Annotated in this window: 90 protein-coding genes and 1 riboswitch (1 of these 91 running past the window's edge); of the genes, 43 read left to right on the top strand and 47 right to left on the bottom strand. The window is 61.5% G+C overall.

What is annotated here, in order from left to right; genetic code table 11:
• Positions 1 to 42: 42 nt before the first annotated feature.
• Entirely contained in the window at positions 43 to 1,479 is a 1,437-nt protein-coding gene (locus ACJ8IN_RS06335) for a 6-phospho-beta-glucosidase (protein ID WP_101426945.1), read from the bottom strand.
• 130 nt (positions 1,480 to 1,609) lie between these two features.
• Positions 1,610 to 2,344, bottom strand: coding sequence for a MurR/RpiR family transcriptional regulator (locus ACJ8IN_RS06330; RefSeq protein WP_033648369.1), 735 nt, complete (start codon positions 2,342 to 2,344; stop codon positions 1,610 to 1,612).
• A gap of 486 nt (positions 2,345 to 2,830) precedes the next feature.
• On the opposite strand from ACJ8IN_RS06330, the gene ACJ8IN_RS06325 reads away from it, so the two are divergent.
• The 4 genes from ACJ8IN_RS06325 (at position 2,831) to ACJ8IN_RS06310 (ending at position 7,560) form a co-directional block, all read left to right on the top strand.
• Positions 2,831 to 3,304, top strand: coding sequence for a (2Fe-2S)-binding protein (locus ACJ8IN_RS06325; protein WP_033634592.1), 474 nt, complete (start codon positions 2,831 to 2,833; stop codon positions 3,302 to 3,304).
• The gene (locus ACJ8IN_RS06320) at positions 3,301 to 5,559 is read left to right on the top strand and encodes a xanthine dehydrogenase family protein molybdopterin-binding subunit (protein ID WP_308325735.1); all 2,259 of its coding nucleotides are present in this window, start codon (positions 3,301 to 3,303) and stop codon (positions 5,557 to 5,559) included. The genes ACJ8IN_RS06325 and ACJ8IN_RS06320 overlap by 4 nt, the downstream gene beginning before the upstream one ends.
• Positions 5,560 to 5,586: 27 nt before the next feature.
• Positions 5,587 to 6,885: a c-type cytochrome gene (locus ACJ8IN_RS06315; RefSeq protein ID WP_060428241.1), complete on the top strand. Its 1,299-nt coding sequence runs from the start codon at positions 5,587 to 5,589 to the stop codon at positions 6,883 to 6,885.
• 69 nt (positions 6,886 to 6,954) lie between these two features.
• Positions 6,955 to 7,560: a nitroreductase family protein gene (locus tag ACJ8IN_RS06310; RefSeq protein ID WP_033632999.1), complete on the top strand. Its 606-nt coding sequence runs from the start codon at positions 6,955 to 6,957 to the stop codon at positions 7,558 to 7,560.
• A 209-nt stretch (positions 7,561 to 7,769) separates the two neighbouring features.
• On the opposite strand, the gene ACJ8IN_RS06305 is transcribed toward ACJ8IN_RS06310, so the two are convergent.
• A complete protein-coding gene (locus ACJ8IN_RS06305) occupies positions 7,770 to 8,663 on the bottom strand; it encodes a DMT family transporter (RefSeq protein ID WP_060428243.1) in 894 nt (297 codons plus the stop codon).
• Between the two features lie 129 nt (positions 8,664 to 8,792).
• Here ACJ8IN_RS06305 and ACJ8IN_RS06300 point away from each other — a divergent pair, with 129 nt between their 5' ends.
• Positions 8,793 to 9,362 (top strand): helix-turn-helix domain-containing protein, encoded by a 570-nt coding sequence (locus tag ACJ8IN_RS06300; RefSeq protein WP_033634588.1) that lies wholly within the window; start codon positions 8,793 to 8,795, stop codon positions 9,360 to 9,362.
• A gap of 123 nt (positions 9,363 to 9,485) precedes the next feature.
• Positions 9,486 to 11,411, top strand: coding sequence for a DUF3857 domain-containing protein (locus tag ACJ8IN_RS06295; RefSeq protein ID WP_060420812.1), 1,926 nt, complete (start codon positions 9,486 to 9,488; stop codon positions 11,409 to 11,411).
• A 38-nt stretch (positions 11,412 to 11,449) separates the two neighbouring features.
• On the opposite strand, the gene ACJ8IN_RS06290 is transcribed toward ACJ8IN_RS06295, so the two are convergent.
• The 3 genes from ACJ8IN_RS06290 to ACJ8IN_RS06280 all read right to left on the bottom strand — a co-directional run bounded on the left by ACJ8IN_RS06290 (position 11,450) and on the right by ACJ8IN_RS06280 (position 14,586).
• On the bottom strand, positions 11,450 to 11,806 hold the full coding sequence (locus ACJ8IN_RS06290; RefSeq protein ID WP_039566053.1) for a DUF1937 family protein: 357 nt from the start codon (positions 11,804 to 11,806) through the stop codon (positions 11,450 to 11,452).
• Between the two features lie 94 nt (positions 11,807 to 11,900).
• Entirely contained in the window at positions 11,901 to 13,133 is a 1,233-nt protein-coding gene (gene eutH, locus ACJ8IN_RS06285) for an ethanolamine utilization protein EutH (RefSeq protein WP_039566054.1), read from the bottom strand.
• Positions 13,126 to 14,586, bottom strand: a complete 1,461-nt coding sequence (locus ACJ8IN_RS06280; RefSeq protein ID WP_060428245.1) for an FGGY-family carbohydrate kinase — start codon at positions 14,584 to 14,586, stop codon at positions 13,126 to 13,128. Before ACJ8IN_RS06280 ends, eutH begins: the two co-directional genes overlap by 8 nt.
• Positions 14,587 to 14,843: 257 nt before the next feature.
• On the opposite strand from ACJ8IN_RS06280, the gene ACJ8IN_RS06275 reads away from it, so the two are divergent.
• The 3 genes from ACJ8IN_RS06275 (at position 14,844) to ACJ8IN_RS06265 (ending at position 18,343) form a co-directional block, all read left to right on the top strand.
• Positions 14,844 to 16,247: an NAD(P)/FAD-dependent oxidoreductase gene (locus ACJ8IN_RS06275; RefSeq protein ID WP_049212201.1), complete on the top strand. Its 1,404-nt coding sequence runs from the start codon at positions 14,844 to 14,846 to the stop codon at positions 16,245 to 16,247.
• Positions 16,237 to 17,460, top strand: coding sequence for an FAD-dependent oxidoreductase (locus ACJ8IN_RS06270; protein WP_060428247.1), 1,224 nt, complete (start codon positions 16,237 to 16,239; stop codon positions 17,458 to 17,460). Before ACJ8IN_RS06275 ends, ACJ8IN_RS06270 begins: the two co-directional genes overlap by 11 nt.
• Before the next feature lie 112 nt (positions 17,461 to 17,572).
• A complete protein-coding gene (locus ACJ8IN_RS06265; RefSeq protein ID WP_039566063.1) occupies positions 17,573 to 18,343 on the top strand; it encodes a DeoR/GlpR family DNA-binding transcription regulator in 771 nt (256 codons plus the stop codon).
• Positions 18,344 to 18,406: 63 nt separating this feature from the next.
• Here ACJ8IN_RS06265 and ACJ8IN_RS06260 read toward each other — a convergent pair whose 3' ends face one another.
• The 3 genes from ACJ8IN_RS06260 to ACJ8IN_RS06250 all read right to left on the bottom strand — a co-directional run bounded on the left by ACJ8IN_RS06260 (position 18,407) and on the right by ACJ8IN_RS06250 (position 23,606).
• Entirely contained in the window at positions 18,407 to 20,701 is a 2,295-nt protein-coding gene (locus ACJ8IN_RS06260; RefSeq protein ID WP_049212198.1) for an FdhF/YdeP family oxidoreductase, read from the bottom strand.
• 206 nt (positions 20,702 to 20,907) lie between these two features.
• Entirely contained in the window at positions 20,908 to 22,581 is a 1,674-nt protein-coding gene (gene ggt, locus ACJ8IN_RS06255; RefSeq protein ID WP_308325734.1) for a gamma-glutamyltransferase, read from the bottom strand.
• Between the two features lie 161 nt (positions 22,582 to 22,742).
• Positions 22,743 to 23,606: a LysR substrate-binding domain-containing protein gene (locus tag ACJ8IN_RS06250; protein ID WP_060420799.1), complete on the bottom strand. Its 864-nt coding sequence runs from the start codon at positions 23,604 to 23,606 to the stop codon at positions 22,743 to 22,745.
• A 143-nt stretch (positions 23,607 to 23,749) separates the two neighbouring features.
• Between ACJ8IN_RS06250 and ACJ8IN_RS06245 the strand changes: the two genes are divergently transcribed.
• The 6 genes from ACJ8IN_RS06245 (at position 23,750) to ACJ8IN_RS06220 (ending at position 32,104) form a co-directional block, all read left to right on the top strand.
• Positions 23,750 to 24,880 (top strand): agmatine deiminase family protein, encoded by a 1,131-nt coding sequence (locus ACJ8IN_RS06245; RefSeq protein ID WP_308325733.1) that lies wholly within the window; start codon positions 23,750 to 23,752, stop codon positions 24,878 to 24,880.
• 85 nt (positions 24,881 to 24,965) lie between these two features.
• A complete protein-coding gene (locus tag ACJ8IN_RS06240) occupies positions 24,966 to 25,646 on the top strand; it encodes a class I SAM-dependent methyltransferase (RefSeq protein WP_033634582.1) in 681 nt (226 codons plus the stop codon).
• A gap of 215 nt (positions 25,647 to 25,861) precedes the next feature.
• Positions 25,862 to 27,004, top strand: coding sequence for an efflux RND transporter periplasmic adaptor subunit (locus ACJ8IN_RS06235; protein WP_033634581.1), 1,143 nt, complete (start codon positions 25,862 to 25,864; stop codon positions 27,002 to 27,004).
• Position 27,005: 1 nt separating this feature from the next.
• A complete protein-coding gene (locus tag ACJ8IN_RS06230) occupies positions 27,006 to 30,143 on the top strand; it encodes an efflux RND transporter permease subunit (protein WP_094860086.1) in 3,138 nt (1,045 codons plus the stop codon).
• A 1-nt stretch (position 30,144) separates the two neighbouring features.
• Positions 30,145 to 31,587: an efflux transporter outer membrane subunit gene (locus ACJ8IN_RS06225; protein ID WP_033634579.1), complete on the top strand. Its 1,443-nt coding sequence runs from the start codon at positions 30,145 to 30,147 to the stop codon at positions 31,585 to 31,587.
• Positions 31,588 to 31,744: 157 nt separating this feature from the next.
• Positions 31,745 to 32,104, top strand: coding sequence for a DUF1493 family protein (locus tag ACJ8IN_RS06220; protein WP_047567415.1), 360 nt, complete (start codon positions 31,745 to 31,747; stop codon positions 32,102 to 32,104).
• An 8-nt stretch (positions 32,105 to 32,112) separates the two neighbouring features.
• On the opposite strand, the gene ACJ8IN_RS06215 is transcribed toward ACJ8IN_RS06220, so the two are convergent.
• The 7 genes from ACJ8IN_RS06215 to ACJ8IN_RS06185 all read right to left on the bottom strand — a co-directional run bounded on the left by ACJ8IN_RS06215 (position 32,113) and on the right by ACJ8IN_RS06185 (position 42,004).
• Positions 32,113 to 32,310, bottom strand: a complete 198-nt coding sequence (locus ACJ8IN_RS06215) for a heavy-metal-associated domain-containing protein (protein WP_170943490.1) — start codon at positions 32,308 to 32,310, stop codon at positions 32,113 to 32,115.
• A gap of 74 nt (positions 32,311 to 32,384) precedes the next feature.
• Positions 32,385 to 32,855, bottom strand: a complete 471-nt coding sequence (gene cueR / locus ACJ8IN_RS06210) for a Cu(I)-responsive transcriptional regulator (RefSeq protein ID WP_308325732.1) — start codon at positions 32,853 to 32,855, stop codon at positions 32,385 to 32,387.
• Between the two features lie 12 nt (positions 32,856 to 32,867).
• Positions 32,868 to 35,423, bottom strand: coding sequence for a heavy metal translocating P-type ATPase (locus tag ACJ8IN_RS06205; protein ID WP_308325731.1), 2,556 nt, complete (start codon positions 35,421 to 35,423; stop codon positions 32,868 to 32,870).
• Positions 35,424 to 35,485: 62 nt separating this feature from the next.
• Positions 35,486 to 36,964 carry an efflux transporter outer membrane subunit gene (locus ACJ8IN_RS06200; protein ID WP_060428258.1) on the bottom strand — a complete coding sequence of 493 codons (1,479 nt, stop codon included), beginning with the start codon at positions 36,962 to 36,964 and terminating at the stop codon, positions 35,486 to 35,488.
• The gene (locus tag ACJ8IN_RS06195; RefSeq protein WP_060428260.1) at positions 36,964 to 40,122 is read right to left on the bottom strand and encodes an efflux RND transporter permease subunit; all 3,159 of its coding nucleotides are present in this window, start codon (positions 40,120 to 40,122) and stop codon (positions 36,964 to 36,966) included. The genes ACJ8IN_RS06200 and ACJ8IN_RS06195 overlap by 1 nt, the downstream gene beginning before the upstream one ends.
• Positions 40,119 to 41,279, bottom strand: a complete 1,161-nt coding sequence (locus ACJ8IN_RS06190) for an efflux RND transporter periplasmic adaptor subunit (protein ID WP_308325730.1) — start codon at positions 41,277 to 41,279, stop codon at positions 40,119 to 40,121. The genes ACJ8IN_RS06195 and ACJ8IN_RS06190 overlap by 4 nt, the downstream gene beginning before the upstream one ends.
• A 155-nt stretch (positions 41,280 to 41,434) precedes the next feature.
• A complete protein-coding gene (locus ACJ8IN_RS06185) occupies positions 41,435 to 42,004 on the bottom strand; it encodes a DJ-1/PfpI family protein (protein WP_033634573.1) in 570 nt (189 codons plus the stop codon).
• Positions 42,005 to 42,139: 135 nt separating this feature from the next.
• On the opposite strand from ACJ8IN_RS06185, the gene ACJ8IN_RS06180 reads away from it, so the two are divergent.
• Positions 42,140 to 43,678 (top strand): long-chain-fatty-acid--CoA ligase, encoded by a 1,539-nt coding sequence (locus tag ACJ8IN_RS06180; RefSeq protein WP_308325729.1) that lies wholly within the window; start codon positions 42,140 to 42,142, stop codon positions 43,676 to 43,678.
• Positions 43,679 to 43,717: 39 nt separating this feature from the next.
• Here the strand turns inward: ACJ8IN_RS06180 and ACJ8IN_RS06175 are convergent, their stop codons facing one another.
• Positions 43,718 to 44,992: a Glu/Leu/Phe/Val family dehydrogenase gene (locus ACJ8IN_RS06175; RefSeq protein ID WP_033634571.1), complete on the bottom strand. Its 1,275-nt coding sequence runs from the start codon at positions 44,990 to 44,992 to the stop codon at positions 43,718 to 43,720.
• Positions 44,993 to 45,596: 604 nt separating this feature from the next.
• Here ACJ8IN_RS06175 and ACJ8IN_RS06170 point away from each other — a divergent pair.
• Positions 45,597 to 46,217, top strand: coding sequence for a helix-turn-helix transcriptional regulator (locus tag ACJ8IN_RS06170; protein ID WP_033648347.1), 621 nt, complete (start codon positions 45,597 to 45,599; stop codon positions 46,215 to 46,217).
• A gap of 48 nt (positions 46,218 to 46,265) precedes the next feature.
• Here ACJ8IN_RS06170 and ACJ8IN_RS06165 read toward each other — a convergent pair whose 3' ends face one another.
• Complete coding sequence (locus ACJ8IN_RS06165; protein ID WP_442519488.1) at positions 46,266 to 48,455, bottom strand: TonB-dependent siderophore receptor; 2,190 nt, start codon at positions 48,453 to 48,455, stop codon at positions 46,266 to 46,268.
• Between the two features lie 200 nt (positions 48,456 to 48,655).
• Between ACJ8IN_RS06165 and fes the strand changes: the two genes are divergently transcribed.
• From fes to entS, 4 genes are read left to right on the top strand one after another with little or no spacing between them, the layout of a single operon-like run.
• Positions 48,656 to 49,963 carry an enterochelin esterase gene (fes, locus tag ACJ8IN_RS06160; RefSeq protein WP_225369026.1) on the top strand — a complete coding sequence of 436 codons (1,308 nt, stop codon included), beginning with the start codon at positions 48,656 to 48,658 and terminating at the stop codon, positions 49,961 to 49,963.
• A 30-nt stretch (positions 49,964 to 49,993) separates the two neighbouring features.
• Positions 49,994 to 50,218 carry an MbtH family protein gene (locus ACJ8IN_RS06155; RefSeq protein ID WP_033648496.1) on the top strand — a complete coding sequence of 75 codons (225 nt, stop codon included), beginning with the start codon at positions 49,994 to 49,996 and terminating at the stop codon, positions 50,216 to 50,218.
• 51 nt (positions 50,219 to 50,269) lie between these two features.
• Positions 50,270 to 58,576, top strand: coding sequence for an amino acid adenylation domain-containing protein (locus ACJ8IN_RS06150; RefSeq protein WP_442519487.1), 8,307 nt, complete (start codon positions 50,270 to 50,272; stop codon positions 58,574 to 58,576).
• A 60-nt stretch (positions 58,577 to 58,636) separates the two neighbouring features.
• Positions 58,637 to 59,920, top strand: coding sequence for an enterobactin transporter EntS (gene entS / locus ACJ8IN_RS06145; protein WP_049212173.1), 1,284 nt, complete (start codon positions 58,637 to 58,639; stop codon positions 59,918 to 59,920).
• Positions 59,921 to 59,924: 4 nt separating this feature from the next.
• Here the strand turns inward: entS and ACJ8IN_RS06140 are convergent, their stop codons facing one another.
• Complete coding sequence (locus tag ACJ8IN_RS06140) at positions 59,925 to 60,284, bottom strand: winged helix-turn-helix transcriptional regulator (protein ID WP_049196948.1); 360 nt, start codon at positions 60,282 to 60,284, stop codon at positions 59,925 to 59,927.
• A 104-nt stretch (positions 60,285 to 60,388) separates the two neighbouring features.
• Between ACJ8IN_RS06140 and ACJ8IN_RS06135 the strand changes: the two genes are divergently transcribed.
• Positions 60,389 to 60,943, top strand: a complete 555-nt coding sequence (locus ACJ8IN_RS06135) for an NAD(P)H-dependent oxidoreductase (protein WP_033634565.1) — start codon at positions 60,389 to 60,391, stop codon at positions 60,941 to 60,943.
• 37 nt (positions 60,944 to 60,980) lie between these two features.
• Here the strand turns inward: ACJ8IN_RS06135 and ACJ8IN_RS06130 are convergent, their stop codons facing one another.
• Positions 60,981 to 61,757, bottom strand: coding sequence for an NAD(P)H-dependent oxidoreductase (locus tag ACJ8IN_RS06130; protein WP_308325728.1), 777 nt, complete (start codon positions 61,755 to 61,757; stop codon positions 60,981 to 60,983).
• A gap of 84 nt (positions 61,758 to 61,841) precedes the next feature.
• Here ACJ8IN_RS06130 and ACJ8IN_RS06125 point away from each other — a divergent pair, with 84 nt between their 5' ends.
• Positions 61,842 to 62,735, top strand: a complete 894-nt coding sequence (locus ACJ8IN_RS06125) for a LysR family transcriptional regulator (protein ID WP_047567439.1) — start codon at positions 61,842 to 61,844, stop codon at positions 62,733 to 62,735.
• A gap of 13 nt (positions 62,736 to 62,748) precedes the next feature.
• Here the strand turns inward: ACJ8IN_RS06125 and ACJ8IN_RS06120 are convergent, their stop codons facing one another.
• The 4 genes from ACJ8IN_RS06120 to ACJ8IN_RS06105 all read right to left on the bottom strand — a co-directional run bounded on the left by ACJ8IN_RS06120 (position 62,749) and on the right by ACJ8IN_RS06105 (position 66,316).
• Positions 62,749 to 63,228, bottom strand: coding sequence for a GNAT family N-acetyltransferase (locus ACJ8IN_RS06120; RefSeq protein WP_047567441.1), 480 nt, complete (start codon positions 63,226 to 63,228; stop codon positions 62,749 to 62,751).
• A 110-nt stretch (positions 63,229 to 63,338) separates the two neighbouring features.
• Positions 63,339 to 63,500: a hypothetical protein gene (locus ACJ8IN_RS06115; protein WP_162838235.1), complete on the bottom strand. Its 162-nt coding sequence runs from the start codon at positions 63,498 to 63,500 to the stop codon at positions 63,339 to 63,341.
• A gap of 141 nt (positions 63,501 to 63,641) precedes the next feature.
• Entirely contained in the window at positions 63,642 to 65,705 is a 2,064-nt protein-coding gene (locus ACJ8IN_RS06110; protein WP_308325727.1) for a TonB-dependent copper receptor, read from the bottom strand.
• A gap of 224 nt (positions 65,706 to 65,929) precedes the next feature.
• Positions 65,930 to 66,316, bottom strand: a complete 387-nt coding sequence (locus ACJ8IN_RS06105; protein ID WP_230122172.1) for a DUF2946 domain-containing protein — start codon at positions 66,314 to 66,316, stop codon at positions 65,930 to 65,932.
• A gap of 340 nt (positions 66,317 to 66,656) precedes the next feature.
• Between ACJ8IN_RS06105 and ACJ8IN_RS06100 the strand changes: the two genes are divergently transcribed.
• Positions 66,657 to 66,887 (top strand): hypothetical protein, encoded by a 231-nt coding sequence (locus tag ACJ8IN_RS06100; RefSeq protein ID WP_033653148.1) that lies wholly within the window; start codon positions 66,657 to 66,659, stop codon positions 66,885 to 66,887.
• Positions 66,888 to 66,932: 45 nt separating this feature from the next.
• Here the strand turns inward: ACJ8IN_RS06100 and ACJ8IN_RS06095 are convergent, their stop codons facing one another.
• Together ACJ8IN_RS06095 and ACJ8IN_RS06090 are read right to left on the bottom strand one after the other, a co-directional pair.
• Positions 66,933 to 68,234 carry a PQQ-dependent sugar dehydrogenase gene (locus ACJ8IN_RS06095; RefSeq protein WP_060421084.1) on the bottom strand — a complete coding sequence of 434 codons (1,302 nt, stop codon included), beginning with the start codon at positions 68,232 to 68,234 and terminating at the stop codon, positions 66,933 to 66,935.
• Positions 68,235 to 68,247: 13 nt separating this feature from the next.
• Positions 68,248 to 68,673, bottom strand: a complete 426-nt coding sequence (locus ACJ8IN_RS06090) for a DUF2231 domain-containing protein (protein ID WP_033648337.1) — start codon at positions 68,671 to 68,673, stop codon at positions 68,248 to 68,250.
• A 168-nt stretch (positions 68,674 to 68,841) separates the two neighbouring features.
• Between ACJ8IN_RS06090 and ACJ8IN_RS06085 the strand changes: the two genes are divergently transcribed.
• Positions 68,842 to 69,300 carry a YbaK/EbsC family protein gene (locus ACJ8IN_RS06085; RefSeq protein ID WP_033653150.1) on the top strand — a complete coding sequence of 153 codons (459 nt, stop codon included), beginning with the start codon at positions 68,842 to 68,844 and terminating at the stop codon, positions 69,298 to 69,300.
• Positions 69,301 to 69,389: 89 nt separating this feature from the next.
• Here ACJ8IN_RS06085 and ACJ8IN_RS06080 read toward each other — a convergent pair whose 3' ends face one another.
• The 4 genes from ACJ8IN_RS06080 to ACJ8IN_RS06065 all read right to left on the bottom strand — a co-directional run bounded on the left by ACJ8IN_RS06080 (position 69,390) and on the right by ACJ8IN_RS06065 (position 72,175).
• Entirely contained in the window at positions 69,390 to 69,761 is a 372-nt protein-coding gene (locus ACJ8IN_RS06080; protein WP_442519486.1) for a VOC family protein, read from the bottom strand.
• Positions 69,762 to 70,115: 354 nt separating this feature from the next.
• A complete protein-coding gene (locus tag ACJ8IN_RS06075; protein WP_308325726.1) occupies positions 70,116 to 70,439 on the bottom strand; it encodes a hypothetical protein in 324 nt (107 codons plus the stop codon).
• Positions 70,440 to 70,634: 195 nt separating this feature from the next.
• The gene (locus ACJ8IN_RS06070; protein ID WP_047567454.1) at positions 70,635 to 71,015 is read right to left on the bottom strand and encodes a nuclear transport factor 2 family protein; all 381 of its coding nucleotides are present in this window, start codon (positions 71,013 to 71,015) and stop codon (positions 70,635 to 70,637) included.
• A 149-nt stretch (positions 71,016 to 71,164) separates the two neighbouring features.
• Positions 71,165 to 72,175: a LacI family DNA-binding transcriptional regulator gene (locus tag ACJ8IN_RS06065; protein ID WP_164039162.1), complete on the bottom strand. Its 1,011-nt coding sequence runs from the start codon at positions 72,173 to 72,175 to the stop codon at positions 71,165 to 71,167.
• Positions 72,176 to 72,492: 317 nt separating this feature from the next.
• Here ACJ8IN_RS06065 and ACJ8IN_RS06060 point away from each other — a divergent pair, with 317 nt between their 5' ends.
• The 3 genes from ACJ8IN_RS06060 (at position 72,493) to ACJ8IN_RS06050 (ending at position 75,611) form a co-directional block, all read left to right on the top strand.
• The gene (locus ACJ8IN_RS06060; protein ID WP_197785311.1) at positions 72,493 to 73,416 is read left to right on the top strand and encodes a substrate-binding domain-containing protein; all 924 of its coding nucleotides are present in this window, start codon (positions 72,493 to 72,495) and stop codon (positions 73,414 to 73,416) included.
• Between the two features lie 67 nt (positions 73,417 to 73,483).
• Entirely contained in the window at positions 73,484 to 74,659 is a 1,176-nt protein-coding gene (locus ACJ8IN_RS06055; RefSeq protein WP_060439935.1) for a Gfo/Idh/MocA family protein, read from the top strand.
• 10 nt (positions 74,660 to 74,669) lie between these two features.
• Positions 74,670 to 75,611 (top strand): sugar phosphate isomerase/epimerase family protein, encoded by a 942-nt coding sequence (locus ACJ8IN_RS06050; protein WP_308325725.1) that lies wholly within the window; start codon positions 74,670 to 74,672, stop codon positions 75,609 to 75,611.
• Positions 75,612 to 75,702: 91 nt separating this feature from the next.
• Here ACJ8IN_RS06050 and cobA read toward each other — a convergent pair whose 3' ends face one another.
• From cobA to ACJ8IN_RS06015, 7 genes are all read right to left on the bottom strand, one after another.
• Positions 75,703 to 76,632 (bottom strand): uroporphyrinogen-III C-methyltransferase, encoded by a 930-nt coding sequence (gene cobA, locus ACJ8IN_RS06045; RefSeq protein ID WP_373275762.1) that lies wholly within the window; start codon positions 76,630 to 76,632, stop codon positions 75,703 to 75,705.
• A gap of 11 nt (positions 76,633 to 76,643) precedes the next feature.
• Entirely contained in the window at positions 76,644 to 79,310 is a 2,667-nt protein-coding gene (locus ACJ8IN_RS06040) for a nitrate reductase (protein WP_308325723.1), read from the bottom strand.
• Positions 79,307 to 83,506: a nitrite reductase large subunit NirB gene (gene nirB, locus ACJ8IN_RS06035; RefSeq protein WP_308325722.1), complete on the bottom strand. Its 4,200-nt coding sequence runs from the start codon at positions 83,504 to 83,506 to the stop codon at positions 79,307 to 79,309. The genes ACJ8IN_RS06040 and nirB overlap by 4 nt, the downstream gene beginning before the upstream one ends.
• Positions 83,507 to 83,527: 21 nt before the next feature.
• Positions 83,528 to 84,325, bottom strand: coding sequence for an ABC transporter ATP-binding protein (locus ACJ8IN_RS06030; protein ID WP_060437860.1), 798 nt, complete (start codon positions 84,323 to 84,325; stop codon positions 83,528 to 83,530).
• Positions 84,326 to 84,334: 9 nt separating this feature from the next.
• Complete coding sequence (gene ntrB / locus ACJ8IN_RS06025; RefSeq protein ID WP_161764381.1) at positions 84,335 to 85,255, bottom strand: nitrate ABC transporter permease; 921 nt, start codon at positions 85,253 to 85,255, stop codon at positions 84,335 to 84,337.
• 12 nt (positions 85,256 to 85,267) lie between these two features.
• On the bottom strand, positions 85,268 to 86,530 hold the full coding sequence (locus tag ACJ8IN_RS06020) for a CmpA/NrtA family ABC transporter substrate-binding protein (RefSeq protein WP_060420744.1): 1,263 nt from the start codon (positions 86,528 to 86,530) through the stop codon (positions 85,268 to 85,270).
• A 267-nt stretch (positions 86,531 to 86,797) separates the two neighbouring features.
• A complete protein-coding gene (locus ACJ8IN_RS06015; protein WP_308325721.1) occupies positions 86,798 to 88,027 on the bottom strand; it encodes a nitrate- and nitrite sensing domain-containing protein in 1,230 nt (409 codons plus the stop codon).
• Positions 88,028 to 88,097: 70 nt separating this feature from the next.
• Here ACJ8IN_RS06015 and ACJ8IN_RS06010 point away from each other — a divergent pair, with 70 nt between their 5' ends.
• Positions 88,098 to 88,280 (top strand): hypothetical protein, encoded by a 183-nt coding sequence (locus tag ACJ8IN_RS06010; RefSeq protein WP_060420738.1) that lies wholly within the window; start codon positions 88,098 to 88,100, stop codon positions 88,278 to 88,280.
• Positions 88,281 to 88,371: 91 nt separating this feature from the next.
• On the opposite strand, the gene ACJ8IN_RS06005 is transcribed toward ACJ8IN_RS06010, so the two are convergent.
• From ACJ8IN_RS06005 to ACJ8IN_RS05980, 6 genes are all read right to left on the bottom strand, one after another.
• Positions 88,372 to 89,907 (bottom strand): phospholipase D family protein, encoded by a 1,536-nt coding sequence (locus tag ACJ8IN_RS06005; protein WP_308325720.1) that lies wholly within the window; start codon positions 89,905 to 89,907, stop codon positions 88,372 to 88,374.
• A gap of 86 nt (positions 89,908 to 89,993) precedes the next feature.
• Positions 89,994 to 90,785, bottom strand: coding sequence for an AraC family transcriptional regulator (locus ACJ8IN_RS06000; RefSeq protein ID WP_060420732.1), 792 nt, complete (start codon positions 90,783 to 90,785; stop codon positions 89,994 to 89,996).
• Positions 90,786 to 91,136: 351 nt separating this feature from the next.
• Positions 91,137 to 91,454, bottom strand: coding sequence for a cupin domain-containing protein (locus ACJ8IN_RS05995; RefSeq protein ID WP_015377878.1), 318 nt, complete (start codon positions 91,452 to 91,454; stop codon positions 91,137 to 91,139).
• A gap of 342 nt (positions 91,455 to 91,796) precedes the next feature.
• Positions 91,797 to 92,204 (bottom strand): DUF2000 domain-containing protein, encoded by a 408-nt coding sequence (locus ACJ8IN_RS05990; RefSeq protein ID WP_033653160.1) that lies wholly within the window; start codon positions 92,202 to 92,204, stop codon positions 91,797 to 91,799.
• A gap of 52 nt (positions 92,205 to 92,256) precedes the next feature.
• Positions 92,257 to 93,105, bottom strand: a complete 849-nt coding sequence (locus ACJ8IN_RS05985; RefSeq protein WP_161764380.1) for an AraC family transcriptional regulator — start codon at positions 93,103 to 93,105, stop codon at positions 92,257 to 92,259.
• 71 nt (positions 93,106 to 93,176) lie between these two features.
• Positions 93,177 to 95,057: a diguanylate cyclase domain-containing protein gene (locus tag ACJ8IN_RS05980; protein ID WP_033634542.1), complete on the bottom strand. Its 1,881-nt coding sequence runs from the start codon at positions 95,055 to 95,057 to the stop codon at positions 93,177 to 93,179.
• A 180-nt stretch (positions 95,058 to 95,237) separates the two neighbouring features.
• Positions 95,238 to 95,313: riboswitch (Fluoride riboswitch) on the top strand.
• 40 nt (positions 95,314 to 95,353) lie between these two features.
• Between ACJ8IN_RS05980 and ACJ8IN_RS05975 the strand changes: the two genes are divergently transcribed.
• From ACJ8IN_RS05975 to eno, 3 genes are read left to right on the top strand one after another with little or no spacing between them, the layout of a single operon-like run.
• The gene (locus ACJ8IN_RS05975; RefSeq protein WP_308325719.1) at positions 95,354 to 96,319 is read left to right on the top strand and encodes a DHHA2 domain-containing protein; all 966 of its coding nucleotides are present in this window, start codon (positions 95,354 to 95,356) and stop codon (positions 96,317 to 96,319) included.
• 3 nt (positions 96,320 to 96,322) lie between these two features.
• A complete protein-coding gene (locus tag ACJ8IN_RS05970; RefSeq protein ID WP_060420721.1) occupies positions 96,323 to 96,751 on the top strand; it encodes a hypothetical protein in 429 nt (142 codons plus the stop codon).
• Between the two features lie 16 nt (positions 96,752 to 96,767).
• Positions 96,768 to 98,051: a phosphopyruvate hydratase gene (gene eno, locus ACJ8IN_RS05965; RefSeq protein ID WP_308325718.1), complete on the top strand. Its 1,284-nt coding sequence runs from the start codon at positions 96,768 to 96,770 to the stop codon at positions 98,049 to 98,051.
• On the opposite strand, the gene ACJ8IN_RS05960 is transcribed toward eno, so the two are convergent.
• Positions 98,038 to 98,460 carry a MerR family transcriptional regulator gene (locus ACJ8IN_RS05960; RefSeq protein ID WP_060420715.1) on the bottom strand — a complete coding sequence of 141 codons (423 nt, stop codon included), beginning with the start codon at positions 98,458 to 98,460 and terminating at the stop codon, positions 98,038 to 98,040. The two genes, eno and ACJ8IN_RS05960, sit on opposite strands and share 14 nt — an antisense overlap.
• A gap of 71 nt (positions 98,461 to 98,531) precedes the next feature.
• Between ACJ8IN_RS05960 and ACJ8IN_RS05955 the strand changes: the two genes are divergently transcribed.
• The 11 genes from ACJ8IN_RS05955 (at position 98,532) to pqqF (ending at position 111,034) form a co-directional block, all read left to right on the top strand.
• Complete coding sequence (locus ACJ8IN_RS05955; protein WP_060420712.1) at positions 98,532 to 99,752, top strand: NADH:flavin oxidoreductase/NADH oxidase family protein; 1,221 nt, start codon at positions 98,532 to 98,534, stop codon at positions 99,750 to 99,752.
• Between the two features lie 506 nt (positions 99,753 to 100,258).
• The gene (locus ACJ8IN_RS05950; protein ID WP_072010260.1) at positions 100,259 to 101,641 is read left to right on the top strand and encodes a diaminobutyrate--2-oxoglutarate transaminase; all 1,383 of its coding nucleotides are present in this window, start codon (positions 100,259 to 100,261) and stop codon (positions 101,639 to 101,641) included.
• Positions 101,642 to 101,659: 18 nt separating this feature from the next.
• On the top strand, positions 101,660 to 103,129 hold the full coding sequence (locus ACJ8IN_RS05945; protein WP_033638493.1) for a pyridoxal phosphate-dependent decarboxylase family protein: 1,470 nt from the start codon (positions 101,660 to 101,662) through the stop codon (positions 103,127 to 103,129).
• 141 nt (positions 103,130 to 103,270) lie between these two features.
• Complete coding sequence (locus ACJ8IN_RS05940) at positions 103,271 to 104,194, top strand: LysR family transcriptional regulator (protein WP_308325717.1); 924 nt, start codon at positions 103,271 to 103,273, stop codon at positions 104,192 to 104,194.
• Between the two features lie 136 nt (positions 104,195 to 104,330).
• Entirely contained in the window at positions 104,331 to 105,380 is a 1,050-nt protein-coding gene (locus ACJ8IN_RS05935; protein ID WP_308325716.1) for a dipeptidase, read from the top strand.
• A gap of 117 nt (positions 105,381 to 105,497) precedes the next feature.
• Positions 105,498 to 105,575 carry a pyrroloquinoline quinone precursor peptide PqqA gene (gene pqqA, locus ACJ8IN_RS05930; RefSeq protein ID WP_004937827.1) on the top strand — a complete coding sequence of 26 codons (78 nt, stop codon included), beginning with the start codon at positions 105,498 to 105,500 and terminating at the stop codon, positions 105,573 to 105,575.
• 57 nt (positions 105,576 to 105,632) lie between these two features.
• A complete protein-coding gene (gene pqqB / locus ACJ8IN_RS05925; protein ID WP_308325715.1) occupies positions 105,633 to 106,544 on the top strand; it encodes a pyrroloquinoline quinone biosynthesis protein PqqB in 912 nt (303 codons plus the stop codon).
• A 9-nt stretch (positions 106,545 to 106,553) separates the two neighbouring features.
• The gene (gene pqqC / locus ACJ8IN_RS05920; protein WP_060420703.1) at positions 106,554 to 107,309 is read left to right on the top strand and encodes a pyrroloquinoline-quinone synthase PqqC; all 756 of its coding nucleotides are present in this window, start codon (positions 106,554 to 106,556) and stop codon (positions 107,307 to 107,309) included.
• A complete protein-coding gene (gene pqqD, locus ACJ8IN_RS05915) occupies positions 107,309 to 107,587 on the top strand; it encodes a pyrroloquinoline quinone biosynthesis peptide chaperone PqqD (RefSeq protein WP_039566152.1) in 279 nt (92 codons plus the stop codon). Before pqqC ends, pqqD begins: the two co-directional genes overlap by 1 nt.
• A complete protein-coding gene (gene pqqE / locus ACJ8IN_RS05910) occupies positions 107,580 to 108,716 on the top strand; it encodes a pyrroloquinoline quinone biosynthesis protein PqqE (protein ID WP_197846356.1) in 1,137 nt (378 codons plus the stop codon). Before pqqD ends, pqqE begins: the two co-directional genes overlap by 8 nt.
• Positions 108,717 to 108,718: 2 nt before the next feature.
• Entirely contained in the window at positions 108,719 to 111,034 is a 2,316-nt protein-coding gene (gene pqqF, locus ACJ8IN_RS05905) for a pyrroloquinoline quinone biosynthesis protein PqqF (RefSeq protein WP_308325714.1), read from the top strand.
• A gap of 404 nt (positions 111,035 to 111,438) precedes the next feature.
• Here the strand turns inward: pqqF and ACJ8IN_RS05900 are convergent, their stop codons facing one another.
• From ACJ8IN_RS05900 to ACJ8IN_RS05890, 3 genes are all read right to left on the bottom strand, one after another.
• Positions 111,439 to 112,824 (bottom strand): purine-cytosine permease family protein, encoded by a 1,386-nt coding sequence (locus ACJ8IN_RS05900; RefSeq protein ID WP_060428309.1) that lies wholly within the window; start codon positions 112,822 to 112,824, stop codon positions 111,439 to 111,441.
• Positions 112,825 to 112,986: 162 nt separating this feature from the next.
• Positions 112,987 to 114,453, bottom strand: coding sequence for an aldehyde dehydrogenase (locus ACJ8IN_RS05895; RefSeq protein WP_308325713.1), 1,467 nt, complete (start codon positions 114,451 to 114,453; stop codon positions 112,987 to 112,989).
• An 11-nt stretch (positions 114,454 to 114,464) separates the two neighbouring features.
• On the bottom strand, positions 114,465 to 115,343 hold the 3' portion of the coding sequence (locus tag ACJ8IN_RS05890; protein ID WP_049199552.1) for an LLM class flavin-dependent oxidoreductase. The gene runs 159 nt beyond the window's last position; only the last 879 of its 1,038 coding nucleotides appear in the window; the start codon falls outside the window, past its right edge; its stop codon occupies positions 114,465 to 114,467.

Below are 115,343 nucleotides of genomic sequence, written 5' to 3'. Positions count from 1 at the left end.
GCGGCGTGCGACGAGCAGGGCCCCCTGATTGCCTGCGTGCGGTTACAGCTGTTCGCCGTTGCTGGCGATCACCCGGCGGTACCAGTCGAAGCTCTTCTTGCGCGAGCGCTCGAGCGTGCCGGTGCCGTCGTCGTGTTTGTCGACGTAGATGAAGCCGTAGCGTTTGCTGTACTCGCCGGTGGTGAACGACACGCAGTCGATGCAGCCCCACGGCGTGTAGCCGATCAGGTCTACGCCGTCTTCAATCACCGCTTTTTTCATCTCTTCGATATGGGCACGCAGATAGTCGATGCGGTAGTCATCGTTGATCTGGCCGTCCGCTTCCACCTTGTCGAAGGCGCCGAAGCCGTTCTCCACGATAAACAGCGGCTTCTGATAGCGCTCATACAGCACGTTCAGCGAATAGCGCAGCCCGACCGGATCGATCTGCCAGCCCCAGTCGGAGGCCTTGACGTGCGGGTTCGGCACGTTGCCCGGGAAGCCGAACATGCCGTCGCTGCCGTCCACCGCGTTAGCCTGCAGGGCGTTGCTCATGTAATAGCTGAAGCCGATGTAGTCGGTGCAGCCTTCGCGCAGGATCTGCGCGTCCTGCGGCTGCATCTCTATCTTCAGCCCTTTGCGTTCCCAATCGCGCAGCAGATAGCTTGGGTAGTAACCGCGCATCTGCACGTCGGTATACAGATAGCGTTGGTGCATCGCCTCGACGGCGTACATCACGTCGTCCGGCTTGCAGGAGTACGGGTAGAACGGCACGCAGGCCAGCATGCAGCCGATCTTGAATTCCGGGTTGATCTGATGGCCGAGTTTGACCACCTGCGCGCTGGCGACGAACTGGTGGTGCAGCACCTGATACAGCGCCTGTTCTGGGTTGTCTTCCCGGGTGTAGTCCACGCCGGAGCAGCAGTAGCCGAACAGCGGATAGCGGTAGTTGCTCTGGTTATTGATCTCGTTGAAGGTCATCCAGTACTTCACTTTTTCGCGGTAGCGGCGCATCACCACCTCGCTGAAGCGCACGAAGAACTCCACCACCCGGCGATTTTTCCAGCCGCCGTAGGCCTTCACCAGATGGTAAGGCATTTCGAAGTGCGACAGGGTGATCACCGGCTGGATGCCGTATTTCAGCAGTTCGTCGAACAGGTCGTCGTAAAACTGCAGGCCAGCTTCGTTCGGCGCCGCTTCGTCGCCGTTCGGGAAGATGCGCGTCCAGGCGATCGAGGTGCGGAAGCATTTGAAGCCCATCTCGGCGAACAGCGCCACGTCCTGCTTATAGCGGCCGTAGAAATCCACCGCTTCGTGGTTGGGGTAGCGATAGCCGTCGAGCACGCCGTCGGTCATCACGCGATCCACGCCGTGCGAGCCGCCGGACAGCACGTCGGCGATGCTGGGCCCTTTGCCGCCCCGATCCCAACCGCCTTCAACCTGGTGCGCGGCGACCGCGCCTCCCCACAGAAAATCCTTCGGCAACTGTTTCATCGTCAATGTCTCATCGGTTTATTTAATGAAGGGTAATAACGCTGCATTGAGAATAGAGTAGCAAGAGCGAAAGAAATGTCACGATATAACAAATCACCGTGGGAAGTGATTTGTCACAATAAAAAAACAGCCTGTTTTATTTTGCCGAATTAATATGCCCGAGCCGTTTACCGATGGTTTCAATAATGTAAAGTACGGGGATCTGCGTGGTGATATTGTGATGCCCGCCGATCAAATGCTGCGGAACGTGGTAGGAGAGGTTGAAGTCCGCCAGCCGCGCCAGCGAAGAGGTTTCGTTGTTGGTAATGCTGATGATCTTGCAGTGGTGCAGGCTGAACTGGCTGGCCAGCCGCAGGATCTCTTCGGTTTCGCCGGTAACCGACAGCACGATCGCCACCGCGTTTTTATACATGTCGCTGTTGACCGGATAATAAGGATCGTCGATGTGGGTACTGAATTTCCCGACGTTGGAAAAAAAACGCGCGCCATATTTCCCCAATGCGCCTGAGGTGCTGATGCCGACGAAAATAATTCGCTCGGCGGCGGCGATATGCTGCACCGCCTGATCGATCAGCTGATTAAACTCATCGTTGCTGACGCTTTTAAAAAAGCTGAGGATTTCGCCGATGCCGGAATCGACCGGCGGCGCATCGCTCTGTTCGAGATACAGCTTGAAACGGATGCGAAATTCCGAATAGCCGTCACAGCCCATTTTCTTGCAAAACCGCAGCACGGTAGTGGTGGACACGCCGGCGGCCTCGGCCAGCTCGCGAATGGTCATGTACATCACTTGATTCTTGTGTTTGCTGACGTAGTTATAAACCATCAGCTCCAGGGCGTTGAGCTCGGCGATTGCTTTATGGGTAAACATGAGTCGGTCCGGCGGCTGAAAACGGGAAGCTTATCTGCGGCTTAACATAGCAAAATTCACCGCCGCTGGCACTGCCGGGCAAAAAGAAAAGCCGCACCAGTCAGGCGCGGCCCAGGGTTCACGACGAACAAATAAAGCAAAACGTTCCGGAAGACATGCCATGAAAACGCGTTTCATCACACCGGGTTAGCATAAGTCAGCGGATCCCGGCGGCAAAATGCCGGTTTCTGCTTTCTAAAGTGAAAGATCGGCAAAGTTATGGCGCCGAGGCCGCGTTGACGAACGCCAATAATCGCGGCGCGCAATCATAAAACCGGGCTTATCTATAGGAAATTTATAGAAAATACCCACTTTTCGTTAAAGCCATGACGGCTACATTCCCTTAACATTATCAAGTCTTTTGATGATAATTATTAGCACGCTGCGAAATTATTCATCGCAGTGATGTTACGGATTAAATCCGTTTGCTTAAGGGATAGTTTCACCATGGAAATCAATGTTAACGGCCGGGTGGTTCCACTCGGCGATATCTCGCCCGAGACCCCGCTGCTGTATGTTTTACGCAACGATCTGCAATTGAACGGCCCCAAATACGGCTGCGGCCTGGGGGAGTGCGGCGCCTGCACGGTGCTGATCGACGGCGTCGCCGCACGCTCCTGCTCAATGCCGCTGTCCGCCGTAGGAAACAAATCCGTCACCACGCTGGAAGGCCTGGGCACCGCGGAAGCGCCGCATCCGGTACAGCAAGGGTTTATCGATGAGCAGGCGGCGCAGTGCGGTTACTGCGCCAACGGCATGATCATGACGCTGGTCGCGCTGTTCGAACGCGAGCCGCAGGCCGACGAACAAACCATCAAGAAAGAATTGGCTTACAACCTGTGCCGCTGCGGCACGCATATCGAGATCTTGCACGCCGCTGAGCGCGCCCGCGATCTGCTGGCCGCGCGGAGGCAAGCATGAGCCGCCTCGAACTGACCCGCCGCCAGCTGCTGCAGGCCGGCGGTGTGGTGATGGTCAGCAGCCTGCTGCCTGCGCCATTGAGCGCCTTCGCCGCCGAGTCGGTGACATCGCCCGTCGATCTGCCGCTGGATCGGGTAGACAGCTTTATCAGCCTCAGCGCCGACGGCCGGGTGACGGCGTTCAACGGCCACGTCGATCTGGGCACCGGCATTCGCACCGCGCTGGCGCAGATCGTCGCCGATGAAATTTGCGTGCCGTTTGATCACGTCACGATGATCCTTGGCGATACGCAACGCACGCCGGATCAGGGGCCGACCATCGCCAGCGCCACCCTTCAGGTGACCTCAGTGCCGCTGCGGCAGGCGGCGGCGCAGGTGCGGCACCTGCTGACGGCGCTGGCGGCCAAAGCCTTCGAACTGCCGGCCGAACAGCTGACGGCGGCGGCGGGGCAGGTATTTGTGACCAGGAACCCAGGGCGATCGCTGAGCTATGCGCAGCTGGCGAGTGGGCAAAATCTGCACGTGATGCTGGATAAAAACGTGCAGCTGAACAGCGAACGGCAGAACCACTACGTGGGCCGCGCCGTGCCCCGGGTCGATATTCCGGCCAAGGTCAGCGGTGGGCTGACCTACGTCCACGACCTGCGCTTGCCCGGCATGCTGCATGGCCGCGTGGTGCGCCCGCCATACGTAGGCGCCGACAGCAGCGCACCGTTGGGCGGTGGCCTGCTGTCGGTGGATGAAAGCTCGATCGCGCACCTGCCGGGCATCGTGAAACTGGTGGTGATCAACGATTTCATCGGCATCGTGGCCGAGCGCGAGGAGCAGGCGATCGCCGCCATGCGCCAACTGAAAACCGAATGGAAACCCTGGGCCGGGTTGCCGGATCTGTCGCCGGAAGCGCTGCCCGCCGCGCTGGAGGCCAATCCGAAAACCGACCGCGTGCTGCGCGACGACGCGGGCACGGACGCCGCGCTGGCATTGCTGCATACCGAAGTGCAGGCCGACTATGTCTGGCCTTACCATCAGCACGCCTCGATTGGCCCTTCCTGCGCGGTGGCGGAAGTCAAAGACGGGCGGGCGCAGGTGTGGTCCGGCACGCAAAACCCGCACGATCTGCGCAAAGACATCGCCAGGCTGCTCGAGCTGCCGCCTGGGCAGGTGCACATCACCCGCATGGAGGCCTCTGGCTGCTATGGCCGCAACTGCGCCGACGACGTCTCGGCGGACGCGGCGCTGCTGGCGCGGGCCACCGGCCGGCCGGTGCGCGTGCAGCTGATGCGCGAACAGGAATCCGGTTGGGAGCCGAAGGGCACCGGCCAGCTGATTCGGGTGCGCGGTGGCCTCGACGCGCAAAACCGGGTGGCGGCCTACGAATTGAAAACCAGCTATCCCTCCAACAATGCCGTGACCTTGCCGCTGGTGTTGACCGGCAAAGTAGCCAACCGGGCCGATGTGCAGCAGATGGGCGATCGCACCGCCATTCCGCAATACGAGTATCCGCACATGCGGGTGATCTGCCAGGACGCCGCGCCGATCGTGCGGGCTTCGTGGATGCGCGGCGTTTCTGCGCTGCCCAACGTGTTCGCCCATGAGTCCTGGATCGACGAGTTGGCCTGGCGCGCCGGCGAGGATCCGATCGCGTTTCGTTTGCGCTATCTGAACGATCCGCGCGCGGTGGCCTTGATTGAAGCCCTGAAACGGCAGGCGAACTGGCAAGACGGCCCGGCGCACCGCTCGCGCGCCGCCGGCGCCGAAGTGGTGAGCGGCCGCGGCTTCGCCTATGCGCGCTATTTTCACAGCAAATTCCCCGGCTTCGGCGCCGCCTGGGCGGCCTGGGTGTGCGATCTCAGCGTCAACCGCCGCTCCGGGCAGATCACGCTCGATAAAATCTTCGTGGCGCATGACTGCGGCCGCATGATCAATCCGGCCGGGGTGCGTCATCAGGTGCACGGCAACGTCATCCAGTCCGCCAGCCGGGTGCTGAAAGAGTTTGTGACCTTCAACGAGACGGGGGTGACGTCATTAGACTGGGGCGGCTATCCGATCCTGCGCTTCGACGAACTGCCGCAGATCGATATCCAGCTGATCGATCGCCCGGAGGAAGCGCCGATGGGCGCCGGAGAATCCGCCTCGGTGCCGAGCGCGGCGGCGATCGGCAACGCGCTGTTTGACGCGCTCGGCGTGCGCCTGCGCGAGGTGCCGTTTACGCCGGCGCGGGTGCTTGCCGCGCTGCGCGCCCAGGCCGGCCATTAATCCCCGTCACGAACAAGGACAGCCATAATGAGTAAGATGAAAAAAATCGTCGGGTGGGGTGGCTTCACGGCGATCGCCGTGGTGGTGGCCGGCGTTGTCGCCAGCTGGCAACCGGAAATCGCGCCGCTCTCCGCCGACGCGACGCACAGTTTCAGCGAGGCGCAGATCGCGCGCGGCAAAACGCTGGCCGATCTTGGCGATTGCGCGGTGTGCCACACCCGTTCGGGCGGCGAGCGCAACGCCGGCGGGCTGGCGATGGCGATCCCCTTCGGCACCATTTACACCACCAACATCACGCCGGACGTGGAAACCGGCATCGGCAGCTGGAGCTACGCGGCGTTTGAACGCGCCATGCGCCACGGCGTCGATCGCCAGGGCCGCTACCTTTATCCGGCGTTTCCCTATACCGCCTTTACCCGCACGAGTGACGACGATCTGCAGGCGCTGTACGCCTACCTGATGTCGCAACCGCCGGTCAACTATCGGCCGCCGGCCACCGATCTGCACTTTCCGTTCAATATCCGCCAGGGCATCTTCGCCTGGAACCTGCTGTTCCTGACGCCGGGCGCGATGCAGGAAAACCCGGCCCAAAGCGCCGCCTGGAACCGCGGCGCTTATCTGGCCGAAGGGCTGGGGCACTGCAGCGCCTGCCACTCGCCGCGCAACGTGCTGTTCGGCGAGAAAACCGGTAGCGACCACCTGGCCGGCGGCGTGGCGGAAGGCTGGACGGCGCCGGCGTTGACCGGCCGCTCGCCCGCGCCGCTCGATTGGACGCAGCAGGATCTGGTCGATTTCATGCGTACCGGCTACTCGGCCAACCACGGCGTGGCCGCCGGCCCAATGGCGCCGGTGATCGAAGAAGGGTTGTCCCGCTTGCCGCAGGCGGATCTGCAGGCGATCGCCGTCTATCTGCGCAGCTATCATCCTGAAACGGCGGCGGGCGCGACGGCGGCCACGTTGAACGCTAAGGCGGAGCGGCAGGTCGAGCCCCTGAGCTCGCAAGGCGCGCGGCTGTTTTCCGGCGCCTGCATGGCTTGTCATGCGCAGGAAAAGGGCGCGCAGATGGCGGGGGTGCGGCCTTCTCTGGCGCTGAACACCAACCTGTTCGCCGAGGCGCCGGACAACGCCATTCGCGTGGTGTTGGATGGCATACAGCGGCCGGCGAACGCCGAACTGGGCTATATGCCGGGCTTCCGCCATAACCTGGATGACGCGCAGATCGCCATCCTGCTCAACTATCTGCGGCAGCACTACGCCGGTCAGGCGCCGTGGCTCGATCTGACCGCGCAGGTCAGCCGTTTGCGCGCCGAAACCGCGCAGAAATAGCCGTCGGGGGCTGGACAGCCGCGTCGCGTTGGCGACAATAGGATCTTTCACATGGACAGGGGCAGTAAAATGAATACGTTAGACGCAATCCGCCAGCGCCGCGCCACCAAACAGTTTGATGCGCAGCATGTGATGACGCTCGAAGAGAAAAAAGCGTTGCTGACTATCGCGCTGCAGGGCGCGCCCAGCGCTTTTAACCTGCAGCACTGGCGCCCGCTGCTGATCGAAGATCGCGCCCAGCGCGAGAAAATTCGCGAAGCGGCGTGGGGGCAGGCACAGGTCACCGACGCGTCGATGCTGGTCGTGCTGTGCGGCGATCTGTCGAGCTGGGAGTCACAGGTAAAAAACGTCTGGGCCGAGGCGGCGGAGCCGGTACAGCAGTTCATGATCCCGGCCGTCGATCAGTATTATCGCGGTAAGCCGCAGGTGCAGCGCGACGAAGTGATGCGCAGCAGCGGCATCTTCGCCCAGACGCTGATGCTGGCGGCCAAGGCGCAGGGCTACGACTCTTGCCCGATGGACGGGTTTGATTTCGACGCCGTGGGCGAGATCATCAACAAACCGGCGCACTATCAGATCGCGCTGATGGTCGCCATCGGCAAGGCGGCGGGGCAGCCTTATCCGCGCATCGGCAAACTGCCGTTCGACGAGGTGGTGAAAACCGATCGTTTCTGAGCTGAACGGTGAATGACAAAAGGGAAGGCTTGCGCCTTCCCTTATTTTTTTGCGACGCACAGTTCGTTCCAGTAGCTGAAACGGATGCGCCGTTGCAGGCGATGATGCCACATGGCCAACTCCTTCAACCCTACACGGTGTAAATAAATAACACCGCGCCGGGCGCAAGACGAATGCCTTATTGTGCATAGCTTGCCCGCCGGACGGGATTAACCGGTTTTATCAGCCCGCCGGGCGACCGGCGAGAGCCGCCAGCCGAAGTTCATGCCCGCCGCGGCGCCCAGGATCGCCAGCGTGCCCAGCAGCTGTAACAGACTGAGGCGGTGGCCGAACGCCGCCCAGTCCACCACGATCGCCACCGCCGGGTAGATGAACGACAGGGCGCCGACCAGAGAGGTGGGGATCTTCTGAATGGCGCCGTACAGCAGCGTGGACATCAAGCCGGTATGCACCAGGCCGAGGGTCGCCAGCAGCAGCCAGTCGATCGGGGCCGCAGGCGGCGTGGCCAGGCCGGCGAACGGCGCCATCACCAGCGCGCCGACGGTCAGCTGAATCAACACGATCAGCTGCGGCGGCAGCGCGGCCAGCTGTTTGACGATCGCCGCCGCAATGGCGTACATCAGGGCCGCGCCCAGCGCCAGCGCCACGCCGAGCAGATAGTCATCGCCGCCGCCGTTTTGCCGGCCGGTGACGATCAACACCATTCCCGCGAACGCCAGCAGAAGCCAGCCCAGCCGATTAGCCGTCAGCTTTTCGCCGAACAGCAGCGCCCCCAGCGCCACCAACATGAACGGCTGAACGTGGTAGGTAACGGTGGCGACCGCGATCGAGGCATGAGCATAGGCGGCAAACAGCAGCGTCCAGTTGAGCACCAGGGCGATTCCCCCCAGAATGGCGAAGCTCAGCTGGCGCCGGTTGATCGCGCCTGATTTCAGCTGACCGAGTGCGGCGCAGGTCGCCAGCATGGCCAGCGCGCCGAACGCGCAGCGCCAAAACACCATCGTTGCGGGCGGCTGCCCTAAAACGAGCACCGGCCACCCCACGGTGCCGGAGATGGTCATGGCGAGGATCATTTGCACTGCGCCGCGCGTTTTCGTTTTCATGTGGTTTCCCTCGTTGCCTGCCCGCACTTGCGGCAAAGCGGTGCAATCATTAAAATGAACAATCGAACATTATGATGAACATGAATACGAGTGTTCGTCAAGTCGAACAAATGGATGGTATAGCGAACAATGAGCGATAGCCTAATGCAGAACATCACGCCGATCGGCCTCTTGTCGGCGGCGATCCGCCGCGAGCGGGAGCGAGTGAACCTGTCCGTCACCGAACTGGCGAAGCGCGCGGGCATCGCCAAGTCCACGCTGTCGCAGCTGGAAGCCGGCAGCGGCAATCCCAGCCTGGAAACGCTATGGGCGCTGGCGATGGCGCTGGATGTGCCGGTCAGCCGGCTGATTTCACAGCCGAGCAGGCAGGTGCAGGTGATCCGCGCCCATGAGGGTACGCCGGCGCTGTCGGAGCAGGGCAACTACGCCGCCACGCTGCTGGCCACCTGCCCGCCGGGGGCGCAGCGCGACATTTACCGGCTGCGGGTGCAGCCCGGAGAAGCCAAGCTTTCCCGGCCGCATCCTCCCGGCACCGTCGAGCATGTGATTATCAGCAGCGGGCGCGCGCGCCTGGGGCCGGCAGACCAGCCGCAGGAGCTGAGCGCCGGCGATTACATCAGCTATTCCGCCGATCGCGAGCATGTTTTCGAAGCGCTGGAGCCGGAGACCACCGCCGTGATGCTGATCGAACAGGGCTAACCTGGGCGTTGACGGTTCGTTTATTGAAAATGATTCTCAATTATATTAGTGTGCCCGCCTGTTTTGACGTCGGGACGGGCGCGTAGCCCGGCGTCGCTGTTTATTGCCCTTCAAGGACCGAAGATGAAAATCGCTATTCCTTCCCTGCTGTTATTCGCCGGTTTGACGGCGACGCACCCGGCCACCGTGTTGGCCGTCGCACCGCCCGCCGCGGCGGATCAGGGCCAGAACGACACGGCCAACAACGATTTCAGCTTCGTACGCTATCGCGCGGATTACCGCGTCAACGCCAACGCCACCAACGTGAAGACGGAAAGCTACGAAGTACTGCTGAAGACCAAGGCGGCGGTCGAGAAATTCAGCCAGATCCGCCTGAGCTACAGCGAAAAAATGGAAACGCTGGAGGTGGTCGCCGCCTATACGCTGACCGCCGACGGCCAGCGCCACGACGTGGCGCCCGATCGCATCTATACCCAGGAAAGCTACTCCAGCGCCACGGCGCCGCTGTATGCCGACCGCAAAGTGCGCGTCATCGTGTTCTCCAACCTGGCGCCGGGATCGCGCGTGGTGTATGAGCTGCGCCGCACGCAAAACACGCCGTATTTCCCCGACTATTTCGGCCTGTGGGAGACGTTCAGCGTTTTCGATCAGTTCGACGATGCCGAAGTGACCCTGCAGGCGCCCGCCAAGCTGCCGATGCATATTTTCACGCGCGGCGTGGCGGGCGGAGACCAGCCGCAGATCCGCGACGGGCAGGCGCACTGGCGCTGGCATTATTCACGCAGCGCGCCGATGAAATCGCAAAACTGGGCGGCGGACAGCTGGACCTTCAGCCCGACCATCATGGCCAGCACCTACCGCGAGTGGCCGCAGTTGGCCAAGGCCTACCAGCTGAAGGCCGGCGCGGCGGCGAAGGTGACGCCGGGCATCCAGGCGTTGGCGGACAACATCACCGCCGGCATCAGCGATCGGCGCGAGCAGGCGGAGGCCCTCTATCGCTGGGTGGCGCAAAACATTCGTTACGTGGCGGTGTATCTGGGCAACGGCGGGCTGGAGCCGAATTCGGCGCAGAGCATTCTCGACAACCACTACGGCGACTGCAAGGATCACGTGGTGATCCTGGAGGCGCTGCTTGCCGCCAAGGGCATTGCAAGCTCGCCGGTGCTGATCGGCATGGACGAAGGCCCGATACTGCCTAAGGTGCCGCTGCTCAGCCGCTTTAACCACGCCATCACCTACGTGCCGGAATTCAAACTGTACCTGGATTCCACCAATCCGTGGGCGCGCTTCGGGCAACTGCCGGAAGGCGATCTGGGGGCGCCGGTGCTGCTGACGCGCGACGCCAAACTGGCGCGCACGCCGGGCAGCGACGAGCAGCCGGTCAAGAGCGCGCTGAGCGTCGATTTCGTGTTCGACAAAGCGGGCAATCTGCACGGGCAAACCGAGCGTCGGCTGAGCGAAGTGGAAGAGATTGATCTGCGGGGCTACTTCTCGCAGATCAACCGGCAGAACCGGGCGCAGGCCGAAGCGTCTATCATGTCCGCCTCCGGCATCGACGGCAGCGGCGAGGTGGCGATGAACAGCGATCCGCTGGATCTCAAAAAACAGTTCGGTTACCGCTTCCGCTTCAAGGCGGACGACTACGTCGATTTCGGCGTGGTGGGCGGCATGACGCTGCCGAATCCGCCCGGCGGCAAATCGTTCCGCTCGCTGTATACCACCACGGCGGCGCCTGGCAACGAAACGCCGTTCTACTGCAGCGCGCAGCGCTACGACGAAACCTACCGTCTGCAGCTGCCGGCCAACGTACCGATCATCGCCATTCCGCAAGACAGGCAGTTCCGCAATGCGGCGGGCGACTATCGCGTGGCGTGGCGGCGCGACGGGCAGCAGGTGATCGTCAATCATCAGCTGCAGGTGAACGCCATCCGCGGAAAGGAAGCGCTGTGCCAGGCGCAGGATTACCCGGCGTTCCGCGAGCTGTTCCAGCAGGTGCGGCGCGGTTTCCGCGGCCAGGTGGTGTACGGCGAATTGGCCACCGGCAAGTAAGCCGATGCCCCGCCGCGCTAAGCGGCGGGGCGCACGCCTCAGTTGAACTCGCCCGCGACCTCGGACCACAGGCTGACGCGGCAGCCGCGTGCGGCGAAATAGTCCATCTCGCGCTTGATGCCGCCGCTCTCTTGCCAACCCGGCAAATCGAGCACAATCAACTCATCCATCGCCGCCATGAACAGGGCGTCGATCGGCGCCCACAGCCTGCCGATGGCGGTTTTGTCGAGCTCTTGCAAACACAGGTTGATCGGATGCGACATGCTGACCTGACTAAAAACGGCGCTGCCGGCGCGCACGATAGCGGCGGCGACCTCGTTGCAGGCGATAAAGCGTTGCTGCACGACGTTGGCGTCGGCGTGGCTGTAGGGGCAGGCCAAAAATATCTTTCTCATTACCGTTTACTCTCTCAATAACTAGAACGTGGAAAACGGGCGCAGCTTCCCGTGAGGCGGCGCCCCGTTTATTTTTTATGGCTCAGGGATAAATTCAGCGAGCGGCGGCGGCGATGGCCGTTGCTTGCCTTTGCGTCTGTTCTTTTTCCAGCAATTCGGCTTCCGGCACCGAGATCTTGATGGCGATCAGCACGGCAATCATGCCGCCGAGGAATTTACCCATCATGATCGGCAGTACCAGCGAAGGTTGGAAGTTGGCGGTAAACGCCAGGTGATCGCCCAACGTGGCCTGCGCGCAGATGCCGAAGGCGACGCACAGCACCTTATCGCGCGCCCGCATGCCTTTGAACAGGTGATAAACCGCGATGATATTGGCCAACACCATAATAAAGCCCAGCGCGCCGGTATCTGATAAGCCGAGTTTTTTGCCGATGAAATGCATCGGCTTGCGGCAATAGCGCTGGAACAAATAACAAATGGGGAATGTGCCCGCCAACATAATGCCGATGTAACCGGCAATCTCGATGGCGCGGAATAATTCGTCTTTGTCGGCGAATAACGGATCGAATACCCAGCCGCCGAAGACTTTTTTAAACACGCCGGTGAAATGCTCGATGATGCACAGCGCCAGCACCAGTTTGATAAAGGCGTCCGCCGCCTTGCCGAAGATCAGGAACCCCTTCACCATGGCCGCCGGCCGCAGCTTCAGGCCCAGCGCCAGCAGGAAACACAGGACGAACAGCGGCGACAGCAGCCGCAGCGCCTGCAGGAAGTCCAGCTGCAGGTAGTGCGCGGCGGGCGAGGTGGTGGAAATGATCTCCCTGACCGGCAGGTTATTGAAGGTGATGGTCACCAGGGCGATCAGCACGGCGAACGGAATGCTGATCAGGCCCGCCATCGCGCCCAGCGCCAGATATTTATGGTCGTCGCGGTTCAGCATGATAAGCCCGACCGGGATCAGGTACACGATGCTGGCGCCGGAGGTGTATCCCACCAGCATGGCGACGATCCACATGTCGCGGTTGGCGGCGATGGCGTCGGCCAGCTGATAGCCGCCCATGTCCACGGCGATCACCGCCAGTGCCGCGATTGAGGCGTCGGAGCCCAGCGCCGAGAAGAAGGGGCCGATGCTGTGCATGATCAGGTAAGAGATGATCGGGATCGCCGCCATGATACCCGCCTGGGCGAGAAACACCGGGCCGATGGCGTGAATGCCGTTGACGAACTCGCGCCCCAGTTCACCTTCCGGTTTGACGATCGACGCCAGCGCGCCGATCAGGGTGCCGGCCATGATGATATAGATGATGAAATTACCGAACTCAGCCATGGTGCTCCTCCTGCGATGAACGTAAGCCGCGCGAGCGGGCGATGATTTCCTGATAGCGGGCGAACCAGACCGCCATATCGACCTCGGCGGGCTCCGTCACTTCATAGCGGTTGAGCACCTTGAGCGGCTGTTCCACACCCAGCCCTTTACGCGCCAACTGCGCCACGCCCTGAGCGGTGATCTCTTTGTTGGCGGGCGTGACGATGCGCTTTTGGATCAGGTTGGCGAGGAACTGCGTGAAATAGCGGTTGGCGGACAGGCCGCCGTCCACCGAAATGCTGTCGCCGATCGGTTTCAACTTATCCATGGCGTTGATCACCTCGGCGGAACGCATGGCGATGCCTTCGAGGATCGACTGCAGCAGATCCTTGCGTTCGGTTTCCAGCGACAGGCCGGCCCACACCCCGGCGGCGGAGCGGTCCCAATACGGGCAGGCCAGCCCGGAAAGCGCGGGCACAAAGGCCAGCCCGCGCGCGATGGCCGGCTGGGCCGGAAAATCGCCGAATTCATCGAAGTCGTTGAACAGGCCGATCTTTCTCGCCCAGTTAATGGCGGAGGCCGCGTTATAAACGCCGCCGTCCAGGCCATACACCGGCTCGCTGCCGGGCAGCTTCCAGCACAGCGTGGGCAACAGGCCGGACTCGCCGGCGTCGATCGGGCGCGGCCCGGTGATCGCCTGTAAAAAGGCGCCGGTACCGAAGGTGATCTTCATCTGCCCCGGTTGATGGCAGCCGTGGCCGTATGTGCCGGCAAACTGGTCGACGATGCAGGCCGTCAGCGGCACCGGCTTGCCGTTGAGCGCGACGTCGCCGAAGTGGCCGATGTTGTCTCTGACCTCGGGCAGGCTGTCGATCGGCACGCCGAACAAACGGCACAGCTCCTCGTCCCACTGCAGGGTATGGATGTTGAACAACGAGGTGCGCGAGGCCGAGTTATAGTCGGTGAGATGCCGGCCGCACAGGTGGAACAGGAAGAAGGCGTCCATGGTGCCGAGCCGCAGGCGGCCGCGTTGCGCCAGCTGCCTGGCACCCGGGGCGTTGTTCATCAGCCAGCCCATCTTGCTGGCGGAGAAGTAGGTATCGAGCGGCAGGCCGGTTTTCGCCATCACCAGCGGTTCGACGCCTTCGCGTTTCAGGCGCTGGATCTCCGGCTCGGTGCGCTGATCTTGCCAAACGATGGCGTTGTACAGCGGCAGGCCGCTGTCGGCGTCCCAGGCCAGCAGGCTTTCGCCCTGATGCCCCAAACCGATGGCGTCCACCATGTCGCACTGGCTGAGACAGCGGCGGATATTCGCCAAAATCTCCAGGGCGTCATGTTCCACCCAACCCGGATTGGGGGTGATTTGCTTGTGCGGCATGCTGGCCGGCGAATGGTGCCTGCCGTCTTCGCCGAACACCACGACCCGGGTGCCGGTGGTTCCCTGATCAATCGCGGCATAACGTTGATTCATCATTGCTTCGCTCTCTTATAGGTTTTGTTTTTTATTGCGCCTGGTGTTGGTTGTGTGACTGTTTTAATAATCTATCTTCAATTTCACACATTAAAGCAACATAAATCACAAGATAAAATAACCCCGCGTGATCGACCTCATACTTTTTGCTTATCACCCCGTTCTGCAGCTTTTTTTTGGGAGTTGTGTTGTTTTTGTCATTCCAAATGCGGTTATTGTGTGGTTTTATTGTGGTTATCACATCAAAACGGGACATCAGCATGATGGAAGAACAAACGGGTTGGGACATTGTCGTGATTGGCGGCGGTGTGGTCGGGTGTGCGGTATTCCGCAAATTCTGCCTGATGGGCGCCCGTACGCTGCTGTTGGAAAAGGGGGGCGATATCCTGTCCGGCGCCAGCAAAGCCAACAGCGCGCTGCTGCATACCGGCTTCGATGCGCCCAGCGGCAGCCTGGAGCTGCGCTGCATGCAGGCCGGCTACCGGGAATTTATCGCCATCCGCGAACGCATGAATCTGCCGCTGCTGCCCACCGGCGCGCTGGTCGTGGCCTGGGACGAGCAGCAGTTGGCGGCGCTGCCCGCGATCGTGCAGCAGGCGCATGACAACGGCGTGCCGGACGTGGCGCAGATCGACGCCGCCGAGCTGTATCGCCGTGAGCCGCAGCTGGCGCCCGGCGCATTGGCGGCGGTAGAGGTGCCGGGCGAGAGCGTGATCGATCCCTGGAGCACGCCGCTGGCTTACCTGACGCAGGGCGTCAAACACGGCGGCGACTATCGCTTCAATACCGAGGTGACCGGCGCCGAACGCTTGCCGACCGGCTGGCGGCTAACCAGCAACCGGGGCGAGTTTCACGGCAAAATCGTCATCAACTGCGCCGGCAATCAGGGCGACCGGGTAGAAAGTTTCTGCCATCAGCCCGAGTTTGAAATCCGCCCGCGCAAAGGGCAGTTCCTGGTGTTCGACAAGGCCGCCGCCGGGCAGGTCAACGCCATCATCTTGCCGGTACCGACGGCGATCACCAAAGGGGTGCTGCTGTCGAAAACCATCTTCGGCAATCTGTTGCTGGGGCCGACCGCCGAAGAACAGCAGGATCGCGAGACGGCGACGGTGGACGAAACCAAAATGCGCGAGCTGATCGAACAGGGGACGCGGCTGCTGCCCACGCTGGCAAATTACAGCGTGACCGCCAGCTATGCCGGATTGCGCCCGGCGACAGAGCAGAAACACTATCGCATTCAGCCCTATCCCGAGCGGCAGTGGATCTGCGTGGCGGGCATTCGTTCCACCGGCCTGACGGCGGCGCTCGGCATCGCGCAATATGTGGAGCAGCTTTACCGCGACCATTTTACGCCGTGCTTCACGCCGACGGCGCCGCAGACCGTGCATTGGCCGCAGATGCCGATGCTTGCCGACTACGCGCTGCGCGATTACGCGCGCCCGGACAACGGCGGCATCGTTTGCCATTGCGAGCTGGTGACCCAGCGGGAAATCGAGGCGGCGTTCGATTCCGCCGTGCCGCCGGAGTGCATCGGCGGGCTGCGGCGGCGCACGCGTGTGATGATGGGGCGCTGCAACGGTTTTTATTGCAGCAGCCGGGTGGCGGAAATGGTGGGCGATCGTTTTGGCCAGACGCTGGCCGTAGGGAGCATTGATGAAAACTGAGTATCAGGTGGCGATTGTCGGCGCCGGGCCGGCCGGGATCGCCGCGGCGACCGCGCTGCGGCAGGCGGGGATCGAGGATGTGGTGATCCTAGAGCGGGAGCAACAAGCGGGCGGCGTGCCAAGACACTGCCGGCACCCCACCTTCGGGCTGCAAACGTTTTACCGGCCGATGCTCGGCTCCACCTATGTCGATAAGATACTGGCGCGCGCCGGGCAGGTGGAGATCCGCACCGGCGTGACGGTGCTCGCCATCAGGCCGGACGGCGAGCTGACCATCACGGATCGCCACGGCGTCAGCACCTTGAAAGCGCAGCGGGTGATCCTGGCGACCGGCGTGCGCGAGACGCCGCGCCATCCGCGCCTGGTGAGCGGCCTGCGGCCGCAGGGCGTGCTGACCGCCGGCGCGCTGCAGCAGTTCGTGTATCTGCGCGGGCTGCAGCCGGGCAAGGCACCGGTGGTGGTCGGCACCGAGCTGGTCAGTTTCTCCGCGCTGTGGACGCTGCGCAACGCCGGCGTGCGCGCCGTCGCCATGATTGAAAGCGGCGGCAGACCCGTCGCCTGGCGTCTGAGCGCACTCTATGCGCGCCTGATGGGGGTGCCGATTCATTATTATTCGCGGGTGACCGATATTGCCGGCTGCGATCGGGTCGAATCCATCGAGGTGGAGAACCGCCGCGGGGAGAAACGGCGCATCGCCTGCGACAGCCTGATCTTCACAGGCCGCTTCACCGGGGAGTATACGCTGATCCGCCAGAGCCACCTGGCGCAGCGGCCGGACAGCGGCTGCCCGCTGACCGATCAGTTCGGCCGCTGTTCCGACGCCGCCTATTTCGCCGTCGGCAACATGCTGCATCCGGCGGACATGGGCGACCAGTGTTATCAGGAAGGGCTGCGCGTTGGCGAAGCCGTTGCCCGTTCGCTGCAGCGCACGCTGCCGCCGGCGCGGCAAATGCTTCCGGTGCGGCACGACGAGCGGATCCGTCTGACCGCGCCTGCCAACGTGGCGCTGATCGGCAAACCCAGCACGGTCACGATCAATATGCGGGTGGAGCGGGCGGTGTCCGGTTCGGTGGTGGTGCGGCTGGGCGAGGAAGTGCTGTATCGCAAAACGCATCGCTGCCTGCCGGAACGGCGGATCCTGCTGCGCAATATCGCTTTGCCGGCCGACGGCGAACGTGACGCGCTGCACATCAGCATCGAATCCGCCGGGTGAACGACGGCAACGGCTTGCGTCTAACGCCCTGAAACCCGTAGTATTCGGTCAGTTGACGCCGCGAGTCCGGCGGAGGCAGTCACTCTTACTTAAGGCAGCGAGTGTAATGTGAATGGATATCTCTAATTCCGTGGATAGGCGCAATGAAATACTGGCGCTGATCCAGGCCAACGGCCGGGTTTACGTGAATGAGCTGGCGGATAAATTCCAGGTTTCGCAGGAAACCATTCGGCGCGATCTGAACAAGCTGGAAGATTATCGCCTGATCAAGAAGATCCACGGCGGCGCGGTCAGCAGCCAGTTCAAATTCGAGCATGAATTCAATGAACGGGCCAAAATCGCCGAGGCCGAGAAGCGCGCCATCGCGGAGAAAGCGGTGACGCTGATCCAGCCGGGCGATACGGTGTTCGTGGATTTCGGCTCCACCACGCTGGAGTTCGCCCGGCAGCTGGCGACCGTCGATCAGCTGACGGTCATCACCAATTCGCCGCTGATCGCCAACGTCTGTCTGGAAAATGACTCCATCGACGTGGTGCTGATCGGCGGGCAGTTCATCGGCTCCAAAATGGAGTGCCTGGGGGCGATCGCGTTGAATAACATTGAGGCGTTTTTCGCCGATTACGCCATCATCGGCGCCGGCGCGGTCAATGTGCAGACCGGGGTGATGGATCAAAACGTCAATGAGGCGGCCATCGCGCGAAAAATGATTGCGCAGAGCCGCAAATGCATCGTGCTGGCGGATGAAAACAAGCTGCGCGGGCATGCGATGACCCTGGTGGCCAAATGGCCCGAGATCGATTATCTGGTGACCTCCGACAGCGGCAACGCGCTGGAGGGGCTGGTTTTCCCGGCCAACGTCAATGTGTTGGTCGCACAGGTATAAAGGGTTATGAGCAGCCTTTCTCCGGGCCGAGCAACCCGGAGAAGGCCTTCAAACCGCTTTCCTCTAGGCGATCTTGACCTCACGCACCTCTTTGGATCTCAGCGTCACGCGAACTGGCACCGATTTGTACGAAGGCGTGCCGCTCTCCTCATCGATGTAATGCAACGGCACCAGCACGTTGGCCTCCGGATAGTAGGCGCCGACCGAGCCGGCCGAGATGTTGTAGGCGATCACCGTGATGCCCTCCAGGCGCTGAGTACAGCCGGGCAGCGCCGTTTCCAGGTCGACCACGTCGCCATGCTCCAGCCCCAAACGTTGCAGATCGCTGTCATTCATGAACAAAACGTCGCGCCGGCCGAAAACCCCGCGGTAGCGATCATCCAGGGCATAGATGGTGGTGTTGTACTGATCGTGGCTGCGCAGCGTAATCAGCCGCAGCGTGTCTTTCTCTGCGATGGCCGCGTCTTCATGCAGCCCGCTGAACACGGAAAACATCGCTTTGCCCGTCGCCGTCGGCCACTGGCGTTCGGTCGGCGGCAACGGCATGCGGAAACCGCCGGGTTGACGAATGCGCGCGTTGTAATCGTCGAAGCCCGGAATGGTTTTTTCGATCAGATCGCGGATCACATCGTAATCTTCGATCAGCTCATCCCAGGGCACCTTGCTGGCGGGCATCACCGCTTTGGCCATGCCGGCGACGATGGCGGGTTCCGAACGCAGCAGTTCCGACGCCGGTTTGAGTTTGCCGGACGAGGCATGCACCATCGACATCGAATCCTCCACCGTCACCGATTGCCGCCCGCCGGCCTGCATGTCCAGCTCAGTGCGCCCCAGGCAGGGCAGAATGAGGGTTTGTTTCGCCACCAACAGATGGCTGCGGTTGAGTTTGGTGCCGATATGCACGCTTAATTCCAGCGCTTTCATCGCCGGGAAGCTCTGCTCGGGGTCCGGCAGCGCCACGGCGAAGTTACCGCCCAGGCAGATCAACGCTTTCGAGGCGCCGTCGATCATCGCCTGCATGCACTTCACGGCATCATGCCCGTGGGCTTTGGGCGGCGTGAAGCCAAACACCGCTTCCAGCTTCGCCAAAAAATCGGCCGAGGGCTTTTCGGTGATGCCGACGGTGCGGTTGCCCTGCACGTTGGAGTGGCCGCGCAGCGGGCAGATGCCGGCGCCCGGTTTGCCGATATTGCCGCGCAGCAGCAGCAGATCGGCGATCAGGCGCACGTTGGCGGTGCCTTTATTGTGCTGCGTAATGCCCATGCCGTAAGTCACGATGGTGGCGTTGGATTTTGCGTAGGCGGCGGCGACCTGTTCCAGATCCTGACGCGTCAGGCCGCTCTCCGCCTCGATGGCCTCCCAACGGGTGGCCGCCAGATCGGCGGCGAAAGCTGCAAACCCTTCCGTGTGCTCGGCAATGAAGGCGTGATCCACGGCATTGCCTTGTGTTTCATCCAGCTGCAGCAGCGCTTTGGCAATGCCTTTCAGCGCCGCGGCGTCGCCGCCGGCTTTGACCTGATAGTAGGTTGAAGCGATAGGGGTCGAACTGTAGGTCGCCATTTCAATGACGTTTTGCGGATCGGTGAAACGCTCGAGCGCCCGTTCGCGCAGCGGGTTGAACACGATGATCGGCACCTTTTTGCGCGCCAGCTCATGCAGCGTGCCCATCATGCGCGGGTGATTGGTGCCCGGATTGTGCCCGATGGAGATAATCAGCTCCGCGCTGTCAAAGTCGTCCAGCGAGACGGTGCCTTTGCCGATGCCAATGGACTGCGGCAGGCCAACGCTGGTCGGCTCATGACACATATTGGAACAATCGGGGAAGTTATTGCTGCCGAATTCCCGCGCAAACAGCTGGAACAGGTAGGCCGCCTCATTGGACGCCCGGCCGGAGGTATAAAACTCCACCTGCTCCGGCGGCAGCGTCTGCAACACGGCGGCGATGCGTTGAAACGCCTCGTCCCAGGCCAGCGGGCGCAGGGTGTCCGTTCCGGCGTCATAGATCAGGGGCGTGGTCAGGCGGCCATAATCCTCCAGCTCATAATCGGTTTTCTGCAGCAGCGACGTCACGGTGTTTTGCGCCAGGAATTCGGGCGTCACGCGTTTGCTGGTCGCTTCCCAGGTCACGGCTTTGGCGCCGTTTTCGCAAAACTGGAAGGTGGAGCGATGTTCTTTATCCGGCCATGCGCATCCCGGGCAATCAAACCCGTCGGGTTGATTGGTGCGCATCAGCGTCACCGGCGCTTCCAAGGTATCCATCTGCGTGCGCACGGCGATGGCCGTCGCTTTCAGCGCGCCCCAACCGCCGGCGGGCCCATCGTAAGGATGAATTCCAGGTACTGCTCGTCTTTTCGCCATGGTTGCTTGCCTCCGACATCGCTTACGATAATTACAGGTGATTGATTTATCATGAATATTATCTTTATCGTCCAAAAAGGAACCCAGGCGCCGTCGCCGTTAAACGCGAGCCTGTCGATTCAGTATAGATGAGTGAAAAAGGGGGCAGCGGCAGTCTGAGCGGGGAGAGCGGCGGCCCGTCTAACCGGAGGCGGGCCGCCGGGGCGTTACTTGTCCACCACCAGGCCGACGCCGCGGCCACGCGGATCGGACGCGGTTTCCGGCGTGCGGCCATCGATGCGGATGGCCTGAATATCCCCCATGTTCCAGCCTTGGTCTTCGAGGGTGTAGCCCATGGCTTTCAGCTCGTCCGCCGGTTTGCCGGTCAGCGGGGCAAAGCTGTCATAGTAGAGGGTGTCCTTCGGCAACAGCTGATGGTGCACGCGCTGGGCGGCCACCGCCTGCGCCAGCGGCAGGTGATAATCGTAGAGGTTGTTGATCACCTGGAAGATCGAGGTGAAGATGCGCGATCCGCCCGGTGTGCCGATCACCAGGCTGACCTCGCCGTCGCGGGTGATGATGGTCGGGCTCATCGAGGAGAGCATGCGTTTGCCCGGCTCGATGGCGTTGGCGTCGCTGCCCACCACGCCGAAGGCATTGGCGACGCCGGGTTTGGCGCTGAAGTCGTCCATCTCGTCGTTGAGCAGGAAGCCGGCGCCTTTGACCACCACGCCGCTGCCGAAGTCCCAGTTGAGCGTATAGGTGTTGCTGACCGCGTTGCCGGCGGCATCGACGATCGAGAAGTGGGTGGTTTGGTGGGTTTCCAGCCCCGGCCGCACCTGTTCGGTCGGCGAGATCGCCGTCGGGTTGATCTCGGCGGCGCGTTTCTTCAGGTAGTCGGGGGCGATCAGCTGCGCTTCCGGCACGTGAGTGAAATCCGGGTCGCCGAGGTAGTCGGCGCGATCGGCGAACACGCGTTTTTCGATTTCCGCCAGCAGGTGGATATAGCGCGCCGAGTTCAGCGGCACCCCCTTGAAATCGGCGGCGCGATCCTCTTTTATCCCCAGCAGCTGCGCCAGCGCAATGCCGCCGGAGCTGGGCAGCGGGGCGGTATATACGGTGTTGCCGCGCCAGCTGATGCGCATCGGTTCACGCCATTTCACCCGATAGTCGGCCAAATCCGCCGCGCCGATCAGCCCATTGTCGCGCTGCATTTGCGCCACCAGCAGGCGCGCGGTTTCGCCGTGATAAAAATCGTCGGCGCCCGACTTGGCGATGCGCTCGAGCGTGGCCGCCAGCTCCGGCTGTTTGAACACCGCGCCGGGCTTCATGGCGCCGAAATAGTCGCCGAAGTTGGTTTTCCCGGCGAACAGCTTGTTGGCGTCTTCACGGTACTGATACTGCTGATCCGCCATGGTGAAACCTTGCCGGGCGTAGCCGATCGCCGGCGTCAGCAGTTCGGCCCACGGCAGCTTGCCGAAGCGTTTATGCGCTTCCCACAACCCCAGCACGGTGCCCGGCACGCCGGCGGCGCGGCTGCCCACCAGGCTAAGATTTTCGATCACTTCGCCTTTCTCGTTCAGATACATAGTTTTGCTGGCGGCCTTGGGCGCCACTTCGCGGTAGTCGAGGAAATAGGGTTTGCCGTCGACGTACAGCGTCATAAAGCCGCCGCCGCCGATATTGCCGGCTTCAGGGTAGGTGACCGCCAGGGTAAAGGCGGTGGCGACCGCTGCGTCGACCGCGTTGCCGCCGGCCTGCAGAATGTGCGCGGCGACGTTAGCGCCATACCGATCCGGGGCGGCGACCGCACCGGCGGTGAGATCGGCGGCAAAGGCGGCGGGAAGGGGGCAGGCCAGGGCCACGCTCAGAGCTATCGTTTTCAATAAACCGGCAGACATAGACGATCCTTTTAGCGATGTTCAGTTATCAGGTGAATTCAACTAATTATTTTGAAACAGCAGGTTAGCGTGTTTTCTTCGGGCTGTTGCGACGCTTTATTGAAGGTAGCAGCGGTCAGGCGGGGCCGCCTGACCAGAGTGGCGAATCGTGACGTGGCGCGTTATGCGCCGGCGGGCAGCGCCGACTGCAGCCATTGGCAGAAGTGGCGGGCGAGCGGGTTGTGTTCGCTGTCGCGGTGCAGCAGCCACGCCCAGTTGGCGCCGCGCACGCGTTGCTCGGTTAACGGTTGCAGCAGCCCGGCGTCGCGCGCGTGCTGCGCCAGCAGTTGGCTGACCAAGGCGATGCCGAGGCCGTTGCAGGCGGCGTCCAGCAGCAGACCGGGATCGGAGAAGTTCAGCCCGCTGTCGCGCTGGCCGACGTGCGCGCCGCCCGCCACCGTCCAGTGGCTCCAGTCCATCTCCCGTTCGCCGTGCAGGGTCACGCGCTGCTCCGCCGCCAACGCCAGCAGGCTGGGGTGGCAGGCGGGATAAAGCCGGTCGCTGCAGAGCAGGTTAAAGGTGCAGTCCGCCTGCGCGCTGAGATCGTCGCGGATCGCCAGATCGATACTGTCCGTCGCCATATTCGGCGGTTCAAAGCTGGTGAACAGCCACAGGTCGACCTGCGGATGCTGCCGATTGAAGTCGCCCAGCCGCGGCGTCAGCCAGTGGCGGGCGAAAGCCGGGGTGGTGTTGACGATCAGCTGGTTGGGTTTGCGGTACTGATCCAAACGGCGAATGCCGACCGCCAGCTGTTGCAGCATCACCTGCGCGGTGCTGAACAGATCGTGGCCGGCGTCGGTCAGCGCCACGCTGCGGCCGGTGCGGAAGAACAGCGGCTGCTCCAGAAACGCTTCGAGGCTGCGGATCTGCTGGCTGATGGCCGACTGGGTAAGGTGCAGCTCTTCGGCAGCCTGATGAAAACTGCCCAGGCGCGCCGCCGCTTCGAAACCGCGCAGCGCGCTCAAAGGGGGCCAGTGTTTTAACATTATCGATAAGCCTGTCTAATCAGATGTCCGCTAAATATATCGTTTGTCGCGGTGCCAGGGGAAGACTAGCATAAGATTCAACCGCATAAACGTGAATTATTTGTTTAACTTTTTGAATTATAAATAATTAAAAGAGGTCTTCAATGTCAACTCGTCGCGTGTTTATTAAACAGCTTTCCGCCGTTGCCGGGGTCGGTTTGACGGCCTCGTTAGGCATTCCATTACGCAGTCACGCAGAAGCTGCGCTTAATCCGGCCTGGCGGATGCCCGACGAAGGGGAACCGCAGCAGCGGGCGTTTCTCGCCTTCGGCGCGCAGCGGGCCATCTGGGGCGAATTCACGGCGGATGTGCAGGCGGCGCAGGGGCGTATCGCCCGCGCCATCGCCGAGTTTCAGCCGGTGACGATATTTTGCCGCGGCAATGAACGGCAATTGGCCGAGGCCACCTGCGGCAGTCACAACGTCAGCTATGTCGTCACCGAGCTGGATGACATCTGGGTGCGCGACTTCGGCGCCAATTTCGTCGTCAACGGCGCCGGCGAACTCGGGGCGGTGGATTTCAACTTCAACGGCTGGGGCAATAAACAGCGGCATGCCAGGGATGCGCGCCTGGCGGCGTTTGCCGCCAACCGCTACGGTGCCGCTCAACTGCGCCGCAGCGCACTGGTGGGTGAAGGCGGCGGTATCGAAGTGGACGGGCAAGGCACCGGCATCATGACCGAAAGCAGCTGGGTGAATGCGAACCGTAATCCGGGCTGGAGCCGGGACCGGGTGGAGCAGGAGCTGAAAGCGATGCTCGGCCTGCGCAAAATTATCTGGCTGCCGGGCATTAAAGGCCGGGACATCACCGACGCCCACGTCGATTTTTACGCCCGCTTCGTGCGGCCGGGCGTGGTAGTGGCCAACCTGGACACCGATCCGGCCTCTTATGACCATGCGGTTACCCAGCAACATCTGGCGATCCTCAAGGCGGCGACCGACGCCGACGGCCGCCGGCTGCAGGTGCATACGCTTTCGCCGCCGCTGGCGCCGCGCGACAGCCGATTCAGCCGTAACAACCCGGATTTTGCGGCGGGCTACATCAACTATTTCGTCATCAACGGCGCGGTGATCGCCCCGGAGTTTGGCGATCCGCAGGCGGACCGGGCGGCGCTTGCGCTGCTGACGGCGCTCTATCCGCAGCGCAAAGTGATGCAGCTGGAGATCGACGCCATCGCGGCCGGCGGCGGCGGCATTCACTGCGTGACCAGCCAACTGCCAAGGCACGGCCGGTAATACCGCGCAATGTTCAAAAAATGCGCACCGGGTTGTTTGTCACGATCGGCTGTGGTTGGCTTAGCGCTGACACAAGGAGAAAATCATGACCGATTCACCCTCGACCATTCCCACCTGGTATCGCGATCCGCGCGCGGAAGAGGCTATGGCCGATGGCCATGCGCCCATCTGGCGCCATCTTATCGGCCTGGTGCCGGAAAACGAACTGTCCGGCGTGAAGGTGCTGGATTTCGGCTGCAATCAGGGCGGTTTTCTGCGCCTGCTGTACCAGCTCCGCCCATTTCAGCAGGGGCTTGGCGTTGATATCGCTCGCCGGTCCGTCGATGAAGCCAACCGGCTGAAAGGGCATCTGCCGGTGGTTTATCAAACCGATACGCGGCTGAACGGCTGGGACGACCATTTTGATATCGCCTTCAGTCATGAAGTCATCTATCTGATCGACGATATTGCCCAGCATGCTGCCGATATACTGCGGGTGCTGAAGCCGGGCGGCGTTTACTATGCGGTGACCGGTTGCCACACCGGCAACCCGCTGTGGCCGCAGTGGCGTGAACGGGTGGCTGCAGATACCCATACCGTGGTGCAGGATCGGTCGCTGGCCGACTATGCGCGCATTTTCTCCGCCGCGGGGTTCCAGGTCTCTGCCCGCAGGCTGGGCTTTTCCGGCTTCGTGCCCTATGAGCCGGACGGGTGGATGCCGGATATCGCGGCGGCAATCGACTACTATTGGCACACCAAAACGGTGTTCAGGCTGGTTAAACCCTAAAAATCCTACGTGGCGCAGCCCCCGGCTGAAGTGGAACGCTTTATTGCATTGGCTAAAAACCGCTGCGCCAGTTTGCTGAAACCACGCTGAAGGGATATTGCTCCACCGTTTCCCACTTCGACAAGATTTTACCGAATCCTTACGCAACCCTTTCAGAAGCGAATGTCGGCATTCGATATATTGAGAATAGTCATTCTCAATGGGATCGTATTGCAATGCAGAGGAAAACGCTTTTGGTGCTCGGGCTGTCGCTGTTGTTGGCCGCCTGCGATGGGCAAAACGCCGGTGCGCCAGCCGGCGCGGGCGCAGAACAGGAGGTCGGCGTGGTCACGCTGCGCGGCCAGTCAGTGACCCTGAGCAGCGAGTTGACCGGCCGGGTCAACGCCACCATGACATCCGACGTGCGGCCGCAGGTCGACGGCATCATCAAGCAGCGGCTGTTTACCGAAGGGGCCGAGGTCAAGGCCGGGCAGGTATTGTATCAAATTGACCCTGCCAGCTATCAGGCCAGCTACGATCAGGCCGCGGCCCAGCTGAAAAACGCCCAGGCCACGGTGCAATCTACCCGGCTCAAATCGCAGCGCTATGCGGCGCTGGTGAAAGAGAACGGCGTTTCTCAGCAGGATGCGGACGATGCCAAAGCCGCCTATCTGGCGGCCGTGGCGTCGGTGGCCCAATATCAGGCGGCGCTGGAGACGGCGCGCATCAACCTCGCTTATACCCAGGTGCGGGCGCCGATCGCCGGGCGTATCGGCATCTCGTCGGTGACGCCGGGCGCGCTGGTCACCGCCAGCCAAAGCGATGCGCTGGCCACCATCCGCGCGCTCGACCCGATCTATGTTGATCTGACCCAGTCCAGCGCCCAGCTGCTTAAACTGCGGCGCCAGCAGGCGGCGTTACAGCGCGGCGCGGTCACGCCGGTCGCCATCAAGCTGGAGGACGGCACGCCTTATGCTCACGCCGGCAAGCTCGAGCTGACCGAGGTGGCGGTGGACGAAGCCACCGGTTCGGTCACGCTGCGCGCGGTGTTCCCCAACCCCGAACATGAATTGTTGCCCGGTATGTATGTCCACGCCACGGTGGCTAACGGCGTCGATCCCAAAGCCATTCTGGCGCCGCAGCAGGGCATAACCCGCAATGCCAAAGGGGAAGCCACCGCGTTGGTGGTGGACGAACAGAACAAAGTGGCGCAGCGCACCGTCAGCGCCGAACGGGTGGTGGGCAGCAATTGGCTGATCGGCAGCGGGCTGAACGAAGGCGATCGCCTGATCGTCGAAGGCACCAGCAAGGTGACGATCGGCGCCGCGGTGAAGCCGGTTGAGGTTTCGGTCGACAAAACCCAACGCGGGGAGCAGTGATATGGCGCAGTTCTTTATCCGGCGGCCGGTATTCGCCTGGGTGATCGCCATCATCATCATGCTGTGCGGCCTGATGTCGATCAATTCGTTGCCCGTTTCGCAGTATCCGGACGTCTCGCCGCCGCAGATCTCCATCTCCGCCACCTACCCGGGCGCGGACGCGGAAACGCTGGAAAACAGCGTCACGCAGGTGATTGAGCAGCAGCTCACCGGCCTGGACGGCCTGCTGTATTTCTCTTCGACCAGCAGCTCCAGCGGCTCGGTCAGCATCAACGTCACCTTTGATCAGGGTACCGATCCGGATATCGCTCAGGTGCAGGTGCAAAACAAGGTGCAGCAGGCGGAAAGCCGTTTGCCGAGCGCGGTTACCGCGCAGGGCGTGACGGTCAAGAAATCCCAGAGCAGCTTCTTGCTGATCGTCGGGCTGTATGACGAAAGCGACAAGGCGACGATGGCCGATATCTCCGACTATCTGGTCAGCAACCTGCAGGATCCGCTGTCGCGCATCGAGGGTGTAGGGGACGTGCAGGTGTTCGGCTCGGAATACGCGATGCGCATCTGGCTGGATCCGACCAAGCTGGCGAGCTATGCGCTGATGCCTTCCGACGTGCAGACGGCGATCGAAGCGCAAAACACCCAGGTGTCCGCCGGCAAGATCGGCGATCTGCCGGCCGCCGCCGATCAGCAGCTGACCGCCACGGTAAAGGCGCAGTCGCGGCTGCAAACGCCGGAACAGTTTCGCAATATCATCCTGAAAAGCGACAGCAGCGGCGCGCTGGTGCGGCTGGGCGACGTGGCGCGGATTGAGCTGGGCAACGAGGATTACTCCGCCAGCGCGCGCCTCAACGGCCACCCGGCGGCGGGGATCGCGGTCAAGCTGGCGGCGGGCGCCAACGCCCTCAACACCGCCAAGCTGGTGAAGGCCAAGGTGGCGGAATACCAAAGCGCGATGCCGCAGGGCTACAAGGTGGCCTACCCGAAAGACAGCACCGACTTTATCAACATCTCGATCGAGGAGGTGGTGAAAACGCTGTTCGAAGCGGTGGCGTTAGTGGTGGTGGTGATGTTCGTGTTCCTGCAAAACCTGCGCACCACGCTGATCCCGACCATCACCGTGCCGGTGGTGTTGTTGGGCACCTTCGGCGTGCTGGCGGCGTTCGGCTATTCGATCAATACCCTGACGCTGTTCGGCATGGTGTTGGCGATAGGGCTGTTGGTGGACGACGCCATCGTGGTGGTGGAAAACGTCGAGCGCGTGATGCGGGAGGATAAGCTGCCGCCGCGCGAGGCGACGGAGAAATCGATGCGTGAAATCACCGGCGCATTGGTCGGCATCGCGCTGGTGCTGTCGGCGGTGTTTCTGCCGATGGCGTTCTTCGGCGGCTCCACCGGGGTGATCTACCGCCAGTTCTCGATCACCGTCGTCTCCTCGATGGTGCTGTCGGTGGTGCTGGCGTTGACGCTGGCGCCGGCATTGTGCGCCACGCTGCTGAAACCGGCGCACGACGCGCAGACCGACAAGGGCTGGCTGGGCAAATTCAACCGCGGCTATGACCGGCTGCAGGAGAAGTACGCCGACAAGGTCGGCGGAGTGATCCACCGGCCGACGCGCTATCTGCTGCTGTACGGCCTGCTGTTGATCGCCGCCGCCGTGATGTACCTGCGTTTGCCGACCGGCTTTCTGCCCAACGAGGATCAGGGCACGGTGATGGTGCAGTACACCTTGCCGGCCGGCGCCACCAACGCGCGCACCTCGGCGGTGAGCGAAGCGGTGACCGCCTATTTCCTCGACCAGGAAAAGGCCAACGTCAGCACCATTTTTACCATTAACGGTTTCGGCTTCAGCGGCAGCGGGCAAAACGCCGGCATGGCGTTCGTCAGCCTCAAAGACTGGAGCCAGCGCAGCGGCAGCGCGAACACCGCCGATGCCATCGCCAAACGCGCCATGGCGCACTTCGCTACGCTGCGCGACGCCCAGGTCTTCTCCATGAGCCCACCGGCGATCGACGGTTTCGGCCAGTCCGACGGCTTCACCTTCGAGCTGCAGGCCAAAGGGGCGACCACCCGCGCCGAGCTGCAGGCGATGCGCGACCAGATCGTTGCCGCTGCCAGCAACAACCCGGCGCTGCTGGCGGTGCGCGCCAATACCTTGCCGGATACCCCGCAGCTGCAGGTGGAGATCGACAACGGCAAACTGCAGGCGCTCGGCCTGAGCGCCGCCGACGTCAACAGCACCCTCAGCAGCGCGTTCGGCAGCACCTACATCAACGACTTTATCGATCGCAACCGGGTGAAAAAAGTCTATATGCAGGGCGACGTGCAGTACCGCGCCAAGCCGGAAGATCTCGACCGCTGGTTTGTGCGCGGCACCAACGCGTCCGGCGCCAGCAGCATGACGCCGTTCTCCGCCTTCGCGTCTTCGCACTGGATCTACGGGCCGGAAAACCTGTCGCGCTATAACGGGCTGTCGTCGTTCGAGATCACCGGGCAGGGCGCCACCGGCGTCAGCTCCGGTACGGCGATGAGCGAGATGGAGAAGCTGGCGGCAACATTCTCCGCCGGCAGCAGCTATTCCTGGAGCGGGCTGTCCTATCAGGAGCGGCTGACCAGCGGCCAGGCGTCGTCGCTGTACGCCATTTCGCTGATCGTGGTGTTCCTGTGCCTGGCGGCGCTGTATGAGAGCTGGTCGATTCCGTTCGCGGTGATGTTGGTGGTGCCGATGGGCGTGGTGGGATCGCTGCTGGCGATCACCCTGCGCGGGCTGGAAAACGACATCTACTTCCAGGTGGCGCTGCTCACCATCATCGGCCTGTCGGCGAAGAACGCCATTTTGATCGTCGAGTTCGCCGAGGAGATGCACCAGCGGGGTGAAACGCTGATTGGCGCGGCGGTCCACGCGGCGCGCATGCGCCTGCGACCGATCCTGATGACCTCGCTGGCGTTCACCGCCGGGGTGCTGCCGCTGGCGGTATCCAGCGGCGCCGGCGCCAACAGCCGCATCGCCATCGGCACCGGCATCATCGGCGGCACCATCACCGCCACCGCCTTGGCGATCTTTTTCGTCCCGCTGTTTTATGTGTTGGTGCGCCGCATGTTTACCCGTCGGCCCGCCAACCCGCCGTCACAGGCAGGAGAATAACGTGTTGCAACGAGTCATGATGTTAACTTTACCGCTGCTGCTGACCGGCTGTCTGTCGCTGGATCCGCACTACCAGCGCCCGGCGGCGCCGGTGCCCGCCAACCTGCCGCAGGGCGAGGCCGGCGGCAACCGGGCGCTGAGCTACCCGGACGTCGCCTGGCGCGACTATGTCCAGGACGCCAGGCTGCGCCAGGTGGTGGCGCTGGGGCTGAACGGCAGCCGCGATCTGCGCGAGGCGATCGCCAATATCGCGTCGGCGCGCGCCCTGTACGGCGAGCAGCGTTCGGCGCTGTTCCCGACGATCAACGCCACCGCCGACGGCAGCCGTGGGCGGGCACTGACCGGCAGCGGCAACGCCACCGCGCTGAGCCAAAGCTACGAAGCCGCGGCCGGCGTCAGCGCATTCGAGTTGGATCTGTTTGGCAAAAACGCCAGCCTGTCGCGCGCGGCGTTCGAAACCTATCTGGCGAACTCGGAGGCGGCGAAAAGCACCCGCCTGACGCTGATCGCCGATATCGTCACCGACTGGGTGGCGGTGGCGGCCGAGCGCAGCAATCTGGCGGTGGCGCAGCAGACGATGGCGAGCGCCAAACGGTCGCTGGACGTCACGCGCAACAATCAACAGCATGGGATTGCGTCGCTGGTTGACGTGGCGTCGGCGGAAACCGTCTATCAGCAGGCGCGATCGGATGCCGCCAGCTACGCTACCAGCGCCGCGCAGGCGAAAAACGCGCTGGATTTGGCGGTGGGGCAAAGCGTGCCGGAAAGCCTGCTGCCGAGCGGCATCGAGGCGCTCGGCGGGATCATGCGCGATCTGCCGGCCGGCGTCTCTTCGCAAGTGTTGCTGAAGCGGCCGGACGTACTGCAGGCCGAGCATAACCTGAAATCCGCCAACGCCAATATCGGCTCGGCGCGGGCGGCGTTCTTCCCGTCGATCAGCCTGACCGCCAGCGGCGGGGTGGGCAGCGGTGAACTCTCCTCGTTGTTCAGTCACGGAGCCGGCGTCTGGTCGTTCGCACCGAGCATCAGCCTGCCGATCTTCAGCGGCGGCTATAACACGGCTCAGTTGAACTACACCCAGGCGCAGAAAGACCTGTATGTCGCCACCTATGAGAAAGCGGTGCAGACGGCATTTCAGGAAACCGCCGACGCGCTGGCGCGCAAGGCCACGCTGCAGGAGCAGCTGGCGGCGCAGACCGGCTATGTGGCGGCGGCGCAGCAATATTATCGCCTGGCCGAGCTGCGTTACCGCCAGGGCGTTGACAGCTACCTGACGCTGCTGGACGCGCAGCGCACGCTGTACACGGCGCAGCAGGCGCTGATCGCCGCGCAGCAGACCGCGTATGACAATCAGGCCACCCTGTATAAAGTGTTGGGCGGCGGCGTTGCCGCCGAGCGGCAGGGGGACGGCGTCATCGCCGACAAGACGACGCTCAGCCGCTAACCGTCAACCGCGCGCGCCGGGAGTGTGGCTGTGCGCGGTTTTTTTATGGAAAGTGTAAAGAAACGGAAAACCCGGCCGGCGGCCAGAACTCGCCGGGGCAGGCAGAGTCAGACAGAGAACCGCATTCCTCTTTTATTCATACCGGCTCGAGGTCGTCATGGCAGAAGACATTCAGCAACAGGTCATCGCGCTTATCGCCGCCTTCAACGCATCAGGGCGGCTGAAGAAGGGCGTGGTCATCACCCCGGAAACCGAGATCAACACCGCGCTCAACCTGTCGTTCAGCGATTCCAATACGCTGATGCGCCGCTACTTCGATACCTTCGGCGTCGACAGCGGCAACTATAACCACGAGCTGTATTTCCAGCCGCCGACTAACACCGGCCGCTGGTTTTCCCCCTCCGCCTGCAAAGAGCATCCCCGGCCACTGTGCGTGTCGATGCTGGTGCGTTCCGCGCGCGCCAAACGCTGGTTGTACGATATCCACTTTCTTATCGAACAGCTGCGCCAGGCCTGATGCGCCGCTTAATCCGGCTCGGACGGAGGAAAACCGGCTTCGTCCAGCGCGGCGCCGAAGGCATCGCTTTGCAACGCACTGTCGATGAACACTTCCCGCCTGGCCGGATCGGTTTGAATGCGCGCCTGCGGGTCAACGTTCAGCAACGCCCGGGTGACGGAACTGGCGCAGCCGCCGCAGGTCATGGCTGGAATATGAAAACGAATCATTTTTACTCTCCTCGTCGATTACGGTGTTTGATAACGGTAAAGCTTGCCAGCGTGACAGGGTCAAACTCTTTTTATGACGATTCACTCGGTCGTCGTGGTTTCGGCTCGCGCATCACCCCGAAATGCGGCGTTTGGCGCGGCACGATGAGCGCCACCGGTTGCGCTAAACCCGCCAGAATAGGGCAGTCGGGGCGCGTATTGCCGTGGCAATGGCCGGCAAGGCGTTCCAGCGTTTGCGCCATCGTCTGCAGTTGCGCAATCTTGGCTTTCAGCACGGCGATATGGGATAGCGCTACGGCTTTAACATCGGCGCTGGCGCGTTCGCGGTCGTGCCACAGCATCAGCAACGCAGATATTTGCTCAACGGAAAAACCCAGGTCGCGTGAGCGCCGGATAAAACGCAGGCCATGCACGTCCGACATGCCGTAGTGGCGGTATCCCGCATCGGAGCGAGCCGCTCTCGGGATCAGGCCTATTTGCTCGTAATAGCGAATCATCTTCGCCGAAACGCCGGATAACCGGGCTGCTTGTCCGATGTTCATCCTGTCCTCCTGTTACGATGATGCCGATATTCCGCCGGGTGGCGCGGTTGCCGCCGCCGCTTCAGCGCGGCTCTCGACGGCCATCGGCGCCTGGAAACGTTTGAGCCGCAGCGCATTGCCAAGGACGAAAACGCTGGAAAGCGCCATCGCGGCCGCGGCGAAAATAGGCGAAAGCAGCGTGCCGTTCAGGGGATAAAGCGCGCCGGCTGCCACTGGGATCAGGACGGCGTTATAGGCGAAGGCCCAAAACAGGTTCTGCTTGATGTTGCGGATCGTCGCCTGGCTGAGCGCAATGGCGTTGGCTACGCCACGCAGGTCGCCCGACATCAGCACCACATCGGCCGCTTCTATCGCCACATCGGTGCCCGTACCGATAGCGAGCCCAACGTCCGCCTCCGCCAGTGCCGGCGCATCGTTGATGCCGTCGCCGACGAAGGCGACTTTCGCGCCGCTGTTGCGGAAGGATTTCAACGCCGCCACCTTGCCTTCGGGAAGCACTTCGGCCGCGACTTCGTCAATCCCCAACTGCCGGGCGATCGCCGCCGCCGTCGCGGCATTGTCGCCGGTGATCATCGCAACCTTGAGCCCAAGCGCATGCAGCGCAGCGATAGCTTCCGGCGTTGTTTCCTTAATCGGATCGGCAACGGCGATCGCCGCAGCCAAACGGCCATCAATGGCGGCATAAAGCGGGCTTTTCCCCTGGGCGCCGAGGCGCTCGGCGACGGGCTGAAAACGTGCCACATCAAGCCCGAGCCTGGTCATGAAGCGATCTGCGCCAACGGAGATCCGGCGTTGGCCGATGCGCGCCGTTACGCCGAAACCGGGTGTGGCGTCGAAACTGTCGACAGCGGCGAGCGTAAGATTCTGCTCTCTTGCCGCCGCGACGATAGCTTCGGCGATGGGGTGTTCGGACCGTGTCTCGACCGCAGCGATCAAGGCCAGTACTTCGTGGTATTCGAAACCGTCAGCGGGCACCAGATCGGTCAACTCGGGGCGGCCTTTGGTCAGCGTGCCGGTTTTGTCGAGGGCGATAACGCCCACATCGCGCAGGGCCTGCAACGCTTCGCCCTTGCGAAACAGCACGCCCAGCTCGGCGGCGCGCCCGGTGCCGACCATGATAGAGGTTGGCGTCGCCAGGCCCATGGCGCAAGGGCAGGCAATAATCAACACGGCGACCGCATTCACCAGCGCGAAGGTCAGTGCGGGCGACGGCCCGAAGAACAGCCAAACCAGAAAGGTCAGTACCGCCGCCGCCATGACGGCCGGAACAAACCACATCGTCACCTTATCGACCAACGCCTGAATCGGCAGTTTGGAACCCTGCGCTTCCTCCACCAATCGAATGATTTGCGCCAGGACGGTATTCGCGCCGACTTTTGTCGCCCGGAAACTGAACGCGCCGGTTTTGTTGATGGTTCCGCCGACCACATCGGCCCCCACGGTTTTCTCGACCGGCACCGGTTCACCGGTGATCATGCTTTCATCGACATAAGACGCGCCTTCCAGAACTTCGCCATCCACCGCGATTTTCTCCCCCGGCCGGACGAAGACCACATCACCGGCAACCACCTGTTCGAGAGGGATTTCAACCGTTTCGCCATGCCGTTCAACGCGTGCGACCTTGGGTTGAAGGCCGACGAGCCGTTTGATGGCCTGTGAGGTGCGCCCCTTGGCGCGCGCCTCCAGCACGCGTCCGAGCAGGATCAGCGTGACGATCACGGCGGCGGCTTCGAAATAGACGTTGGCGGTGCCCTGCGGCAACACCCCGGGGGCGAAAGTGGCGACCAGCGAATAACCGTAGGCCGCCGCCGTGCCGACCGCAACCAGCGAGTTCATGTCGGGGGCGCCGCGCAGCAGCGCAGGAACGCCTTTGCGGAAGAAGCGCAGGCCGGGGCCAAATAAGACCAAGGTGGTGAGGACAAACTGGATATACCAGCTTGTCTGCACGCCCAACCCCTCCATGACCCACTCATGTATGGCGGGAATGAGGTGCGACCCCATTTCCAACAGGAATACCGGCAGGGTGAACAGGGCGGCGCCGAACAGGGCGCGCCGCAACGCGCGTGACTCATTTTCGCGCCGTTCGGCGGCCTGGTCGTCCGCGCTGGGGCTATCCGCCGTCAGGCGGCGAGGCGTATAACCGGCGCGGGTGACGGCAGCGGCGAGGTCTTCCAGGGATACGGTGCCGGCCAGATAGCGCACCCGCGCGCGTTCGGTCGCCAGATTGACATTGGCTTCGGTAACGCCGGCGACCTGGCTCAACGCTTTCTCCACCCGCCCGACACAGGAGGCGCAGGTCATATTTTCGATCGCCAGCTCAGTGGTTTCTTCTCGCACGGTATAGCCGGCGCCTTCGATGGCGCGGGCCGCCGCCTGCGGATTCGCCTGGCCGGTAAACGTGATGTCGGCGCGTTCGGTGGCGAGATTGACCGTTGCCGCCTGCACGCCGGGAACCGCTGTCAAGGCCCGCTCGACGCGACCGACGCAGGAGGCGCAGGTCATGCCTTCAACCGGCAGACTCAGACGCACGGACGAAGGCTGGGGGAAGTTGGCATTGGATGAATTCATGTTATGTGCCCTTAAAGGAGTGGCTGGTATCAGCAAGGCTAGAGCTTCCCATCGGGGGAAGGTCAAGGTTCATCGCCGATTTTTGCCGTCATGAACGAACCGGTCGCGCCGCGGCAATCGTTTTTTGCCGCCGCGCACGTCTCCCAGCCGCCGCCGAGCGCTTTGTAGATGCCCACCACGGCAAGCCGCTGACGCGTGCCGGCCTGCGTCAATGCGCGCCGGCTGGCGAAGTCGGCCCGTTCTGCCTCGAGCACCTCCAGATAAATGCCTTCGCCCGCGGCAAAACGCGTCTGGGCGAGCCGGGCCGCTTCGCGATTCGCCGCCGCCTCAAGTAACCGCAGATCCAACGTGCTGACCGCCTCAGCATAGGTTTTGAAAGCATCGTCCGTTTCGCGCAGCGCGCTCAGCAACGTCCGCTCGTAAATCAACAGCGCCTGTTGTGTTCGCGCCTCGCTGGCGGCGATCCGGGCGCGTACGCGCCCGATATCGAGAAATGCCCAGCGAATCACTGGGCTGATCACACCGGAGAACGCACCGGCGCCAGTCAGCGCATCGAGGTTGCCGGCGACCAGCCCGATCGAACCTCGCGCTTCGATACGCGGGTAGAGCGCCGCCGTTTCCACGCCAATCATGGCGGTGGCTGCCGCAAGTTCCCGTTCAGCCGCCACAATGTCGGCGCGCCGGGCGAGCAGGGCGCCGGGCGTGCCCACGGCGATCGTCCGCAGCACTGGCGGCTGGCTTCCCCATTCGGCGGAAGGGGGGCGGAATGTCTGGGGCATTTCGCCAAGCAGCGTCGCCAATGCGTTGACGGCGGCGGCTCGGCGGCGTTCCAGCTCTGGCGTCGCCGCTTCGACGTTGCGCAATAGCGCCTCGGCGCGCAATCGGTCGAATTCGCTGGCGACACCGGCGCTCATTTGTTTTTTTACCAGCACCAAACTTTCACGCTGGCTGTGGCTAATTTCGGCGACCATCTTAAGTTCGGCGTCTAAACCTCGGAGTTCTAGCCAGGTGGCGGCCACTTCCGCAGCGACGCCCGCCTGAACGCCACGCAGCAACGCTACGCGGCTTCCCGCCAGCGCCTGAGCGGCCTCAATCGAGCGCCGAACGTGTCCAAAGAGATCGATTTCCCATGTCGAATCAATCGCACCGCGATAGGTTTGCGTATGGCGTGGCTGGGCGGCCAGCTTCTCCGCTTCACCCAGTCGCCGCGTCTCATAACTCAGCGCGGCACCGGCGCGCGGCAGGAAATCCTGCCGTTGTTCACGCAACAGGGCTCTGGCTTCGTCTACTCGGGCGACGGCGATGCCGACATCATGGTTCGCCGCCAACGCGCGCTGAACCAAATCCGTGAGAGCAGGATCGTCAAAGAGGCGCCACCAGGCGAGTTCGACATTTCCGGCACTCAGCCCCGCCGGTGGTTGGCCGAAGCCGGCAGGGTGACGGGCGACGGGCGGCGAGTAATCGGGGCCCACCGCCGCACATCCGGTTAGCAAGGCGAGCGCGCTCAGCGGCAATAACAAGGTTCTACGAAGATTTTTCATCAGACTCGCTCCTTACGGCTGGCTTTGGCTTTGGCACGATATTGCTCGAATCGGGTCGCCAGGCCGCGAATCACGACATAAAAGACCGGCGTCAGGAACAGGCCGAACAAGGTCACGCCCAGCATGCCGGCGAAGACCGCCACCCCCATGGCATGGCGCATTTCCGCCCCCGCACCGCTGGCGAAGATCAATGGAATGACGCCGGCGATAAACGCGATTGAAGTCATCACTATCGGTCTTAATCGCAGCCGGCAGGCCTTAATCACCGCCTCGAGCGCGTTGGCGCCTTCATCCTCCAGGCTGCGGGCGAACTCGACGATCAGAATGGCGTTTTTGGCGGCCAGGCCGACCAGCACAATGAGGCCTATTTGCACGAAAACGTTGTTGTCGCCGCCCAGCAGCCAGACGCCAATCATGGCGCTCAACAGACACATCGGCACGATCAGCAGCACGGCCAAAGGCAGTAGCCAGCTGTTGTATTGCGTGGCCAGAATGAGATAGGCGAGCAGCACGCACAGCGGAAAAATGAACAGCGCCGCGTCGCCCGCGAGCTTTTGCTGATAGGTGAGATCGGTCCATTCGACGGTCATGCCTTCCGGCAGCGTCTCTTTCGCCAGGCGCTCCATCAATGCAGCCGCCTGACCGGAACTGACGCCCATCGCCGCACCGCCCGAGATATCAGCCGATGGATAGCCGTTGTAACGAATGATGCGATCCGGGCCGGAGCCGGGCGTAACGGTGACAAAGGAAGACAGCGGCAGCATGTCGCCGGCTGCGTTGCGCACCTGCAGCCGGCCGATAGCTTCGGCCTGCATGCGATGGACGGCATCGGCCTGAGCGGTGACTTTGTAGGTGCGGCCGAATCGGTTGAAATCGTTGATGTAAAGCGAGCCGAGGTAGATTTGCAGCGACTCGAACACATCCGCCAGGCTGACACCCTGACTTTGCGCCTGAGTGCGGTCGATAACCACATCGAGTTGCGGCGCGTTGATATCCAGACTGGTCATCAGACCGGCGACCTGGCCCGATTCGGTGGCTTTCATCATCAGGATCCGCGTGTGCTCAACCAGGGACTCGAGCCCCGCACCGCTGCGATCCTCCACCTGCATCTTGAATCCGCCGGTAGCGCCGAGACCGGGAACGGGCGGTGGCGGAAATACGCCGAGGAAACCATCGGGAATGTCGGCGAATTTCGCCTGCAGCCGACCGGCTATGGCGGAGGCGGCCAGATCGGGCGTGGCGCGATCTTTAAACGGATCGAGCATGACGAACATCACGGCGGCGTTCGGCACATTGACGAAGCCGTTAATCGACAGCCCCGGAAAGGCCACGACGCTTTCTACCCCGGGTTCCGCCAGCGCGATCTTCGACATCTGTTTAACGACCGCATCGGTGCGATCCAGCGAGGCCGAATTGGGCAGTTGGGCGATGCCCACCAGATAGTACTTATCCTGCATGGGCACGAAGCCCGGCGGAACGGCCTGGAAGCTGAAAAACGTCAGAACGAGCAGCCCGCCGTAAATAGCCAGCGCCATCCCGCGGACGCGCACCGTTTTACGCACGGCATTGGCATACGCGTCCGGCGCGCGTTGGAAAGGCCGGACAGCGGCTTGCAAGACGCGCCCAATGCGGCCGGGAGCGCGAGGTTTCGCCGGATGAGGCCGCAGCAACATGCCCGCCAGCGCCGGGCTGAGCGTAAGCGAATTGAGCGCCGACAGCAGGGTTGAAATGGCGATGGTCAGCGCGAACTGCCGGTAAAACTCGCCCTGTAAACCGCTCAGGAACGCTGTTGGAACGAAAACCGCGGCCAGCACCGAGGTGATGGCGACGATCGGCCCGGTGACTTCATCCATGGCGAGTCGCGCGGCTTGCTGCGGCGTTTTGCCGTTTTCGATGTGTCGTTCGACGTTTTCCACCACCACGATCGCGTCATCGACGACGATGCCGATAGACAATACCAAACCGAACAGGGACAGCGTATTGAGAGAGAAGCCCATCAAGTACATGATGGCGAACGTGCCGACCAGCGAAACCGGCACCGCGAGCAGCGGAATCAGCGAGGCTCGCCAGCTGCGCAGGAACACCACTACCACGATCACCACCAGCAGGATCGCTTCCAGCAGGGTCGTCACAACCGACTCGAGCGATGCCCGCACGAAAACCGTGGGATCGTAGGCGATCCGTGAACTGAGTCCGGCAGGAAAGTTGCCCTCCAGGCGCTTGACGGTCGCTCTGACCGCCTGAGCGACGTCCAGCGCGTTGGCGCCCGGGCTCTGAATGATTTGCAGCGCGACGGCCGGCTCGCCGTCGAGCAGGCTGCGCAGCGCATACGCATCGGCGCCCATTTCTATACGGGCGACGTCGCGCAGGCGGGTCACCCGGCCGTCGCTGCCGGTGCGGATGATGATATCGCCAAACTGTTTCTCATCGGCCAGACGGCCGAGGGTATTGACCGTAACCTGAAATGCGGCATTGGAATCGGGCGCCTGACCGACGGAACCGGCCGCCACCTGAACGTTTTGCTCGCGCACCGCAGCGATCACATCGCCGGCGGTTAGCCCGCGCGCGGCGATCAGATCCGGATCCAGCCAGAGCCGCATGCTGTATTCGCCGGCTCCCCAGACCTGGACATCGCTGACGCCCGGAATGCGGGACAGTTCATCACGAACCTGCAGATAAGCGTAATTTGAGATATAAAGCGGATCGTAGCGTTGGTCAGGCGACAGGAGATGCACCACCATCAGGATGTCCGGTGAGGTTTTCTGCGTCACTACGCCCTGGTGCTGTACCTCTGCAGGCAAGCGGGGTAACGCGCGCGCTACCCGATTTTGCACCTGGATCTGCGCCATGTCGGCATTTGTTCCCTGGGCAAAGGTGACGGTCAACGTCATTCGGCCGTCGGTCGCCGCCTGTGAAGACATGTAAAGCATGCCTTCGACGCCGGTGATGGCTTGCTCAAGCGGTGCGGCCACCGTTTCCGCGATTACTTTCGGGTTGGCGCCGGGATAAGACGCCGTCACTTGTACGGTAGGCGGCGTAACCGCAGGGTATTCGCTGAGCGGCAACTGGAATAACGCCACGGTGCCGGCGATCAGCGTCAAGATGGAGAGCACGATGGCGAAGATCGGGCGTTTAATGAAGAAACGAGGGAAAGTCATGTCGCGTCTCCCGCAGCTTTCAATTGCTCGATAGGCGCGCCGTCAATCTCGGCGGGCTGCGGCGTGATTGACATGCCGGGGCGCACCAGCCCTTTCACGACGATGCGTTCTCCCGGCCGCAGGCCGTGCTCTATCACGCGCAGTCCTTCAACGACCGGGCCAAGTTCAACGGGGCGGTATTCGGTTTTGTCATTCTCATCGACGACCAGGACATAGCGCCGGTTTTGATCGGTGCCAATCGATTGGTCGGCGATCAGGATCTTGGCCTGCGGCGCGCCGGTTTCCAGCTTGACTCTGGCGAACAACCCAGGTGACAGTCGCCCATCCGGGTTATCGATCACCGCGCGCAGGCGCACCGTTCCCGTCGTGCGGTCGGCGGTATTGGACTGGAAATCGACGCGCCCGCGCCGGGAATAGGTTTTGTCTGCAAGTAACGCCACCGATACCCGAATGTCAGGTGGCGCCGTTTTATTGCGCCACGCGGTCAACGATTGCAAATAGGTGCGTTCATCCACATCAAAATAGACGTGGAGTGGATCGACCGAGACCAGCGTGGTGAGCGGCGTGACGCCGCCGGTGACATAGTTGCCTTCGGTGACGAGCGTCTGGCCTACGCGTCCGGCAATCGGCGCGGTGACGCGGGTGAACTCCAGATCCAACTTTGCCGCCTCCCGCGCCGCTTTCGCTGCGTTGACCTGCGCATTGCTCGCTTTCATCATGGCGGTAGCCGAATCAAACCGATCGCGGGCGATAACGTTTTTATTGAACAACGTTTTAGCGCGCACATAGTCGGCCTGGGCTAGCGTAGAGGCGGCTTCCGCTTCTTGCAAACGCGCCGTCGCCTCGTTCAGCGCGGCTTGAAATGGCCGCGGATCGATGAGAAAGAGCGGGTGGCCTTTTTCTATCAGGCGACCTTCCGGCACATTTACCGCCAGCACATAACCGGCGACCCGAGGCCGCAACTCAACGTGCTTGACCGCGGCCAGCGAACCGGTGAATTCGGCAAAGGGCGTTATCGGGCGGACTAAAACATCAGCCACAGGAACACGGGGAGGCGGCGCAGGTGTCGCCGAAGACGGGTTTTCTTTGCAGCCGGCAACGGCGAAAGCGCCGTTTATCGCCGCTGCGATCAGGATTATGGTTTTGGCTTTCATCATTTGACCTTTCCTACCGAAGTCGACAGTGGAATTCACTGCGTGGAAGCAGTTCATCCCGCGTTATCCGACTTCCAACGTTGGGAAGGTCAAGCGATTTTTGGTTTATTGCAAAGGGGATGCCGCGTCGTCGCTATCTGGTGCGATCCCCTGAACGGCTATTTCTGCAGCACCTCGACGAACTTCGCCAGCCACTGCGGATGCGCCGGCCAGGCCGGGGCGGTGACCAGATTGCCGTCGACGTGCGCCTGATCGATGCCGATCTCCGCATAATGGCCGCCGCCCAGCCGCACTTCCGGCGCGCAGGCCGGGTAGGCGCTGCAGGTGCGGCCTTGCAACACCCCGGCCGCCGCCAGCAGCTGCGGGCCGTGGCAAACGGCGGCGATCGGTTTTTTCGCCGCGTCAAACGCCTGCACCAGCGCGATCACGTCGGGATTCAGGCGCAGGTATTCCGGCGCCCGGCCGCCGGGGATCAAGAGCGCATCGTAGTGCTCTTCTTTGGCGGTGGCGAAGTCGGCGTTCAGGGTGAAACGGTGGCCGGGTTTCTCGCTGTAGGTTTGCGCGCCGTCAAAATCGTGGATCGCGGTCATGATGTAGTCGCCGACGGCTTTGCCGGGGCACACGGCGTCCACCCAATGGCCGATCATCTGCAACGCCTGAAACGGCACCATGGTTTCGTAATCTTCGGCATAGTCACCGACCAGCATCAGGATCTTTTTCTTGCTCATGATCACAACTCCTGCGGGATGGGGATTGCCTAAGGTATAGCCCAGCGGCCCTGGGAATGCGAACCGCAAAGCGCCTATCTATACTCGTGATACTGCGGCGCTTTTCTCGCCGCTCAACCCCAGGGAGGATCCCCGATGCTGAATCTGGCTACCTTGCTTGAAGAGAGTGCGTGCACCTGGCCGGAACGGCCGGCGGTGATACAGGACGATGTACCGCTCAGCTATCGGGCGCTGAACGACATGGCCAACCGGGTGGCGAATTTGTTGGCTGCGCGCGGCGTGCGGCGCGGTGAACGGGTGGCGCTGGCCTGCCCGAACCGGCCGGAGTTTCCGGCTGTCTATTACGGCATTCTCAAAAGCGGCGCGGTGGTGGTGCCGCTCAATATTCTGCTTAAAAGCGCAGAGTTCGACTATTACTTGGCGGATTCGGCGGCGGTGGCGCTGTTTTGTTTCGAGGGCAGCAGCGGCCTGCCGCTGGGGGAGGAAGCGCTGCAGGCGGCGGCAAAGGCGGAGCAGTGCCGTGAGGTGTTTATCATCGGCGATCGGTTGCCGCTCGAGGGGGAGCGTTTCAGCGCGGCAATAGCCGAACAGGCTACCGAATTCGCTTCGGCCGCGACGCTCGAAAGCGACACCGCGGTGGTGCTGTATACCAGCGGCACCACCGGCCGCGCCAAAGGGGCGGAGTTGACTCACGCCAATCTGGTGCTCAACGCCTTGGGATCGGTGCGGCTGTTCGACGGTTCGGAGACGGCCCCCGATCGTCACCTGGTGACCTTGCCGCTGTTTCATACTTTTGGTTCGACGGTGCAGATGAACGCCGGGTTCGCTTCCGCCGCCACTCTGGTGCTGGTCGAACGCTTCGACGCCGCGCAGGCCATCGCGCTGATGCAGCGGCACGGCATTACCTTTTTCGCCGGGGTGCCGACCATGTATTGGGCGCTGTTGAATGCGCTGGATGAACACACGGATATCGAAAGCTTGCGCAGCACGCTGCGTATGGCGGTGTCCGGCGGCGCCAGCCTGCCGGTGCAGATCCTGGAGGATTTTTCGCGCCGCTTCGGCGTCAACATTCTCGAAGGATACGGGCTGTCTGAGACCAGCCCGGTCGCCACCTTTAACCATCCTCACCGCGTGACCAAGCCCGGCTCCATCGGCCAGCCGATCTGGGGTGTGGAGGTGCGCCTGCTCGACGCCACCGGGCAGCCGGTCGACGCTGTCGATCAGGTGGGGGAGATCGCGGTGCGCGGCTACAACATCATGAAAGGCTATCTGAATCGCCCCGAGGCGACGGCGGAGGTGCTGGAAAACGGCTGGTTCCGCACCGGCGATCTGGCGCGCCGCGACGCCGACGGCTTCTATTTCATCGTCGATCGGGCCAAGGACATGATCATTCGCGGCGGGTTCAACGTCTACCCGCGCGAGATTGAAGAGGCGCTGATTCGCCACCCGGCGGTGTCGTTGGTGGCGGTGATCGGCGTCGAACATCCGTCGCTGGGCGAAGAGATCAAAGCGGTGGTGGTGTTGAAAGAGACGGAGGAGCCGATCGAGGAAGAAACGCTGATCGCCTGGAGCCGGGAACGGCTGGCGGCGTACAAGTATCCGCGCATCGTCGAGTTCGTCGAGCGTTTGCCGATGACCAGTACCGGTAAGGTGTTGAAGCGCTGTTTGCGCTGAGGAAAATCCGGCCTGCCGGGGCAGGCCGGGATACGGGCATCAACCTGGGTAGATGCCGCGCTCTTTACGTGCGGTCAGGATGCGCTCACAGGCCACGATGTAAGCGGCGGTGCGCAGGCTGCACTCTTTCTCTGCGGCCTTGTTCCAGACGTGGACCATGGCGTCGGTCATGATCTTGTCCATACGCTCGTTGATCTCGGACTCGCTCCAGAAGTAGCTCGCCATGTCCTGCACCCACTCGAAGTAACTGACCGTTACGCCGCCGGCGTTACAGATAACGTCCGGAACCACGGTGATGTTACGGGAACGCAGAATGTCGTCCGCCTCTGGGAAGGTCGGGCCGTTAGCGCCTTCCAGCACCAGTTTGGCGCTGAGGATTTCGGCGCGCTGGCGGGTGATTTGGCCTTCCAGCGCCGCAGGGATCAGGATGTCCATGTCGACCGACCAGAACGCTTCGCTTTCGATCTCGCTGGCGCCAGGGAAGCCGGCGATCTGCTTGTGCTTGGCCTGGTATTCGGTCAGCGCGGCCAGGTCGATGCCGTCGGCGTTAAACAGGGTGGCGGAGTGGTCCTGGATGGTGACGACGCGCGCGCCGACGCCAACGAACAGGCGAGCCGCTTCGCTGCCCACGTTACCGAAGCCTTGCACCGCCACTTTGGCGCCTTCGATCTGCACGCCCAGACGCTTGGCCACTTCGCTGCCGGTGACGAACACGCCGCGGCCGGTCGCTTTCTCACGGCCCAGGGAGCCGCCGAGGTGGATTGGCTTGCCGGTGACCACGCCGGTGATGGTGGTGCCGTGGTTCATGGAGTAGGTGTCCATCATCCAGGCCATCACTTTGGCGTTGGTGCCGACGTCCGGCGCAGGGATGTCTTTCTGTGGCCCGATGATGAAGCCGATTTCGCTGGTATAGCGGCGGGTCAGTCGCTCCAGTTCGCCTTCAGACAGTTTGAACGGGTCGACGCGGATGCCGCCCTTGGCGCCGCCGTACGGCAGGTTGACCGCGGCACACTTGATGGTCATCCAGGCGGACAGGGCCATCACTTCGTTCAGATCGACGTCAGGGTGGAAGCGGATACCGCCTTTGCCCGGCCCACGCGACAGGTTGTGCTGTACGCGGAAACCTTCGAAGTGACGGATGGTGCCATCGTCCATCTGCAGCGGGATATCGACAATCAAAGCGCGCTTAGGGTGACGCAGCGTATCAACCCAGCGTGACAGCTCGCCGAGGTAAGGGGCGACGCGATCGATTTGTTGCAGATATGTAGCCCAAGCGGTGGTGCTGCTGTCTGAAGCGTAGGATAGCTTTTCCATAACCAACCTTTATATATTAGAGGTATTTATTTCGTTTAACCGTGGATTAGCAAGCGCATAACACTTTGCGACGCTAAATTTACCACTAATTATGCCGGTTGTTAGCCCCCCGCTCATCGGGCCAGCGGGCGGTTTTTCGCCGCCTGCAGGGCGATAAATGAATAGTTAATTACTTTTTGTCGGCAGTGAGCGAGCACATGCATAATTTATGCATGTAAAGCGCATAAAAACCCTTTTTATCTATTTTTCAGAAGCTTGAATGTGATCAAAAAGTTTCATTTTATTTAACAGCCATGTTGACAATGGCGTTTCCCCTCGGCAGCGTTAAAATCCTGTTAAAACGCCGTCTGCCGCCGTGTTTTACCTGGCAAAGAGGAGCATGATTCGAGGCTGTTTTAATGTGTTGCGGCAGAAGAGTGGGCTGAAAAGCTTATTCACCAGAAACGGACGGGTGACCGATCCCCGGCAAGGACAATAAAGGCGCTTGCGGCGCAGCCGTCGGTGAAGGAGACGCCAACGCCATCCACTCGGCAAGCGGCGGCAACTGCGGTATGCTAAGCGGCTGAACCGCAAACCAAACCGGGCTATACGGAGACCCCCCAGCGTGCCGAACTCTTCTTCTCAACTCGAACTTTTGCGCTCGGTCGCCGACGGCATCGCGGCGCTGTTTTTTCCGAATGCGGAAGTGGTGATCCACGATCTAGCCACCAACAAGATTGCCTATCTGGCCAACAACCTGTCGAAGCGCAAACCGGGCGATGACGCCGGGCTGGAGGACTTCGAGCTCGATGGCGGCGCCGGCGTGACCGGCCCCTATGAGAAGCTGAACTGGGACGGCAAAAAGATGCGTTCCGTGAGCATCGCCGCGCGCGACGAGCAGGGCAAGCCCAGCTATCTGCTGTGCATCAACCTGAGCACCGCGATGTTCGAGGACGCCCGCAACGCGCTGGACATGTTCCTGTCGGTCACGCGGCTGCAGCCACAGCCCCAACAGCTGTTCAAAGACGACTGGCAGGAGAAGATCAACACCTTCCTGCACGACTGGCTGCGGCGCGAAAACGCCGCGCTCGGCGCGCTGAGCCGCGAACAGAAACGGCGGCTGGTCAGCGATCTCTATCATCAGGGGGCGTTCAAGGCCAAAAGCGCCGCGGACTACATCGCCAACGTGCTGTCGATGGGGCGCGCCACGGTGTACAAGCACTTGCGAGAATTGAAGCAGGAGTAAAGGCGGCGGGAAAGGTGGAAAATGGGCGGCGCTGGCCGCCCATTTTGGTTACCAGCGGTAGTTGACTGAAGCGATGATGCTGCGGCCGCTGCCATAGAAACAGGCGTACTCGCCGCTGCAGGATGAAACGTATTTCTTGTCCGTCAGGTTCTGCACGTTGAGCTGGAGAGCCGCACCGCGCAGCGCCGACGAGGCCTGGCCAAGGTCATATTTCACCATGGCGTCGTACAGCGTGTAGTGCGGCACATCGTACTGGCCGATGGCGTCGGCCGGCGCATCGCCGATGTAACGCACGCCGCTGCCGACGGTCAGGCCGTTCAGCGCGCCGCTCAGGAAGCTGTAGCTGCCCCAGGCGGAAGCCGCGTGACGCGGGATGCCCGCCGGGCTGTGGCCGATTTCGTCCGCCGAGTTGGAGTCTTTGGTCACCACGTCGGTGTAGGTATAGGCGGCGGTCAGCTTGATCTCCGGCGTCGGCTGGGCATGTACTTCCGCCTCAATCCCTTTGGATTTCACCTCGCCGATCTGCTCGTAGGCGGAGGTGAGACGGTTGTAAGACGCCACATTACGCTGGGTAATGTCGAACCAGGAGAGGGTCAGCAGGGTGTTGCCGCCCGGGATCTGGTACTTCACGCCCACCTCGGTTTGTTTGCCGGTGGTCGGCTTGAGCGGATCGGCGCCCGGCGCGCTCGGATACAGGTTAGGATCGAACGAAGTGCTGTAGCTGACATACGGCGAAATGCCGTTGTCGAAGGCGTAAAGCAGGCCCGCACGGCCGGTGAACTGGGCGTCGTTGTAGGTCTGCTCCTTACCGCCGCTGGTGCGATCGCGGGTGTTGACCTGCGACCAGTCCTGACGGCCGGACAGCAGCAGGTTCCAGTTATTCCACTCCAGCTGGTCCTGCAGATACACCCCGACCTGATTCAGCGTCTTCAAGTCGCTGGAAGCCAGCGCCAGCGTGCTGCCATCGATGCTGGGGCGAACCGGGTTTGCCCAGTCGATCGGGTAGTCGTTGCCGCGATCGCGATACATCTTCGAATCGATATGGCTGTAGCGGTAATCCAACCCGCCCAGCACCGTGTGCTTCACCTCGCCGGTGTCGAACAGCCCCTTCAGCTGGTTATCCACGCCAAACTCGTTGGTCATCTGCGTTTCATGCTGCGCCATGCGGGTGACGGTGTGGTCGTTGACCTTCGAGTTTATGTTATAAACCAGATATTTATAGTCTTCATCACGGTGGGTGAAGCGCAGGTTCTGGGTAAACGACAGCGCATCGCTGAAGTTATGCTCGAGGCTGTAGCCGATCGACGCCTGCTCGCGCCGCGACTTGTTGAAGCTGGGTTCGCTGACGTTGAAGTCGTAGGGCACATAGCCCGCGCTGGTCGAGAACAGCGTGCCGGCGCGCGGCAGGAAGTTGCGCGACCCGGCTTTCGGATCGTTCTGGTAGCTGGTCAGCAGCGTAAAGCTGGTGTCTTCGTTCGGCAGCCAGGTGAAGGCCGGCGCGATGGCCACCCGTTGCTGCTTGCTGTCTTTGACAAACTCATGCTCGGTTCTGGCGATACCGTTCAGGCGATAGAACAGGGTGTTGTCGTCGTTGAGCTTGCCGCCGAAATCGAACGCCGTTTCCGCCAGATGGCGGTTGCCGGTGCTGAATTTGACTTCGTGAATGCTCTGGGCGGTAGGGCGCTTGCTGGTCATCACCACCACGCCGCCGGGGCTGACCTGGCCGTACAGCACGCCGGCCGGGCCGTGCACCATCTCCACGCGCTCCAGCAGCCAGGGATCGATCTGCCCGGCGCCGCCGTTTTGGCTCGAGAGGCCAAAGTGCAGGCCGTCGAGCAGCTTGGGCGCATAGCGGAAGCCGCGGCTGATCACTTCGTCATTGCGGTTGGAGTTACCGCGGTAGGTGGTGATCACTCCGCTGGTGTAGTTCAGCGCGTCGGCGACCGACGCCGGTTCCTGGTCGTTCATTTGCTCGCGCGTGACCACTGAGATGGACTGCGGCGTTTTGCGCAGAGCGGCGGCGGTCTTGGTGCCGGCGGCGCTCTCTTTGGCGACGATCCCTTTGACCGGCGCGGTCACGCTGTTTTGCGCGTCGGCGGTCACCAAAATCGTCTCATCCGCCGCGGCGGACGCGTGTGGCGCGAAGGGCAGTAAGGCCAGCGCCGAGCCCAGCAACAACCGCTTGGCGGCCGTCGCCTCCGCATTAGAATTGTTTATCCCTTTGTTTTTAATCTTCATTCTCTCTCCTGCATACCTGCGTTGTGTGTCATGCAACCCTGATAAACCCCGAAATATCGGCGAGCGGTCTTTACCCGTCGATGCGGAAACGCCGTGTGCGCACGACGGTAAAAATCCGACAAATAGTATTGAAAACGATAATGAGTATCAATACGATTGTCAGGTTTTGTAAAAATCACTCATGTTATGTAAGGGGCGCTATGGAGTTTTTGCCGGAAAAGAGGCCAGACAACAGTCATGAGGGATTGGCGGCGCAGTGGCTGCGTGAAGAGGCGGCGGGGCAGCCCGAGTGGTGGCAGAAGGTGGCCTCTCACGGCACGCCCATCGTCGAGCCGCACGATGACCGCCACGTCAAAATGACCTGGCTATGGCGCGATCCTGCCGGCGATGAACGGCGCTCGCCGATTCGCCGCGTTTATGCCGATATCAACGGCATAACCGATCACCACAGCACGTCCCCCAGCAGCCTGACCAGGCTGCCCGGCACCGACGTTTGGTACGGCGCGGCCGTTATCGATCGCCGCTGGCGCGGCAGCTACAGCCTGATCCCCGTCACAGACCGGGATCTTCCTCCCGTCTTCAGCGACGACGAAACGCTGCGCGATCGCCAGCAGCGCGCCTGGTGGATTTCGCTGTTTCCACTGGCGATCGCCGATCCGTTGAATCGCCTCTCGCTGGGGCCGTCTCATCGCCCGCGCCCGGTTTCCCTGGCCCAGGGGCCGGATGCCGACGACCAAAGCGCCTGGCAGGCCGCCGATCGGCCGCTGGACGAGGCGCGGCTACAGCGTTTTCAGTGGCACAGCGAACGGCTCGGCACGCAGCGGCGCGTCTGGCTGTATGCCAGCGGCGACGCGGCGGTGAAAGCGAATCGCCCGCTGGTGTTATTGCTCGACGGCCAAAACTGGATCGAAAGGCACGCGCTGCTGCCGGTGATCGAGAACGAAACCGCAACAGGGCGGCTGCCGCCCGCATGCTGGCTGCTGATCGATGCGATCGACGGCGAACACCGGGAAAACGAGCTGCCCTGCAACGCCGCCTTCTGGCAGGCAATCATCGATGAGCTGTTGCCGCAGGCGCAGAAGCGCGAAGCGTTCAGCGAGGAAGGGGCGCGCACCGTCGTCGCCGGCCAGAGCTACGGCGGGCTGGCGGCGTTATATGCCGGCCTGCATTGGCCGGCGCGCTTCGGCCACGTGCTGAGCCAGTCCGGCTCCTTCTGGTGGCCTACGGTGCAATTCGTTACCCAGTTCGAAAAACGCCACGAACTGGAGGAAGGCTGGCTGATACGCCAGGTTCGGCAACGCGACGCGGCGGCGCCAGCGCTCAACGTGATCCAACAGGCCGGCGATCGGGAGGCGGATATCGAATTCGTCAATCGCCAGATGCACGAGGCGCTGACGGCGGCGGGGCACCGCGCCGACTACCGCGTGTTTTCCGGCGGACATGACGCGCTCTGCTGGCGCGGCGGCCTGGTGGACGGCGTACGCCAGCTGCTTTCCGGGATGGAATAACCCACACATTTTGACAGACAGGTAATGAAAATGACTCAGGAACAACAAAACCCGTTCGATGACGAAAGCCTCCGTTTCTCCGTTTTGGTCAACGCGCAGCAGCAGTATTCGCTGTGGCCGCAGTTTGCCGACGCGCCGCAGGGGTGGCGCGTGCTGATGGGGCCGGCGTCGCGCGGCGAATGCATCGACTACATCGAAACGCACTGGCAGGACATGCGGCCGGCGGCCTTGAAAGCGGCGGATGCGGCGCGTTAAGCGCCAGACAGCCACATCGATACATTCCGTTTGAGGAAAAGGACAGACACCATGTCAGAAACGCTTTCTTTGCCGGATACTCAGGTCGAGTATCGGGATTATCCGCTGGTTGCGGCGCAACCGGGGATCTGGATCGCCGACCAAATCGCGCTGCGGCGCAACGGCTTCGCGGTGGCGCACTACACCGAACTGCACGGCGCTATCGACCGCTCGGCGCTGGAGCGCGCGATCCGTCAGGGGCTGGCCGAAGCGGATACGGTTCAGGCGCAGTTCTTTGAGGCGCAGGACGGCCAGCCGGTGCAGCGTTTGCCGCTGAACGCCGATCCTGCGCGCGTGCAGGCGCCGGAGTGGTTCGATTTCAGCGCGCGGCCGGACGCCGAACAGGCGGCGCTGGCGCTGATGAACGACGATCTGGCGCAGGATCTGCCGGCGGACGGCGAGCGGCCGCTCTATCGCCATGCGGTGATCCGCGTCAGCGTCGATCGCTGGTTCTGGTATCAGCGCTTTCATCATTTGACCCTGGACGGCTTCAGCTTCGAAGCCATCACCCGTCGGATCGCCGATATTTATCGCGCGCTGCGCCACGGGCTGGCGCCGGCGGCCTCGCCGTTTACCCCGTTCGGCAAGGTGGTGGAAGAGTTTCAGCAATGGCAAACCTCGCCCGCACGTGAGCGGGCGGCCGAATTCTGGCGCCAGCATCTGCGCGATTTGCCGTCGCCGCTGTCATTATCGACGGAGAGTCGGGAGGTTGAGGCGGGCGCCCGGCCGCTCAAACAGGCGCTGGTGCTGCCTGAATCGCTGTTTGACGAAGCGCTGCGCGATGGCGCGCTGCAGTCGCTGCAGCCGGCAGATATCGTCACGGCGGCGCTGGCGCTGTACCTGGCGCGCATGAGCGGCGAAACCCGCTTCTCAATCGGTTTTCCTTTCATGCGCCGGATGGGATCGCAGGCGCTGGCGGCGGTCGGCCCGGTGGTCAACGTGCTGCCGCTGCTGCTGAACGTGACGCCGGAGATGTCGCTGGCGGATGTCTGCCTGGCCACCGTGGCGCAGATCAAGCAGGCGCGCCGCCATCAACGCTATGAGGCGGAGCAGATCAAGCGCGATCTCGGCCTGGTCGGCGGCCATCAGGAACTGTACGGGCCGGTGGTCAACGTCAAGGTCTACCACAGCGCCTTGTCGTTCGACGGTCAGGCGGCCACCACCCATACGCTGGCGATGGGGCCGGTCGACGACCTGGAGTTCGAGATCGGTTTTCGAAGCGGCGTATTGACGCTGTCTTTGGTCGCCAACCCGGCCAAATACTCACCGCGCACCTTGCAGCACCACGCGGAGCGCATCGGCCATTGGCTGCAGCAGTTGGCGCGGCAGCCGCACCAGCCGAACGGTCAACTGGCGTTGATCGGCGAGGGGGAACTCAGACAACTCGCGGCCTGGGGGCGCGGCGCTGAGCTGACGCCGCCGGCGGGCATGGTTTCGATCATGGATGCGTTCCAGCGCCAGGTTGAGCGTCAGCCCGAGGCGTTGGCGGTGTCCTGCGGCGACGTGCGCCTCAGCTACCGGCAGCTCTCCGAACGGGTGATGCAGCTGGGGCGAGTGCTGATCGAAAGCGGCATCGGCGCCGAAGACGTGGTCGCCATCGGCATTCCACGCTCGGTGGACACGCTGGTCGCGCTGTTCGGCGTGCTGGCCAGCGGCGCGGCCTATATGCCGCTCGATCTGGACTATCCGCGTGAGCGCCTGGCGCTGATGTGCGACGACGCGCGGCCGGTGATGTTGCTGACCCACAGTGACACGCGGGCCAACATGCCGGATCTGCCGCAGGTATTGTGCCTGGACGACGCCCCGTGCCTGGCGCGCTGCGCGGCCGCCGCGGCCACGCCGATAACGGACGACGAACGGCGTGTGCCGCTGAACGAGGCGCATCTCGCCTACATGATTTACACCTCCGGTTCGACCGGCAAACCCAAGGGCGTGATGTCCACGCACCGCGGGCTGCTGAACCTGTTCCTGTCGCACCAGGCTTCTCTGTTCGGCCCGGCGATCGAAAAATTCGAGGCCCGCCACACGCGCCGCTTGCGCGCCGGCCATACCGCCTCGTTCTCTTTCGATTCCTCCTGGGAACCGCTGTTCTGCATGATGATGGGCAGCGAACTGGTTATCTTCGATGAGGAGCTGCGCCGCGACCCCTGGGCGCTGTTGGAACAGACCCAGCAGACGCCGATCGATCTGCTGGACATCACGCCGTCGTTCTTCTCGCAACTGGTGGACTGCGGTCTGCTGAAAGGGCAGTTCCCGCTGCCGTCGTTCGTGATGATCGGCGGCGAGGCGGCGACGCCGACGCTGTGGAACCTGATGCAGCAGCATCCGGAGGTGGAGATCCACAACTATTACGGCCCGTCCGAATACACCGTCGATACCCTCGGCGCGCCGGTCACGGCCGCAGACCAACCGGTGATCGGCCGTCCCCTCGCCAATACCTCAGTCTGGCTGCTCGACAGCCGCCTGCAGCCGGTGCCGATCGGCGCGGCGGGCGAGCTGTACATTTCCGGCAAGGGCATCGCGCGCGGTTACCTGCGGCGCCCGGATCTGACGGCGGCGCGCTTTGTCGCCAACCCGTTCGCCGAAGGCGAGGTGATGTACCGCAGCGGCGACCTGATGCGCTGGAGCGCGGAGGGCCAGCTGGTATTCATTGGCCGGACCGATCACCAAATCAAGGTGCGCGGCTTCCGCGTCGAGCTGGGTGAGGTGGAAAGCGCCTTGGCCGCCTTGCCGGACGTGGGGCGGGCGGTGGTGATCGCCGAACCGATCGGCGCCACCTATCGCCTGATTGGCTACTGCTCGGTGCAGGATGACGCGCGTCGCGCCTCGCCGGCGCTGCAAAGCGAGCTGCTGGGGCAGTTGGCGCAGCGTCTGCCGGATTATATGGTGCCGGCGATCCTGGTGGTAATGCCGGAGCTGCCGCTGAACGTCAACGGCAAGATTGACCGCCAGGCGCTGCCCAAACCGCAGGAAACGCTGGCGCAAAGCATTCGCGAACCGGCCACCGAGCAGGAGAGGCTGATTTGCCGCGCGATGGCCCAACTGTTGGGAATGGAGCGCGTCGGCGCAGACGACGATTTCTTCGCGCTCGGCGGCGACAGCATCTCGGCGATGGGGCTGGGCACCGCCCTGCGGCGCAAAGGCTATCTGCTGCGGCCGCGCGAGATCTTCGCGCTGCACACCCCCGCGCGCATGGCGCAGGCGATGCAGCCGCTGGCCGTTGGCTCTCAGACCGCACGCAGCGTGCGACAAGGCCCGATCGACGGGCTGCCGATCCTGCACTGGTTCGCCGAGACGGGCGATATGCATCGCCGCTTCGCGCACGGCGTTTTCCTGCGCGTGCCCGCCGAGCTGCAACCGGAACAGCTGCGTTATGCGTTGGCACAGCTGCGCGCGGCGCACCCGGCGCTGAGCGCCAGGATCCGCGACGGCCAGTTGGTGGTCGAGGAAGCCGCTACCGCTGAGTTCATGCAGGTTCAGGCCGTATCCGGCGAACTGGAGCTAGCGGCGGAACAGGCGTTTGATGCCGCACTCGAGCAGCTCGATCCGGCGGCCGGCGCCATGATGCAGGCGATCCTGTTGCAGCGTGACGGGCAGAGCCTGGGGCTAGTGCTGGCGATCCACCACCTGGTGGTGGACGGCGTTTCCTGGCGCATTCTGCTCGACGAGCTGCGGCAAGTGGCCGACAGCGCCATGCAGGGGCAGCCGATCACGCTGCCGCCGGAGGAAACCTCGCTCTATGAATGGTCCGCGCGTTTAAGGGCCGACGTCGAACGCCGCGAAGCCGAGCTGCCGTTCTGGCGGCAGATGCTGGCGGACGGCGTGCCGCGTTTGGGGCGGCGCGCGCTGGAACCGCAGACCGATCGCATCGCCTCGGTGAGCGAACGGCGCACGCTGCTCGACAGCCGGCTGACCGCCGCGCTGCTCGGCACATTGCCGCAGGGGTATCGCGCCCAGGTTGAAGAGATCATGCTGTGCGCGCTGGCTCAGGCCTGCCGCCGCCGTTTCCAGGCCGCTTCGCTGCGTTTCTCTCTGGAGTCGCACGGCCGCGCCGAACTGGACGACGGCCTCGATCTGGCCCGCACCGTCGGCTGGCTGACGGCGGAGTACCCGCTGCGCATCGAACTGCATGACGCCGAGCATAATGAGGCGGTGCGCGCGGTGAAACGGGCGACGCGCGCGGTGGCCGATCGCGGCGTCGGCTATGGCCAGCTGCGTTATCTGCATCCGCAGCGTGACGATCTGGCGGCGCTGGCGCAGCGCAACGCCCCGGAGATTTTATTCAACTACCTTGGGCGTTTCAGCCAGGATGAGGCGCACTGGACGCCGCAGCGCAGCCAGACCCGCTTCCGCGACGCCTTCGCCGTGGCGCAGGATGCGCAGCAGGCGCTGTCTTACGGGCTGGAAGTGAATATCTTTGTCGAGGAGCGGCGCGACGGCGCCTGCCTGGCGATTAACTGGAGCTGGCTGGAGGGAATTTTCAGCGAGAGCGACATTGCGCAGCTGCACAGCGGCATCGAGCACGCCGTGCGTTCACTGTGCGAGTTTGCCGAACGGCATCCCGAACGCGCGGCGGCGACGTTGGTGGCGGCCGAAATCGCCCAGCCGGGCGTCGATGATGAAGCGGTGCGCGCCTGGGAGCGGGAGTGCGGGCCGTTAGCCGCGGCGCTGCCGCTGTTGCCGCTGCAACACGGCCTGCTGTTCCATGCGCAGACAGCGCAGCAGGGCGGCAGCTACAACTCGCTGACGCGCCTGAGCCTCTGCGGCGAACTGGACGCGCATCAACTTCAGCAGGCGCTGAATGCGGTGATCCGCCGCCATCCGCAGCTGGCCGCCCGATTCAACCGCGAGGGCGAGCCGCTGCAGCTGATCCCGCAGGAAAGCCATTGGCCGCTGGACAGCCACGCGCTGCCGCCGCTGGCCGAAGAACAGGAGGTGCAGGCACTGCACCGGCTGGAGCAGCAGGAACTGCAGCGCGATCTGTTCAACCAGCCGGGCGCGATGCTGCATGCATTGTTGGTCAAACACGGGGATAGCGAACGCTACACGCTGTTCCTTAACGCGCATCACCTGATCGTCGACGGCTGGTCGACGCCGGTGGTGCTCAACGATCTGATTCTGGCCCTGCGTGAAGGCGAGCAGGCGTTGCCGCCGCTGCGTTCGAACTATGCCGATATCGTGCGCCGCCTGACCGCGCGGGATGCCGAAGCTTCGCGCCGCCTCTGGCGCCAGACGCTGCAGGACGTGCGGCCGACGTTGCTGTTCGGTGAGGCGCAGGACGATCGCGTACACGAGCTGGAGATGACGCTGCCGCCGGCCGAGGAAAGGCGCTTGCTGACCCTGTGTCGCGAACGCGGGTTGACGCTCAATACCGTGATGCAGGGCATTTGGGCATTGCAGTTGGCCAGCTGTTGCGGCCAGCAGGACGTGGTGTTCGGCTCGCCGGTTTCCGGCCGCTTTGGCCAGATAGAAGGGGTCGAGGAACACGTTGGCCTGTTCAGCAACACGCTGCCGGTGCGGGTGCGTCTGCAGCACGATCGTTCGCTGACGGAACAGCTGACTGAGCTGCAGCACCGGCAAATTGAACTGCTGGAGCACGACGATTTGGGGTTGGGGGAAATTCAGCACCTGGCCGGGGCGGGCACGCTGTTCGATACGCTGTTGGTGGTGGAGAACTACCCGGACAACGACGCTCTGCTGGGCGGCGCAGGGTCGCTGCGCTGCGACGCCATCCGCAACAAAGGCTATACCCACTATCCGCTGACGCTGCTGGTGCTGCCGGGCGAGCGTCTGCGCCTGCTGATGGAGTACCGCGCCTCGGTGCCGCAGCCTGAGCGCTTCGCCGCGCGGCTGATGGCGCTGTTGCAGCAGTGGATCGCCCAGCCGGATTTGCCGCTGCCGCGCTGGCAGTTGCAAACGCCGCAGGAGCAGGCGCTGATCGCGGCGGTCAACCGCACCGGGCAGGCGGTGGCGGACACCACCTTGCATCAGGCGATCGCCGATCAAGCGCGGCGCACGCCGGATCGCATCGCGCTGCAGGATGCCGGGCACAGCCTCAGCTACCGTGACATGCAGCGCCAGGCCGCGCTGCTGGCCGAGCGGCTGACGGCGGCCGGCATTCAGCCGGGGGATATCGTCGCGGTGGCGTTGCCGCGTTCCGTGCGCCTCAGCCTGGCGCTGACGGCGATTGTGCAGACCGGCGCCGCCTGGCTGCCGCTGGACACCGGCTACCCGGACGAGCGGCTGGCCTACATGGTGGAGGACGCCAAGCCGCGGCTGATTATCACCGAGAGCGCGTTGGATGCCCGCTTTGCCGCGCTGGCGCCGACGCTGCTGTTCGATGCGCTGGACGACAGCGGGCGCGAACCGGCAGCGCGCCTGCCGGCGGGGAACGGCGATTATCCCGCCTACGTGCTGTATACCTCCGGCTCTACCGGGCGGCCGAAAGGCGTGGTGGTGAACCACCGGGCGATCGTCAACCGCCTGTTCTGGATGCAGCACGAGTATGCGCTCGATGCGCAGGACGTGGTATTGCAGAAAACGCCGTGCAGCTTCGACGTTTCCGTCTGGGAATTCTTCTGGCCGCTGATGGTCGGCGCGCGCCTGGTGATGGCGCCGCCGGAGGCGCACCGCGATCCGCAGGCGCTGACGACGTTGATCGACGACTATGGCGTGACCACGCTGCATTTCGTTCCGTCCATGTTGGCTATCTGGGTGGAGGCGCTGAACGAGCGGGCGCCACAGCGCGCCGCCGCCAGCCTGAAACGCGTGTTCTGCAGCGGTGAGGCGCTGTCGTGTGAACTGGCTTCCCGCTATCAGGCGTTGGTTACCGCGCCGCTGCACAACCTGTATGGCCCGACGGAGGCGGCGGTCGATGTCACCTACCAACCGGCGTCCGGCGCGGCATTGGCGGCGGTGAGCGGCGCCGGCGTGCCGATCGGCAAACCGGTCTGGAACACCCAGTTGAGCATTCTCGACGCGATGTTGCGGCCGGTGCCCGTCGGCTGCGCCGGCGATCTTTACCTGCGCGGCATTCAGCTGGCCGATGGCTATCTGCATCGGCCGGGGCTGACGGCGCAGCGGTTTGTCGCCGATCCCGCCGGCAACGGCGCGCGCATGTATCGCACCGGCGATATCGCCCGCTGGCTGGAAGACGGCAGCGTCGAGTATTTGGGGCGCAGCGACGATCAGCTGAAGATCCGCGGCCAGCGCATCGAGCTGGGGGAAATCGAGCAGGCGCTGCTGGCGCAGCCGGGGGTAGCGCAAGCGGCGGTGCACGCCATCGAACTGGGCGAGGGCGCGACGGGGCTTGGCGGCGCCGATATGCGCCAACTGGTCGCCTGGCTGATCGCCCAACCGGGCGTGACGCTGGATACCGGCGTGCTGCATCAGGCGCTGGAGCAGCGTTTGCCGGCGCACATGATGCCGGTCAGCTATGTCATGACCGACAGCTTCCCGCTCAGCGCCAGCGGCAAGCTGGATCGCAAGGCGTTGCCGCGGCCGCAGCTGAGCCACCAAAGTGGCCGCATGCCGCAGAGCGACAGCGAACGCCTGCTGGCGGCGCTGTTCGGGGAACTGTTGGGGCGCGAGACGGTGTATGCCGACGACGACTTCTTCGCGCTGGGCGGCCATTCGCTGCTGGCGATGCGTCTGGCGGCGGAGCTGCGTCGCCGCGTGCCTCGGCCATTGAGCGTCGGGCAGATCATGTTCGCCCGCAGCCTGGAGAAGATGGCGCACCTGCTCGATGACGCGCAGGCGGCCAACTCGGCCGAGAGCCGCGGCGTCGGCGAATGCCTGCAGCCGCAGGGGCCTTACTACCTGCTGGGCTATTCGCTCGGCGGCACGCTGGCGCACTCGATGGCCGCGCGCCTGCAGCAGCAGGGCGAAGAGGTGGCGTTCCTCGGCATGCTGGATACCTATCCGCCGGAAGGCCAGGATTGGACCGGCCCCAGCGAGGAGGACGCGCAGAAAGAGGTGGCGCAGGAGCAGGCCGAGTTTATGGCGGAAGATCATGGCGATCCGGCGCTGATGGCGGAGAAGGCGGCAATGTTCGATAGCATCGTCGCCAACTACCGCGACGCGGTGCGCATTCTGTCCCAGGCGCGCAGCCGGCGTTTCCACGGCACGGCGACGCTGTTTGTGGCCGACCAGACGCTGCCGCCGGAGATGGATATCGACGCCGTGTGGGCGCCGTATCTGGATGGGCTGATCTGCCATCACCAGCGCTGCGAACACGCGGACATTCTGTCGCCGACTTCGCTGGAGACGCTCGGGCCGCTGTTGCATTCGTTGCTGACGCGGCAATACGGGTTGGTATAACGCAACCGGGCCGGGGGGCGTGCGTCCCGGCCCGTACTAAAACATGATATGCAGGACACTATGGCCAGACCTTCTTTTTTTCTTGATTTCAGTTTGCTGAGAAGCAATGCGCATTTCCGCGCGATTTTCTGCGCCCGCATGCTGTCGGTGTTTTCCCTCGGCATGTTGGCGGTGGGGGTGCCGATTCAGATCCAGGCGATGACTGGCTCCACGTTGCAGGTGGGCGTGGCGGTGGCGCTGGACGGGGTGGGCATGTTTATCGGCCTGATGCTGGGCGGCGTGCTCGCCGATCGCTACGATCGCCGTAAGCTGATCCTGTTTGCGCGCGGCACCTGCGGGCTGGGCTTTGTCGCCCTGAGTCTGAACGCCTTCGCCCCGGCGCCTTCGCTGTGGGCGCTCTACCTGCTGGCGGCCTGGGACGGCTTCTTCGGGGCGCTGGGCATGACGGCGCTGATGGCGGTGATCCCGCTGCTGGTCGGGCGCGAAAACCTGGCGGCGGCGGGGGCCTTGAGCATGGTAACGGTGCGCATCGGCGCGATCCTGGCGCCGGCGCTGGGCGGGATCATCATCGTGTTCGGCGGCGTGGGGCTGGCGTTCGCCGTGGCCGCCGCCGGGACGCTGGGCACCCTTGTCCCACTGGTGCGCCTGCCGACGCTGTTGCCGCAGCAGCAGGAGCCGGAACACCCGCTGCGCGCGCTCGCCAGCGGCTTCCAGTTTGTCTGGCGCAATAAGGTGGTGGGGTCGGTGGTGCTGCTGGGAATGCTGATGAGCATCGTCGGCGCCGTCCGGGTGCTGTTCCCGGCGCTGGCGCAGGACGCTTACCACGTCGGCGCGTCCTCAATTGGCCTGATGTATTCCGCGGTGCCGCTCGGTGCGATGCTGGGCGCGCTGACCAGCGGCTGGGTGGGGCGTTTCTCTCGGCCCGGCGTGCTGATCCTGGTCGCCGCCATCGTCGCGTTTACCGCTATCGCTTCGCTGGGGCTGTTCAGCCACCTGGCGCCGGCGCTGCTGGCGCTGGTGTGCTACGGCTACGCCAACGCCATCGCTTCACTCCTGCAGTTCATGCTGATCCAGAGCAATACGCCGGATCATCTGCTGGGGCGGGTGAACAGCCTCGGCACCGCGCAGGACGTAACCGGCGATTCGATCGGCGCGCTGGGGCTCGGCGTACTGGGCAGGATCTTTACCCCGTTGATGAGCGTGCTGTCGTTTGGCGCATTCGCCGCTGTGCTCGGCGTGCTGGTGGCCTTCAGCGTGCGCACGCTGCGCCAGTGCCGGCCGGCGGACGCGTTGGTCGAGCACGATGAGCCCGCGCCGGCAACCTCCGCGGCAGCGGACAACTAACCCCTCACGGCACCGGCTGTTCCGGCCGGTGCTGCTCCCCCCAGTTGCACATCATGTCGATCACCGGGATCAGCGAACGCCCGCGTTCGGACAGGCTGTACTCCACCTTGGGCGGGATCTGCGGATACTCCTTTCTCACCACCAACCGATCTCTTTCCAGCTCTTTCAGCGTCGAACTCAGCGTTTTGTAGGAAATGGTGCCGATGCAGCGCTGCAGCTCGTTGAACCGCAATACCGGCTTATACAACGCCAGCCAGTAGAGAATAATCATTTTATATTTGCCGTTAATCACCGACAGCGTATAGCCATAGCCGGTGTCTTCAAGGCTGATGCCCGTTGGGCTGCAGTGGGATTCGGCGGTCATTGAGTGCTTTCTCCAGGGTAAGTATGTGTCGTGAGTGTGCGTATTTTACATTGTTCCAGCATAACCTATGATGCGCCGGTAGACACTTGACTGGAGAAATCGATATGAAAACCCTGGTGGTGGTGACCCATCCCGATATGGCGAACTCGGTGGTCAATAAACGCTGGCTGGAGGAGCTGCGGCGCTATCCGGAGCGGTATACCGTGCACGAACTGCATCAGGCCTACCCGGACTGGCAGATCGACGTCGCCCAAGAGCAGCGGCTGATCGAAGCCCATGACAACATCGTGCTTCAGTTCCCGATTTTCTGGTTCAGCAGCCCGCCGCTGCTGAAAAAATGGCTGGACGACGTGCTCACCTACGGCTGGGCCTACGGTTCGCGCAGCGGCTACAAGATGCAAAACAAGAAGCTGGCGTTGGCGGTCACGGCGGGGGTGCGCGCAGAGGATTATGCGCGCGACGGGCGCTATCGTTATTCGCTGGAGGAAATCTTCCGGCCGTTTGAAGTCACCGCCGGTTACGTCCGGGCCGACTATGCCTCGTTCTTCGCCTTTTACGGCAGGGAGGCCGCTTCGGACGGCACGGTGGAGCCGCTGCAATCTCACGAATTGGATCGCAGCGCACAGGGCTACCAGGCATTTCTCGCCGCCCTGAATTAACGGCACGCCCCGGATGCGCCAGGGCGTGCGCATCCGGCTACTCGATGTGAACGCCGAAACCGTCTTGCCCTGGCGCGAGATGCGCTTTCAAAGTCAGCTGCGGGATCAGATAGTCACCGGCGTTCTGCCGCCGGAAGCGGATTGGCTCGGCGTTCCACAGATTATCCAGCCGCTGCCCGAGCTGCTCGCACAGGGCGGCAAAGCGTGCCTCATCGGTTTTGCCGGCACGGTAGGTGACGAACGGCGGCAGCACCTCGAAGCCTGGGTAGTGCAGCATGCCGTGCTGGATCGGGAACAGGATATCGTCGATCGGCCCGTTGATGCCGCGCGGGGCGTAATGGGACTCCCAGCCGCCGGCGGTGACGATCAGCATCGCCCGTTTGCCCGCTAGCGTCCCCTCGCCGTAACGGTCGCCCCAATGGGTATCGGAATGCTTACCCACGCCGTAGGCAAAACCGTAAGCATAGACACGCTCCACCCAGCCTTTTAGGATCGCCGGCATCGAGAACCACCACAGAGGAAACTGCAGCAGCACCGCGTCCGCCCAACGCAATTTTTGCTGTTCCCGTTCGATATCAGCGCTCTGCATGCCGTTGGCGAACGCGCGCTGCGAATCCAGCGAAGGATCGAAACGAGCAGTTGCCGGGCCTTCCAGACTGTCGTCAGCGTCGAGCGCCGCTTTCCACTTCATGGCGTACAGGTCGGACACTTGTACCTGATGGCCGGCCTGCGTCAGGCGTTCAACGGCGAAATTTTTCAGTGAACCGGTCAGCGACAGCGGCTCCGGGTGGGCGTAAACAATCAGCACATTCATAACAGCTCTCCTTGGTGTGAGAGCTGCAGGTTAGGGTGTTAGTCGGTATATTAGAAATGAATTACCGTTATCCCAGGTATAACTATGAATAATTTAAGGCGACTGGATCTCAACCTGCTGGTGACGCTCGACGCGCTGCTGGCGGAGCACAACGTCACACGCGCGGCACAGCGGCTCAATTTCTCCCAGCCGGCGGTCAGCGTGCATCTCGCCAAACTGCGGGCGATCTTTGACGATCCGCTGCTGTTGCCCGGCCCGCGCGGCATGCGCCCGACCGCCAGAGCGGAACAGCTGCGGGAACCGTTACGTCAGGCATTAGCGGCGCTCGAGTTGGCAGTAACGCCGGCGACGCCGTTCGATCCCGCCGTGGCGACCGATACCTGGCGCGTGGCCGCCTTTGACTACGGTGAATCCACCATCGTGCTGCCGGCGCTGAACGGTTTGCGCACGGCGGCGCCCGGCACCCGGCTGGCGGTGCTGGAGATCGCCCCGGCGCGCCTCGCCAAACGGATGGAGCAAGGGGAGGTCGACCTGGCGTTTCATACCCGAGAAGGGGCGCCATCCGGCCTGCGGCAGCGCACGCTGTTTAGCGAACGCTATGTGCTGGTGGGCAGAATCGGCCATCCCAAACTGCATGCCAGGCTGACGCCGGTGCAATTTTGCCAATTGGAGCAGGTGATGGTCTCGCCGGACGGCGGCGGGTTCTATGGCATGACCGACCGGGCGTTGGCAGACGTGGGGCTGACGCGGCGCGTGGTGCTTTCCGTGCCGCATTTTCTGTTCGTTCTCTCGGTGCTGACGCAGTCCGATTTGGTGGCGATGCTACCGGAGCGGCTGGTGCGCAACCAGCCTTTATTGCAACGGCTTGAGCCGCCGCTGGCGGTGCCGGGCTTTGAAATGACCATGCTGTGGCACGAACGATCGCACCGCGATCCCGCTCACCGGTGGCTGCGCGAACATATCGTGCGTTCAGTGTGAGTGGATTAACGGGTTAAAGGGAGAAGCGTTTTTTGATTCTGTCGATCGGCGTGCCATCGCTGAGCGGCACCTGCGGCAAACGATCGTAATCGCGAAAGCCCATTTTGTGATAGTAGGCGAGGCCACCGACGTTATCCGCCCGAATGGTGGCGTTGATGTGCTTGAAACCGTGAGACTTCGCCGCCGCTAATGTGGCAGGGAACAACGCACTGCCGACGCCACGCACCTTCGGCGACAGGCGGGAAAAGGTGGCAATATCTGCAGTATCGGGCGGCAGGGCATCATCTGCGCTCAGCGCCTGGAAGCCCACCAACAGCCCATCGACCTCCGCGACATGGCAGCTCAGCGCATTGCTGCCGCTGATGAACCATTCGCTGAATTCGGCGGGGGTGAGGGGCGTTTCTATCGCCGTCGTGCCGCCGGCGCCGATCACGTCATTCAATAACTGCGTCAGGGCTTCAGCGTCTTGCGGGGTTACCGTTCTGATTTTCATTGCGTTGCTATCTCCTATGATGAATCGGCTGGAACCATCGAAAGAAGATAGACGCAGGCGCCCGATAATGAAATATCGGAACGTGCCGGACAAAAAGACAGTGAGGGGAATTACATGAACAGGAAGCGGTCGGCCAGCGGAACCCCACGTTCGAGACGCGGTGGCAGCGCGTCGTCGCGATCGTCAGGCTGAGCAGCCTGCGGTGCGGCGTCTTCGGCTTTTTCAATCATCAGCTCGCCGAGCAGGGCCAGAAAACGAGTGAGCTTTTGCATATTCCCTCCGGATCCTTGATTACATTGAGAGTGATACTAATCGCCGCTCAACCGAATGGGAAAAACTTAAAACTCATATCCTAAGAACCGGATCGCATATCGCCTGACCGGGCGACGGTTGCCCATCGCCCGGTGTACGGTTTAGAAGGTGACGTTAACCTTGGCCCACAGGGTGCGGCCCGGTTCATTCACCGCGCTGTTGGCCGAATACCCGAAGGCGCTGTTGCCCGCCAGGTTAAGGTGCTCGCTGTAGGTCTTGTTCAGGATGTTATCCAGACCGGCGCTCAGCTTGACGTTTTTATTCACCTTGTAGGCGGCGTTGGCGGAAAGCACGCCGAAGCCGGCGCTTTCGGCAAAGTCTTTGCCCACCACGTTGCCTTCGTTGATCGCCACGCGGTGTTGGCTGCTGACCAGACGCCACAGGCCGGTGCCGCTCCAGTCGCCGTACTCATAGGTGAGCCCCAGGCGCGCCTCCAGCGGCGGGATCTGCGGCAGCGGGCGGCCGTCGCTGGTGTTTTTGCCCCAGGAGTAGGCCAGGCTGGCGTCGGTTTTCCAGTGCTCGCTCAGCTGATAACCCATGCCCATTTCGCCGCCCATGATGTTGGCGTTGACGTTATCGGCCTGGCTGAGGCGCGCGTTGTGCGGATCGTATTTGAACAGGATGAAATCATCGACGCGGCCTACATAAGCGGAGACCCAGCCGTTGAAGCGTTTGCCGTTGTACTGCGCGCCGATGTCGAGCTGCGTGGTTTTCTCGCTCTTGACGCTGGAGAACGGATCCTTGCTGCCGTTCGGGCCAAGCTTCGGTGAGAACAGCTCCCAGTAATCCGGGAAGCGCTCGGTATAACCGACGCCGGCATACAGCATCAGCGGCAGGTCGGCCAGCGTATGCTCCAGGCGCATAAAGCCGCTCGGCAGGGTGTCCGAACGTTCCCCAGCGCTGGCGCTGCGGAAATTCTCCACCAGGGTGCGGTCGAGGCGCGCGCCGCCGATCAGTTTATCCTGTTCGCTGGTGGACCAGGTCAGTTCACTGAAGGCGCCGTAGCTGTTGAACTGGGCGTCTTTTTCCCAGCTGCCGCGGTTCATACTGCGGTGGGTGTTGGTTTGGGTGTCCAGGCCGCTTTCAAGCTTCACGTTCTGCCACTGCCAGGTGCCCATCACGCGGCCGCCGACGGTGCGGCGATCGAGCTGCATCGTCATGCCGGAGGACATCATGTGCCCGCCGTGGCCCATGCTCATGCCGCCATGCCCCCCGTGCCCAGCCATGCCGCCGCTGCCCGGCGAGCGCAGGGTGACATTGTCCATCACGTGGTTGGCGTAGTTGTAGTAGACCTGCGCTTCCAGCTTATCCAGCACGTCGCCGATGTTGGATTTCTCCACCCGCATGCCCAGGCTTTCGCGTTTGAACTGCGAACCGTCCATGCTGCGGCCGGCATAGCGCGCTTCGCCGTTGCCGCGGCCCATAGTTACTTCCAGCAGCGTGTCGTTGTCCGGCGTCCAGCCGAGCGCCAGATCGCCGTTCCACTTGTCCCAACGCGATGGCACGCGCGTATTCGTGCCGTCCTGATAGTCGTTGGAACGGGATTTGTTGGCCATCACCCGCAGGTAGCCTTGTTCGGCGCCGAGGCTGGCGTCGATGTTCTCGTCCCAGCGGCCGTTGGAGCCGGTCAGCACGCTGGCGTTGCCCTTGATGCCCGGCTTGTCGAAGCGCGGGCGTTCACGCTCGAAACGCACCGTGCCCGCCGACGATCCCGGCCCCCACAGCACCGTCTGCGGCCCCTTGGTAATGGTCAACAGATCGAAACTTTCCGGCGAGATGTAAGAGGTCGGCGCATCCATCCGCGCTGGGCAGGCGCCCAGCATTTCCGAACCGTCGGTGAGGATCTTCAACCGAGAGCCGAACATGCCACGGAACACCGGGTCGCCGTTGGTGCCGCCGTTGCGGATCTGCGAGAAGCCGGGGATGGTTTTCAGGTAGTCCGAACCGTCGCTGGCCGGCACCGGCTGGCGTGGGGTTTTCGGCGAGGTGACGATGGTCAGCGGGGAGTAGAGCGGCGCGGTGACGGTGATCACGTCGCCATCATTAACCTGTGCGCCGGCAGGGTGTTGATGCGCCTGCGCCGCGTGGCCGGCCAGCAGAAACAGCGGCATGGCGGTGGTAATGGCGCGGGTGACGGCGTTCTTTTTATAAGTCGATTTAAACATCATCTTTCCTTAAGCTAACTTTTTCCGTGCTTGGCCGAGGGATTATTCAGGCGTGGGACGGCCTGGCGAAAATCACCATCGGAAAATACGGGGGTTAATTCCATCAACCTGGAAATAACCGGATTAATAATGTCGTCTCGATGATTAACCGTTGGGCGAATTAATTCCGCCGGGTTGAAACGATCAACGGCAATACAGAGAACGGCAATGGGCTTATTGTTAAATCAGAGGAAAGAGATGGGGGGCGCGCGCGGCTGTAATTCGGTATGAACAACGTGGGCAAACAGAGGGACGAGATAGTGGATCGGCGGCGGGCGCGAAGCCAGCGACTGGGACCAGAACAGCGGGCCGTGGCTCACGTCCAGCAGCGGCGCGTGCAGCAACAGCACGCAGTAGCCGCAGGCGCTGTCGTCCATCATCATCGCCATGTTGTGGTGGCCGCCGCCGTGCTGCATCAGCGGCTGTGAGGCTTTCTCAGGCTCAGGCGGCGGCGAGTGCATCCCGTGATGCATCGGCATATCCATGCCGCAATCCGCCATGACGGTCGCTCCAGCACTTCCGGCGCGCACATGCTCCAGGGATCGCGAGACCACCGGCGCAATGAACAACATCAGAATGGCAAACACCCCTAACCAGGCGGCGGCCCGATTTCGCGATGTAGAGCGCTGAATTAACGACACAATCAACCTAAAAAAAGGGTTAACACAGGGTAGGGAATTGTACTGGTTTATGTCGAAATGTTAAAACCTTTTATTTCTGGCCAAGGATCTGTTGATGAAAATGAGATCAAAATAGTGATTCAAATTTAAGCGAAATTATATGCAAAGCGGCTAAGGGATACGCAGCCAGTTATAAATTCCAAAGATATGTCGAAAATGGAACCCGCAAAAATATACTCAATAACAAGGGCGTGCTAGGATTTTATTTTTCGCTTGATAAGGGGAAGCAACGATGGATTTGACCACTCAGGACGCACTGGACTGGCTTAATGACGGTATTGAAACGCTCAAAACCGGTGAGATCAACCGTTACAGTGCAGAGGGCTACGCGCGGGGGTATGAGCTCGGTTTTCTGTACGGAACCTTGCGCACCTTACTGGCCACGCAAAAAATTACCCGTGAAGAGTACGATAAGTTACACAGTACACTGAGCCATACCCGCCACGCTTGCATGCGAGAATGACAAGCTGGCTTTCACGCGGCGTTGCCTGCCGACAACGCCTTGAGCTTATTTCGATTTAACGCGCCAAACGGTGTTGCCGACGTCATCAGCAATCAGCAGGGCGCCGGTCTTGTCGACCGCCAATCCTACCGGTGCGCCATAGAGTTCCTTCTCGTCGTCGGAGACAAAGCCGGTGACCACCGCTTTGAGTTTGCCGACCGGCTTGCCTTGCTCAAACGCCACGTAGCTGACCCGATAACCGTTCAGCGGCGAGCGATCCCAGCTGCCGTGTTCGCTCACGAAGGCGCCGCCGCGATACTCGGCCGGCAGAGCGTTCGCCGTGTAGAACAGCAGCCCCAGCGGCGCGACGTGGGAGCTGAGGGCGTAGTCCGGCTTGATGGCTTTCGCCACCAGATCCGGCCGCGCCGGCTGCACCCGCCGATCGACGTGCTGACCGAAATAGCTGTAAGGCCAGCCGTAGAAGCCGCCGTCCTGCACCGAGGTCAGGTAGTCCGGCACCAGATCGGCGCCGATCTCGTCACGCTCGTTGACGATGGCCCATAGCTTGCCGCTGTGCGGTTCCCACTGCAGCCCGGTCGGATTGCGCAGGCCGCTGGCGAAGATGCGGCTGGCGCCGGAGGCGGTGTCCACTTCCAGCACGGCGGCGCGGCGGTACTCTACGGCCAGGCCGTTTTCGGTGATGTTGCTGTTTGAACCGACGCCGACATACAGCTTTTTACCGTCCGGGCTGGCCAGCAGGGCCTTGGTCCAATGATGGTTGATGGTGTCCGGCAGATCGGCCAGCTCTTTACCCGCATCGCTGATGCGCGTTTCGCCCGGCTGATAGGCGTACTGCATGATGTTGCCGGTGTTGGCCACATACAGGGTGTTGCCAATCAGCTGGACGCCGAACGGCGAATCGAGCCCTTCGAGGAAGACATGCTTTTCCCAGCTGCCATCGGCGGTTGGGCGCAGCAGGGTAATCCGGTTGCCCCCTTTGCCGCCTTTACCGGACTGGCCCTTCACCAAACCGGCGATCAGTTGCTTGGGCGTGCTCACCGCTTCGGTGCCCGGCCCGTTGGCTTCCACCACCAAAACATCGCCGTTGGGCAGGGTAAGCAGCTGGCGCGGGTGCAGCAAACCGTCCGCCACCTTATCGATTTTCAAGCCTTCAGCCACTTTCGGCATCTGATTTTGCTGCCAGCCGACGCCCTTTGGCACCTGCATCGGCGGCATCAGGAAGTCTTGCGCCGCCGGCAACGTCGGATCCGGCCCCATTTGTTGTTCCGGTGAAATGACGGCGCTGTTATCGCAGCCGGCCAGCGCCAACACGGCCGAAAGCGCAATCGCGATCGATGATAGCTTCATGAAAACCTCCTTATTATTTTGCGCGGGCGCCCACGGCCAGCAGAATGTTGGCGAGGCTCAGCAGCGCGACCACGATCGCAGACAGCACCAGACCTTGCGGCACCACGGCATACGCATCCCGGCTATGCACGAAAGCGTTGATGATGGCGAGAACGATGGCCAGCAAGTTCAGCCAGAAATGGAGCTTGACCGATGGCCCCTGCAGCCGGCCGCTGCCGAACCACACCTGCACCAGGTTAATCAGACGGGGAATAATGGCAAAAATCAGGCCGATGGCGATCAGCCAGCTGGCACCGTTGACCCATTGAATATTCGCCGTGCAGGCATAGATAATGTCGAAAATCAGCGCAGCGGTGAAAAATCCGTAGGGTATCGGATTGAGCCATTCATAGACGGCCACCGCGACCGCTGAAGGCCTTGCTGTCGTTTGCGTGGTCATGCAGGTATCTCCATGAAAAATGATAGGTAAAAAAGGGCGTTGGCCCCTTAAAGCTTTGTTCAGATTCACCGATTTGAACAATTTTGATTCTCATTTTTAGCATGCGATGTTAAAACCGAAACCCTCACTGCGGCATTATCAATGGCTTACAACATCGGGAGGATGGGCATGAGTATAGAGCGCGTTCAGCGATTTCTGGCCGAGCACGCGCCGGAAACGGCGGTGACGGTGCTGGCAAAGAATACCGCTACGGTGGCGCTGGCGGCGGAAGCCTTTGGCGTGGAGAGCGGGCAGATCGCCAAGACGCTGTCGTTTCGCGTGAACGACGGCGTAGTGCTGTTGGTGATGGCGGGAACCGCCAGAATCGATAACAAGAAGTACAAACAATTCTTCGGCGTAAAGGCGCGCATGCTGCCGGCGGAGGAGGTGGAGGCGCTGACCGGCTATCCACCGGGCGGCGTTTGCCCCTTTGCCGCACCGGCAGCGGTAAGAATTTACTGCGATCGCAGCCTGTGCCGCTACGGTGAAGTGCTTCCGGCAGGCGGCAGCGATAACTCAGGCGTGAGAATTGCGCCACAACGCCTGGCCAGCATCACCGGAGCAGAGTGGATTGACGTGACGGGGTAACGTTAAGTGACCACGTCACAATTGCGTTATGTTAAATAGAGTACAGCGACTCGTGATTAACATGCTGTTTTAGCTGGAAAATTACTAGCTCATCGGTTATGGCACACCGCTTCGATATTGTGGCCATCCGGGCCGATCACAAATGCCGCATAGTAGTGGGCATGGTAATTGGGCCGCAAACCGGGTGCGCCATTGTCTTTGCCGCCGGCATTTAGCGCGGCGTGGTAGAACGCATCGACCTGTTCACGGCTGCTTGCGGCAAATGCCAGGTGCAGATGCGCCGGTTTTTCATCGGTTTGAAACAGGCACAATGACACGTTACCCCGATCGTGACAAAGTTCGACGCCATAGCCGGGCTCGCCTTCGGCAACGATCTTTACGCCCAGCGGCGCGAGTGCATTGAGGAAAAACGCTTTACTAAGGGCAAAGTCGCTGACGCCAAATTTCACATGGTCAAACATGGGGAGGCTCCTGGAATGTGTCCCCATTCAGTATAGCCAACGCCGTGGTGGGCGCCGAAAACGATGAAAACGGACGCCAATGCGCATTTAGCGTACAAATAGTGCCCGTTGAAATGACGCGTTTTGGAGAAATCTGCAGTATCGTAGCAGCCACGTTTTGCCAGATTTTACGTAGCGCGATCAAAAAAGCAGGGGATTTTTACTCCTTATCGGCGGAGATGCGCCATTGAAATCATGTCCGGTCATCATTATTGGAGCGGAAAATGACAGAGCGCATCATCACGGTCGAGCCTTATGATCCGCGTTATAAAGATGCAGCGCTGAGATATTGGCTGGCGTATTAACGGCAATTCATCATATCGGCAGTACAGCAGTGCCAAACCAACGATTGATATCTTGCTGAAGATTGAAAGGCTGGCGGCGTTGGATGGTGTGAATGACAAGATGCATGACATGAGACCTACGCCGCGTGGTGAGAACGGCATTACCGGCAGGCGTTGCTGCAGCAAGTGAACAGGCGATCAGACAGTTGTTATCTGCGCAAGCATCATGGTGTTGCTGAGCAACACAAACACCAGACAGCAGAAGACCGCCGGGCTTATGGCCGGTTGAAAAACGAATTAGTTCAGCGGCATGAGCAGCCGGCGCTGGCATGATTGGCCGCAGGAGAAAGCCCATAAATCAGGCCTGGACGGCAGAATCCACATATCATCACCTTGGTGCGCATAATGTATATTATGTTAAATTAGATTACTGGATACGCACCGGGGCCATCCCTGAGCATCTTCTCTCCTCACCTTCAGCTTTATCCCTCTGACATCTGTCTTCTGCCTGGCTTGTTGTCATTCCATTAGATCGGCTTTTAAATCTGGCTCAATCATCAGTCGGCGTGCCTTGATGAAACCGCATCTGCCAACCCACCTTGGTTGTCAGAAGCCAAATCGACGAACGCTCTGTGCAACGCACGGCGTGGCCCTGCGTGTCACGCTGAAAACTTTTATACGTCAGTAATACGGCGCTATCACTGATTTGCGCCAGCTTAAAAGCTTCGGCGAAAATCTGCGGATAATCCGTTTCCATCTCCAGCGCCGCAACGGTCTGGCGTTTGTCATAACGTAGGCCTGAGCGGCCAATCTCTTCAAAGTCTTCATGCAGCAATGCCGCGACACGCTTCGGATCGCAGCGCGTTGTTGGCTGGTGCAGTTCAACCTCAAGCGCCTGGATGTGGCTAAGCCACTCTGCAAAATGGATCAAAATGCCCTCCTTTTTGATCGCGCTACGTGAAATCTGGCAAACTTCGGTAGTCTATCTACATCAGAATGACACTCGTGAAACCTGACTATTCCCAGGATTCCTTCTCTCATCAAGCCTCAATAGTGACATCGTCACATAAAAAGGAAGCCTTACGCCTGTTTCCCAGCCAAATGCGACCGCCGAACCCGCAATTCCCCGTGCCGCCAGGCGCCGTCTGCCGTGGCGCGGTGGTCGATCAGGCGATTCAAGGCCTCTTCGACCAGCCGGTCGATGCGTTGGCTGTAGCTGGTCAGCGCCCAGTTGGCTGAGCCGGCCTCGTCGATATCGTCGAAACCTACCACGGCCATTGCAGACGACGGCGCCGTTTGCCTGAGCGCTTCGAGAGCCCCCAGCGCCAACACGTCGTTCTCGCAGAACAGCGCCTCAACCCGCTCGCTTTCCGGCGTTGCCTGCAGGTATTCGCTCATCAGCTGGAAACCGCGTTGGCGATCGTAATGGCCGGCGGTGAGCACCCGATCCAACTGAAAGCCGGCGGCCATCAATTTGTCGCGGTAGCCTTCCATGCGCAGCAAATGGCTGCTTTGCGTGTCCGGCCCCTTCATGTAACCAAAGCGCCGATGCCCTTGCTCTATCAGCAGCGCGGCGATCTCTTCGCCGGCGCGGTAGCCGTCGATATTGACCACATCAATGTGTTCGCTTTCCGTATTGCGGCATACCTGCACCAGCGGTATCTGATGCAGATCTTGCGCGATCGCCGCCCACTCCTTGGTTAACACCGTCGCCAGGAACAAAATGCCATCGACCTGCAGCTGATCGGCCATCGCCATCACTGCCCGGTAGTTTTCCCCGGCGGTGATGTTCAACAGCAGCGCCATGTAACCGCGGGTTTGCAGCTGTTTGGTGACCATATCGAGCATCATCATTGAATGCGGGTTCTTCATCTCGTCGATGGCCACGCCAATGATGTGCGTGCGTTTTTGCGACAGGCTGCGCGCCAGCAGATTTGGCCGATAGCCCAGCTCGGCCGCCGCCGCCAGCACGCTTTCACGCGCGCTGTCCGAGATCGAGGCGCCGGGCGTAAAGGCGCGCGATACCGTCCATTTAGAGACGCCGGCCTTTTCGGCGACGTCGCTGGCGGTGGCTTTGTGGTGTTTCATCATGGTTGCGTCGATCCCTGCTTCGGTGAAGTCAAACTATACCCTGCCCGCTCAGATCCCCTAAGCGCCCGCCGGCATTTCTGCTGCAATTATGTCCCGTTTTTGCACCCGATTGCAAATCGTTATGCAACCGAGTGCAAAACGTAAACAGTTTGTGATCGCCAGCGCTGTTTTCACCTTTCCCCTGTTGACCAAATTTTATTCATGGCCGACATTCACGGTGGCATTCAGAGACTCATCGCCGTTTTGTCTCCTGCTTTGCACCCGGTTGCAATGACGCTGTTTTTACACAACACCTCTCTTCTCAACAGGATACCGTAATGAAAAAAACCAGACTGCTGTTGATGTTAGCCTGCTCGCTGTTTGTCGTGACCGCCCAGGCCAAGACCTATCAGGTCGGCGTGGCGCTGGCCAACTTCGATCTCAACTTCGTCTCCATCCTGCGCAGCCAAATGGCACGAGAACTGGCTGCGCAGCAGCTGCAAGGCCAGTTCGTCGATGCCAAGGGCGATGTCGCCCTGCAGGTGCAGCAGGTGGACGATCTGATTAATCAGGGCGTGGACGCCATTATCCTCAACCCGGTCGATACGCAAGGCGTCCAGCCGATGATAACGGCTGCCCAACGCGCCGCGATCCCCCTCATCTTCGTCAACCGCAAACCCGAAGTGCCGCTTAGCGGCGCGACGGCCTACGTCGGCTCCGATTCGGCGCTCAGCGGCCGCCTGCAGATGGAGGCCCTGGCGAAAAAAATGAATTACCGCGGCAACGTGGCGATCCTGATGGGTGCCCTCTCCAACGAAGAAACCCGCGAACGCACCCGTGCGGTAGAAGCGGTAATCGCCACACACAAAGACATGAAAGTGGTAGAGAAACAGACCGCCAAATGGCAGCGCAATGAAGCGGTCGACGTGGTTTCCGGCTGGTTGCTGAACGGCACGTCGATCGATGCGATCGCCGCCAACAACGATGAGATGGCCATCGGCGCGATCATGGCGCTGAAGCAGGCCAAAAAGAATGGCGTGCTGGTCGCCGGTATCGACGGCACGCCAGACGGCCTGCAATTTATCAAAAGCGGCGACCTGGCGGTGACCATTTTCCAGGATGCCAAAGCCCAGGCGATCGGCGCGGTGCAGGTGACCCGAGCGATGTTGGATCACACTAAAACCGAGCCTTACAACTGGGTGCCTTATGCCACCGTGACGCGAGAAAACTACCCGCAATTTGCACAGATGAACCAGAAATAAACTGTTGCCACTCTCTTTTTCAACCCATTTTGCACCCGAGTGCAAAACCACAGTATCAGGAGTCAGCATGTTAAATGGTGAAAGAAGCATCCCTCGCCCGCTGCGTTGGGCGATGATCGGCGGCGGCCGCCTCAGCCAGGTGGGCTACAAGCACCGTTCCGGCGCACTGCGCGACAACACCGCTTATCGGCTGGTTGCCGGCGCTTTTGATATCGACGCAGCGCGCGGACGTGAGTTTGGCGTCAACCTCGGCGTGCCCGCCGAACGCTGCTATGACAACTATCAACAGCTGCTGGATCAAGAAGCCGACCGCGAAGATGGCGTTGAGGTGGTGACCATCGCCACCCCCAACGGCACCCATTATGCAATCACGCGCGCCGCGCTGAATGCTGGCCTGCATGTCATCTGCGAAAAGCCGCTGTTCTTCACCACGGCGGAGGCGAGAGAAATCAAGGCGCTGGCGGCGGAGAAAGGCCTGATCGTCGGCGTAACTTACGGCTTCTCCGGCCATCCGCTGCTGATGCAGATGCGCGCCATGATTGCGAACGGCGACATCGGCGAAATACGCATGGTCGAATTGCAATACACCCACGGTTTCAATGCCAACGAAAGCGCGGACACGTTCGAGGCGCAAAAGTGGCGCGTCGATCCGAAAATCGCTGGCCCCTCTTTTGTGCTGGGCGACATCTCCACCCATACCTTCTACATCTCGCAGCTGGTGATGCCCGATATGAAGATTGCCTCTCTGCTGTGCGATCGCCAGAGCTTTATTCCTTCTCGCGCCCCGCTGGAAGACAACGCCATGGTGCTGATGCACTACGAAAACGGCGCCGTCGGCCGCATGTGGGCCTCCGCCGTCAATGCAGGCGCAATGGACAGCCAAAGCATCCGCGTGGTGGGTTCGCTCGCCAGTCTGCAGTGGAGCGACGCTGCCCCCGGCGAATTGCGCCATGAGATCCAGGGGCGGCCCAACCAGATCCTGCACCACGGCATGCCCTATCTGGACGACAGCGCCCTGGCCGAAGAGCGGCTCGGTGCGCTGCATACCGAAGGGCTGGCCGAATCCTGGGCCAATATCTACCTCAAGTTCGCCATCGCCATCAGCGCCAGCCAGCGCGGCGATCGGCAGACGCTGGCCACGCTGATCTATCCGGATATCGACGCCGGATTGGAAGGCGTGCGCTGGATTGAAAACTGCGTTCGTTCCGCCGACAACGGCGCCACCTGGGTTAATTACCAATAAGGAAAGCACCATGAAACTTTCATTCTGTACCGACAGCCTGGGTCATTTACCCTTCGAGCAGATGCTGGATCGGCTGCTGGAGCTGGGGGTGCGCGGCGTGGAAATGACCACCGGCGGCTGGTCTCCGGCGCCCCATCTGGATACCGACGATCTGCTGGCTAACCCCGCCAAACGCCGGCAGCTGCAGCAGGCGCTGGCCAGCCGCGGCATGGAGATCGCCGCGCTCAACGTCTCCGGCAATCCGCTCGATCCCGGCGAACTGGGGCAACGCCATCAGCGCCAAACCGACAATACGCTGGAGCTGGCCGGGCTGCTGGGGGTGAAAAAGATCGTTATGATGAGCGGCCTGCCCCCGGCCAGCCCGCATGACGCCATTCCCAACTGGATCACCTATACCGTCAGCTGGCCGCCGACGGTGAAAAACTGTCTGGACTATCAATGGAATGAAGTGGCAATCCCCTATTGGCAGGCGCTGGTCGCTCGGGCCAAAGCGTGCGGCGTCGAGCGCTTTGCGCTGGAAAACTTCAGCGCCATGCTGGTGTGGAACCCGGAAACGCTGTTCCGGCTGCGCGAGGCCGTTGGCCCGATGGTGGGCCTGAACCTCGATCCCAGCCACCTGATCTGGATGGGTGCGGATCCCATCGCGGTGGCCCGCGCCCTCGGCCCCGCCATTCACCATGTGCACGGCAAAGACGTGCGCCTTGAGCGCGGCGTCGTTGAGGTTAACGGACTGCTGGAGACAAAACCGATCGACGACGTGGCCCGCCGCGCCTGGAACTATGTCGCCGTCGGCTGCGGCCGGGATCTGCAGTGGTGGAAGGCGTTCTTCTCGGTGGTGCGCATGATGGGCTACAACGACTGGGTGTCGCTGGAAATGGAAGACCTGACCATGTCGGTCGATGCCGGCATCGTTTCTTCCGTTCAGGCGCTGCAGCAATCGATTAGCCAATAACACCCTGCGCGGCGGCCATGGCCGCTGCGCCTCTTTCTCACAACAAACACGGGGATTAACCATCCCCGTGTCCTTGGTTCGATTAGATGTTTTAGCTATTGTGACCGTCTCTTGCATGCCAGATATGGTCATAGGATGATTCCAGAATAACGCTTATGCTGTCCATTTTCGCCGGCCACTTCAGACTGGCTGGCAAAGCCGGTTCAGAACGGCCCATCTGCGGAAAAATCTTCTCAGGCAGTTCGGCAATCGGCCGGTACATTCCCACCACCTCACCAATAATTACCAGGGCTGGTGATTCGACCTGCTCCTCTGCAACGATCTTTCCTAATGCATCCAGAGTGCCCACCAGCACGCGCTGCTGTGGCTGAGTGCCGCGTTCAATCACCGCCACGGGCGTTGAGCCGGGTAAGCCATGGGCAATCAAGCGCTGGCTGATAACAGGGCTGTTGGCAATCCCCATATAGAAGACCAGCGTCTGGCGCGCGGCGGCCAGTACGGACCAGTCAACGTACGGTTCCCCTTCCGGGCCATGTCCGGTGACAAACCTGACGGACTGTGCCAGGTTTCGGTGCGTCAGCGGGATCCCGCTGGCTGCGGCACAGCCCATTGCCGCCGTGATACCGGGCACAACATTGCACACTATCCCCTTCTGCTGGCAGCAGGCCATTTCTTCCCCACCCCGGCCAAAGATGAACGGGTCGCCGCCCTTCAGGCGCACTACACGGTGCCCCGCCAGCGCCAGATCAACCAGCAACATATTGATTTCATGCTGTTCAAGGCGATGATTGCGCGGGGATTTGCCGACATCGATCCGCAGTGCAGTGTCCGGCGTCAGCGCCAGCACCGCATCGGACACCAGCCGGTCAAAGACCACGACATCGGCCTGCCGGATAACGCGCAGCGCTTTCAGGGTCAGCAGTTCAGTATCACCCGGCCCTGCGCCCACCAGCCAGACGTCACCCCGGCGCACCGGGCTGCGTTGGTCTGCCAGGGCCATAATCTGCGCTATCGGCAACATGTTGCTAGTTTTCATGGGCGTTCTTCCATCGTCAGGGCGGCCAGCTGGCCGGCAATAAACGTTTTCAGCTCCGGCACGCAAGAGCCGCAGTTAGTGCCACATTTCAGCTTTGAGCCGAGCTGTTGCACGCTGTGACATCCCTGCCGCACGGCGTCGACAATCTGCGCTTCGCCAACAGAAAAACAGCTGCAAATCATTTTGCCGGTGGCGATCTTATGGCTGCCGGCCTGGCCCGCCAGTAACGCCAGCCGCTGCGGTGCCGTGTCCGGCGGGGTGATAAAGGCAGACAGTATCGCTTGCCTGTCCGGCAGCAGTGGGCTTCGGCGCGCGTAAAATGCCAGCTGCAGTTCGCCCTGCGCCCACACCAGCAGGTTGAAGCCCTCATCCCCCATCCGGGCGCTCTGGCAGGTTTTCCCCTCCAGCGGATAATGTTCATTCAGCCACGCCATCCACTCCTCCTGGAGCGAAGAATCCGCTAACGTAAAATGCGTGACGCCCGGTTGGGTGATGCGGCTCCAGTAGGCGGTGGCAGGCGCGGCGATCCCCTCTCCCCGAATAAACAGCTCTGCATACCAAGCCGCTTTCCATTTCGTCAGATTGACCGGCATATGCTTACTTTCCGGTTGCCCGGAAAGAGGATCGGTAACGGGAGCTATCAGCGCATCGACCCGGGCCTGCCGGCTAAAATGGCTGTTCCAATGGATCGGCACGAAAATACTGCCGCGAGGCTGAAGATGATCGGGTTGCGCGCGTAACAGCAGCCAGCCATGGGATGAGGTTACACGCAGCAACTCACCCGCCTGAATGCCCGGCGCATCATCCGGATGAAACTGACAGTACGGCTCGCTGATATGCTGCATCAGGCGAGCAGACTTGCCGGTTCGCGTCATGGTGTGCCACTGGTCGCGCACCCTTCCGGTGTTCATGATCAGCGGATAAGCCGCAGTGGGCTGGCTGGCGGGCAGCGCCGGGGTGACGGCGATCAACCGCGCTTTACCGTCAGGGTGAAAAAAGGTTTTATCTGTAAATAGTCGCGGCGTACCCTGCGGCCGTGCGGCATTAACCGGCCACTGGATCGGCTGCAAAGTATCCCATTCTTGATTGGACAACTGCGCCAGCCCGCTGATGTCAAACGCCCGAGTGCCTGCATTTTCAAAGCCGGACAAGGCCGCATGTTCGCGGAAAATATCTGCCGGATGCTGCCAGGCAAAGGCCTCCGCAAACCCCAGCCGCTGCGCAACCTGGCTGAGGATCCACCAGTCAGGTTTGGCCTCCCCAGGTGCAGCCAGAAACGCGCGTTGCCGGGAGATACAGCGTTCCGAATTGGTCACCGTGCCATTTTTCTCCCCCCAGCCCAGGGCGGGCAGCAGGATATGCGCGGCGCGGGTGGTGTCTGTGTCACGCAGAATGTCGGACACAATAACCAGAGGACAACGCGCCAGACCGGCCCGCACGCGATCGGCATCCGGAAGTGACACCAGCGGATTGGTGCCCATGATCCAGACGGCTTTTATCTCTCCCTTCTCGATAGCGCGGAAGAGATCGATGGCATTGAGTCCAGGGCTCTGCGCGACGTTATCGCTGTGCCAGAAACGCCCGACCCGTGTAATCTCTTCGGCGGTAAATCCCATATGGCAGGCCAGCTGGTTTGCCAGCCCGCCGACTTCACGTCCGCCCATCGCATTCGGCTGGCCCGTTATCGAAAATGGCCCGCTGCCAGCGTGTCCAATCTGGCCGGTTGCCAGATGCAGGTTAATTATCGCGTTGCATTTGTCGACGCCCGAACTGGACTGGTTGATCCCCATCGAATATAGCGTGACCAGCCGCTGACTCCGGGCTATCCGTTGATAAAACGCCTGTAATTGCGAGGAGGCGATCCCGCAATAGTCCGCCGTCTTCTCCAGGCTCCACGCTTTTGCTGTCTGTAAGGTTTCTTCTGCCCCGTTCGTGTGGTGCTGCAGAAAAGCGGTATCCAGTTTTCCGCGCGCTGCCATCTCGTTCAGTGCGCCGCAGAACAGCGCCGCATCGCTGCTCGGACGCAGTGCCAGATGCAGATCGGCAATATCACAGGTGGCGGTCTTACGCGGATCAACGACGATAATCTGCATCTCCGGCCTCTCCGCTTTGGCTTTCGCCAGCCGCTGATACACCACCGGATGCGCCCAGGCGGTGTTCGAACCTACCAGAATAACGCAGTCTGCCTGCTCCAGATCATCATAATTGCAGGGGACGGCATCGGCGCCGAACGCCCGCTTGTAACCCACCACGGCGGAGGCCATGCACAACCTGGAGTTGGTATCCATGTTGCCCGCCCCGATAAACCCTTTCATCAGCTTGTTGGCGACGTAGTAATCCTCCGTTAGCAGCTGGCCCGAGCCATAAAACGCGACCGACTGCGGTCCATGCTCGTCAATCGTCGCCTGTAGCCCTTGTGCGACAGCGTCTAACGCCTGCGGCCAGCTCACGGGTTGATGATGGATTTCAGGCTGGAGCAGACGCCCCTGTAAGCCCAGCGTTTCACCCAGCGCGCTGCCCTTCACGCACAGCCTTCCGCGATTCGCCGGATGTGCCGGGTCGCCGCTGGCGGCGAAGCCATCAGCCTGTGGCTGCATACTGACGCCGCAGCCCACGCCGCAATAGGCGCAGGTGGTTTTCACGACCGGAGACGCTGTTTTCATAGGTTGACCGTTTCAATGATTTTGGCGGACGCAACGCCCTGCGTTCGTGCCTGAACCCAGACGCGGCCATCTTCCACTTTCACCGCCCAGCTTCGCAGCGCATGCGGCGAATTGTCCAGGCTGCGGCCGTCCCGTAAGCTGAAGCGCTGTTTATAGAGCGGGGAAATCACCACCGGTTCGCCTTTGACATCCCCCACGAGCCCGCGCGCCAGCACATTGGCGTCGCTGTCTGGTTCATGATTGCTCAGCGCAAAAACCTGCTGTGGATGACCGGGCAGATAGAACAGCGCAATCTGCTGGCTCGCCAGGCGCGCCGCCATTCCCGCATTCGCCGGGATGGCGCTCAGGCTGCACACTTCCACCCAGCCCGGTGCTGGCTCCTGCGTATTTTCTGCGGCAGGCACGGTGAGCATGCTGCGCTCCTCATGCGTTGCAGGCCGCAGTTGTTGACGTTCGCTCACCATCACGACCCCTTCGTCAGGGATCTCGCTGTTTACAAACGGTCTGAACAGCGCCAGGCGATCCGGCGAGGCCAGAGTGGTCTGCCATTCACACTGGTACGTCGCCACCACCGCAGACATTTCACGATCCAGTTCATCCGCAATTTGCAGGCTGTCGTCCAGAATCACCTGGCGCAGGTAGTCGATGCCCCCTTCGAGGTTATCCATCCAGGTGCTGGTGCGCTGCAGCCGGTCAGCGGTGCGGATGTAGAACATCAGTAAGCGGTCAACGGTACGAATGAGCTGTTCTGTGCTCATGTCCTGCGCCAGCAAATCAGCATGGCGGGGCTTCATTCCCCCGTTGCCGCAGACATACAGGTTCCAGCCCTTATCCGTGGCAATTACCCCCACATCTTTACTTTGGGCTTCGGCACACTCGCGGGTACAACCCGAGACGGCCATTTTGATTTTGTGAGGCGAACGCAGCCCTTTGTAGCGGTGCTCTAATTGCAGCGCGAGCGAGGTGGAGTCCTGTACGCCGTAGCGACACCAGCTCGACCCGACGCAGGATTTCACCGTACGCAGAGATTTGCCGTAGGCATGACCGGTTTCAAAACCGGCATCAACCAGCTGCTGCCAGATCTCCGGCAGTTGCTCCAGACGCGCGCCGAACAGGTCGATTCGCTGCCCTCCGGTAATTTTGGTATAGAGCTTGTAACGCCTGGCGACTTCGCCGATGGCGATAAGCCCTTCGGGGGTTATCTCTCCCGCCGGAACGCGCGGCACGACGGAATAGGTCCCGTCCTTCTGGATATTGGCGAAATAACGATCGTTGGTGTCCTGCAGTGGCAAATGCTGCGGTTTCAACAGGTAGTCGTTCCAGCATGATGCCAGTATCGATCCGACCAGCGGCTTGCAGATTTCACACCCGCTGCCGTGGCCGTGCTTTTCAATCAGTTCCCCGAACGTGCGGATATTGCCTACCCGAACCAGGTGATAAATCTCCTGGCGCGAATACGCGAAATGCTCACAGATGTCTTTTTTCACCTCGACGCCCATGTCGGACAGCGCATATTCCATCACCTGCTTGGTGAGTGCGGCGCAGCCCCCACAGCCCGTCGCCGCTTTGGTGCAGGCTTTTATCGCCGCCATATCGTGGCAGCCGTTCTTCACGGCGTTACGGACATCGCCTTTACTGACGTTGTGGCAGGAACAAATTTGCGCACTATCGGGCAGGGCTGCGATGCCCAGCACAGGTTTGTCTGCGCCCGACCCGGCAGGCAAAATGAGGGATTCAGGTTTGGCTGGCAGCGGCATATCGTTGAGCATCATTTGCAGCAACGTGCTGTATTCCGCGCTGTCGCCCACCAGCACCGCCCCCAGCAGCCGTTTGCGATCCTGCGATACCACGATTTTCTTATACACTTCCGCCGGACCGTCTACCCAGCTGTAGTTCTGGCTACCTGGGGTACGCCCATGCGCGTCACCAATCGATGCCACCTCAACACCAAGAAGCTTAAGTTTGGTGCTCATGTCCGCGCCCTTAAAGACGGCGTCGCCGCCCGTCAGGGTATCCGCCAGCGCGCGGGCCATCTGATAACCCGGCGCCACCAGGCCGAAGACCTGCCCGTTCCACAGCGCACATTCGCCGATCGCATAAATAGCCGGGTCGGACGTCTGGCAGCGATCGTCAATCACAATGCCGCCGCGCGGCCCCACTTCAAGCCCGCACGCTCTCGCAAGCTGATCGCGTGGGCGGATCCCTGCGGAAAATAGCACCAGATCGGTTTCCAGATAGCTGCCATCGGCAAACACCATCCGGTAGTGGCTCTCCTCGCCAGCAGTAATGGCCTGGGTTTCTTTCCCGGTATGCACTTTCACGTCCAGCGCTTCAATTTTACGGCGCAGCATCGCGGCACCGCCGTCGTCGAGCTGAACCCCCATCAGCCGCGGGGCAAACTCCACCACGTGCGTATCCAGCCCGAGCTGTTTCAGCGCGTTGGCCGCCTCCAGCCCCAGTAATCCCCCGCCGACAACCACACCCGTTTTGCCGTTTGCCGCGCAGGCCTGAATGGCCGCAAGATCGTCAAGCGTGCGGTAAACCAGGCAGCCCGGCGCATCATTGCCAGGGATCGGCGGCACAAACGGATAGGATCCTGTTGCCAGCACCAGTAAATCGTAAGCCGTCTGCCGCCCCTGGTGATCGACCACAAAACGGTGTTTTGTATCAACGAGCCCGATGCTGTGCCCCAGACGCAGTTCAATCCCGGTCGATTCGAAAAATCCCTTTTCAACCATTGAGAGGGATTCCGCCGTGCGGCCAGAGAAGTATTCGGACAAATGCACACGGTCGTAGGCGGGCGAGGCCTCTTCGGCAAACACAATCACCTGGTATTGCAGATGCAGCTCACGCGCAACCAACTGCTCTAAAAAATGATGGCCCACCATGCCGTGTCCGGCCATAACCAATACGGGTTTCGACATTGAATGACTCCTCGCCACCCCGACGGGTAGCGGTTCTGATTTAACAGGCTGTAAGCCAGAGGCATCCGGCTCATTACCGGGACTGAAGACGCTGAAGGGCAACGGTTGACCAGCGGGTGTGCCGATCCGCTGGAGGTATTGCGGGCCATCGCTGATATCGCCCCACAACAACACCCCTTTCAGTTGGTTGTCGCAGAGCACCAGCCGGCGATAATGCCCGTCAAACGGGTCAAAGGTGGTATGGGTCTGAGCGCCATCGCGGCTGTGTAATTCACCGGCGCAGAACAAATTCAGGCCTGTGACCTTGAGACGCAGCGGGACATTCTGCACCTCGAATGAAGTGGCTTTATCGCCCCCCGCCAGCCGCGAGGCCAGCGTTTCAGCCTGCTGCCAGCACGGGGCCACCAGGCCAAAAGTGAGTTCGCCCCACTGGCAACATTCTCCAATTGCCGAGATGTGCGGGTCAGCGGTTTGCAGCTGCGGGTTCACCAGAATACCGCGATCGCACGGCAAGCCGGACCGTTGTGCCAGCGCGATGTCCGGCCGCACGCCCACAGAGAGCACGACCCGCTCCGCCGCTATTCCGCGCCCATCATTAAGATTCACCCTGCTGACGCTGCCAGCGGCATCAGCGCTGAATGACACCGTTTCAGCCTGCAAAATGACGTTGATGCCGCGTAATGAGAGCCCCTCGTGCAACAGTTTTCCGGCGTGTTCATCCAGCTGCTGATCCATCAGATGTGTGCCGCGATGTAGCAGGCTCACCCGCATTCCACGCCGCGCCAGGGCCGCCGCCGCCTCCACGCCCAGCACACCGCCGCCGATCACCGCAACCGGTTGGCCTGCGTAGGTTCCCTGCAGAATATTTTCGACATCCTGCTGAGTGCGGAACCCGTGGATACCCGGCAATTCGACCCCAGGCAGGGGGGGCAGAAATGGCCGTGAGCCAGTGGCCAGAACCAAATGATCGTATGAATAGATCTGCCCGGCGGCCGTGACGGTGCAAGCGTGACGGTCGATTGCCGTCGCCGCCGTGCCTGCGATCAATGTGATGTTGTGATGCTCATACCACTGCGCGTCATGCGTGACTATCTGGCCAAAATCTTTCTCACCGGAAAGCACCGGCGTCAGCTGGATGCGGTTGTACGCACTGTGATTTTCATCGCCGATGATCATGATACGGTAACGATCTGGTGCGAGCTCACAGAGATATTCCACCAGTCGCACGCCTGCCATACCATTGCCGATAACGATTAGAGTCGGTTTAGCCATTGCACAACTCCCCTCATGGAATCAGGCCACTGCCCGGTGTTTTGCATAGAGAAAATGCAGCACCTGCTGGCGATACTGGTGAAACAGAGGATCGTTCGACAAAGCCAGTCGACTGCGGGGGCGTGACAGCTCAACCTGTAACACTTCACCGACTTTCGCCGCCGGACCATTAGTCATCATCATCACGCGGTCAGACAGCAGCACCGCTTCATCAACGTCGTGGGTGATCAGCAAAATGGTGGTTTTCAGACGCGCCTGAATGTCCATAACGGCGTCCTGAAGATGCGCCCGCGTCAGCGCATCCAGCGCCCCGAAAGGTTCATCCATCAGCAAAACTTTCGGTTTCATCGCCAAGGCACGGGCGATACCGACACGCTGCTTCATGCCGCCTGAAATGGCGCCCGGGCGCTTATCGGCCGCATGCTCCATGTGCACCAGTTCGAGATTGTGCAAAATCCAGTCGTGCATTTCGCTTTTGTTCATCTGGTCTTTAAAGACCTGCCGCACCGCCAGTTCGACATTCTCAAAAGCGGTTAACCATGGCAGCAGCGAATGGTTCTGGAAGACGACCCCGCGCTCTGGCCCCGGCCCGGAAATCTCTTTGTTGTCGCACAGCAGCACGCCTTCCGTCGGGCGACTCAGCCCGGCAATCAAATTCAGCAGCGTCGATTTTCCGCAGCCTGAGTGGCCAATCAGGCTGACCGTTTCGCCTTCTGCGATATCAAAGCTGACGTTATCGAGCGCCAGAAAGGTGGTTTTCGCTGAAGGAAAACGTTGAGTGACGCTCTGGACGCTGATAATCGATTTTTCTTTTTTCATCGCGAGCTCCTAGTGATTGTCGTAACTTAAGCGACGGGCAACGGCCATCAGCCCCTGCTCCAGTAACATCCCCACGGCACCAATCAGCAGAATGGCGACGATAATGTTTTCCACGTTGAGGTTGTTCCATTCGTTCCAGATCCAAAAACCGATGCCCACGCCGCCGGTCAGCATTTCAGCCGCAACAATCACCAGCCAGGCGATACCGATGGACAACCGCACCCCGGTCAGAATGTACGGCAGCACGGCAGGAAACAGGATCTTGCGCATTACGGTGAATTCGCTGAGTTTCAGCACCCGCGCAACGTTGAGATAGTCCTGCGGAATGCGCATCACCCCTTCTGCGGTATTGAGGATCATCGGCCAGATAGAACAGATGAAAATGGTCCAGGACGAGGCGGGCTCCGCGCGCTGGAACAACAGCAATCCAATCGGCAACCACGCCAGCGGGCTGACCGGGCGCAGCAGCGAGATAATGGCGTTGAACATGCTGGCGATGAAGCTGAAGCGGCCAATCAGGAACCCGGCCGGGATGCCGACCAGCGCGGCAAGCCCGAAACCAATCGCAACTCGCTGTAGCGAGGCCAGGACATTCCAGCCAATGCCCATGTCGTTTGGCCCGTTGATATAGAACGGATCGGCAAAAATCACCTTCGCCGCCTCCCAGGTCTGAGCGGGCGTCGGGAAGCCTTTACTGCTACTGGCGGCGATTTGCCACAGGAGCAGCAGCACGGTGGCCCCGAGAATGGCGGGGATCATTTTCTGCATGAAGCGGCGAACGCTCGCGCGAAGCCGGACAATAAAGGTATCCGTTCTGGCTACCGGAGCGGCTCTCTCGATCGTGATCACTTCTGCGCTGACGGGCGATTCAACGCTGACCGCGGCAGGCTCCGTCAACGTGACGACATTGGTTTTCAAATTTACGGACATCTGTGGCCTCACTTAGCGTTTCATTGCAAAACTGTTGGCGTAGTCAGCAGGGTTGCTGCCGTCCCAGACTTTGCCGTCAATCAACGTGCTGCTTCGCATGTCGCTGGATGGCAAATTGATCCCGCCAACCGCGGCGGCAGCTTGTTTGTAGACGTCAATACGGTTAATTTTTTGGGCGATACCGAGGTAGTCAGGATCGCTGTCCAGCAATCCCCAGCGCTTCTGCTGAGTCAGGAACCACATGCCATCGGAGAGATACGGATAATTGACCGCGCCATCGTTGAAGAAGCGCATGCGGTGGGCATCTTTCCACGTTTTCCCCAGCCCATTTTCGTAGTCGCCGAGCATCCGCCCCTGAATCGTCTTGAGTGGCGTGTTGATGTACGCCCGCACCGCAACGACCTGAGCGGTTTCACTACGATTGGCATCAGAGGTGTCTATCCAGCGGGAGGCATCCAGCACCGCGGCGGTCAGCGCGCGAGCCGCATTCGGGTTTTCAGTCACCCAGGCAGAGGTTGTGCCGAGCACTTTTTCCGGATGATCCGGCCAGATTTCCTGTGAGGTGACAGCAGTGAAACCAATGCCGTCCTGAATCGCGCGCTGGTTCCAGGGTTCCCCCACGCAAAAACCGCTCATATTGCCGATTTTCATGTTCATGACCATTTGCGGCGGAGGCACCACGACATTGCGCACGTCGTTAAAGGGATGGATACCGGCGTTTGCCAGCCAGTAGTAAAGCCACATCGCGTGCGTGCCGGTCGGGAACGTCTGCGCAAAGGTATAGGTCCCCTTCGCACTGGCCTGGACCACTTTTTGTAGCGATGCAGCATCCGTCACGCCCGCCTGCTTTAACTGCTCAGAGAGCGTAATGGCCTGCCCGTTCTGGTTGAGAGACATCAGCATCGCCATCTCATGCTGCGGGCCGGACACGCCAAGCTGCAGGCCATAGAGCATCCCATACAGAACATGCGCCGCATCCAACTCGCCAGACACCAGTTTGTCGCGTACTGACGCCCAGCTCGACTCCTTGCTCGGGATGATTTTAATGCCGTACTTCTCATCAAATTTCTTTACCGCCGCCATCACCACTGAGGAGCAGTCGGTCAGGGGAATGAACCCGACGCGAATCTCTTTCTTCTCTGGCGTGTCGGAACCGGCAGCCCAGACCCGGTTCATGAATCCTGACATCAACATGCTGCCGCCGAGCACCGCACTCCCCGCAAGAAAGCAGCGGCGGGAGAGTTGTCCCGGAGTCTTTTTGTCGTCTTGTGTCATCAGGGCTTCCCGTTAGGTTGAAAAATGAAAAAAAAAGCGTCCAGTTAGCGCTCAGTTTCCTGAACGCTAACGGACGCCTTTATCCGTAATGCTGACTAAACCGCCATTGGTTTAGTGCTGTTGCTATTAAAAAGAATGCAGCTTGTGTGCCAACCTGCGGTATCAAAAAAAAATCAGAGGGTTAGCCTTATTCTGTCGCTTTGACGCCCTTTCTGGTGCACCGGAACTGCACATCCTGCACAGCGTAATTGCACACAGAAGGTGCAGTTATTGGCCCGGTTTGTGCCCGTTTTTGCCTAACAGCGCAGACACGGCAAGCATCGCGTCAGCAATTTCCGAAAGTTTCTTATTCTGATTCATTGCCATCTCAAGCAGTGCCTTATGCGCCTGGGGTTCCGTTAAGCCCTGATGCTGCATCAGCAGGCCCTTTGCCTGCTCAACCAGCTTACGCTCGGTCAGCGTGACGCGAAGTTGAGAAAGTTCTGCATCGAGCGCCTGCAGCTGGCGGGACTGCTGTTCAACAAGCTCAAGAACCGAACGACTAAGCTGCGGCGAGAGTAGAGCGGAGTAATGGCTTTCAGACTGTGGGATTTGGTCAATATTCTGCTGCTGAAGCGCAAGGGCGGCCTGTGCTTCACGGATACGCTGGCGGCAGGAGGCCATCAGAGCAGCTTGCAGCTCATCCTCCACCACTTTCATTCCATCGATTCGCGCCGTCGCAACGTCAAACCAGCGTAATGCGGTATCCGTCGTCTCACCGCCAGGCCTGACGCGCGTGCAGGCAATTCGCCTGAAACGTTCAAATTCACTGCTGTCCTGGTTCATCTGCTGCCGCCACATTGCCAGACAGCGGGGAGCCGCGAATTCCATGAAGGTCTGAAAGCAGCGCTCCTGGCTCTCGATTAAACCTGTGAATTGCTGTTGCGCGATGACATCAAAATGCCCTGCCGCAAAACCGGCGGCGGCCGTGGCCCGCTCCTGTGCGGCCAGCTCTTTTCCCTGCATAAAACTGAACATCGCCAGCAATGCCCGTGAAATTGACGGATCGCCGGAGATATCCGCCGTTTCGAAGACCAGTGACAAATGCGAGCGAATCACCTCGTTGTAGGCATTCATGGCATCAGGCTGACTGATAGACAGTCCAAGAACCTGCTGACGCAGTTGCGGTAACGTACTGAGGCTATGCAACACCGAGGCAATGCGGCTGAGTAATCGCGGTGCATTCGCCAGGTTGGGGCCGGTAAGATCCTGAGACGCAAGCCACTGACTGACGGCCTCCTCTGCCTTCCGGACCTCCAGTGCCCGCTCACTCAGTTGCTTTCCCCAGGTGTTCCCATGAGAACATAAGAAGATGTTCGAGGTGCCTCGTTCCCGTTGCAGTGTGTGGATCATCAGGCTGACCGCACCAACCAGTTCACCCAGCTGCAACAGCTGTTGCAAACCCGCGATTTCGCTTTTTTTCGACGCCTGTACAAAGCTCAGAGCAGAAAGGACCATGGAGTAACCTGCTGATAAGAGGAGACGCCTGGATAAAGCAAGAAACGTGCCTGAGACAGGGGCGCCATCATTGCAGCAGCGTTTTAACACTGGCATTAACTACGACGGCGTACCGGCGATGAAAAACGGCGTGCCTCGGCAATATATCGGCGAGGCGCTTTTCTGCTGGGTGGATGGCGACGATGTGGCGCAGGCGTTGACGAGGTTTTCGATAATTTTCCGCAGATTGCGGGGAGAGAGCCGATGCGGCTAAGGGCGTTTATCCGCAAGCACCGCGACAGGCTGGCCTACTAAAACTCGCCGGCCAAAACCGGCGAATCGTCCGTTTCCCTCCCGCCGCGCCGTTACAGCATCCACTCGATCGGCAGCCAGCCGGCCACGATGAGAACGATGCGTTTTACCCAGCCGGCGCCGGGCTCTTGCTGATGGATCTCGGTGTGGCCGTCTTCGAAGGCTTCGTTCCAGACCATTTTGCCCGCGGGCGTCAGCGCCGGGCGATAGGCGGCGTACTCGAGCGGGCCATCAAACAGTTGGCGGGTGTCGGCCGCCAGCGTCGGGCTGTCGATCAAGAAGCCCATTTCGCAGTTCAGGTGCGCCGATCGCGGATCGAAATTGAACGAGCCGATAAACACCCGTTTATCGTCGATGGCGAAGGTTTTCGCGTGCAGCGCCGCGCCGGACAGCCCCAGCGGTTTGAGTTCCTGCCGCCCCGTCGGCTGGCCGGCGCGCAGCTTCAGCTCAAACAGCTCGACGCCCGCCTGCAGCAGTTCACGCCGGTATTTGGCGTAGCCGGCATGCACCACCAGCACGTCGGTGGTGTTCATCGCGTTGGTCAGCACGCGAATGGATTTTCCCTGTTTGGCGAGCGATTCAAAAAAGCTCGCCCCTTCCCGGCCCGGCACGAAATAGGCGGAGACCAGATCCAGTTGCCGGCCGACGCCGCCGATAATCTTGCTCAGCTGCGTCACCATCAAACGATCGCGCGAAGCCTTGCCCAGCCCTTTCGCCGGATCGTCGGCCACCAGCTCTACCTGGGTGAATTCCGGCTGGACGACGCCATCGCGAAAGCGCACCGCGCTGGTTTCCAGCTGCACCGCCAGTTTGCGGGTCCGTTCGCTGCTTTCGGTCGCGGTGGCCTGCGCCAGGAAGGCGGAAAGGTCGCCTTTGCCCCGGATAATCTGCTCAACGCCAAACACCGACGCGCTGTTCCAGTAGCGATCGAAGACCTCGGCGGTCTCCGCCACCACGTTGCCGACGCTCAGCACGTCGAGATCGAGGAAATAGTTTTCGTCGCCGACCTGGAAATACTCGTCGCCGATATTGCGGCCGCCGATGATCGCCACGGCGCCGTCGACGATATAAGACTTGTTATGCATGCGCCGGTTCATGCGCATAAAGTCAAAGGCGTAGCCGGCCAGCTTCGGCGTGCGCACGGTTGACGGGTTAAACAGGCGGATCTCGACGTTTTCCTGGGCGTTCAGCGCCGCCAGGGTCTCGTCCATGGCGACGCCGTTATCGTCCAGCAGCAGCCGCACGCGCACGCCGCGCTGAGCCGCGTCATACAGGGTTTTCAGCAGGATCTGCCCGGAGGTGTCGTTATGCCAGATGTAGTACTGGGCGTCGATCGACCTTTCCGCCATCCGCGCCAGCGCCAGGCGGCTGGCGAACGCATCGTGCCCGCTGGCCAGCGGCACCACGCCGCTCAGGCCCGGATGCGCCACCATCAGTTCGGCGGCGCGCGCCGGCAGCTGGGCGGCAGGATCCGCCGGCAATGCCGCCTGCGGCAGACGCTGGGAGATATTCGGCAAACGAAAGATGACTCTGGCCGCAATAATGGCGATCGTCACGGCGAGAATCAGATACACGACAATTTTTATCACGGGAAGCGGCCTCGGAGGTTGACTGCTTTGCTTTATACGTCATTAGGTTGCTTCAATCTATAGGAGAAGAGCGCTATGCCATAAGGCTATAGCGTAAAGCGCGAAGGCGAAACACCAAACAGTTTTTTGAACGCCACCGAATAGGCGCTGTGGCTCTCGTAACCGCTTTCGAAGGCGGCGTGGATGATCGAGTTGCCGGCCAACAGCAGCGGAATGGACGACAGCAGCCGCAGGCGCTGTTTCCACTGGCCGAAGGTGATGCCGGTTTGTTGGCTGAAATGGCGTTGAAAGGTCTTTGCGCTGATCGACAGTGAATCGGCCCAGGCTTCAATGCCGCGATCGTCGGCCGGCGTGATGACCAACTGCCGGCAAATCTCGGCCATTCTCGCCTCTGCCGGCCAAGGCAGGTGCAGCGCCAGCTGCGGCTGCAGGCTCAACTCCTCAAGGAACAACGCTCTGAGCAGCGCATTGCGTTGGGTCTCCGCCCCTTCGGGCGCCAGCGTCGCCAGCTGAGCGATCAGTTCTCGCAACAGCGGTGAGACCTGCAAGACGCCGTCGCGCAGCGGCAAACGCGCGGCGGTGATTTCATCGACCAAAATCCCGTAAACGCAGATGTTGCTCTGCATGACGATCTGATGCTCTACCCCCGGCCGCAACCAAACTGCGGTGGTGGGCGGCACGATCCAGCGCCCACTGCTCGCCTCGACCGCCATAACGCCCTGCTGCGAATAGAGCAAGTGGCAGCGCCTATGCGAGTGGTAAGGAATGACGAAGCCCGCCGGATAGTGTTTCACCAGCCCCGTCACCTCGAACGAGGAGTTTTCGTGGCTGCTGAGGTCGATGCGTTTCGTTTCGGCATTGTCGACTTCGAATCCCATGGCCGTTTGTCCCTTTTGATAACGCGAATGTCTTTTATTTGATAGAGGAGCCGCATGATCCTCCATATAGTGACGCTGTCGCAAGCCACACCAGGGGCCTTATGCGAAGAAACTCACTATTTACACCAAAATTTCATCGTTCTGCGTAAAACGCAGGCGTTGCGTATGCGCTGCGCAATGGCGGCTCGTTGCGGGGGCGACGCGGCCGAAAGTGATGGATAGGGAAAGCGCGGTGGCATAATCAGGAGGTATACGCATCAATCAGCAGGCAGCTCAGCCCGGGGGGGCGGCTTAATGCTGAAGGGATAGGGAGAGCGCCTAGGCTCTCCTCCATCCAGAGTTGTTATTTCATCAACGGGCCAACTCGGCGCCGTCCAGCTCGGAAATCGCCAGACAAATCACTTCCGTGATGGCCTGTACCGTATAGGCGGTATTGGCAGGAATGATTAACATCTCATGGGGTTGCAACGTCTGATCGTCAACCTTCAGTTCACCGCTCAGCACCATCAGTTTCACCCAGCCTGGATGAAAACGCGCCGGTTGTCGGCTGCCCGCATCCAGCTTCAGCAACGCCGTATGGCCAGGCGTTTCCCGTTTCAAAATATGAAAGTGTACCCCATCGTAAGGCATGTTTTCGTAATGCAGTGACGCCAGTGTTCTCTTATGCATGGTAAGTGTCCTCGTGACCTGTGAGTAGCTGCTCCGCCTTCGGTCGCCGTAAAAACGATTGGCGGCTGTCCCTACCGAAAGCACAGGCTCGCAGCCTCTTGGCGAACGGATTAACTGTCGTACTTGCAGCGGCCCGACCGACCGCCGTTTCATGCCTAACCTGCCTCAGGCATGCTACTAAATATATAAGAGCCTCGCCGACGGCGCAAAAAACCGCGGTTCTTATCATTTAATGATGCCCGAACCTCATTTCAAGTGTTACCGCCAAAGCCCCCATGCCGCCATTCAGACGGCATGGGACTGGCCCCCTGCTTTCGCCGCCGGGCGGCGCACTTTCCAGCCCTAGCCGTGGAGCGCCAGGCCTTTTATCGCCTTATCCACCGCTTTCTTCGGCCCGCGCAGCGCCAGGCCGACCAAATCCAGATTGTCCGCGTCTTCAGCGCGAAAAACCTGGCGGTTGGCTTCATCGTGCCCGGTCGCGAACATGGCGTGCACATAGGGGATCAGCGTTAATTCCCGCTCCAATCCTTTGCGATGCACATTTTGCAGGCCCGGCAGATCCGCGGCGAAAATCAGCATCGGCTGCCCGGAAATGGCGCCGTAGCGTCTGCCCTGCGCATCCACGTAACGCTCGCCGATGATTTCCGGGGCCGCGGCGGCGATGCCCGTCGCCAGAAAGGCCACCACGTTCAGCCGCTGCCAGGTTGGCAGATCGTCACGCACGATAAACGCTATCTTGGTATCAAACATATTTCGCTCTACTCCGTTGTGCTGTTAAACGCGCATCATCGGAGATGGCAAGTCAACGGTATAGAACGTTTGTGCACTGGCGTTGATAGGCCGCCGGCGATAATCGGTAGGCGCGCTGGAACCAGCGGCCCAAATGGCTCTGATCGGCAAAACCCACCTGCATGGCGACCTGCGCCGGTTCTTCCCCCTGCGCCAACAGCAAGCGTGCAGCCCGCAGCCTCAACCGAACCAAATAAGCGTGCGGCGACTGGCCGAAAGCCCGGGTGAACTGGCGAGTCAGGCGGAAACGATCCAGGCCGCACTGAAGAGCAAGTTCATCCAGGCTGGGATTATCCGCCATATGTGCATGCAAGTAGTCCCGCAAGCGATTCATCTCAATTAAAGCGTCATCGCTTTGGGAAGTTGGCCGAACGCGAATATGCCGTGCCAAAAGCGTCAGCAGTTGCTCCAGGCTTTGATCGCGCGCCAGCCGGCCTTCCCCCTGATGCAACGCAAAAAACGCCTGGTGGATCGCGGTCGCCAGCATCGGATCGTCGGTCAACGTGCTGTGGAAGGCGCCTTCCAGCACCGAAGCGTCCCCCAATCCGCGGCGGCTCATCGCGTCGGAGACCCAGCGCTGCGGCAGATAAAGCATCGCATAGGTAAACCCCTCGGCCTGCGGCGCATGGCCATCGTGCACCGCGCCCGGCTCGATCAGCATGGCGCGCCCCGGCCGGCTGGTATGCAGCGAGCGGTGGCAATGGAAACGCTGCAAGCCCTGCTGCGTGACGCCCACCAGCATTTCATCATGATCGTGAGGATCGTAGGCATGACCCTGAAAGTGAGCGTTGACGCTCTCAATACCGGTTTCGTCATCGCGTCGCAATTCGAGCCAGTCTTTATGTTGATGATTTGACGCCATGCAATCAGTCCGGAGTTCTGCTCACAGGAAAAGAAAAAACAGCTTACCCTGACACCGCCGCGGTTGCACGCTCACAGCTCGCAGATGGCGTAAGTGCCCTTTCCGGCCGATTTCGCCTGATACATCGCGCCGTCGGCGCGGGTCAGCAGCATCTCCTCCGTCACATCGCCGCGTGGGGAAATGGCCGCGCCGATGCTGGCGGAAAGCCGTACCTTCTGCGGCCCGATCTGCGTAATTGTGGCCAGTTGCGCCAACACGTTTTCGCAAAACTCGCTGACCTCGCGCCGCGGATCCGTCAACGGCCACAGGATCACCGTGAACTCGTCACCGGCCAGACGCGAGACGCTGTGGCGCTCGCCGGCGCAGGCGCTGAGCAACGTGGCGAAAGTTTTCAGGATCGCGTCGCCGAAGTCATGGCCATAGCTGTCGTTAAGGGTTTTGAAGCCGTCGAGATCGATAAACAGCAGCGCCATCTGCCGCTGATGGCAACAGGCCTGCAGCGTGCCCGACAACCGGCGCAGAAACGCACGGCGGTTGGTCAATCCGGTCAGCATGTCGTGGGTCGCGTCATATTCCAGCCGCTGCTGCAGCCGCTTCAGTTCGGTGATGTCCATGGCGAGAATGTAAAAGCCCTGCGCTTCGCACGGCACCAGCGTGGTGTGGATCATCAGCAGCCCCTGCCGGGTCTGCAGCTCATTCTCAAAACTCACCATTTCGCCCGCGAGGGCCCGTTCGATCATCGGTTTTGCTATCCGATAGACGCTTTCCCCCATGAAATCGCGCACCGTCATCCCCCTGAGGCTGGACTCCTCCAGACCGAACCAGGTTTTGTAGGCGCTGTTGGCGAACAGGTAGCGTTCATTGCCGTCGATCTGGCTGATTAAGGCCGGCATGTTGTCGGTAATGGCGCGCAGACGCTCCTTCTCCGCACTGAGCTGATATTCGGCGAGCACGCGGGTTTCAATCTCTTCGTTGAGTTTTTTGACCACCACGTTCAGCTCCCGCGTGCGGGTTTCGACGCGTTCCTCCAGCTCATGCTGCAACGCGAACAGATCGGCCTCGGCCGCCTTGCGCTCGCTGATATCGACGATAACCGAGATGAAATGGTCCGGTTTGCCGTTCGGCAAGCGATTGAGCGCCACCGTCAGCTGCACCCAAACGATCGAGCCGTCGGCGCGGAAATAGCGTTTTTCCATCGAGTAGGTGCTGATTTCATTTTTCAACAGCTGCTGCAGCTTTTCCAGGTCGGTATTGAGATCGAGCGGATAGGTAATGTCCTGGAAGGTGCGATCCATCAGCTCGCGCTCGGAATAGTGCAACATTTCGCAGATGCGCGGGTTCACCCGCAGCCAATACCCCTGCAGCGAAACCAGCGCCATCCCTACCGCCGCCTGGGCGAAGGTCTGTTCGAACAGGGCCTCCGTGCGCTGCAGGTCGGACTTCAGGTTTTCGGTATAGACGTGGCGCTCAATACTCTGCAGATACTCCTCCACCACGGCGGCGAAATCATGCAGATCGGCCAGTTGTTCCGGGGAAAACGGCTGCGGGTGGCTGTCGATAATGCACAGGGTGCCGAGCGGCAGCCCGTCGAGCGACAGCAGCGGCTGCCCGACGTAGAAACCGATCCTCGGCCCGCCGATCACCAGCGGATTATCGAAAAAGCGCGGGTCGTTGGCGGTATCGGGCACCACCAGCGCTTCGCGTTGCAAGATCGCATGGCCGCAAAACGAGATATTGCGCGGCGTTTCCCGGGCATCCAGACCGTAGCGCGATAAAAACCATTGGCGATCCCGGTCGATCAGCGACACCAGCGCAATGGTCACGCCGAAGTATTTCGCCGCCAGCCGCGTGATGCGATCCAGTTTTTCCACCGAGTTTGAATCCAGCACGTTCAGCGAATTCAATACCGACAGGCGTTCGGCTTCGTTTTCGGGGAAGCAGGGTTCGAGCATGTTGTCTCCCATTGTGTCACCCACGGATCCGGCGCAGCCAGCCGGCGTGAGTCCGTTCGCCCTATCCGTCGGTCAGCGACAAATATCCTTGTCCATCATAGACTCACTCAGTATCAATCCGATTGCGCATTCTCGCCAGCTTTGCCGGACGTTGCGTTTACCCCCGCGCTGCGCTACAGTCGTTCACAAGGTGATGGTGTTCCACCTTTCCCAACCGCCGCGTTCACTCGAACCGGATGATGACGCCTGATATACAACTTCGCTTTATTTTTTAGGCAGGTATGTCAGGAGTCGCTATGAATGAAATCTCACGTCTTACCCCTTTTCCGTTCCAGCCCGATGCCGTCGCGCGGGAAATGCCCCTGTACGTTTTCGGCCATAAAAATCCCGACAGCGACAGCATCTGCAGCGCGCTGGTGGTCGCGGACTGGCTCAATCACCTAGGCAAACCGGCCGTGGCTTTCCGCCTAGGCGACCTCACGCCGGAAACCCGCTACATACTGGCTGCCGCCGGCGTACAAGCACCTGCGCTGCTGACAGACGATCTCCGTGACCGCAAAGTCTGGCTGGTCGACTTTACCGATATCGAACAAGGCCCGGCCTCATTGCCCGACAGCGACGTGGTCGGCGTTATCGACCATCACCGGCTGGGCACGTTAGTCACCCGCAACCCGCCCGATGTCTGGGTGCGCGCCGTCGGCTGTTGCGCCACCGTGATCCTGCAGATCCTGACGGCAGAAAGGCCGATGCCACTTAGCGCCGCGCAGGCCACTCTGCTGCTGGGCGCCATCCTGAGCGACACCGTCGCGCTCAGTGCGCCGACCACCACGGAACAGGATCGGCTGGCGGTCACCCGGTTGCGCGCAATCTCTCACGTCGACTATGACGCTTTCATCGCCGGGCTGCTGGCCGCCAAAACCGATCTCTCCGGGCAATCCGCCCCGCAGTTGCTGCAGCGCGACGCCAAGAATTACCGCATCCATACCGTTTCGCTGCTGCTGTCGCAGATAGAAGTGCGGGCCATGAGCGACATCGATCCGCTGTTGCCCGCGCTGCAACAGGCGCTCGAGCAGGCGAAGCAGGAAACCGGGCTGGAGATGACTGCGCTATTGGTCACCGATATCACCCGCCGCCGCTCCACCCTGTATTTCTCATCGAACCGAGTGCTCGGCATTCGTCAGGTATCGCTGCCCGATATGACGAGCCGGAAAAAAGAGGTTTTACCGTGGTTAACCCTCCAGATCGCTAACGCAGGGAGATAAGTCATGCCGCTCTATCAACATGCTTTACTGCTGGTGCAGGATGAACGCGACGGCCGGCTGCTGTTGCGCCATGCCGAACGCCTCAATCAGCAGATGAATACGCGCATTACCGTGGCGCACATCAGCGCCGACTATGCCGAGCTGGACTACCTCAGCGATTCACTGACCAAAGATCGCCAGTCCAGCGAGGTGATCGCCACCAAAGCCATGCTCAGCCGCCTGGTGGAAGACAGCGCAGTCCCGCTGGAGGTGCGCGCAATTGTCAGCATCCATCGCTTCAAAGACGTCGAAGCTCTGATTGCCTGCGAAGGCGTCGATCTGTTGCTACTCGGCCATCAGAACCGTCCGTTTGGCGTCTTTGCCTCCTTCGGTTTCGAATTCATCAACCATTTGTCGATCGACGTGCTGATAAAGCACGTGCCTACTCCCTAGAATGAGGTGATCATCCATGAGCTATGAGATTGAAAACGTAACCGCCAGAGAGATCCTGGATTCGCGCGGCAACCCGACCGTCGAAGTCGACATGAGCGCGGGGGGCGTCGTGGCCCGGGCTTCGGTGCCTTCGGGAGCCAGCACCGGCTCGCGCGAGGCGGTGGAGCACCGCGACGGCGATCCGCACCGTTTCGGCGGCAAAGGCGTACTGGAGGCGGTACACAGCGTCAAAACGGCGATCAATGAGGCGCTACTCGGGGTGGATGTGCGCCAACAGGCGGAGATTGACCGCCGGCTGATCGCGCTGGACGGCAGCGAGAACAAGAGCCGATTGGGGGCCAACGCCCTGCTCGGCGTTTCTCTGGCCGCCGCCCGCCTCGCGGCGCAATTGTCGCAGCTGCCGCTGTATCGTTATCTGGGCGGCATCGGCGCCAACCTGCTGCCGGTGCCCTGCATGAATATCATCAACGGCGGCGTGCACGCCCGGTGGCAAGGGGCGGACTTTCAGGAATTTATGATAGCCCCCCTGGGCGCGCCGTCGCTGCGCGAGGCCGTGCGCTGGGGCAGTGAAGTTTATCAGGCGCTGCGCCAAATCCTGTTGGAAAAAGGCCTGTCGGTCGGCGTCGGCGACGAAGGCGGTTTCGCGCCGGCGGTCGCCTCAAATCGCCAGCCGCTCGAGCTGATCGTGCAGGCGATAGAAAAAGCCGGCTACCGGCCGGGAGAAGATATCGCGATCTGCATGGATCCGGCCTCGAGCGAATTCTACGCCGACGGCAAGTACCGTCTGCGCAGCGAGAACCTCGAGTTGGACGCAGCCCAGATGACGGCCTATTACCAACGGCTGGTGCAGGACTTCCCCATCGTGCTGATTGAAGACGGCTTGGCCGAAGACGATTGGGCCGGCTGGCGTATTCTGAGCGATGCCCTGGGCGACCAGGTGGAGCTGGTCGGCGACGATCTGTTCGTCACCAACGTGAAATACATCCAGCGCGGGATTGATGAACGGTTGGCCAATGCGGCGCTGATCAAGCTGAACCAGATCGGCACGCTGAGCGAAACCTTCGCCGCCGTACAGCTCTGCCAGGCGAACGGCTGGAGCACCTTTATCTCGCACCGCAGCGGTGAAACCGTCGACAGCTTTATCGCCGACATGACGGTCGCGATGCGAGCCGGCCATCTGAAAACCGGCGCGCCGAGCCGCGGCGAGCGCATCGAAAAATACAATCAGCTGATGCGCATCGAAGACCAGTTGGGCGCCGCGGCGGTGTATGCCGGGCGTTCCGCCTTTAAACGCCGCTAAGCTTTGCCGGCCGGGCCGGCGATGCGTCGGCCTGTTTTTCGCCCTTGGCTTGGCACAGCCCGGCGACACCGGACGCCAATAAGGTCAGCCGGGTCGTCAACAAGGTTTCTCGTTGTTCATTCAGCGTGGCCATCATCAGCTCGATCTCCGCCAGCCGTTCATCGACGCCACGTATCAACCCATCCTCATAAGCGCTGCCCTGCAGCGCCAGCACGCGTTGGATCGCCTGCAGCGAAAACCCCAAATTTTGGCCGATTTGGATCAGGTGCAATCGCTCCAGCGCGCTATCGCTGTAGACCCGATAACCGTTGACGCCGCGCACCGGTTTCGGCAGCAGCCCCAGCTGCTCGTAGTAGCGTATCGCCGAGGCGGCCACGCCGGCGCGCTGCGCCAATTCTCCGATCTTCATGCCCTATTGACCTTAAAGTTAACTTTAAACCTAGTATAGCGCCATTCCCCGTACGACAGGAGCGCAAACCGATGTTTACCCCACTGACACTGCCCAACGGCAGCCGTTTATCCAACCGTCTGGCCAAGGCGGCGATGGAAGAAAATCTGGCCGCCCCGGGCCAATTGCCCGGCCCGGCGCTGTGGCGCTTATACCGCTACTGGGCCGAAGGCGGCGCCGGCTTGATCATCACCGGCAACGTGATGATCGACGGCCGCGCCATGACCGGCCCCGGCGGTGTGGTGCTGGAACAGGACACGCCGCTCGCCCCGTTCGAAACCTGGGCCAAGGCCGCGCGCCAGGGCGGCGCGCAGGTGTGGATGCAGCTTAACCACCCGGGCCGGCAGGTGATGGCGAACATGGGCGGTAACGCGTGGGCGCCCTCCGCCATCCCGCTGGCGATGGGCAAGCACAGCAAGCTGTTCGCCCAGCCGCAGGCGATGGATGAAGCGCAGATCGCCGAGGTGATCGCGCGCTTCGCCGCCAGCGCGCACGCCGCCGAACAGGCCGGTTTTACCGGCGTGGAGATCCACGCGGCGCACGGCTATCTGATTTCCCAGTTTCTCTCGCCGCTGACCAACCAGCGCAACGATCGCTGGGGCGGCGAGTTGGCGAACCGCGCCCGGTTGCTGCTGGAAGTAGTGCGTGCGGTGCGCGAGCGCGTCTCGCCGGAATTTTGCGTGGCGGTCAAACTGAATTCCGCCGATTTCCAGCGCGGCGGTTTTTCATCGGACGATGCCCGCCAGGTGGTGCTGATGTTGAACGAGTTGCCGGTCGATCTGATCGAACTGTCCGGCGGCAGCTACGAAAGCCCGGCGATGCAAGGCGACACGGCGGACGGCCGCACTCTGGCGCGCGAAGCCTATTTTCTGACCTTCGCCCGCGATCTTGCCGCCGTCGCGCGCATGCCGGTGATGACCACCGGCGGCATCGCCCGCCCGTCGGTGGCGCAGCGGGTGCTGGACAGCGGCGTCGCGGTCGTCGGCATCGCTACCGCCATGGCGGAAGTGCCCGATCTGCCGCGGCGCTGGCAAACCGGCGCGGCCCCCCATGCGCTGCCTGCCCCGGTCACCTGGCGCAGCAAGGTGATGGCGTCGCTCGCCCGCATGGCGTTGGTCAAGCGCCGGATGCGCGCGTTGAGTGACGATCGGCCGCGCAATGTGCGCTACTCGCCGCTGTTCACGCTGGTCGTCGATCAGTGGCGTACCCGCCGTATCCTGCAGCGTTACCACGCCTGGTTACAGCAACGTTAATGACCGCGGCGCCGGCAAACACGCCGGCGGCCGCACAAAAATCCCGCTTTTTTGATCGCGCTACGTAAAATCTGCAAGAAATCACCGCTCTGGATACTGCGCTTTTAACGCTCGGCTGCTTATATTCATCACAAATTTTGTGTATATAACCGCTTTAGGACTTAAGGTGGTGAATAGATGAAAATAAGCCGCTATTTTCTATTTATGTTATTAATCGGAAATTCACCTTAATAATAAATGCATTAAAGAAGCAGCCAAAGGAAAGCAGAAAAGCATTTTTACGCAATGTTAAAGAAATGTTGTTTTTTGCCGGCAAAACCAACGGTCAACAAATCAACAACATATTGATGAGCCTAAGAAAAAACTAAACAATTCAAAACAAAATCGGCTATTGAGTCCCAGGCGAAAAAGCCATATATTGGTCGCGCTTTTCACAAGGCAGTTACTTTTCTAATTCATTAATTCAATCGTTGCGTCTTGAGACCTTCGGTTGTAGGAGAGATATGATGACGGATAAAGTCCGTATTGATACTTTAGTTGCAAACTCATTAAACGGAAACAATGAAACCTATTTGGCGCGCCAAGCCGAATTTGAGTCGAATGTTAGGAGTTATCCGCGCAAATTGCCGTTGGCAATTGCGAAAGCCCAGGGCGTTTGGATCACTGATGTTGAGAATAATCAATATCTTGATTGCCTGGCCGGGGCGGGAACGTTGGCTCTTGGACATAATCACCCCGACGTCCTGCAAAGCATCCAAAATGTCATTACCAGCGGCTTGCCGTTACATACTCTCGATCTCACGACCCCGTTAAAAGATCGTTTCTCCGATTACCTGCTCTCTCTGTTGCCGGGCGAAGGCAAAGAATATTGCCTGCAGTTCTGCGGCCCGTCCGGCGCCGATGCGGTGGAAGCCGCGCTGAAGCTGGCGAAAAAGCACACCGGCCGTTCCGGCGTGATCAGCTTCTCCGGCGGCTATCACGGCATGACCCACGGCGCGCTGTCGGTCACCGGCAACCTGTCGCCGAAGGCGGCGATCAACGGCATGATGCCGGAAGTGCAGTTCATGCCTTACCCGCATGAATACCGCTGCCCGCTGGGCATCGGCGGCGAAGCCGGCGTCAAGGCGCTGACCTACTACTTCGACAACCTGATCAACGACGTGGAAAGCGGCGTGCGCAAACCGGCGGCGGTGATCCTGGAAGCCGTTCAGGGCGAAGGCGGCGTTAACCCGGCGCCGGCCGAGTGGCTGCAGCGCATCCGCAAAGTGACGCAGGAGCATGGTATTCTGCTGATCATCGACGAAGTTCAGGCCGGTTTCGCCCGTACGGGCAAGCTGTTCGCCTTCGAACACGCGGGCATCGAGCCGGACATCATCGTGATGTCGAAAGCGGTCGGCGGCGGCTTGCCGCTCGCGGTGCTGGGCATCAAGAAAGAGTTCGACGCCTGGGAACCGGGTCACCACACCGGCACCTTCCGCGGCAACCAGCTGGCGATGGCCACCGGCCTGACCACCCTGCAATACCTGAAAGAGCACCAGGTCGCCGACAAAGTGGCCGCTCAGGGCGAGTGGCTGAAAGGCAAACTGGCCGAGCTGCAGAAACGGTATCCGGTGATCGGTCACGTCCGCGGCCTGGGCCTGATGATCGGCATCGAGATCGTCAAGCCGAACGAAGCGCAGGATCACATGGGCTGCTACCCGGCCGATGGCGAGCTGTCCGCGCTGCTGCAGAAAAAGTGCTTCGAATCCGGTTTGATCCTGGAGCGCGGCGGGCGCAACGGCTGCGTGCTGCGTCTGCTGCCTTCCCTGCTGATCACCAACGATGAGCTGGGTATTTTCCTGGATAAATTTGAGCAGGCGCTGTTGGCCGCCGGCGTCAAGCCAGTCTGATTGGAGCGAATGACCGCGATGTCCAAGTTAAACCCGATTCTGGCTTCCTCGGCGCACAGCGCCGAGGCTTACCGCCAGGCGATCGCGCAGAGCAGTGAAGCCGTCGTGCAGTGGCTGCAACAGCCCGAGATGTATCAGGGCAAAAGCGTTGCCGAACTGCGCGAGCGCATCAAGCTCGACTTCACCCCGCAAGGCCTGGGCAACCAGGCGGCGATCGATCGCGCCATCGAGTACTTTTTGAAAGACAGCCTGTCGGTGCACCACCCGCAGTGCGTGGCGCACCTGCACTGCCCGAGCCTGGTGATAAGCCAGGCCGCCGAAGTGCTGATCAACGCCACCAACCAGAGCATGGATTCCTGGGATCAGAGCCCGTCGGCCACGCTGATCGAAATGAAGCTGATCGAATGGTTGCGCGCCCAGGTTGGTTACCAGCCCGGCGACGCCGGGGTGTTCACCAGCGGCGGTACCCAGAGCAACCTGATGGGGCTGATGCTGGCGCGCGATGCATTCTTCGCGCGTCAGGGCCACTCCGTGCAGCAGGACGGCCTGGTGGGCGATCTGCGCAAGCTGAAGGTGTTCTGTTCTGAAAATGCCCACTTCTCGGTGCAGAAGAACATGGCGCTGATGGGCCTCGGCTATCAATCCGTCACCCTGGTGAAAACCGATCGCTTCGCCCGCATGGACGTGAACGATCTGGCGGAAAAACTGGCGCAGGCCAAGGCCAACGGCGAGCAGGTGATGGCGATTGTCGCTACCGCCGGCACCACCGACGCCGGTGCCATTGACCCGCTGCGCGACATCGCGCGGCTGGCGGCGCAGCAGCAGATTTGGGTGCACGTGGATGCGGCCTGGGGCGGCGCGCTGCTGCTTTCCGAGCAGTACCGCGACTACCTCGACGGCCTGGAACTGGTGGACTCCATTACCCTGGACTTCCACAAGCAGTTCTTCCAGACCATCAGCTGCGGCGCCTTCCTGCTGAAAGACGAGCGTCACTATGAGCTGATGCGCTATCAGGCGGCCTACCTGAACTCCGAGTTCGACGAAGCGCAAGGCGTGCCGAACCTGGTGTCCAAGTCGCTGCAGACCACCCGCCGCTTCGATGCGTTGAAGCTGTGGATGGGGCTGGAGGCGCTGGGGCAGAAGCAATACGCCGAGATCATCGATCATGGCGTGACGCTGGCGCAACAGGTAGCGCGTTACATCGCCGATCAGGAATCGCTGGAACTGGTGATGCAGCCACAGCTGGCCAGCGTGCTGTTCCGCTACCGTCCGGCGCAGCTGGCGGCGAACGGCGACGCGGCCGTCGCCTTGTTCAACCAGCGCATCGGCGACGCCCTGCTGGAATCGGGCCGCGCCAACGTCGGCGTGACCGAGTTCGATGGCGTAACCTGCCTGAAGATGACGCTGCTGAACCCGATCGTGACGCTGGAAGACATCAAGCTGTTGCTGGCGCTGGTCGAGAAAACCGCGCAGCAGCTGCCGGCGTAACGTCGCGCAGTCTGCCACTCAAGCCGATAACATACGTTATCGGCTTTTTTATTGCTCATCAGATCGCAGGAGACGCAGCGTTTACGCTGATATACTGCATCAAACGCCTTCTCTCATTCCAGCGCCACAGGATACGCACGCATGACCGACCCTGATTTCAACCTGTTGATCGCGCTCGATGCGCTGCTGACGGCGGGCAGCGTCGTCGGCGCGGCGCGGCGTCTCGGTTTAAGCGCTTCGGCGATGAGCCGCACCCTCAACCGGCTGCGCGCGGCCACCGGCGATCCCCTGCTCGTGCGCGCCGGCCGTCATATGGTGCTTACGCCCTATGCCGAAAAGCTGCGCGAGCGGACGCGAAATACGGCATTCGAAGCCCGTGCGCTGCTGCGCCCGGCGCAGGGAGCATTAGATCCCGCCGAGCTGGATCGTACCTTCACGCTGCGCGCCAACGACGGCTTCGTCGAAGCCTTCGGCCCGGCGCTGATCGCCGCCGCTGCCGAACAGGCGCCGCGGGTGCGGCTGCGCTTTGCGCCCAAGCCGGAGAAAAGCGACCGCCCGCTGCGTGAAGGGCTGGTCGATCTGGAGATAGGCGTGCTGGGTGACATGGGCCCGGAAATCCGCCTGCAGGCGCTGTTTCGCGATCGCTTCGTCGGGGTGATAAGAAGCGCGCATCCCTTGGCGCCGCAGCGGGAAATCGGCGCCGCCGACTATGCCGCCTGCGGCCACGTGGTGGCCTCGCGCAGCGGGCGCATTCTCGGGCCGGTAGACGCCGCGCTGGCGGAGCTGGGGCTGACGCGCCAGATTGCCGCCGTGGTGCCGAGTTTTCCGGCCGCGCTGGCGGTGGCGCAGGCCTCGAACCTGCTGGCGCTGTTGCCCGCCTCCTTCCTGCACGCTCAACCTGCCGACGGCCCGCTGCGCGTCTTCGAGCTGCCGGTGAAAACGCCGCCTATCACCGTGTCGCAAATGTGGCACCCGCGCCTGGACGCCGAGGCGGATCACCGCTGGCTGCGGCAATTGGTGCTGTCGGTCTGTCGCCAGCGCGTGCAGGAACCGTTTCGCGAATAGTGACAATGTCACTAGATTTTGCATTACTGACGTCGAGTGATCCAGCCAACGGTAAAGCCCCCATACCCTGAGGGTTGTTCCCCCTCGCGCGATGGGAGAACATAGCGTTCACGATGCCTGACTCAGTGAAACGCTCATGACGCTTCCCCCTCTCTGGCCGGTATTCGACGGCCATAACGACCTGCTGCTCAACCTGTGGCTGCAGCACGACGACGATCCGGCCGCCGCCTTCTATTCCCGCGTCACGCCGGGCCACCTCGATTTCTCCCGCATGCGGCGCGGCGGATTTTTCGGCGGACTGTTCGCGGTATTTATTCCCCCGGTCAGCTATATCGCCCAGATGCGCAACCAAACGCAGGACGAGGCGCAGGCCGCCTTCGATCCGCTGGCGATCGCCGAACGGCAGATCGCCATCCTGCAGCAGTTGGAGCAGGCTTCTCAGGGGCGGCTGCGCATCTGCCGCACCGCCACCGAGATAGAACAGTGCCGCCTCAACCGGCAAATTGCCGCGGTACTGCATATCGAAGGTGCCAGCATGATCGACGCGGAGCTGACGCAGCTGGAGGCCTTCTACCGGCTGGGCGTGCGCAGCATCGGGCCATTCTGGAATCTGCCGAACGCCTTCGGCACCGGCGTCAGCGGGCCGTTCCCGGGCTCACCCGATACCGGCCCCGGCCTGACGCCGGCCGGCGAGGCGCTGATCCGCGCCTGCAACCGCCGCCGCATCATGATCGACGTCTCGCACATGAACGAGAAAACCTTCTGGCAAACCGCCGTGCTGAGCAACGCGCCGCTGGTCGCCACCCACTCCAACGCCCACGCCCTCTGCCCCCAGCCGCGCAACCTGACCGACGCACAGCTGGGCGCCATCGCCCAGAGCGGCGGGATGGTCGGCGTCAATTTCGGCACCGCCTTCCTGCGTGCGGACGGTAAACGTGACAGTGCAACGACCGACTTAACAGAAATTGTTAAACACGTTGAGTATTTGATCGCTAAACTTGGTGAAGATCGCGTGGGATTTGGCTCTGATTTTGACGGGGTCAACGTACCGCAACCGCTGGAGGACGCCGCTGGCCTGCCGCGCCTGACGCAAGCGCTGGCGCAGGCCGGGTTCGATAACCGGTTGCTGGAGAAGCTGACCTGGCGCAACTGGCTGAACGCGCTCACCGCTGCCTGGGGTGAATAACCCGGTTACGCTTTAAAGGTTGCGATCTCCGTCACATTTCGCCAACATTGGGCCGGCCGAATGCGAACGTTTCTCATTGGGTTCGACTTATTACGATGCATGCAAAGGAGCACCGCTATGACTACCTGGACTAAACCTGAGTTTGTTGATCTGCGTCTGGGGCTGGAAGTGACGCTGTACATTTCCAACCGTTAATCGCCCGTCTGCCCGCCTTTCGCGCGGGCATTTCTTTCCTTCTTTTCTGGTTTAGACATGCAGATAAAAGTTCTCGGCTCGGCGGCGGGCGGCGGCTTTCCCCAGTGGAATTGCAACTGCGACAACTGTCGGGGCGTTCGCGACCACAGCATCAGCGCCACGCGCCGCATGCAGTCTTCCATCGCCGTCAGCGACGACGGTAAAAACTGGGTGCTGTGCAACGTTTCCCCGGACATTTGCCATCAGCTGCTGGCCTCGCCCGAATTGAATAATCCCGAGGTGCTGCGCGGCACCGGCATCGGCGCGATCGTGTTGACCGACAGCCAGATCGATCACAGCGCGGGCTTGCTCAATTTGCGCGAGGGCTGCCCGCATCACGTCTGGTGCACCCCTGAAGTGCATGACGATCTCAGCACCGGTTTCCCGGTGTTTCCCATGCTCTCACACTGGAACGGCGGCCTGATTCACCACCCGGTGACGCCCGGCGAGCCGTTCCGCACGATGGTCTGCCCGAACGTGCGCTTTACCGCCATTCCGCTGCTCAGCAACGCGCCGCCCTATTCGCCGTTCCGCGATCGCCCGCTGCCGGGCCACAACGTGGCGCTGTTTATCGAAGATACCGCGCGCGGGGTGGCGCTGCTGTACGCGCCGGGCCTGGGTGAGCCGGACGAGGCGCTGCTGCCGTGGCTGCGCCGCGCGGACTGCCTGCTGATCGACGGCACGCTGTGGCGCGACAACGAGCTGGCCAACGCCGGCGTGGGCCGCAATACCGGCAAGGACATGGGGCATCTGGCGCTGGCGGAAGAACACGGGCTGGCGGCCCTGCTCGCCACCTTGCCCGCCAGGCGCAAAATCCTGATCCACATTAACAATACCAACCCTATCCTCAATGAAGACTCGGTAGAGCGGCAAAGCCTGACCGCCGCCGGCATTGAAGTGAGCTGGGACGGCATGAATATCGAACTGTAGGGAACCGCCATGACGCAACCACTGCCCCTTGACCCACAGGCGTTTGAAGCGGCGCTGCGCGCCAAAGGCGCTTATTACCATATTCACCACCCGTACCACATCGCGATGCACAACGGCGAAGCGACCCGCGAACAGCTCCAGGGCTGGGTGGCCAACCGGTTCTACTACCAGACCAGCATTCCGATCAAAGACGCGGCGATCATGGCCAACTGCCCACAGCCGGAAACCCGCCGCAAATGGGTGCAGCGCATCCTGGATCACGATGGCTACGGCGGCAGCGAAGGCGGCATCGAAGCCTGGCTGCGCCTGGGCGAAGCCGTCGGGTTGCAGCGCGACGCCCTGCTCTCTGAAGAATTGGTGCTGCCGGGCGTGCGCTTCGCGGTGGACGCCTACGTCAATTTCGCGCGCCGCGCCTGCTGGCAGGAAGCGGCCTGCAGCTCGCTGACCGAACTGTTCGCGCCGCAAATCCACCAATCGCGCCTCGACAGCTGGCCGCAGCACTACCCTTGGATCGACGCCGCCGGCTACGACTATTTCCGCAGCCGCCTCGGCCAGGCCAACCGCGATGTGGAACACGGCCTGGCGCTGGCGCTGGACTATTGCGACACCGTAGAAAAACAGCAGCGCATGCTGGAGATCCTGCAGTTCAAGCTGGACATTCTGTGGAGCATGCTGGATGCCATGAGCATGGCCTATACCCTGAACCGCCCGCCTTACCACAGCGTGACCGCCGCGCGGGTATGGCACAACCAGAGGCTGGTGTAATGACGCTGAACCCTGAACATACCCCCGTCTTCCGTCGCGGCTATCGCCTGCAATGGGAGCAAGTGCAAAACAGCCACGTGATCCTCTACCCGGAAGGCATGGCCAAGCTGAACGACAGCGCCGCCGCCATCTTGCAGCTGGTCGACGGCCACACCACGCTGAACGGCATCATCGCCCAGTTGAACGCCCGCTTCCCCGGCGCCGAAGGGCTGGCGGAAGACGTGCTGGAGTTTTTCCAGCGCGCCTACGAACAAAAATGGGTGACCTTCCGTGACTGAAGCGCGCGCGCCGGCGGTGAACCCGCCGCTCTGGCTGCTGGCGGAGCTGACCTACCGCTGCCCGCTGCAGTGTCCGTATTGCTCCAACCCGCTCGATTTCGCCGCGCAGGAAAAAGAGCTGACCACCGCTCAGTGGATCGAGGTGTTTCGCCAGGCGCGGGCGATGGGCAGCGTGCAGCTCGGTTTTTCCGGCGGCGAGCCGCTGGTGCGTAAAGATCTGCCCGAGCTGATCGCCGCCGCGCGCAAGCTCGGCTTTTACACCAACCTGATCACCTCCGGCATCGGCCTGACCGAGAAAAAGCTGCAGACCTTCGCCGACGCCGGGCTGGACCATATCCAGATCAGTTTTCAGGCCAGCGATGAAACGCTGAACGCCGCTCTGGCGGGCTCCGCCAAGGCGTTTCAGCAGAAGCTGGCCATGGCCAGGGCGGTCAAGGCGCTGGGCTATCCGATGGTGCTCAACTTCGTGCTGCATCGCCATAATATCGGCCAGATCGACCGCATTATCGAACTGGCGATCCAGCTGGACGCCGACGACGTCGAGCTGGCGACCTGCCAGTTCTACGGCTGGGCGCACCTCAACCGCGAGGGCCTGCTGCCGACCCGCGAGCAAATCGCCGACGCGGAAGCGGTGGTGAAACGCTACCGCGAACGCATGGCCACCGACGGCAAGCTGGCCAACCTGCTGTTCGTCACGCCGGACTACTACGAGGAGCGCCCCAAAGGCTGCATGGGCGGCTGGGGCGCCATCTTCATGAGCGTGACGCCGGAAGGCATGGCGTTACCCTGTCACAGTGCCCGTCAGTTACCGATCGCTTTCCCGTCGGTGCTGGAGCACGATCTGCAGCATATCTGGTACCACTCGTTCGGCTTTAACCGCTATCGCGGCTATGACTGGATGCCGGAGCCGTGCCGTTCCTGCTCGGAGAAAGAGCAAGACTACGGCGGCTGCCGCTGCCAGGCGTTCATGCTGACCGGCAACGCCGACAACGCCGACCCGGTGTGCGGCAAATCGCCCCACCACGGCACCATTCTGGCGGCGCGGGAAGCGGCGAATCGCTCGCAGATCGGTATCGATCAGCTGCGTTTTCGCAATCAGGCCAACTCCCGTCTGATCTTCAAGGGTTGACGATGACACCCGCCGGCGCCTCTTGGCAGCTCGACAACGGTTTGGCCGTCAAGGCGATAAGCGATCCTGCCGCCGCGGGCGCCGCCGCGCTGGTGCGCATTGAAGCGGGCAGTTTTCAGGCGCCCGTCGCCTGGCCGGGCCTGGCGCATCTGCTGGAGCATATGTTGTTTCGCGGCAGCGCGAACTACGGCGCGCAAGATGGTCTGATGGCCTGGGTCGCCTCGGTGGGAGGTCGGCTGAACGCCACCACCCAGGCCACGCAAACCACCTTCTTCTTCGAAGTAAGCGCAGACCATTTGGCGCCGGGGCTGGCGCGGCTGAGCGATATGCTCGCCGTCCCGCAGCTGGCGGCCGAGGCGATCGCTCAGGAGATTGAGGTCATCGACGCTGAATATCGCCTGCTGCGCGCCGATGTGGAAACCCGCTGCGAAGCCGCGCAGCGGCAGATGTTCAGCGGCCTTGACGCAATGCATCGCTTTCATATCGGCAGCCGCGCCGCCTTCGGCAGCGATATTTCCGCGTTGCAGCTGGCGCTGCGGCAGTTTTATCAGCGCTATTTTCGCGCGCCAAACCTGACGCTGTGGCTGCAAGGCCCGCAATCGCTGGCGCAGCTGCATGCGCTGGCCCAGCGTTACGGCAGCCGCTTGCCATCGGGCAGCGGCTCACCGTACGAGAGCTCACCGCCGCTGACCGCTGCGGAAGATTACACCCTGTCTCTTCCCGGCACACCGCAGCTGAGACTGGTGTTTGCCCTGTCGCGCTCCCATTCGCGCGGTTGGCTGCGGCGGCTGGAGCGCCTGCTGCTGGACGAAGCCCCCGGCGGGCTGCTGGCCCGGCTGCGCGCTCAGGCGTGGTGTGATGCGGTTCGGCTAGATTATTCGCGCTGCAGCGAGAACAACGCGCTGCTGAGTTTTATCTTTACCGTCAATCACGGTTCAGCCGCTGAAGCGGCCCACATCGAAAGCGCGTTGTTGGCGTGGCTGCAGGCGCTGCAGGTGCTGACACCGGCCCAGCTTGCGCATTACGAGCGGCTGGCAAATCGCGATTTCCACCGTTTGGCGCCGCTCGACCAGCTGCGTGCCAGAGCGTTTGGGCTGCCGCCGGCGGAGCCGAACGACGATTGGCCACGGCATATTGCGGCGTTGATTAGCGCGCCGCGCCGTCGCCTGGCCGTGCGGCCCGAAGGCGGCGGTGAAACCCGTGAAATTCAAGGGCTGCCGCTGGCGCTTGGCCCCTTCGCCGGCGCCGCGCTGACGGCTACGGCTGAACCCTTTCGCTTTTTTTCCTCCTCGGCGGCGCTGCCGCCCCCGACATTGCCTGCCGGCTTGGCGCCACTGCGGCATCTGCGCCCCGACGAAGCGCAGCCGGTGCTGCTGCTGCGGCCGACGCCGTCCAGCCCCTTCAGTGATGCACAGGCCTACGGCTTACAGGCGGCGCTGCGCGCCGGGGCGGCAGAGCTGGCGCATCGGGAAGGACATTTAAGCTTCGAACGCCACCAGGGTGCGTGGCTGCTGCAGCTGGCGGGCAGCCCCGCGCTGCTTTGCCACGGGATGAGCGAGGTGAACCGGGCGCTGGCGGCGTTGCCGTCGGCCATTCTCAACGAGGCGGCGAGAAACCTGCGCCATACGCAGTTGCAAGAGCAAAACGACATCGCCATTCGTCGCCTGCTGGCCCAATTGCCCGCGGCGCTCAGCGCGCCGACAGCAACAGCGGTGCAGTGGCATGCCACCTTAGTCGGCGGCGATGGCGAGTTAAAACGGCAGCTGTCGCACCTGCTGTACGACTTCCCCTATCCCGTGGCCGCCGAGCCGCCGCTGCCGATATATCAGCATCATCGCCCCGTCACGCTGACGGAAAGCGGCGCCGAAAGCGCCTTGCTGCAGTTTTACCCGCTGCCGAACGGCGAAGCCGAAGGCCGTTGGGCGCTGCGCGTGCTGGCCCAGCTTTACGCGCCGCGCTATTTTCAGCAGTTGCGCGTGGATCGCAACGTGGGCTACGTGGTGCAATGCGCCTTCCACCGCTGTGCCGATGCCGAAGGCCTGCTGTTCGCGCTGCAATCCCCAACGTTCAACGTTGAACAGCTGCGGCAGTTAACCGACGAATTCTTACTGCAAATGCGTCATGAGCTGGCGCACGTGGGCGCAAACGAGCTGGCACAAACGCAACAGGCACTGCGGCAAAGCGTGCAGCGCCTCAGCGCCGAGCCATTGCAACGCGCACGCAAAATCGCCCTGGAAAATCACGCAATCATTGCCGCCGAGCCCATGACATTAACGCAACTGGCCTATTGGCAGCAGCGGCTATTCGCCACAGGCTGATGTTGCGTCGGAGCCAACCCGACGCAATATAAACGTAGCGAGACAACTGATAACCAGGGGGAATATATCTCAAAAATCTTATTCCCTCCTGTAAGAATTACATCGGAAAATCATTTGAATAACAGCATGTTGATTAATCGCCTAACCGACACCCTCCTTTTCCTTTTATGGCAGGCATATATTCTTCGCTTTTTCATTCTTCTAACCTCATAAGCTAGAGATATATAAAACACCATGAGCAACAACATTAATATAACAATCATAAGTTAGCCCAAATCCATTTAGCCATTTCATATGATTATTATCTAATTTAATAAATTAAAAAATTAGAAACATCCTGTTCTAAAAATTACTTTATCATATCACTCAAACCAGCCTTTTATGCTGGCCGGGATGCAGGAGAATTATAATTGCACCGCCCAGTTAGCCCGTCGCGAACAACACAATGGGTAGGCGATGCCGGTCAGCACCATGCTGATCACCCAGGAAATGTCTGCGCCCGGGATCAGATTGGCGTAAGGGCCGGAGAAGAATGCGTTCTCGACGAAAGGCACCTGCACCGCAATACCGCCGAAATAGACGCCGAGCGCGCGGGTGTTAAGCAGGCCGTAGCGCCCGCCGTCGGCGCTGAAAATGGCCGAAGTGTCATAGCGTTGGCGGTTGAGCAGGTAAAAATCGATCAGGTTGATCATGCACCAGGGGATCAGCACCGAAATCAAGGCAAAAATCAGGTTCAGGAACAGATGAACGAAGTTGGCCGAGGCAACCAGCGCCACCCACACCGCCCCCAGCAAAATCAGCGCCGAGAACAGCGTGCGTATACGCGCATTCGGCATCCACTGCGGTAAGAAGGTTTGTACCGCAGTGATGAGTGAAAGCACCGCGCCGTACAAATTCATCGAGTTATGGCAGATGATGTTGATCAGAAACAGCACCATCAGCACCGGCCCTAGCCCTCCCGTCGCCTGGCGCACCGCTTCCATGGCATCGTCGCTGCCGGCGACCAGATTGACCGCCACCACGCCGAACACGAAGGCCAAAATGGTGCCGCTGCAGGCGCCCAGGTAGGTATACAGGAAGGGTTTGGCAATGCCGACTTCCGCCGGCAGGTAACGCGAATAGTCTGACGTGTAGGGCGAGAAGCTGATTTGCCAGACGGCGCCGATGCAGAACGTGGCGAACCAACCGGCAATGCTGAACGATCCCCGCTGCCAAAAATCCGCCGGCAGCGGTTGAGAAAACATCAATACCAATCCGAGAATCAGCGCGCTGCCCATCACCCAGGCGCCGATTTTGTTGATCTTGTGGATGAAACGGTAGCCCACCACCCCGATCAACGTTGCCAACACCGCGCCAATCACCGTCGCCACGCCCATGTTCAATGACGGGATGACGTTATGGATGACCTTGCCGGAAAGCGTGATGTTAGAAATAAAGAACCCCAGATAGATCACCGTGGCGAACACGATCACCAACAGCGAGCCGTAGCGGCCAAACTGCGCCCGGCTCTGCACCATTTGCGGTATTCCGACCTGTGGCCCCTGGGCAGAGGTCAGCGCCAGAAAAATACCGCCGAACAGGTGGCCGGCGATAATCGCGCTCAGCGCCGAGAGAATATCGAGATGAAACGTTTGTGTGGAGATGGCCCCGGTCACGACCGCCAGCGGCGCAATATTGGTGCAAAACCACAGGGTAAACAGGCTGCGGGCATGGCCATGACGCTCCCCGGCGGGAACAAAATCGATCGACTTGTCTTCAATAAACGCGGTCTGCTCTGGCTGAGAGTTCATATATCCCCCGGTTAACGTGGATTATTATTTTTTACAGCGTGTTAGCGTGCGAATAGGTCGAAAAAAGCGTGCGTCTGCCCCGGCGACATTGCGGTCGCCTGTATCAATGCGATGAAAACGGGGCTGCCGGCGCGATCTGAAATCGCGCCTGATTGCGCTGACTCAGCGCATGACAAAGGGATCGTCTATCGGATCGTCGCTGGTGCGCAGCCACACCGTTTTGCTGGTGGTGTATTCCAGCGCGGCGTCAATCCCGCCTTCGCGGCCAAACCCCGACTGGCCGTAGCCGCCAAACGGCGCCAGCGGCGATACCGCTCGATAGGTATTCAGCCACACCACCCCCACCCGCAGGCGACGGGTCACCCGATGCGCGCGCGTCAGGTTCTGCGTGAAAATGCCGGCCGCCAGGCCATAGGCAGAATCATTGGCAAGCTGAATGGCCTCCGCTTCGTCCCTGAAGGTCAACACCGACAGCACCGGGCCGAACAGCTCTTGCTTCACGCACTCGGCGTCGGGTTGTGCGCTGCAATCGACAATCGTCGGCGGGTAGTAAAAGCCCGGTGAGTCGATCGCCGCGTGGCCAATCACCAGTTTTGCCCCCTGCTCCAGCGAACGGCTGACGATGGCGGCGATCCGCTCTTGCTGCTGCCTGGTGCAAAGCGGCCCGAGCTGGGTGTCCGGGCGATCCGGCGGCCCGATGTGGATGCTGCGCACCTTCTCCGTCAGCCGGGCCAAAAACGCGTCCTTGATGCTTTCCGCCACCAGCAGGCGCGAGCCGGCTACGCAGCTCTGGCCCGACGCGGCGAAAATGGCCGCCACCTGCGCATTCGCCGCACTGGTCAGATCCGCATCATCGAAAACGATAAACGGCGATTTTCCGCCCAGCTCCAGCGAGGTGCTGGCGAGGTTTTCCGCACTGCCGCGAACGATGTGCTTCGCGGTTTCCGTGCCGCCGGTAAAGGCGATGTGGTCTACCTGCGGATGCGCCGTCAGCACCGCACCACATTCGGCGGCAAAGCCGGTGATCACATTGCATACGCCGCGTGGAAAACCGGCCTCGTCTATCAGTCTGGCGAACGCCAGCAGCGGCGCCGGCGCGGTTTCCGCCGCTTTGACCACCAGCGTGCAGCCGGCGGCGATCGCCGGGCCGATTTTCACCGCCGCAAGAAACAGCTGGCTGTTCCAGGGCACGATCGCCGCCACCACCCCGATCGGTTCGCGACGTATCCAGGTTTCCATGTCGGCTTTGTCGATCGCCAGCACGCTGCCTTCCATCTTGTCGGCCAGGCCGGCGTAGTACCGGTAGTATTCCGCCACATAAGCGATCTGCGCCTGGGTTTCCCGGATGATCTTGCCGGTATCCAACGTTTCCAGCCGCGCCAGCTCGGGGGCGTGCTGCTCCAGCAAGTCGGCCAGCCGCAACAACAGCTTGCCGCGCGCGCCGGCGGTCATATCGCGCCACTCGGCCCCCTGGAAAGCCCGGTGCGCCGCCGCAACGGCGCGATCCACATCCTGCGCGCGGGCTTCCGCCACCTGCGCCCAGGGTTCGCCGCTCGCCGGGTTGATCGAGTCGAAGGTGGCCGAACCGGCGTCAAACCGGCCGTCGATGTAGAGTTTGAACGATTCCATCAGCGCCTCCGTCAGTGAAATTCCGGCATCACGCAGCGAATGAACCGCTCCAGAGAGGCCTTTTTACGCGCAAAGCTCATGCCGCTGTCGATCCACAACGCAAACTCGTCATACCCCAGCGCCTCATATTTTTTCAGCCGCGTAATGACCTCATTGGCGGTGCCGATAGCCAGGTTGGTGCGCATCATCTCGGCGGAGTAATAGGTATTGGCGGCGATCTCTTCGTCGCTCAGCGGCTGAATCAGCCCTTGCCGCACCGGCCGCTGGTTCTTGAACCAGGCGCCGAAGTAGTGGTAGAAACGGTTGAGCTCTTCCGCCGCCAGGCGGGCGTCCGCCTCATCTTCCGCTACGTAGCCATGCTGCAACAGCATGATCTTCAGCGGCTGCTCGGCGGCGAAGCGTGCACGCGCCTCGTTGAAACAGGTCACCAGCCGCACGATCTCCTCTTCCCCTTGATGCAGCGGCGTAACCTGAACGTTGCAGCCGTTTTGCACCGCAAATTCGTGGCTGTTGGGATCGCGCGCCGCCACCCAAATCGGCGGATGCGGCTGCTGTTTCGGCAGCGGCGACGAGGTGGTCGCCGGGAACGACCAGTATTCCCCCTGATGGGCATAGTCGCCCTGCCACAGTTTTTTCACCGCCGGGATCAGCTCGCGCATGCGCTGCCCGGCATCCCAGGCGGTCAAACCGGGCATCAGCCGTTCGTATTCATAGGAATAGGCGCCGCGCGCGATGCCCAGCTCCAGCCTGCCGCCGGTGATGATGTCGGTCATCGCCGCCTCGCCCGCCAGACGGATCGGGTGATTGAACGGCGCAATGATGGTGCCGGTGCCGAGCCGCACCCGCGAGGTGCGCCGGGCAATGTCCGCCAGATTGATGAACGGATTCGG

Origin of the sequence: Serratia sp. CY31944 (genome assembly GCF_052169175.1) — a bacterium.
GTDB classification, from domain to species: domain Bacteria; phylum Pseudomonadota; class Gammaproteobacteria; order Enterobacterales; family Enterobacteriaceae; genus Serratia; species Serratia sarumanii.
The sequence above is the reverse complement of the archived record's forward strand: the minus strand, read 5'-3'. Positions and strand labels throughout refer to the sequence as shown.

What these genes read in the sequence shown, in the direction of transcription:
- ACJ8IN_RS06330 (WP_033648369.1), bottom strand. Translation starts at nt 2,344, where the DNA reads ATGTTTACCCATAAAGCAATCGCCGAGCTCAACGCCCTGGAGCTGATG.
- ACJ8IN_RS06325 (WP_033634592.1), top strand. Translation starts at nt 2,831, where the DNA reads ATGGAAATCAATGTTAACGGCCGGGTGGTTCCACTCGGCGATATCTCG.
- ACJ8IN_RS06320 (WP_308325735.1), top strand. Translation starts at nt 3,301, where the DNA reads ATGAGCCGCCTCGAACTGACCCGCCGCCAGCTGCTGCAGGCCGGCGGT.
- ACJ8IN_RS06315 (WP_060428241.1), top strand. Translation starts at nt 5,587, where the DNA reads ATGAGTAAGATGAAAAAAATCGTCGGGTGGGGTGGCTTCACGGCGATC.
- ACJ8IN_RS06310 (WP_033632999.1), top strand. Translation starts at nt 6,955, where the DNA reads ATGAATACGTTAGACGCAATCCGCCAGCGCCGCGCCACCAAACAGTTT.
- ACJ8IN_RS06305 (WP_060428243.1), bottom strand. Translation starts at nt 8,663, where the DNA reads ATGAAAACGAAAACGCGCGGCGCAGTGCAAATGATCCTCGCCATGACC.
- ACJ8IN_RS06300 (WP_033634588.1), top strand. Translation starts at nt 8,793, where the DNA reads ATGAGCGATAGCCTAATGCAGAACATCACGCCGATCGGCCTCTTGTCG.
- ACJ8IN_RS06295 (WP_060420812.1), top strand. Translation starts at nt 9,486, where the DNA reads ATGAAAATCGCTATTCCTTCCCTGCTGTTATTCGCCGGTTTGACGGCG.
- ACJ8IN_RS06290 (WP_039566053.1), bottom strand. Translation starts at nt 11,806, where the DNA reads ATGAGAAAGATATTTTTGGCCTGCCCCTACAGCCACGCCGACGCCAAC.
- eutH (WP_039566054.1), bottom strand. Translation starts at nt 13,133, where the DNA reads ATGGCTGAGTTCGGTAATTTCATCATCTATATCATCATGGCCGGCACC.
- ACJ8IN_RS06280 (WP_060428245.1), bottom strand. Translation starts at nt 14,586, where the DNA reads ATGATGAATCAACGTTATGCCGCGATTGATCAGGGAACCACCGGCACC.
- ACJ8IN_RS06275 (WP_049212201.1), top strand. Translation starts at nt 14,844, where the DNA reads ATGATGGAAGAACAAACGGGTTGGGACATTGTCGTGATTGGCGGCGGT.
- ACJ8IN_RS06270 (WP_060428247.1), top strand. Translation starts at nt 16,237, where the DNA reads ATGAAAACTGAGTATCAGGTGGCGATTGTCGGCGCCGGGCCGGCCGGG.
- ACJ8IN_RS06265 (WP_039566063.1), top strand. Translation starts at nt 17,573, where the DNA reads ATGGATATCTCTAATTCCGTGGATAGGCGCAATGAAATACTGGCGCTG.
- ACJ8IN_RS06260 (WP_049212198.1), bottom strand. Translation starts at nt 20,701, where the DNA reads ATGGCGAAAAGACGAGCAGTACCTGGAATTCATCCTTACGATGGGCCC.
- ggt (WP_308325734.1), bottom strand. Translation starts at nt 22,581, where the DNA reads ATGTCTGCCGGTTTATTGAAAACGATAGCTCTGAGCGTGGCCCTGGCC.
- ACJ8IN_RS06250 (WP_060420799.1), bottom strand. Translation starts at nt 23,606, where the DNA reads ATGTTAAAACACTGGCCCCCTTTGAGCGCGCTGCGCGGTTTCGAAGCG.
- ACJ8IN_RS06245 (WP_308325733.1), top strand. Translation starts at nt 23,750, where the DNA reads ATGTCAACTCGTCGCGTGTTTATTAAACAGCTTTCCGCCGTTGCCGGG.
- ACJ8IN_RS06240 (WP_033634582.1), top strand. Translation starts at nt 24,966, where the DNA reads ATGACCGATTCACCCTCGACCATTCCCACCTGGTATCGCGATCCGCGC.
- ACJ8IN_RS06235 (WP_033634581.1), top strand. Translation starts at nt 25,862, where the DNA reads ATGCAGAGGAAAACGCTTTTGGTGCTCGGGCTGTCGCTGTTGTTGGCC.
- ACJ8IN_RS06230 (WP_094860086.1), top strand. Translation starts at nt 27,006, where the DNA reads ATGGCGCAGTTCTTTATCCGGCGGCCGGTATTCGCCTGGGTGATCGCC.
- ACJ8IN_RS06220 (WP_047567415.1), top strand. Translation starts at nt 31,745, where the DNA reads ATGGCAGAAGACATTCAGCAACAGGTCATCGCGCTTATCGCCGCCTTC.
- cueR (WP_308325732.1), bottom strand. Translation starts at nt 32,855, where the DNA reads ATGAACATCGGACAAGCAGCCCGGTTATCCGGCGTTTCGGCGAAGATG.
- ACJ8IN_RS06205 (WP_308325731.1), bottom strand. Translation starts at nt 35,423, where the DNA reads ATGAATTCATCCAATGCCAACTTCCCCCAGCCTTCGTCCGTGCGTCTG.
- ACJ8IN_RS06200 (WP_060428258.1), bottom strand. Translation starts at nt 36,964, where the DNA reads ATGAAAAATCTTCGTAGAACCTTGTTATTGCCGCTGAGCGCGCTCGCC.
- ACJ8IN_RS06195 (WP_060428260.1), bottom strand. Translation starts at nt 40,122, where the DNA reads ATGACTTTCCCTCGTTTCTTCATTAAACGCCCGATCTTCGCCATCGTG.
- ACJ8IN_RS06190 (WP_308325730.1), bottom strand. Translation starts at nt 41,279, where the DNA reads ATGATGAAAGCCAAAACCATAATCCTGATCGCAGCGGCGATAAACGGC.
- ACJ8IN_RS06185 (WP_033634573.1), bottom strand. Translation starts at nt 42,004, where the DNA reads ATGAGCAAGAAAAAGATCCTGATGCTGGTCGGTGACTATGCCGAAGAT.
- ACJ8IN_RS06180 (WP_308325729.1), top strand. Translation starts at nt 42,140, where the DNA reads ATGCTGAATCTGGCTACCTTGCTTGAAGAGAGTGCGTGCACCTGGCCG.
- ACJ8IN_RS06175 (WP_033634571.1), bottom strand. Translation starts at nt 44,992, where the DNA reads ATGGAAAAGCTATCCTACGCTTCAGACAGCAGCACCACCGCTTGGGCT.
- ACJ8IN_RS06165 (WP_442519488.1), bottom strand. Translation starts at nt 48,455, where the DNA reads ATGAAGATTAAAAACAAAGGGATAAACAATTCTAATGCGGAGGCGACG.
- fes (WP_225369026.1), top strand. Translation starts at nt 48,656, where the DNA reads ATGGAGTTTTTGCCGGAAAAGAGGCCAGACAACAGTCATGAGGGATTG.
- ACJ8IN_RS06155 (WP_033648496.1), top strand. Translation starts at nt 49,994, where the DNA reads ATGACTCAGGAACAACAAAACCCGTTCGATGACGAAAGCCTCCGTTTC.
- ACJ8IN_RS06150 (WP_442519487.1), top strand. Translation starts at nt 50,270, where the DNA reads ATGTCAGAAACGCTTTCTTTGCCGGATACTCAGGTCGAGTATCGGGAT.
- entS (WP_049212173.1), top strand. Translation starts at nt 58,637, where the DNA reads ATGGCCAGACCTTCTTTTTTTCTTGATTTCAGTTTGCTGAGAAGCAAT.
- ACJ8IN_RS06140 (WP_049196948.1), bottom strand. Translation starts at nt 60,284, where the DNA reads ATGACCGCCGAATCCCACTGCAGCCCAACGGGCATCAGCCTTGAAGAC.
- ACJ8IN_RS06135 (WP_033634565.1), top strand. Translation starts at nt 60,389, where the DNA reads ATGAAAACCCTGGTGGTGGTGACCCATCCCGATATGGCGAACTCGGTG.
- ACJ8IN_RS06130 (WP_308325728.1), bottom strand. Translation starts at nt 61,757, where the DNA reads ATGAATGTGCTGATTGTTTACGCCCACCCGGAGCCGCTGTCGCTGACC.
- ACJ8IN_RS06125 (WP_047567439.1), top strand. Translation starts at nt 61,842, where the DNA reads ATGAATAATTTAAGGCGACTGGATCTCAACCTGCTGGTGACGCTCGAC.
- ACJ8IN_RS06120 (WP_047567441.1), bottom strand. Translation starts at nt 63,228, where the DNA reads ATGAAAATCAGAACGGTAACCCCGCAAGACGCTGAAGCCCTGACGCAG.
- ACJ8IN_RS06115 (WP_162838235.1), bottom strand. Translation starts at nt 63,500, where the DNA reads ATGCAAAAGCTCACTCGTTTTCTGGCCCTGCTCGGCGAGCTGATGATT.
- ACJ8IN_RS06110 (WP_308325727.1), bottom strand. Translation starts at nt 65,705, where the DNA reads ATGTTTAAATCGACTTATAAAAAGAACGCCGTCACCCGCGCCATTACC.
- ACJ8IN_RS06105 (WP_230122172.1), bottom strand. Translation starts at nt 66,316, where the DNA reads ATGTTGTTCATTGCGCCGGTGGTCTCGCGATCCCTGGAGCATGTGCGC.
- ACJ8IN_RS06100 (WP_033653148.1), top strand. Translation starts at nt 66,657, where the DNA reads ATGGATTTGACCACTCAGGACGCACTGGACTGGCTTAATGACGGTATT.
- ACJ8IN_RS06095 (WP_060421084.1), bottom strand. Translation starts at nt 68,234, where the DNA reads ATGAAGCTATCATCGATCGCGATTGCGCTTTCGGCCGTGTTGGCGCTG.
- ACJ8IN_RS06090 (WP_033648337.1), bottom strand. Translation starts at nt 68,673, where the DNA reads ATGACCACGCAAACGACAGCAAGGCCTTCAGCGGTCGCGGTGGCCGTC.
- ACJ8IN_RS06085 (WP_033653150.1), top strand. Translation starts at nt 68,842, where the DNA reads ATGAGTATAGAGCGCGTTCAGCGATTTCTGGCCGAGCACGCGCCGGAA.
- ACJ8IN_RS06080 (WP_442519486.1), bottom strand. Translation starts at nt 69,761, where the DNA reads ATGTTTGACCATGTGAAATTTGGCGTCAGCGACTTTGCCCTTAGTAAA.
- ACJ8IN_RS06075 (WP_308325726.1), bottom strand. Translation starts at nt 70,439, where the DNA reads ATGGGCTTTCTCCTGCGGCCAATCATGCCAGCGCCGGCTGCTCATGCC.
- ACJ8IN_RS06065 (WP_164039162.1), bottom strand. Translation starts at nt 72,175, where the DNA reads ATGATGAAACACCACAAAGCCACCGCCAGCGACGTCGCCGAAAAGGCC.
- ACJ8IN_RS06060 (WP_197785311.1), top strand. Translation starts at nt 72,493, where the DNA reads ATGAAAAAAACCAGACTGCTGTTGATGTTAGCCTGCTCGCTGTTTGTC.
- ACJ8IN_RS06055 (WP_060439935.1), top strand. Translation starts at nt 73,484, where the DNA reads ATGTTAAATGGTGAAAGAAGCATCCCTCGCCCGCTGCGTTGGGCGATG.
- ACJ8IN_RS06050 (WP_308325725.1), top strand. Translation starts at nt 74,670, where the DNA reads ATGAAACTTTCATTCTGTACCGACAGCCTGGGTCATTTACCCTTCGAG.
- cobA (WP_373275762.1), bottom strand. Translation starts at nt 76,632, where the DNA reads ATGTTGCCGATAGCGCAGATTATGGCCCTGGCAGACCAACGCAGCCCG.
- ACJ8IN_RS06040 (WP_308325723.1), bottom strand. Translation starts at nt 79,310, where the DNA reads ATGAAAACAGCGTCTCCGGTCGTGAAAACCACCTGCGCCTATTGCGGC.
- nirB (WP_308325722.1), bottom strand. Translation starts at nt 83,506, where the DNA reads ATGGCTAAACCGACTCTAATCGTTATCGGCAATGGTATGGCAGGCGTG.
- ACJ8IN_RS06030 (WP_060437860.1), bottom strand. Translation starts at nt 84,325, where the DNA reads ATGAAAAAAGAAAAATCGATTATCAGCGTCCAGAGCGTCACTCAACGT.
- ntrB (WP_161764381.1), bottom strand. Translation starts at nt 85,255, where the DNA reads ATGTCCGTAAATTTGAAAACCAATGTCGTCACGTTGACGGAGCCTGCC.
- ACJ8IN_RS06020 (WP_060420744.1), bottom strand. Translation starts at nt 86,530, where the DNA reads ATGACACAAGACGACAAAAAGACTCCGGGACAACTCTCCCGCCGCTGC.
- ACJ8IN_RS06015 (WP_308325721.1), bottom strand. Translation starts at nt 88,027, where the DNA reads ATGGTCCTTTCTGCTCTGAGCTTTGTACAGGCGTCGAAAAAAAGCGAA.
- ACJ8IN_RS06000 (WP_060420732.1), bottom strand. Translation starts at nt 90,785, where the DNA reads ATGGGATTCGAAGTCGACAATGCCGAAACGAAACGCATCGACCTCAGC.
- ACJ8IN_RS05995 (WP_015377878.1), bottom strand. Translation starts at nt 91,454, where the DNA reads ATGCATAAGAGAACACTGGCGTCACTGCATTACGAAAACATGCCTTAC.
- ACJ8IN_RS05990 (WP_033653160.1), bottom strand. Translation starts at nt 92,204, where the DNA reads ATGTTTGATACCAAGATAGCGTTTATCGTGCGTGACGATCTGCCAACC.
- ACJ8IN_RS05985 (WP_161764380.1), bottom strand. Translation starts at nt 93,105, where the DNA reads ATGGCGTCAAATCATCAACATAAAGACTGGCTCGAATTGCGACGCGAT.
- ACJ8IN_RS05980 (WP_033634542.1), bottom strand. Translation starts at nt 95,057, where the DNA reads ATGCTCGAACCCTGCTTCCCCGAAAACGAAGCCGAACGCCTGTCGGTA.
- ACJ8IN_RS05975 (WP_308325719.1), top strand. Translation starts at nt 95,354, where the DNA reads ATGAATGAAATCTCACGTCTTACCCCTTTTCCGTTCCAGCCCGATGCC.
- ACJ8IN_RS05970 (WP_060420721.1), top strand. Translation starts at nt 96,323, where the DNA reads ATGCCGCTCTATCAACATGCTTTACTGCTGGTGCAGGATGAACGCGAC.
- eno (WP_308325718.1), top strand. Translation starts at nt 96,768, where the DNA reads ATGAGCTATGAGATTGAAAACGTAACCGCCAGAGAGATCCTGGATTCG.
- ACJ8IN_RS05960 (WP_060420715.1), bottom strand. Translation starts at nt 98,460, where the DNA reads ATGAAGATCGGAGAATTGGCGCAGCGCGCCGGCGTGGCCGCCTCGGCG.
- ACJ8IN_RS05955 (WP_060420712.1), top strand. Translation starts at nt 98,532, where the DNA reads ATGTTTACCCCACTGACACTGCCCAACGGCAGCCGTTTATCCAACCGT.
- ACJ8IN_RS05950 (WP_072010260.1), top strand. Translation starts at nt 100,259, where the DNA reads ATGACGGATAAAGTCCGTATTGATACTTTAGTTGCAAACTCATTAAAC.
- ACJ8IN_RS05945 (WP_033638493.1), top strand. Translation starts at nt 101,660, where the DNA reads ATGTCCAAGTTAAACCCGATTCTGGCTTCCTCGGCGCACAGCGCCGAG.
- ACJ8IN_RS05940 (WP_308325717.1), top strand. Translation starts at nt 103,271, where the DNA reads ATGACCGACCCTGATTTCAACCTGTTGATCGCGCTCGATGCGCTGCTG.
- ACJ8IN_RS05935 (WP_308325716.1), top strand. Translation starts at nt 104,331, where the DNA reads ATGACGCTTCCCCCTCTCTGGCCGGTATTCGACGGCCATAACGACCTG.
- pqqA (WP_004937827.1), top strand. Translation starts at nt 105,498, where the DNA reads ATGACTACCTGGACTAAACCTGAGTTTGTTGATCTGCGTCTGGGGCTG.
- pqqB (WP_308325715.1), top strand. Translation starts at nt 105,633, where the DNA reads ATGCAGATAAAAGTTCTCGGCTCGGCGGCGGGCGGCGGCTTTCCCCAG.
- pqqC (WP_060420703.1), top strand. Translation starts at nt 106,554, where the DNA reads ATGACGCAACCACTGCCCCTTGACCCACAGGCGTTTGAAGCGGCGCTG.
- pqqD (WP_039566152.1), top strand. Translation starts at nt 107,309, where the DNA reads ATGACGCTGAACCCTGAACATACCCCCGTCTTCCGTCGCGGCTATCGC.
- pqqF (WP_308325714.1), top strand. Translation starts at nt 108,719, where the DNA reads ATGACACCCGCCGGCGCCTCTTGGCAGCTCGACAACGGTTTGGCCGTC.
- ACJ8IN_RS05900 (WP_060428309.1), bottom strand. Translation starts at nt 112,824, where the DNA reads ATGAACTCTCAGCCAGAGCAGACCGCGTTTATTGAAGACAAGTCGATC.
- ACJ8IN_RS05895 (WP_308325713.1), bottom strand. Translation starts at nt 114,453, where the DNA reads ATGGAATCGTTCAAACTCTACATCGACGGCCGGTTTGACGCCGGTTCG.